112 protein-coding genes, 3 tRNA genes and 2 pseudogenes (1 of these 117 running past the window's edge) are annotated in these 112412 nt (G+C 62.6%); 68 read left to right on the top strand and 49 right to left on the bottom strand.

The window, feature by feature from the left end:
• Positions 1-1101, bottom strand: the 5' portion of a protein-coding gene (gene coxB / locus KY084_RS09320; RefSeq protein ID WP_219238250.1) for a cytochrome c oxidase subunit II. It extends 36 nt beyond the left edge of the window; 1101 of the gene's 1137 nt are visible here — the first part of the coding sequence; the start codon lies at positions 1099-1101; its stop codon lies beyond the left edge, outside the window.
• A 191-nt stretch (positions 1102-1292) separates the two neighbouring features.
• Here coxB and pyrE point away from each other — a divergent pair, with 191 nt between their 5' ends.
• The 9 genes from pyrE to KY084_RS09275 all read left to right on the top strand — a co-directional run bounded on the left by pyrE (position 1293) and on the right by KY084_RS09275 (position 9898).
• Complete coding sequence (pyrE, locus tag KY084_RS09315; protein WP_219238249.1) at positions 1293-1877, top strand: orotate phosphoribosyltransferase; 585 nt, start codon at positions 1293-1295, stop codon at positions 1875-1877.
• Positions 1874-2602, top strand: coding sequence for a pyridoxine 5'-phosphate synthase (locus KY084_RS09310; RefSeq protein ID WP_219238181.1), 729 nt, complete (start codon positions 1874-1876; stop codon positions 2600-2602). Before pyrE ends, KY084_RS09310 begins: the two co-directional genes overlap by 4 nt.
• On the top strand, positions 2599-3012 hold the full coding sequence (acpS, locus tag KY084_RS09305) for a holo-ACP synthase (protein ID WP_219238180.1): 414 nt from the start codon (positions 2599-2601) through the stop codon (positions 3010-3012). Before KY084_RS09310 ends, acpS begins: the two co-directional genes overlap by 4 nt.
• 4 nt (positions 3013-3016) lie before the next feature.
• Entirely contained in the window at positions 3017-3910 is an 894-nt protein-coding gene (gene lepB / locus KY084_RS09300) for a signal peptidase I (RefSeq protein ID WP_219238179.1), read from the top strand.
• Positions 3911-3912: 2 nt separating this feature from the next.
• Positions 3913-5010 (top strand): AI-2E family transporter, encoded by a 1098-nt coding sequence (locus KY084_RS09295; RefSeq protein ID WP_219238178.1) that lies wholly within the window; start codon positions 3913-3915, stop codon positions 5008-5010.
• Between the two features lie 16 nt (positions 5011-5026).
• Entirely contained in the window at positions 5027-7099 is a 2073-nt protein-coding gene (locus KY084_RS09290) for a TonB-dependent receptor (protein ID WP_219238177.1), read from the top strand.
• 136 nt (positions 7100-7235) lie between these two features.
• Positions 7236-8177: a hypothetical protein gene (locus tag KY084_RS09285; RefSeq protein WP_219238176.1), complete on the top strand. Its 942-nt coding sequence runs from the start codon at positions 7236-7238 to the stop codon at positions 8175-8177.
• On the top strand, positions 8174-8698 hold the full coding sequence (locus KY084_RS09280) for a DUF2141 domain-containing protein (protein WP_219238175.1): 525 nt from the start codon (positions 8174-8176) through the stop codon (positions 8696-8698). Before KY084_RS09285 ends, KY084_RS09280 begins: the two co-directional genes overlap by 4 nt.
• A gap of 15 nt (positions 8699-8713) precedes the next feature.
• Positions 8714-9898 (top strand): glycosyltransferase, encoded by a 1185-nt coding sequence (locus tag KY084_RS09275; protein ID WP_219238174.1) that lies wholly within the window; start codon positions 8714-8716, stop codon positions 9896-9898.
• Between the two features lie 27 nt (positions 9899-9925).
• On the opposite strand, the gene pepN is transcribed toward KY084_RS09275, so the two are convergent.
• Positions 9926-12514 carry an aminopeptidase N gene (gene pepN, locus KY084_RS09270; RefSeq protein ID WP_219238173.1) on the bottom strand — a complete coding sequence of 863 codons (2589 nt, stop codon included), beginning with the start codon at positions 12512-12514 and terminating at the stop codon, positions 9926-9928.
• Positions 12515-12634: 120 nt separating this feature from the next.
• Here pepN and KY084_RS09265 point away from each other — a divergent pair, with 120 nt between their 5' ends.
• Together KY084_RS09265 and KY084_RS09260 are read left to right on the top strand one after the other, a co-directional pair.
• Positions 12635-14311 (top strand): M28 family metallopeptidase, encoded by a 1677-nt coding sequence (locus KY084_RS09265; protein ID WP_219238172.1) that lies wholly within the window; start codon positions 12635-12637, stop codon positions 14309-14311.
• Between the two features lie 6 nt (positions 14312-14317).
• A complete protein-coding gene (locus KY084_RS09260) occupies positions 14318-15154 on the top strand; it encodes a Rossmann-fold NAD(P)-binding domain-containing protein (protein WP_219238171.1) in 837 nt (278 codons plus the stop codon).
• Here the strand turns inward: KY084_RS09260 and KY084_RS09255 are convergent.
• From KY084_RS09255 to KY084_RS09240, 4 genes are all read right to left on the bottom strand, one after another.
• Positions 15064-16008: a DMT family transporter gene (locus KY084_RS09255; protein ID WP_219238170.1), complete on the bottom strand. Its 945-nt coding sequence runs from the start codon at positions 16006-16008 to the stop codon at positions 15064-15066. The genes KY084_RS09260 and KY084_RS09255 overlap by 91 nt on opposite strands.
• Positions 16005-17006, bottom strand: coding sequence for a threonine aldolase family protein (locus tag KY084_RS09250; protein WP_219238169.1), 1002 nt, complete (start codon positions 17004-17006; stop codon positions 16005-16007). The genes KY084_RS09255 and KY084_RS09250 overlap by 4 nt, the downstream gene beginning before the upstream one ends.
• A 55-nt stretch (positions 17007-17061) precedes the next feature.
• Positions 17062-19134, bottom strand: a complete 2073-nt coding sequence (locus tag KY084_RS09245; protein ID WP_219238168.1) for a transglycosylase domain-containing protein — start codon at positions 19132-19134, stop codon at positions 17062-17064.
• An 88-nt stretch (positions 19135-19222) separates the two neighbouring features.
• On the bottom strand, positions 19223-19789 hold the full coding sequence (locus tag KY084_RS09240) for an HNH endonuclease (RefSeq protein ID WP_219238167.1): 567 nt from the start codon (positions 19787-19789) through the stop codon (positions 19223-19225).
• Positions 19790-19862: 73 nt separating this feature from the next.
• Between KY084_RS09240 and gluQRS the strand changes: the two genes are divergently transcribed.
• From gluQRS to egtD, 5 genes are all read left to right on the top strand, one after another.
• Positions 19863-20762: a tRNA glutamyl-Q(34) synthetase GluQRS gene (gene gluQRS / locus KY084_RS09235; RefSeq protein ID WP_219238166.1), complete on the top strand. Its 900-nt coding sequence runs from the start codon at positions 19863-19865 to the stop codon at positions 20760-20762.
• Positions 20763-20773: 11 nt separating this feature from the next.
• Positions 20774-21001 carry a twin transmembrane helix small protein gene (locus KY084_RS09230; protein ID WP_219238165.1) on the top strand — a complete coding sequence of 76 codons (228 nt, stop codon included), beginning with the start codon at positions 20774-20776 and terminating at the stop codon, positions 20999-21001.
• A gap of 4 nt (positions 21002-21005) precedes the next feature.
• Positions 21006-21575, top strand: a complete 570-nt coding sequence (locus KY084_RS09225; RefSeq protein WP_219238164.1) for a cob(I)yrinic acid a,c-diamide adenosyltransferase — start codon at positions 21006-21008, stop codon at positions 21573-21575.
• 74 nt (positions 21576-21649) lie between these two features.
• Complete coding sequence (gene egtB / locus KY084_RS09220) at positions 21650-22909, top strand: ergothioneine biosynthesis protein EgtB (protein ID WP_219238163.1); 1260 nt, start codon at positions 21650-21652, stop codon at positions 22907-22909.
• A 7-nt stretch (positions 22910-22916) separates the two neighbouring features.
• On the top strand, positions 22917-23894 hold the full coding sequence (gene egtD / locus KY084_RS09215) for an L-histidine N(alpha)-methyltransferase (RefSeq protein WP_219238162.1): 978 nt from the start codon (positions 22917-22919) through the stop codon (positions 23892-23894).
• On the opposite strand, the gene KY084_RS09210 is transcribed toward egtD, so the two are convergent.
• Complete coding sequence (locus KY084_RS09210) at positions 23891-24373, bottom strand: DUF1176 domain-containing protein (protein WP_219238161.1); 483 nt, start codon at positions 24371-24373, stop codon at positions 23891-23893. The two genes, egtD and KY084_RS09210, sit on opposite strands and share 4 nt — an antisense overlap.
• 47 nt (positions 24374-24420) lie before the next feature.
• Here KY084_RS09210 and KY084_RS09205 point away from each other — a divergent pair, with 47 nt between their 5' ends.
• Entirely contained in the window at positions 24421-25290 is an 870-nt protein-coding gene (locus tag KY084_RS09205; RefSeq protein WP_219238160.1) for a 3-hydroxybutyryl-CoA dehydrogenase, read from the top strand.
• 20 nt (positions 25291-25310) lie between these two features.
• Positions 25311-25916 (top strand): exopolysaccharide biosynthesis protein, encoded by a 606-nt coding sequence (locus KY084_RS09200; protein ID WP_219238159.1) that lies wholly within the window; start codon positions 25311-25313, stop codon positions 25914-25916.
• A 9-nt stretch (positions 25917-25925) separates the two neighbouring features.
• Here the strand turns inward: KY084_RS09200 and KY084_RS09195 are convergent, their stop codons facing one another.
• Positions 25926-27194, bottom strand: a complete 1269-nt coding sequence (locus KY084_RS09195; protein WP_219238158.1) for a NupC/NupG family nucleoside CNT transporter — start codon at positions 27192-27194, stop codon at positions 25926-25928.
• 197 nt (positions 27195-27391) lie between these two features.
• Positions 27392-28204, bottom strand: coding sequence for a hypothetical protein (locus KY084_RS09190; RefSeq protein WP_219238157.1), 813 nt, complete (start codon positions 28202-28204; stop codon positions 27392-27394).
• Between the two features lie 195 nt (positions 28205-28399).
• Between KY084_RS09190 and KY084_RS09185 the strand changes: the two genes are divergently transcribed.
• The 7 genes from KY084_RS09185 (at position 28400) to KY084_RS09155 (ending at position 33230) form a co-directional block, all read left to right on the top strand.
• On the top strand, positions 28400-29092 hold the full coding sequence (locus KY084_RS09185; protein WP_219238156.1) for a queuosine precursor transporter: 693 nt from the start codon (positions 28400-28402) through the stop codon (positions 29090-29092).
• Between the two features lie 90 nt (positions 29093-29182).
• The gene (locus KY084_RS09180; protein WP_246587019.1) at positions 29183-29950 is read left to right on the top strand and encodes an EAL domain-containing protein; all 768 of its coding nucleotides are present in this window, start codon (positions 29183-29185) and stop codon (positions 29948-29950) included.
• 73 nt (positions 29951-30023) lie between these two features.
• Positions 30024-30926, top strand: coding sequence for an acetylglutamate kinase (gene argB / locus KY084_RS09175; protein ID WP_219238247.1), 903 nt, complete (start codon positions 30024-30026; stop codon positions 30924-30926).
• Between the two features lie 145 nt (positions 30927-31071).
• Positions 31072-31416: a YggT family protein gene (locus KY084_RS09170; protein WP_219238246.1), complete on the top strand. Its 345-nt coding sequence runs from the start codon at positions 31072-31074 to the stop codon at positions 31414-31416.
• Positions 31417-31423: 7 nt separating this feature from the next.
• Complete coding sequence (locus KY084_RS09165) at positions 31424-31732, top strand: DUF167 domain-containing protein (protein WP_343227988.1); 309 nt, start codon at positions 31424-31426, stop codon at positions 31730-31732.
• Entirely contained in the window at positions 31729-32604 is an 876-nt protein-coding gene (gene folD, locus KY084_RS09160) for a bifunctional methylenetetrahydrofolate dehydrogenase/methenyltetrahydrofolate cyclohydrolase FolD (RefSeq protein WP_219238155.1), read from the top strand. The genes KY084_RS09165 and folD overlap by 4 nt, the downstream gene beginning before the upstream one ends.
• Positions 32604-33230 (top strand): MarC family protein, encoded by a 627-nt coding sequence (locus tag KY084_RS09155; RefSeq protein ID WP_219238154.1) that lies wholly within the window; start codon positions 32604-32606, stop codon positions 33228-33230. Before folD ends, KY084_RS09155 begins: the two co-directional genes overlap by 1 nt.
• 6 nt (positions 33231-33236) lie before the next feature.
• Here the strand turns inward: KY084_RS09155 and KY084_RS09150 are convergent, their stop codons facing one another.
• Entirely contained in the window at positions 33237-35027 is a 1791-nt protein-coding gene (locus KY084_RS09150; protein ID WP_246587017.1) for an AcrB/AcrD/AcrF family protein, read from the bottom strand.
• Between the two features lie 223 nt (positions 35028-35250).
• Between KY084_RS09150 and KY084_RS09145 the strand changes: the two genes are divergently transcribed.
• Together KY084_RS09145 and KY084_RS09140 are read left to right on the top strand one after the other, a co-directional pair.
• Positions 35251-35679, top strand: coding sequence for a GtrA family protein (locus KY084_RS09145; RefSeq protein WP_343227987.1), 429 nt, complete (start codon positions 35251-35253; stop codon positions 35677-35679).
• Positions 35679-36407 carry a class I SAM-dependent methyltransferase gene (locus KY084_RS09140; protein ID WP_219238153.1) on the top strand — a complete coding sequence of 243 codons (729 nt, stop codon included), beginning with the start codon at positions 35679-35681 and terminating at the stop codon, positions 36405-36407. Before KY084_RS09145 ends, KY084_RS09140 begins: the two co-directional genes overlap by 1 nt.
• Positions 36408-36413: 6 nt before the next feature.
• On the opposite strand, the gene KY084_RS09135 is transcribed toward KY084_RS09140, so the two are convergent.
• The 4 genes from KY084_RS09135 to KY084_RS09120 all read right to left on the bottom strand — a co-directional run bounded on the left by KY084_RS09135 (position 36414) and on the right by KY084_RS09120 (position 40429).
• Positions 36414-37451, bottom strand: a complete 1038-nt coding sequence (locus tag KY084_RS09135; RefSeq protein WP_219238152.1) for a glycosyltransferase family 2 protein — start codon at positions 37449-37451, stop codon at positions 36414-36416.
• 72 nt (positions 37452-37523) lie between these two features.
• Positions 37524-37922 (bottom strand): acyl-CoA thioesterase, encoded by a 399-nt coding sequence (locus KY084_RS09130; protein ID WP_219238151.1) that lies wholly within the window; start codon positions 37920-37922, stop codon positions 37524-37526.
• Positions 37923-37989: 67 nt separating this feature from the next.
• Positions 37990-40080, bottom strand: a complete 2091-nt coding sequence (locus KY084_RS09125) for a RelA/SpoT family protein (protein WP_219238150.1) — start codon at positions 40078-40080, stop codon at positions 37990-37992.
• 49 nt (positions 40081-40129) lie between these two features.
• A complete protein-coding gene (locus tag KY084_RS09120; protein WP_219238149.1) occupies positions 40130-40429 on the bottom strand; it encodes a CC_3452 family protein in 300 nt (99 codons plus the stop codon).
• 140 nt (positions 40430-40569) lie between these two features.
• Between KY084_RS09120 and KY084_RS09115 the strand changes: the two genes are divergently transcribed.
• On the top strand, positions 40570-41061 hold the full coding sequence (locus tag KY084_RS09115) for a winged helix-turn-helix transcriptional regulator (RefSeq protein ID WP_219238148.1): 492 nt from the start codon (positions 40570-40572) through the stop codon (positions 41059-41061).
• Between the two features lie 101 nt (positions 41062-41162).
• On the opposite strand, the gene KY084_RS09110 is transcribed toward KY084_RS09115, so the two are convergent.
• From KY084_RS09110 to KY084_RS09100, 3 genes are all read right to left on the bottom strand, one after another.
• On the bottom strand, positions 41163-41678 hold the full coding sequence (locus KY084_RS09110; protein ID WP_219238147.1) for a YciE/YciF ferroxidase family protein: 516 nt from the start codon (positions 41676-41678) through the stop codon (positions 41163-41165).
• 316 nt (positions 41679-41994) lie between these two features.
• Positions 41995-42282, bottom strand: coding sequence for a DUF2061 domain-containing protein (locus tag KY084_RS09105; protein WP_219238146.1), 288 nt, complete (start codon positions 42280-42282; stop codon positions 41995-41997).
• Between the two features lie 9 nt (positions 42283-42291).
• Positions 42292-43503: an LL-diaminopimelate aminotransferase gene (locus KY084_RS09100; RefSeq protein WP_219238145.1), complete on the bottom strand. Its 1212-nt coding sequence runs from the start codon at positions 43501-43503 to the stop codon at positions 42292-42294.
• A gap of 96 nt (positions 43504-43599) precedes the next feature.
• Between KY084_RS09100 and KY084_RS09095 the strand changes: the two genes are divergently transcribed.
• From KY084_RS09095 to clpS, 3 genes are all read left to right on the top strand, one after another.
• Positions 43600-45330, top strand: coding sequence for a PHA/PHB synthase family protein (locus KY084_RS09095; protein ID WP_219238242.1), 1731 nt, complete (start codon positions 43600-43602; stop codon positions 45328-45330).
• Positions 45331-45529: 199 nt separating this feature from the next.
• Entirely contained in the window at positions 45530-46360 is an 831-nt protein-coding gene (locus tag KY084_RS09090) for a phasin family protein (protein ID WP_246587015.1), read from the top strand.
• A gap of 187 nt (positions 46361-46547) precedes the next feature.
• Positions 46548-46874, top strand: coding sequence for an ATP-dependent Clp protease adapter ClpS (clpS, locus tag KY084_RS09085; protein WP_246587023.1), 327 nt, complete (start codon positions 46548-46550; stop codon positions 46872-46874).
• A 95-nt stretch (positions 46875-46969) separates the two neighbouring features.
• Here clpS and KY084_RS09080 read toward each other — a convergent pair whose 3' ends face one another.
• Positions 46970-47704: a Crp/Fnr family transcriptional regulator gene (locus KY084_RS09080; protein ID WP_219238240.1), complete on the bottom strand. Its 735-nt coding sequence runs from the start codon at positions 47702-47704 to the stop codon at positions 46970-46972.
• A gap of 135 nt (positions 47705-47839) precedes the next feature.
• Between KY084_RS09080 and murA the strand changes: the two genes are divergently transcribed.
• Positions 47840-49123, top strand: a complete 1284-nt coding sequence (gene murA / locus KY084_RS09075; protein WP_219238143.1) for a UDP-N-acetylglucosamine 1-carboxyvinyltransferase — start codon at positions 47840-47842, stop codon at positions 49121-49123.
• Between the two features lie 39 nt (positions 49124-49162).
• On the opposite strand, the gene KY084_RS09070 is transcribed toward murA, so the two are convergent.
• From KY084_RS09070 to KY084_RS09055, 4 genes are all read right to left on the bottom strand, one after another.
• Positions 49163-50422, bottom strand: coding sequence for an adenosylmethionine--8-amino-7-oxononanoate transaminase (locus KY084_RS09070; RefSeq protein ID WP_219238142.1), 1260 nt, complete (start codon positions 50420-50422; stop codon positions 49163-49165).
• Positions 50419-51033 carry a dethiobiotin synthase gene (gene bioD, locus KY084_RS09065; protein ID WP_219238141.1) on the bottom strand — a complete coding sequence of 205 codons (615 nt, stop codon included), beginning with the start codon at positions 51031-51033 and terminating at the stop codon, positions 50419-50421. The genes KY084_RS09070 and bioD overlap by 4 nt, the downstream gene beginning before the upstream one ends.
• Entirely contained in the window at positions 51030-52154 is a 1125-nt protein-coding gene (locus KY084_RS09060; protein WP_219238140.1) for an 8-amino-7-oxononanoate synthase, read from the bottom strand. Before KY084_RS09060 ends, bioD begins: the two co-directional genes overlap by 4 nt.
• Before the next feature lie 73 nt (positions 52155-52227).
• Positions 52228-52302 (bottom strand) — tRNA-Thr (locus tag KY084_RS09055).
• 91 nt (positions 52303-52393) lie between these two features.
• Here KY084_RS09055 and KY084_RS09050 point away from each other — a divergent pair.
• Entirely contained in the window at positions 52394-52540 is a 147-nt protein-coding gene (locus KY084_RS09050) for a hypothetical protein (protein WP_219238139.1), read from the top strand.
• A gap of 37 nt (positions 52541-52577) precedes the next feature.
• On the opposite strand, the gene KY084_RS09045 is transcribed toward KY084_RS09050, so the two are convergent.
• Positions 52578-54383: an aminopeptidase P family protein gene (locus KY084_RS09045; RefSeq protein WP_219238138.1), complete on the bottom strand. Its 1806-nt coding sequence runs from the start codon at positions 54381-54383 to the stop codon at positions 52578-52580.
• Positions 54384-54639: 256 nt separating this feature from the next.
• On the opposite strand from KY084_RS09045, the gene KY084_RS09040 reads away from it, so the two are divergent.
• On the top strand, positions 54640-56706 hold the full coding sequence (locus KY084_RS09040; protein ID WP_219238137.1) for a S9 family peptidase: 2067 nt from the start codon (positions 54640-54642) through the stop codon (positions 56704-56706).
• 73 nt (positions 56707-56779) lie between these two features.
• Here the strand turns inward: KY084_RS09040 and KY084_RS09035 are convergent, their stop codons facing one another.
• Positions 56780-58366 carry a L,D-transpeptidase family protein gene (locus KY084_RS09035; protein ID WP_219238136.1) on the bottom strand — a complete coding sequence of 529 codons (1587 nt, stop codon included), beginning with the start codon at positions 58364-58366 and terminating at the stop codon, positions 56780-56782.
• Positions 58367-58454: 88 nt separating this feature from the next.
• Between KY084_RS09035 and KY084_RS09030 the strand changes: the two genes are divergently transcribed.
• A complete protein-coding gene (locus KY084_RS09030) occupies positions 58455-58649 on the top strand; it encodes a hypothetical protein (protein WP_219238135.1) in 195 nt (64 codons plus the stop codon).
• An 8-nt stretch (positions 58650-58657) separates the two neighbouring features.
• On the opposite strand, the gene KY084_RS09025 is transcribed toward KY084_RS09030, so the two are convergent.
• Positions 58658-58734 (bottom strand) — tRNA-Pro (locus KY084_RS09025).
• Positions 58735-58891: 157 nt separating this feature from the next.
• Here KY084_RS09025 and yajC point away from each other — a divergent pair.
• The 5 genes from yajC to KY084_RS09000 are packed head-to-tail and all read left to right on the top strand — an operon-like array spanning position 58892 to position 63352.
• Positions 58892-59230, top strand: coding sequence for a preprotein translocase subunit YajC (yajC, locus tag KY084_RS09020; RefSeq protein ID WP_219238134.1), 339 nt, complete (start codon positions 58892-58894; stop codon positions 59228-59230).
• Entirely contained in the window at positions 59230-60822 is a 1593-nt protein-coding gene (gene secD / locus KY084_RS09015) for a protein translocase subunit SecD (protein WP_219238133.1), read from the top strand. The genes yajC and secD overlap by 1 nt, the downstream gene beginning before the upstream one ends.
• A 13-nt stretch (positions 60823-60835) precedes the next feature.
• Complete coding sequence (gene secF, locus KY084_RS09010) at positions 60836-61798, top strand: protein translocase subunit SecF (RefSeq protein ID WP_219238132.1); 963 nt, start codon at positions 60836-60838, stop codon at positions 61796-61798.
• A complete protein-coding gene (locus tag KY084_RS09005) occupies positions 61798-62172 on the top strand; it encodes an Mth938-like domain-containing protein (RefSeq protein WP_219238131.1) in 375 nt (124 codons plus the stop codon). The genes secF and KY084_RS09005 overlap by 1 nt, the downstream gene beginning before the upstream one ends.
• Before the next feature lie 52 nt (positions 62173-62224).
• Positions 62225-63352, top strand: coding sequence for an NAD-dependent epimerase/dehydratase family protein (locus KY084_RS09000; RefSeq protein ID WP_219238130.1), 1128 nt, complete (start codon positions 62225-62227; stop codon positions 63350-63352).
• 16 nt (positions 63353-63368) lie between these two features.
• Here the strand turns inward: KY084_RS09000 and KY084_RS08995 are convergent, their stop codons facing one another.
• From KY084_RS08995 to KY084_RS08985, 3 genes are all read right to left on the bottom strand, one after another.
• Positions 63369-64535, bottom strand: coding sequence for a glycosyltransferase (locus KY084_RS08995; protein ID WP_219238129.1), 1167 nt, complete (start codon positions 64533-64535; stop codon positions 63369-63371).
• 66 nt (positions 64536-64601) lie between these two features.
• On the bottom strand, positions 64602-65030 hold the full coding sequence (locus KY084_RS08990; RefSeq protein WP_219238128.1) for an OsmC family protein: 429 nt from the start codon (positions 65028-65030) through the stop codon (positions 64602-64604).
• Positions 65031-65040: 10 nt separating this feature from the next.
• Positions 65041-65481 (bottom strand): glycine zipper 2TM domain-containing protein, encoded by a 441-nt coding sequence (locus tag KY084_RS08985; RefSeq protein ID WP_425516728.1) that lies wholly within the window; start codon positions 65479-65481, stop codon positions 65041-65043.
• A 250-nt stretch (positions 65482-65731) separates the two neighbouring features.
• Between KY084_RS08985 and KY084_RS08980 the strand changes: the two genes are divergently transcribed.
• On the top strand, positions 65732-66169 hold the full coding sequence (locus KY084_RS08980) for a cupin domain-containing protein (RefSeq protein ID WP_219238127.1): 438 nt from the start codon (positions 65732-65734) through the stop codon (positions 66167-66169).
• Positions 66170-66172: 3 nt separating this feature from the next.
• Here KY084_RS08980 and thpR read toward each other — a convergent pair whose 3' ends face one another.
• Complete coding sequence (gene thpR, locus KY084_RS08975) at positions 66173-66718, bottom strand: RNA 2',3'-cyclic phosphodiesterase (RefSeq protein ID WP_219238126.1); 546 nt, start codon at positions 66716-66718, stop codon at positions 66173-66175.
• A gap of 120 nt (positions 66719-66838) precedes the next feature.
• On the opposite strand from thpR, the gene KY084_RS08970 reads away from it, so the two are divergent.
• From KY084_RS08970 to KY084_RS08960, 3 genes are all read left to right on the top strand, one after another.
• A complete protein-coding gene (locus tag KY084_RS08970) occupies positions 66839-67591 on the top strand; it encodes a Bax inhibitor-1/YccA family protein (protein ID WP_219238125.1) in 753 nt (250 codons plus the stop codon).
• 133 nt (positions 67592-67724) lie between these two features.
• Positions 67725-68024, top strand: a complete 300-nt coding sequence (locus tag KY084_RS08965; protein ID WP_219238124.1) for a hypothetical protein — start codon at positions 67725-67727, stop codon at positions 68022-68024.
• A gap of 29 nt (positions 68025-68053) precedes the next feature.
• On the top strand, positions 68054-69043 hold the full coding sequence (locus KY084_RS08960; RefSeq protein WP_219238123.1) for a cation diffusion facilitator family transporter: 990 nt from the start codon (positions 68054-68056) through the stop codon (positions 69041-69043).
• Positions 69044-69321: 278 nt separating this feature from the next.
• Here the strand turns inward: KY084_RS08960 and KY084_RS08955 are convergent, their stop codons facing one another.
• Positions 69322-70257 carry a LysR family transcriptional regulator gene (locus KY084_RS08955; RefSeq protein ID WP_246587013.1) on the bottom strand — a complete coding sequence of 312 codons (936 nt, stop codon included), beginning with the start codon at positions 70255-70257 and terminating at the stop codon, positions 69322-69324.
• Between the two features lie 96 nt (positions 70258-70353).
• On the opposite strand from KY084_RS08955, the gene KY084_RS08950 reads away from it, so the two are divergent.
• A complete protein-coding gene (locus tag KY084_RS08950) occupies positions 70354-71376 on the top strand; it encodes a zinc-binding alcohol dehydrogenase family protein (protein ID WP_219238122.1) in 1023 nt (340 codons plus the stop codon).
• Between the two features lie 45 nt (positions 71377-71421).
• Positions 71422-71721: a putative quinol monooxygenase gene (locus KY084_RS08945; protein ID WP_219238121.1), complete on the top strand. Its 300-nt coding sequence runs from the start codon at positions 71422-71424 to the stop codon at positions 71719-71721.
• Between the two features lie 53 nt (positions 71722-71774).
• Here the strand turns inward: KY084_RS08945 and KY084_RS08940 are convergent.
• The 4 genes and pseudogenes from KY084_RS08940 to KY084_RS08925 form a co-directional block, all read right to left on the bottom strand.
• Positions 71775-72020, bottom strand: a pseudogene (locus tag KY084_RS08940) (helix-turn-helix domain-containing protein); the annotation flags it as partial.
• A gap of 49 nt (positions 72021-72069) precedes the next feature.
• Entirely contained in the window at positions 72070-72714 is a 645-nt protein-coding gene (locus tag KY084_RS08935) for a DUF4893 domain-containing protein (protein ID WP_219238119.1), read from the bottom strand.
• A 76-nt stretch (positions 72715-72790) separates the two neighbouring features.
• The gene (locus tag KY084_RS08930) at positions 72791-73576 is read right to left on the bottom strand and encodes a 3-hydroxybutyrate dehydrogenase (RefSeq protein ID WP_219238118.1); all 786 of its coding nucleotides are present in this window, start codon (positions 73574-73576) and stop codon (positions 72791-72793) included.
• 7 nt (positions 73577-73583) lie between these two features.
• On the bottom strand, positions 73584-74747 hold the full coding sequence (locus KY084_RS08925) for a patatin-like phospholipase family protein (RefSeq protein ID WP_219238117.1): 1164 nt from the start codon (positions 74745-74747) through the stop codon (positions 73584-73586).
• Positions 74748-74871: 124 nt separating this feature from the next.
• Here KY084_RS08925 and ypfJ point away from each other — a divergent pair, with 124 nt between their 5' ends.
• The 5 genes from ypfJ (at position 74872) to KY084_RS08900 (ending at position 78155) form a co-directional block, all read left to right on the top strand.
• On the top strand, positions 74872-75753 hold the full coding sequence (ypfJ, locus tag KY084_RS08920; RefSeq protein WP_219238116.1) for a KPN_02809 family neutral zinc metallopeptidase: 882 nt from the start codon (positions 74872-74874) through the stop codon (positions 75751-75753).
• Between the two features lies 1 nt (position 75754).
• Positions 75755-76222 (top strand): YaiI/YqxD family protein, encoded by a 468-nt coding sequence (locus tag KY084_RS08915; RefSeq protein ID WP_219238115.1) that lies wholly within the window; start codon positions 75755-75757, stop codon positions 76220-76222.
• A 9-nt stretch (positions 76223-76231) separates the two neighbouring features.
• The gene (locus tag KY084_RS08910; protein WP_219238114.1) at positions 76232-76411 is read left to right on the top strand and encodes a hypothetical protein; all 180 of its coding nucleotides are present in this window, start codon (positions 76232-76234) and stop codon (positions 76409-76411) included.
• Between the two features lie 159 nt (positions 76412-76570).
• A tRNA-Ala gene (locus tag KY084_RS08905) sits at positions 76571-76646 on the top strand.
• Positions 76647-77279: 633 nt separating this feature from the next.
• Positions 77280-78155, top strand: a complete 876-nt coding sequence (locus tag KY084_RS08900) for a hypothetical protein (protein ID WP_219238113.1) — start codon at positions 77280-77282, stop codon at positions 78153-78155.
• A 464-nt stretch (positions 78156-78619) separates the two neighbouring features.
• Here KY084_RS08900 and KY084_RS16780 read toward each other — a convergent pair whose 3' ends face one another.
• The gene (locus tag KY084_RS16780) at positions 78620-78889 is read right to left on the bottom strand and encodes an MAE_28990/MAE_18760 family HEPN-like nuclease (RefSeq protein WP_219238112.1); all 270 of its coding nucleotides are present in this window, start codon (positions 78887-78889) and stop codon (positions 78620-78622) included.
• A gap of 204 nt (positions 78890-79093) precedes the next feature.
• Here KY084_RS16780 and KY084_RS08890 point away from each other — a divergent pair, with 204 nt between their 5' ends.
• On the top strand, positions 79094-79990 hold the full coding sequence (locus tag KY084_RS08890) for a LysR family transcriptional regulator (RefSeq protein ID WP_219238111.1): 897 nt from the start codon (positions 79094-79096) through the stop codon (positions 79988-79990).
• A gap of 204 nt (positions 79991-80194) precedes the next feature.
• Here KY084_RS08890 and KY084_RS08885 read toward each other — a convergent pair whose 3' ends face one another.
• Positions 80195-80827: a tyrosine-type recombinase/integrase gene (locus KY084_RS08885; protein WP_219238110.1), complete on the bottom strand. Its 633-nt coding sequence runs from the start codon at positions 80825-80827 to the stop codon at positions 80195-80197.
• A 115-nt stretch (positions 80828-80942) separates the two neighbouring features.
• Between KY084_RS08885 and KY084_RS08880 the strand changes: the two genes are divergently transcribed.
• Both KY084_RS08880 and KY084_RS08875 read left to right on the top strand, forming a co-directional pair.
• On the top strand, positions 80943-81233 hold the full coding sequence (locus KY084_RS08880; protein ID WP_219238109.1) for a type II toxin-antitoxin system RelE/ParE family toxin: 291 nt from the start codon (positions 80943-80945) through the stop codon (positions 81231-81233).
• The gene (locus KY084_RS08875) at positions 81223-81525 is read left to right on the top strand and encodes a HigA family addiction module antitoxin (RefSeq protein ID WP_219238108.1); all 303 of its coding nucleotides are present in this window, start codon (positions 81223-81225) and stop codon (positions 81523-81525) included. The genes KY084_RS08880 and KY084_RS08875 overlap by 11 nt, the downstream gene beginning before the upstream one ends.
• Before the next feature lie 324 nt (positions 81526-81849).
• Here KY084_RS08875 and KY084_RS08870 read toward each other — a convergent pair whose 3' ends face one another.
• Positions 81850-83010 (bottom strand): M23 family metallopeptidase, encoded by a 1161-nt coding sequence (locus tag KY084_RS08870; protein ID WP_219238107.1) that lies wholly within the window; start codon positions 83008-83010, stop codon positions 81850-81852.
• 71 nt (positions 83011-83081) lie between these two features.
• Here KY084_RS08870 and KY084_RS16775 point away from each other — a divergent pair.
• Positions 83082-83202 (top strand): annotated as a pseudogene (locus KY084_RS16775) (IS3 family transposase); the annotation flags it as partial.
• A gap of 174 nt (positions 83203-83376) precedes the next feature.
• On the opposite strand, the gene KY084_RS08865 reads toward KY084_RS16775, so the two are convergent.
• Both KY084_RS08865 and KY084_RS08860 read right to left on the bottom strand, forming a co-directional pair.
• Positions 83377-83841 carry a YybH family protein gene (locus KY084_RS08865; protein WP_219238106.1) on the bottom strand — a complete coding sequence of 155 codons (465 nt, stop codon included), beginning with the start codon at positions 83839-83841 and terminating at the stop codon, positions 83377-83379.
• 57 nt (positions 83842-83898) lie between these two features.
• Entirely contained in the window at positions 83899-84804 is a 906-nt protein-coding gene (locus KY084_RS08860) for a DMT family transporter (RefSeq protein ID WP_219238105.1), read from the bottom strand.
• A 59-nt stretch (positions 84805-84863) separates the two neighbouring features.
• Between KY084_RS08860 and proS the strand changes: the two genes are divergently transcribed.
• On the top strand, positions 84864-86396 hold the full coding sequence (gene proS / locus KY084_RS08855; protein WP_219238104.1) for a proline--tRNA ligase: 1533 nt from the start codon (positions 84864-84866) through the stop codon (positions 86394-86396).
• Between the two features lie 67 nt (positions 86397-86463).
• On the opposite strand, the gene KY084_RS08850 is transcribed toward proS, so the two are convergent.
• The 5 genes from KY084_RS08850 to lgt all read right to left on the bottom strand — a co-directional run bounded on the left by KY084_RS08850 (position 86464) and on the right by lgt (position 91174).
• On the bottom strand, positions 86464-87774 hold the full coding sequence (locus KY084_RS08850) for a cystathionine gamma-synthase family protein (protein WP_219238103.1): 1311 nt from the start codon (positions 87772-87774) through the stop codon (positions 86464-86466).
• A gap of 106 nt (positions 87775-87880) precedes the next feature.
• Positions 87881-88606: a peptidoglycan editing factor PgeF gene (gene pgeF / locus KY084_RS08845; protein ID WP_219238237.1), complete on the bottom strand. Its 726-nt coding sequence runs from the start codon at positions 88604-88606 to the stop codon at positions 87881-87883.
• Positions 88607-88641: 35 nt separating this feature from the next.
• Positions 88642-89148: a GNAT family N-acetyltransferase gene (locus tag KY084_RS08840; RefSeq protein ID WP_219238102.1), complete on the bottom strand. Its 507-nt coding sequence runs from the start codon at positions 89146-89148 to the stop codon at positions 88642-88644.
• Positions 89148-90206, bottom strand: a complete 1059-nt coding sequence (locus tag KY084_RS08835) for a class I SAM-dependent methyltransferase (RefSeq protein ID WP_219238101.1) — start codon at positions 90204-90206, stop codon at positions 89148-89150. Before KY084_RS08835 ends, KY084_RS08840 begins: the two co-directional genes overlap by 1 nt.
• Positions 90207-90280: 74 nt before the next feature.
• Positions 90281-91174, bottom strand: coding sequence for a prolipoprotein diacylglyceryl transferase (lgt, locus tag KY084_RS08830; RefSeq protein WP_425516727.1), 894 nt, complete (start codon positions 91172-91174; stop codon positions 90281-90283).
• A gap of 151 nt (positions 91175-91325) precedes the next feature.
• Here lgt and KY084_RS08825 point away from each other — a divergent pair, with 151 nt between their 5' ends.
• From KY084_RS08825 to KY084_RS08810, 4 genes are all read left to right on the top strand, one after another.
• A complete protein-coding gene (locus KY084_RS08825) occupies positions 91326-93581 on the top strand; it encodes a xanthine dehydrogenase family protein molybdopterin-binding subunit (protein WP_219238099.1) in 2256 nt (751 codons plus the stop codon).
• Positions 93578-94582 carry a ferrochelatase gene (gene hemH, locus KY084_RS08820; RefSeq protein ID WP_219238098.1) on the top strand — a complete coding sequence of 335 codons (1005 nt, stop codon included), beginning with the start codon at positions 93578-93580 and terminating at the stop codon, positions 94580-94582. The genes KY084_RS08825 and hemH overlap by 4 nt, the downstream gene beginning before the upstream one ends.
• A gap of 38 nt (positions 94583-94620) precedes the next feature.
• On the top strand, positions 94621-95343 hold the full coding sequence (gene phbB, locus KY084_RS08815) for an acetoacetyl-CoA reductase (protein WP_219238097.1): 723 nt from the start codon (positions 94621-94623) through the stop codon (positions 95341-95343).
• Positions 95344-95553: 210 nt separating this feature from the next.
• Complete coding sequence (locus tag KY084_RS08810) at positions 95554-96534, top strand: esterase-like activity of phytase family protein (protein ID WP_219238096.1); 981 nt, start codon at positions 95554-95556, stop codon at positions 96532-96534.
• Positions 96535-96558: 24 nt separating this feature from the next.
• Here the strand turns inward: KY084_RS08810 and rpmB are convergent, their stop codons facing one another.
• Positions 96559-96858, bottom strand: coding sequence for a 50S ribosomal protein L28 (rpmB, locus tag KY084_RS08805; RefSeq protein ID WP_219238095.1), 300 nt, complete (start codon positions 96856-96858; stop codon positions 96559-96561).
• Between the two features lie 181 nt (positions 96859-97039).
• Here rpmB and KY084_RS08800 point away from each other — a divergent pair, with 181 nt between their 5' ends.
• Positions 97040-97294 carry a hypothetical protein gene (locus KY084_RS08800; RefSeq protein WP_246587012.1) on the top strand — a complete coding sequence of 85 codons (255 nt, stop codon included), beginning with the start codon at positions 97040-97042 and terminating at the stop codon, positions 97292-97294.
• A gap of 48 nt (positions 97295-97342) precedes the next feature.
• Entirely contained in the window at positions 97343-97792 is a 450-nt protein-coding gene (locus KY084_RS08795; RefSeq protein ID WP_246587011.1) for a nucleoside deaminase, read from the top strand.
• Between the two features lie 41 nt (positions 97793-97833).
• Here the strand turns inward: KY084_RS08795 and KY084_RS08790 are convergent, their stop codons facing one another.
• Positions 97834-98520, bottom strand: a complete 687-nt coding sequence (locus KY084_RS08790; RefSeq protein WP_219238094.1) for a YiaD family glycine zipper/OmpA-like lipoprotein — start codon at positions 98518-98520, stop codon at positions 97834-97836.
• Positions 98521-98684: 164 nt separating this feature from the next.
• Between KY084_RS08790 and KY084_RS08785 the strand changes: the two genes are divergently transcribed.
• Positions 98685-99995 carry a hemolysin family protein gene (locus KY084_RS08785; protein ID WP_219238093.1) on the top strand — a complete coding sequence of 437 codons (1311 nt, stop codon included), beginning with the start codon at positions 98685-98687 and terminating at the stop codon, positions 99993-99995.
• 12 nt (positions 99996-100007) lie between these two features.
• Here KY084_RS08785 and KY084_RS08780 read toward each other — a convergent pair whose 3' ends face one another.
• From KY084_RS08780 to purD, 3 genes are all read right to left on the bottom strand, one after another.
• Positions 100008-100442, bottom strand: coding sequence for a GNAT family acetyltransferase (locus KY084_RS08780; RefSeq protein WP_219238092.1), 435 nt, complete (start codon positions 100440-100442; stop codon positions 100008-100010).
• Positions 100443-100448: 6 nt separating this feature from the next.
• The gene (locus tag KY084_RS08775) at positions 100449-101063 is read right to left on the bottom strand and encodes a helix-hairpin-helix domain-containing protein (RefSeq protein ID WP_246587010.1); all 615 of its coding nucleotides are present in this window, start codon (positions 101061-101063) and stop codon (positions 100449-100451) included.
• 231 nt (positions 101064-101294) lie between these two features.
• The gene (gene purD, locus KY084_RS08770) at positions 101295-102560 is read right to left on the bottom strand and encodes a phosphoribosylamine--glycine ligase (RefSeq protein ID WP_219238091.1); all 1266 of its coding nucleotides are present in this window, start codon (positions 102558-102560) and stop codon (positions 101295-101297) included.
• Here purD and xseA point away from each other — a divergent pair.
• The 5 genes from xseA (at position 102559) to KY084_RS08745 (ending at position 112211) form a co-directional block, all read left to right on the top strand.
• The gene (gene xseA, locus KY084_RS08765; protein WP_219238090.1) at positions 102559-103938 is read left to right on the top strand and encodes an exodeoxyribonuclease VII large subunit; all 1380 of its coding nucleotides are present in this window, start codon (positions 102559-102561) and stop codon (positions 103936-103938) included. The two genes, purD and xseA, sit on opposite strands and share 2 nt — an antisense overlap.
• 21 nt (positions 103939-103959) lie before the next feature.
• A complete protein-coding gene (locus KY084_RS08760; protein ID WP_219238089.1) occupies positions 103960-104160 on the top strand; it encodes a DUF2093 domain-containing protein in 201 nt (66 codons plus the stop codon).
• Positions 104157-105104 (top strand): M23 family metallopeptidase, encoded by a 948-nt coding sequence (locus tag KY084_RS08755; protein ID WP_219238088.1) that lies wholly within the window; start codon positions 104157-104159, stop codon positions 105102-105104. The genes KY084_RS08760 and KY084_RS08755 overlap by 4 nt, the downstream gene beginning before the upstream one ends.
• A 280-nt stretch (positions 105105-105384) precedes the next feature.
• Positions 105385-108600, top strand: a complete 3216-nt coding sequence (locus tag KY084_RS08750) for a TonB-dependent receptor domain-containing protein (RefSeq protein WP_219238087.1) — start codon at positions 105385-105387, stop codon at positions 108598-108600.
• A 485-nt stretch (positions 108601-109085) separates the two neighbouring features.
• Complete coding sequence (locus KY084_RS08745) at positions 109086-112211, top strand: TonB-dependent receptor plug domain-containing protein (RefSeq protein WP_219238086.1); 3126 nt, start codon at positions 109086-109088, stop codon at positions 112209-112211.
• The last annotated feature ends 201 nt before the right edge of the window (positions 112212-112412 follow it).

Genomic DNA, 112412 nt, shown 5'->3' with positions numbered 1-112412 from the left:
GTTGGCCGAGGCATCGATGACATTTACATCCGGTGTGACGATGCCCGATTCCCCCGCCGGGGTGGCGGTATCGTCAATCGTGTCGGCGCCGGGCTGCGCCGGGGTCGCGGTCGACGGCGCATTTTCGTCCGATGGCATCGTGCCGCCCTTGGCGCGCACCCATTGGGCGAATTCAGCCTCCGGCACGGCTTCGACCACGATCGGCATGAAGGCGTGACGCGCGCCGCACAGTTCGGAACATTGCCCGAAATACAGGCCCGGCTTGTTGATAGTGAACGTCTTTTCGTTCAGCCGGCCGGGAATGGCGTCCAACTTTATCCAGAAAGCGGGCATCGCCCAGCTGTGGATCACATCGGTCGCGGTGGTGATCAACCGAATCGGACGGCCAACCGGCAGGACGACGCGATTGTCGACCGCCAGCAGGCGCGGTCCGTCGCCATCGGTGCGCGCACGCTGCCCGGCGGCGACCTGATCCTTTTCCTTCAGCATGTTGGACGTGAACTGGATATCGCCATTGTCGGGATATTCGTAGCTCCAATACCATTGGCTGCCGATCGCCTTCAGCGTGACCGCATTGTCGGGCGCGGGCTTGTACTGGTGCGCGAGCAGGCGGATCGAGGGCACCGCGATGAACACCAGGATCAGGACGGGCACCACCGTCCACACGACCTCGATAAAGGTGTTGTGCGACGTTCGCGACGGTTCCGGATTGGCCGACCGGCGAAAGCGTACCACCACGATCAGCAGCAGGATCAGCACGAACACCGAAATCGCGGTGATGATCGGCATCAGGATATGGTTATGAAAATTATGCGCTTCGATGCCGGTATCGGTAACCTGTTCCTGAAGCCCGAAAACGCCGTCCGTTGGATGGCCGATGCCCGCGCTTGCCGTTATTTTCTGGCTGCCGTCGGGGTTGAGCGTGGGATCGGGCAGCGCGGCGGCCGCGGTTACCGTATCGTTGCCCGCCTGCGCCTGCATCTGCGCATTGGCGGTGCCACCCTGTGGCTGCGGGGCTTCCTGCGCATGGACGGTGCCCCCGACACCTGCCAGCGCAAGTCCCGCGGCAAACACTATCGTCTTTAGCCCGGTAATTCGCATCGTCATCCTACATCCCGTTGCTGGCACGCCATGCTTTATACATTTGACGTCAGGACGAGACACGCCCCTCAACCTGCCTATACGACGCAGGGCCACCTCTCTCAAGTTCTCCGGACTATTTTTACCCCCGTTGCGGCAGTGCCGCGCGCCGCCTAAGGGATCGCACAGCTAATTGCGAGGATGAGTACATGATGACCGACGAGCAGATTCTGGCGGAATTCCGAAGCGCCGATGCGCTGCTTGAAGGGCATTTCATCCTTTCTTCCGGTCTTCGCAGTTCGCGTTACTTGCAATGCGCACGCGTTCTCATGAATCCGGCGCGCGCGATGCGACTCGCCGACGAATTGGTGGCGCGGATTCCGGCAGAGCTTAAAGCGCGGATCAGCGCCGTCGTGTCGCCCGCCATGGGCGGCGTGATCGCCGGGCAGGAAGTGGCGCGCGCGCTGAATGTCGATGCGATGTTCGTCGAACGCCCCACCGGCACGTTCGAACTTCGCCGCGGCTTCCGCCTCGAACCCGGGCAGGAGGTGCTGATGATGGAGGATGTGGTCACCACCGGACTGTCCTCGCGCGAAGCGATCGCCGCGATCGAGGCGGCGGGCGGCACGGTGATCGCCGCGGCTTCGCTTGTCGACCGGTCGGGCGGCGCTGCGCAATTCGCCATGCCGTTCTTCCCGCTCATCCGGCTGGACGTGCCGAGTTATCAGCCCGACGCGCTGCCGCCCGAACTCGCGGCGATACCGGCGGTCAAACCGGGCAGCAGGGCAGCGATATGAGCGCGAAACTGCGTCTCGGCGTCAATATCGATCATGTCGCGACCGTGCGCAACGCGCGCGGATCGGGCTATCCCGATCCGGTGCGCGCTGCGCTGCTGGCGGCGGAAGCGGGCGCGGACGGGATCACCGCCCATCTGCGCGAGGATCGTCGCCACATCACCGATGCCGATATCGCGCGACTGTCGAACGAACTCACCATTCCGCTCAATCTGGAAATGGCGGCGACGGAAGAAATGCTCGCCATCGCGCTTCGGCACGGCCCGCACGCGGCGTGCATCGTGCCCGAAAAGCGCGAGGAACTGACGACCGAAGGCGGGCTGGACGCGGCGGGGCAGTATGACCGGCTCGCCCCGCTATGCGACGCGCTGCGCGAGGCGGGTATCCGGGTCAGCCTTTTCATCGAACCCGATGCGGCGCAGATCGACGCGGCGGTACGGCTGGGCGCGCCGGTCGTCGAACTGCACACCGGGCGGTATGCCGAACTGGCGGGGGCGGACCAGTCGGCGGAACTGAAACGCCTGTCGGACGCCGCCGCGCTCGCCGCGAAAAACGCGATCGAAGTGCATGCGGGTCATGGCCTGACCTTTGACAATGTCGTGCCGATCGCCGCCATCCCGCAGGTGCGCGAACTGAATATCGGCCATTTCCTTATCGGTCAGGCGATCTTCGATGGTCTTTCCCCCGTGGTGAAGCACATGCGCGCGCTGATGGAGGAGGCGCGATGATCATCGGTCTCGGTTCGGATCTGTGCAACATCGACCGCATCCAGAATTCGCTCGACCGGTTCGGGGAGCGGTTCATGAACCGCGCCTTCACCGAAACCGAGCGGGCAAAGGCGGCGAAGCGGCCGCATACAGTCGCGGGAACGCTCGCCAAGCGGTTCGCGGCCAAGGAAGCTTTCTCGAAAGCGGTGGGAACGGGCTTTCGCCGCGGCGTGTTCATGCGCGACATCGGTGTGGTAAACGCACCGTCCGGCGCGCCGACACTGGCGCTGGAGGGCGGCGCGAAGGCCGCGCTCGATGCGCTTGTCCCAGTCGGGCACAAGGCACGGATACATTTGACGCTGACCGACGATCACCCCTGGGCGCAGGCGTTCGTGATTATCGAGGCATTGCGGGACGAAGAAGCTGTCTGAAGAAATGCGCGACGACGAAGCGGTACTGAACAGGCGCGACAATGCGGCCGATGCGAGGATCGGCACGATAAAGACCTCTGCGCACCCGCAAAAGCCCGGCGCCGACTGGTGGGCGGAAGCCAAGGGGGTCTTCTGGCTGATTCTGGCAGTGCTCGGCTTTCATAGTCTGGTCGCCAAACCCTTTTACATTCCGTCCGAATCGATGCTGCCCACGCTGGAAGTCGGCGACCGGCTGGTGGTGACCAAATATCCTTATGGCTTCAGCTGGGTGACGCCGACCTTTCACGTCCTGCCGTTCCTGCACGGACGATTGTTCGGCAGCATGCCGAAGCGCGGCGATGTCGTGATCGCCGTTCCGCCGGGCACGCATACCGATTATATCAAACGGGTGATCGGACTGCCGGGGGACCGTATTTCGCTTTCGGGCGGTGCGGTGTACCTTAACGGGCAAAAGCTCGAACGGCGGCGAATGCCCGACCGGATGGTGCCGATCGACGGCAATACGCGTTGTGACCCGCGGGAATATCCGGGACGCCGCGTGCGTGGCAGGGACGGGGCGATGTATTGCAGGCTGACCATCTATCGGGAAACGCTGCCGGGCGGGCGATCATATGATACGGTCGATCTGGGACCGTCGATCGGCGACGATTATTCCGAAATCACCGTGCCGCCGGGCCATGTCTTCCTGATGGGCGACAATCGCGACAACAGCGCCGACAGCCGCTTTTCGCGCGCCCAGAACGGCCTTGGCGGACCGGTGCCATGGGAAAATATCGGCGGCCGGGCGGAATTCATCACCTTTTCGCTGGACGGCAACGCCACATGGAACCCGCTTACCTGGCCCGACGCCTTCCGCCCCGGTCGGGCGGGAATGTCGCTCCATCCTGAAGGCAACTGAACATGAGCGACAAACAACCGTTGGTGACCAACGAACCCGGCCCCAACGACATGCACGACCCGTTGACGCGCGCCGAATTGCGCAAGGCGGTCGTATGGTTTTCGGTCGCGCTGGGGATCGGTCTCGTCGTCCTGCTGATCCAGCCGCTGCTGATCATTTTCGGCGCGCTGGTCTTTGCCGCGATGCTCGACGGCGGGGTGCGGCTGCTGGGCAAGGTGCTGCCGATTCCGCGCGGGCTTCGGCTGCTGATCGTCGTCCTGCTCGCCACCGCCTTCGTGCTTGGCACCTTTTATCTTGCCGGAGTGCAGATCGCGGCACAGGCGAACCAGCTTCGCGACACGTTGGACACACAGGCCCATCGCATCATCGGCTGGCTGGAAAGCATGGACGTCCTGCCCGGCAGGCAGGATATTGCGGGCCTTGCCCGTCAGGCGATGGGATCGATCGGCCGCGTGACGAGTGCGGTGGGCACCGCGGTTGGTGCAATGACGACGATGTTCATGATCCTGGTGATCGGCCTTTTCGTCGCGATGGAGCCGCGCATCTATGATCGCGGCCTGCAATGGCTGGTGCCGATGACCAAGCGGCGCGATTTTGCGGTTACGGTCAAACGGATGGCGCAGACGATGCGCCGCCTGCTTGCCGGTCGCCTGCTCGGCATGGCGTTCGAAGGCGTTCTGACCTGGATATTCCTTGCCATTGCCGGGGTGCCGATGGCGCTGTTGCTGGGCATCATCACCGGGCTGCTCGCCTTCATTCCCAATATCGGCGCATTCATATCGGGCCTGTTGATGGTTTCGGTCGGGTTCAGCGCAGGCGTCGATACCGGGCTTTGGGCGATTGCCATCTATATCGGGGTGCAGACGTTCGACGGCTATGTCGTCATCCCGATGGTGGCGCGGCGCACGGTCGATCTGCCCCCCGCGCTTACCTTGTCGGCGCAGATCCTCACCAGCACGCTGTTCGGCATATTGGGGCTGGCGCTGGCCGATCCGATGGTGGCGATGATAAAGGTCATGCTCGAACGCGAATCCGAACTTGCCGATCGCGGCGGCGCGCGTGCCGAAGCCGATCCGGGCATGCCGCCAGCGGCGACGTGAAAACACAGGAAATCCGATGACATTGCGGCTCTTGCTGCTCGCCACGCTGCCCATATACTTCTGGTCGGGCGCGGCGTGGGCGCAGGCAATTCCCGGCGCGGAAATCGTGGTCGAGGGCGAAGGCCTGCCCCCGCCACCGGGCGATGCGGCATATTCGACGCTGACGATCGACCATGACCGGCTGGGCACATTGCCCAGCGGGCGATTGGAGGAAGCGTTCGCCGACGTCGCCGGATTGGAAAGCTATCGCCGGTCCGATTCGCAATCGGCGCATCCCACCAGCCAGGGCGTAACGCTTCGCGGACTGGGCGGAAACGCGTCCAGCCGGGTGCTGCTACTGCTCGACGGGGTGCCGCAAAGCGATCCGTTCGGCGGCTGGGTCGCGTTCCCCGCCTATCTCCCCGACACGCTCGCCCGGCTGCGCGTGACGCGTGGCGGCGGAAGCGGCTTGCAAGGGCCGGGCGCGCTTGCCGGTACGATAGAGATGACCAGCGCGGGGCCGGATCTGCTGCCCGCGCTGACGGCGCGCGCCGATTATGGCAGCCGCGATTCGCTCGACACGGCGCTGTACGGCGCAAGCGAGGCAGGCAACGGCTTTGTCGCCTATGGCGCAAGCTATCGTCGTGGTGACGGGTTCATTCCCGTCGCGCCGGAGGATCGCGGCGCCGCCGACATTCCCGCTTATTATGAACAGGGTAATGCTTCGCTTCGCGCAGGGATCGATGTCGACGACGCCACGCAGCTTCAGGCATCGGTGCGCGGTTTCGTCGATCGTCGCGGGGGCGGCACCGCCTATACCGGCATTCGCAGCGAAGGTGCCGATGCCAGCATCCGTGCGGTGGGAAGCGGCGACTGGCAGTGGCAGGCGCTCGCCTATCTTCAGACGCGCAACCTCGCCAGCGGCTTCGCCAGCGTCAGCGATGACAGGAGCAGCGCTTCACCCGCGCTCGACCAGTATCAGGTGCCCTCGACCGGGATCGGCGGCCGCGTGGAGATCGCGCCACCGCTGGGCGGCGGCTGGAACCTTCGCATCGGTGGCGATGTGCGCAATGTCACCGGCCGCACCGAAGAGCGCTATATCTTTTCGGGTACGACGCCCACCCGTCGCCGTCGGGCGGGCGGGACCAGCCGGACGCTGGGCGGTTTCGCCGATCTGGGCTATCAGGCGGGGCCACTCACGCTGGATGCGGGCGGGCGGATAGATTTCTGGCGGATCGGCACCGGCACCCTGTTCGAACAGGCATTCAGCGGCGGCGCGCCGATTACCGACGCACGCTATGCGCCGCGCCATGGCAGCGAGGTGACGGGGCGGCTGGGTGCTGCCTATCGCGTCGCGCCGCTGATGACGGTGCGCGCCGCCGCCTATCGCGGCTGGCGTTTGCCCACATTGAACGAGCTGTACCGGCCGTATCGCGTGGGATCGGACGCGACCGCGGCCAACGCGCTGCTCGACCCTGAGCATCTGAGCGGGGCGGAGATCGGTGTCGATGTCGCCGCGGGACCCTTTGCAAGGCTGAGCGCGACGGTTTTTCACAACCGGCTGTCGGATGCGATCGCCAATGTGACTCTGGGGCAGGGGGCGGGAACGTTTCCCGGCGTCGGCTATGTCAGTGCGGGCGGTGCGTATCGTCAGCGGCGAAATCTCGACGCCGTAACGACGACCGGGGCCGAGGTGGCGCTTCACCTCAATCTGGGCGAATGGCGTCTGGATGCAGGCTATGCCTATACCGATCCGCGCGTCGATGCGACGGGCGAGGCGGCGCCGCTCGACGGGCTTCGTCCCGCGCAAACCGCGAGGCATCATGCCAATGCGACGATAGGATGGGGCGCTGCGGACGGGCTGAACGCATCCGCCACGCTGCGCTATACCGGTGCGCAGTTCGAGGATGATCTGAACAGCACGCGGCTCGACCCTGCCGTTACGCTTTCAGGCGCGGTGCAGTTTCCCGTCTCGAACGTGGTGGCGGTTCGTTTGCGCGGGGAGAACATCACCGACACCCGCGTCGAAGCGGGGATTGACGGCGACGGGATTACCGAATTGGCGACACCGCGGACACTCTGGGCGGGGATCAGCGTCACGCTCGGCTGATCCCGACCGGCTTCGATATTTCCTTCGCCCGCACGTCCGGCTTGTCACAATCCTGTCCGTATTGTGCTCTAACGAGGCGTTCTCGACAGCCTTTCGCCGATAAAGCCGCGCAACCGACCTTAAGGCCATATATCGCGTGACCTTTCCCACTTCCCGCCGCCCGATCGACGAAGGGGCATCGAAACTGGCAAGCGACATCGCAGGGCTTGAGCCCGCGCGCCGCCTGCGCAATCGCTGGCCGCGATGGTTGGGCATGGCGCTCAGCATCCTGATGGTCGCGAGGCTTGCCTATGAACTGCTCAACGAAGGGCTGGCAGACCTGTCGCGCACGGTTCCGGCCAATCCGCTATTCTATGTGGCCTTTGCCGTCACTTATATGGCGCTGCCCGTCTTCGACTATCTGATCTATCGCAAGCTTTGGGGAATACCGTTTGTCGCTGGCTTGGGCGCGGTAAGCCGAAAGCGGATCGCGAACGATGTGGTGATCGGCTATTCGGGCGATGCCTATTTCTACGCATGGGCGCGCCAGCGAATGAAGATGGTGGTCGCCCCATTCGGCGCGATCAAGGACGTGACGATCCTGTCGGGCATCGCAGGCAACGCGACCGCGCTCGTCATGGCGGCGATCGCGCTGCCGCTGTCGAGCGACTGGCTGACCCATTCGCAGTTCAACAAATTTGCCGGTTCGGCGCTGATCCTGCTGGTCGTATCGCTGCCGTTCCTAGTGTTTTCGCGGCGCGTATTTTCGCTACCGTCCCGGCGCCTGTGGTGGATTTTCGCGATGCATTGCGCGCGCATCATCATCGGCGCGGTGGCGCTTGGCGTCGCCTGGCATTTCGCGCTGCCGATGATCGCGGTGGGATGGTGGTTGTTCCTGTCCGCCGCGCGGCTGCTGGTGTCGCGATTGCCGCTGGTACCCAACAAGGACCTGCTGTTCGCCAATCTGGCCATCATGTTGATCGGCGAGGGCAAGGCGCTGTCCGACATGATCGCGTTCAGCGCAGCGTTATATCTGTTGCTGCATATCGCGCTCACCATCGCCTTTGCTGGTCACAGGATCGTGGAGAAGGAGGCATGATCGTATCGAAAATCCTTGCCGCGCCGGCGGCCACGATTGCGGTCGCGGCTGCGGCGCCCGCCGCCGCGCAGACCATCGGCGGGGACCACCATGCATGCGACAATTCGCAAGGGCCGGCGATCCGCGCCAATATCACCGGGCTGAAGGATCGCACCGGACGGTTGAAGCTGGAACTTTATCCCGCGACCGAAGAGGATTTCCTTCGCGACGATCATGATCTTCGGCGCGAGGGAAAAGTGTTTCGCCGCGTATGGGCCTCCATGCCCGACAGCGGACCGGTGGCGATGTGCATCAAGGTGCCTGCGCCCGGAACCTATGCGCTGCTTTTCACCCATGACCGCGATCACCGCAACAAGTTCAACTTCTGGAAAGACGGTGCGGGTTTTCCGGGCAATGCCAAACTTGGCCGGTCAAAGCCGGAATTGAAACAGGCTCTGGTGAAGGTGGGCAGCGGCGTCACGGTCGTGAATATCCGCGTCCAGTATCTGCGCGGGCTTGGCGGTTTCGCTCCGATCGACTGACGGCAGGAACGACATATGCGCATCGTCGACGTCAACGAATTCTATTCGCCCACCGGCGGCGGCGTTCGCACCTATCTCGAACGCAAGATGACCATCCTGGCCGAGATGGGGCACGAACTGATCGTCATCGCGCCGGGCCGGGCCGATGGCGTCGAAGAAAGGATTGGCGGCGGCAGGATCATCTGGGTCAAATCGCCGCCGCTGGTCTTTGACGGCAATTACCGGCTCTTCTTTCATGAAGCGCCGATTCATGCGCTGCTCGACGACCTCGATCCCGATATCGTCGAAACCAGTTCGCCCTGGCGGCCGGGATGGATTGTCGGCAACTGGAAGGGGCGCGCGCCGAAAGTCTTTTTCGCGCACAACGACAATGTCGCGGCTTATCCGATGCGCTGGTTCGAACGCTTTGCCGCACCGTGCGACGTCGATGCAGCCTTTTCCTGGTACACGCGCTATATGGCGCGCTTTCTGGAAAAGTTCGATGCGTTCGTCACCAACGGCCCGGCACTGGCGAAGCGGCATTCGGCACGGGGACTCACCGTCCATGCCGCCGTTCCACTGGGGATCGAGCGCGGTTTTTTCTCCCCCGATTTGCGCGACGAGGGATTGCGCCGTTCGCTGCTTGCGCAGCTCGACCTGCCCGAACACGGGCAATTGCTGCTTGGTCTGGGCCGTCACCATCCCGAAAAGCGCTGGCCCATGGTCATCGATGCCGTCGAAACCGCCGGGCAGGACCTGCCCGTGGGGATGATCATGATCGGACAGGGGATGCACAGCGGCAGGCTGGAAAACCGGATCGCCGGCAGCCCGCATATCAAAATGTTCCGACCGGTCTATGACCGGCCAAGGCTGGCGCGGATCATGGCGAGTTGCGATGCGCTGATCCACGGTTCCGACACCGAACCGTTCGGACTGGTCGGGCTGGAGGCGATCGCTTCGGGCCTGCCGCTGATCGCGCCGGACGAAGGCGGATTGTTCGAACTCGCCGATCCGCTGCATGCCGAAACCTACCGCGCGCGCGACGTATATTCAGCGGCGAATGCGATCAGGCGGCTGTTCGCGCGCGAACCGGCAATCCTGCGCGCCGCTGCTCGCCATGCGGCAAGCCGGGTGCGCAGCGATCGCGACCATGTCGCCGACCTGCTCGCCTGTTACACCGCGCTGATCGGCGGCGAACCGGGCCTGTTCCGCGCCGCCTGACGCGCACCGCGTCCTGACCCAAGCGTTTTAATCAAGGCTTTTCGATGCCTGTTCGAACATATCCTTCGACAGGCCCGGCGTTGCCACGATCCGTTCCAGCTCGGCACGCATCAGCGCGGCGCGATCCTTGTCGAACCGGCGCCAGCGGCCAAGCGGCGGGAGCAGCTTCGCGGCGGTTTGCGGGTTCAGCTTGTCGAGCGCGATCAACTGGTCGGCGACGAAGCGATAGCCGCGACCCGCCGCGTCGTGGAACGCGCGCTGGTTCATCGCGAATGCGCCGATCAGCGAGCGGGCGCGGTTGGGGTTCGCGAGCGTGAAATCCTTGTGCCGCGAAAGTTCTTCCACGGCCTGCGCGGTATCGTCGCGCGACGACAGCGCCTGAGTGGCGAACCATTTGTCGAGCACCAGTGCATTGTCACTGTAGCGGTTGTAAAAAATATCGAGCGCGGCGACCCGCTTGTCCGACGTGCCGCTCGCCAGCGTGGCCAGCGCGCCCTGACGGTCGGTCATATTGTCCGCCTGCTCGAACTGGACGAAGGCGAGGCTCGCCGCATCGGGCGCGCCGGATGCGTTGATATAGCCCAGTGCGACATTCTTCAGCCGCCGGGCGCCCTTCGCCGCCGGTGAATATTCGAACCGATTGGCGAGCGCCGCTTCATATGCTTCGCGCCATTCGCCTTCCAGTTCACGGCCCAGATCGCGGCGAAGCGCTTCGCGCGCGCGAAAGATCGCATCGGGATCGACCACCGCCATCTGATCGCCGATAAAACTGTCGGACGGCAGCAGAACCGCTTCGGCGATGAATGCGCTGTCGAGGTCGCCGTCGAGCAGTGTCTGGCGTACCGCGTCGATGACCGGCGCATGGTCGCCGCGCCCGCGCTGCACGCTGCTCACCAGCGTGTCGAGCATCAACTGCTGCATCGCTTCGTACCGGGCGAAGGGATCGTCGTCATGGCCCGACAGAAACCCCAGATCGGCGGCGCTGCGATCGGTTTCGACCACAACGGGCGCCGAAAAGCCGCGATTGATCGATAATATCGGCCGCTCGCCGACGCTTTCGAACGCGATTTCGCTTTCGGGTTCGGACAGGAGCACGAGTTGTTCGGGCGCAACTTCCCTGCCGCTGTCGGCACCGAACAGTTTCACTGTCAACGGGACCACCATAGGTTCCTTCACCGGTTGTCCCGGCGTCGGCGCCATCGTCTGACGAAGGGTCAGCATCGCGCGTCCGCTGCCGGCCTCATGCACCAGGCGCGCGGTCACGCGCGGGGTTCCGGCCTGACTGTACCAGCGGCGGAAACGGGTCAGGTCCACCTCGCCCGCTTCTTCCATACAGGACACAAAATCCTCGCATGTCGCGGCGGTGCCGTCGAACCGGTCGAAATACAGATCGGTCGCGCGGCGGAATTTTTCCGCGCCCAATATCGTCGCCATCATGCCGATCAGCTCGGCGCCCTTGTTATAGATGGTGGCGGTGTAGAAATTCGAAATCTCGATATAGCTGTCGGGGCGCACCGGATGGGCGAGCGGCCCCGCATCTTCGGGGAATTGCGCGGCGCGCAGCGTGCGGACATCTTCGATCCGCTTGACCGCCGCCGATCCCTGATCGGCCGAGAATTTCTGGTCGCGATAGACGGTGAAGCCTTCCTTCAGCGACAATTGGAACCAGTCGCGGCAGGTGATTCGGTTGCCCGACCAGTTGTGGAAATATTCATGCGCTACGACTGCCGCGATCGCGTCATAATCATGATCGGTCGCCGTATCGGGATCGGCAAGGATGTAGCGGCTGTTGAAAATATTCAGCCCCTTGTTTTCCATCGCACCGAAATTGAAATCGTCGACCGCGACGATGTTGAACACGTCGAGATCATATTCGCGGCCATAAACGCGTTCGTCCCACGCCATGGCGGTTTTGAGCGCATGGAGCGCGTGGTCGGTCTTCGCCAGATCCCTTTCGCGTACCCAGATCGCGACCTCCACGTCGCGGCCCGACCGGGTGGTGAAGGTGTCGCGATTGGCGGCAAGATCGCCGGCGATCAGCGCGAAAAGGTAACACGGCTTGGGGAAGGGATCGTGCCATTCGGCCCAGTGGCGGCCATCGTCCAGATCGCCCGAAGCCACGGGATCGCCATTGGCGAGCAGCACCGGATAGCGCGCCTTTTCCGCCGTAAGCTTCACCTGATAGCGGGTGAGAACATCGGGTCTGTCGGGAAAGAAGGTGATCCGCCGAAACCCTTCCGCCTCGCACTGGGTGCACAAATTGCCGCCCGACGCGTACAGGCCCATAAGCTGGGTGTTGCGTTCGGGCGCGATCTCCACTTCGGTTTCGACTTCGTGTGCATCGCCCGAAAGCGCGATTTCCAGAGTCGCGCCATCCATCCGCCAGTCGGCATCGACGCCGTCGACGCGCACCGCCAGCGGCGCGAGGCCATCGCCGTCGAGCCGCAGCGGCGCATCATGCGCGCCGTTGCGCGCGACGTTCAGTCGGGCGCGAACCCGGGTGCGGCGCGGATCGAGATCGAAATCGAGCGCGATTTCGGGCACCAGCCAGGCCGGGGCGGTGTAATCGGCACGGCGGGTGACGACGGGCTGGCTTGTATTTTGGACGTCGAGCATGGCAACACTCTATAAACAAAGGCGCAAACGCGCCCAACATAGTAAGAAATCAGGTACATTCACCCCGAACGGACGGCTTGGCTAGCCGTGCTTGGCTTGCGCTACAACAAAAGGATGAAGATGCTTCGTTTGCTCGTACCCTTACCGTTGCTCTTCGCGGGTGCCGCGCTCTCCGCGCAGACGGTCGATTCCCCCGGCGCCGCATCTGCGCAGGCGCTATCCGAAATCCGGGCGCGCAACGCGATCGTCAACGAACCGCTTCCGCCCGATCAGGCGGCGATGAAAGCGCATGTGATGTTCCTTGCCTCCGACGCGATGCGCGGGCGAGAGGCGGGGAGCGCCGAATATGACATCGCCGCGCAATATGTCGCCGCGCAATTCTATGCCGCAGGGCTGAAACCCGCGGGCGATGACGGCAGCTATCTCCAGCACGTACCCCTGATCGGCTACAAGCCGAAGGGTGAGGGGGCGTTTTCGCTTGAGATGGACGGTGCGACTATCCCGCTGACCTATGGCGCGGACTATCTGCCTTCGGGCAATGCCGCGAAGGATGTGACGCAAGCGAGCGGCAGGCTCGTCTTTGTCGGTCAGGGCATCGTCGCGCCGCAATATCGCCAGGACGATTATGCCGGGGTCGATGTCCGGGGAAAAATCGTCGCCCTTGTTCGCGGCGCGCCCGACCGGTTCGATGGCGAGGAACGCGCCCATTACGGCAGCACCGCGACCAAGCTGATCGAGGCGGCGAAGCATGGCGCGGTCGGCGCGGTGATGCTGATGGCGCCGGGCAGTTCGCTTGAACGCATGAAAGAGTATGTGTCGCACGAATCGGTCACCTGGGCCGATGCAGATGGGAACGGCCATGTCGCCGCGCCGCAAACGCCGATGCTGGGGACGATCGGCGGCAATGCCGCGACCCGGCTGATGCTCGCTGGCAAGGTCGATCCCCAGGCAATGCACGATTCGATTGCGAAGGGCACGTTCCGGGCGATCGCGTTTCCCGCCACGTTGAACGCGCGGGTCGAAACCGAAAGGCGGCGAATCGAAAGCGCCAATGTATCGGGTCTGATCGAGGGCGGCGATCCGAAGCTGAAGGACCAGATCGTTGTCCTGTCCGCGCATCTTGACCATGTCGGCGTGGGCAAGGCCGATGCTGCGGGCGACACCATCTATAACGGCGCGATGGACAATGCGGTCGGCGTCGCTTCGCTGATCGAGGAGGCGAAACGTTTCCGCTCGGCGGGCAAAGCGCCGCGCCGGTCTATCCTGTTCCTTGCCGTGACGGCGGAGGAGAAAGGGCTCGTCGGGTCGGACTATTTCGCGCACCATCCCACGGTGCCGAAGCAAAATCTGGTCGCCGACGTCAATCTCGACATGCCGATCATCACCTTTCCGTTCGAGGATGTGATCGCATTCGGCGCGGCGCGGTCCTCGCTGGGGCCGATCGTGAAGCAGGCGGCGGCCGATGCCGGCGTTTCCTTCTCCCCCGACCCGATGCCCGAAATGGGGCTGTTCGTACGGTCGGACCATTATCGATTCGTGCAGCAGGGAATACCGTCGGTATTTCTATGGCCGGGCGAAAAAGGGCCGGGCAAGGCGGCGACGGAGGAATTCTTCGCCAACCATTATCACAAGCCATCGGACCAGATCGACAGGAACGGGGTCGACTGGAAACAGGGTGTTCGCTTCGTCGACGTGAACTATCAGATCGCGCGCGAGATCGCCGATGCCGACCAGCGTCCGGCATGGAACAAGGGCGATTTTTTCGGCACGCTGTATAATGGCTATGGCGCGCGGTAGGCGGAGATGCGGCTGCTGATCTTCGGGCTGGGCTACAGCGCGCGCTTCGTCGCCGAACATGCGCGTGCGGACGGCGCTGCGGTAGCAGGAACCACGCGCGACGGACGCGACGGCACGCTTCGCTTCGACGATCACCGCGCATTGGAGCACGAAATTGCGGGCGCGACGCATATCCTGTCCAGCGTGCCGCCCGCCGACGGTGTCGATCCGGTGCTGAACGCCTATGGCGAATGGATCGACCATAGCCGGGCATGGCTCGGCTATCTGTCTTCGACCGGCGTCTATGGCGATGCGGGCGGGGCATGGGTCGATGAAAGCGCACCCACCGGCGGCGGGCGAAGGGTGGCGCGCGCCGAGGCAGATGCCGCGTGGCTGGCGCGCGGTGCGCGGGTTTTCCGCCTGCCGGGCATTTACGGCCCCGGCCGTTCGCCGCTCGACCGGGTGGTTTCGGGGCGCGCGCACCGCGTCGATTCGCCGGGGCAGGTGTTCAGCCGTATTCATGTCGCCGATATCGCCGCCGGCGTGCGCGCAGGGTTCGATGCGCCCGCCGGTGCCTATAACCTGTCCGACGACGAGCCAGCGCCGCAAAACGCAGTGATGGAATATGCCGCGCAGCTACTGGGCATCGATCCGCCGCGGTTCGTCAGTCTGGACGACTTGTCGCCGATGGCGCGCGGTTTCTATGCCGAGAACCGGCGCGTGGCGAATGGCAAGGCAAAGCGGGTGCTTGGCTGGCGTCCCGCCTATCCGACCTACCGCCTTGGCCTGCGCGCCCTTAACGCGACGACCAGCCCGGTTACCGCCAGCACGCCGCCGGACAAGGCGAAGGCCGACCAGCGATAGCCTTCGAACACGGTCGAAAAACCCATCGCGATGATCGGCACCAGCACGCTGGAATAGGCCGCCTTTGCCGGGCCGATCACGCGGATGACGTTGAAATAGAGTGTGAAGTTCAATGCGCTGGCGAACAGGCCCAGATAGACGACGCCCGCCCAATAACCCGGCGCGGCGGAGCCGATCGGCGGCCCCAGCGTCGTCCATGCGATCGCGCCGTTCATGCCCGCCCCCATCAGCATCGCGACCGCCAGCATCGGCACCATCGGATAGCGGCGCGAAAGCTCAGTCGCCTGCATCACATTTGCGACCGATGCCGCGAGCATCCCGCCGACCGCGATGGTGATGCCCAGCCAGATCTGGTCTATCGATCCGTCGGCGGCGCGCGCTTCCTGCACGAACAACAGGCCGACCCCGGCCACCGCAAGCGCCGAACCGGCGAGCAACTGTCCGCCCATGCGCTGGCCCAGGAAAATCCGTGCGAGGATGGCGTTGGGTACCAGCAGCAGCGCGATCACCGCGGCGACCAGCCCGGACGTGATATATTGTTCGGCGCGGTAGACGAAATTGAAGTTGAGGCAGAACTGGCTCAGTCCCAGCGCGGCGGCGAATGCGATGCCGCGGGGATCGGCGGGAAACCGCTCACGCCGCCACAGCGCCAGGCCGAGCATTGCGAAGCCGGCGACCAGAAAGCGATAGGTGACCGACCAGCTTGGCGGCACCACGGCGATCTGCCCGCGAATGACGATCCAGGTCGATCCCCAGATCAGTGTGACGATGGCAAAGGGGACAAGGACGGCGAGCCGGGTCGCATTCGGCTTGTCACCGCGTTCGGCCGGTGTGCCGGTTGCGTCCGCCGTCACAAGGCCCGGATCGCTTCGGCGAGCGGCCGGATCGTCTCGGCCGCCTGATCCCACGAAATCACCAGCCGGATTTCGCCGGGCGCCCAGTCGTAGAAATCGAAGCCCAGCCCGCGCAGTTTCGCGGCCTCCTCGGCGCTCGCCTTCAGAAAAACCTCGTTCGCCTCGACCGGGTAGACCAGCCGGTCGCCCGCCGCCCGCGCCAGCAGCGCCGCACCTTCGTTCGCGGCACGCGCATTGCGCAGCCACACATCGCCATCGAGCATCGCGAGCAGTTGCGCGGCGAGATACCTGCCCTTGGAAAAGAGAAGCCCGGCGCGCTTGCGGCGATACAGCGTGGCATCGGCCAGTTCGGGCCGGAAGAAGATCAGCGCTTCGGCATTCATCCCGCCATTCTTGACGAAACCAAAGCTGAGCGCATCGACGCCCGCGCGCCAGGTGAGGTCGGCGGGCGAGCAGTTCAGATGCACCAGCGCGTTGGCGAATCGCGCCCCGTCCATGTGAAAGCCTAGGCCGCGCTCCTTCGCCAAGGCGCCGATCGCGGCGACTTCGACCGGGGCATAGGCAAGCCCGTATTCGGTGGCATTGGTTATCGAGATCGCGTGTGGCTGCACCTGATGCACATCGTCGCGGATGCCATCGATCCGCGCGGCGATGGTCTGCGGCGTGAGCTTCGCGCCCTCACCATCAGCGAGCAGCAGCTTTGCGCCATGGGTATAGAATTCGGGCGCGCCCGCTTCATCCTGCTGGATATGCGCTTCGTGGTGGCAGACCACCGCGCCGTGCGGCTGGGTCAGCGCGGCGAGCGCAAGGCAGTTTGCGGCGGTGCCGGTGGGAACCCACAGCGCGCGGACATCGGTTTCGAACAGGTCGGAAAAGCGCGCGTCGAGCGACCGGCTGAGCGCATCCCCGTCATAGGCGGTGTCGAGCGTATTCGCGGCGGTCAGCGCGGCGATCACTTCGGGGCAGACGGCGGCGGCGTTGTCTGAGAAAAAGCGCATGCCCAGCGCCTTGGGATCGCGCCTCGCGCTAGTCAACCGGACAATGACGCGGCGATCACTGATCTTCGTCGCGCGCGGGCGGCGGCGCGGCGGTATCGGGCGCGCGCGGCGGCGCGGGGTTTCGGTCCTGCCCCCGGCCGATACGGACCCCGCCATCGGGATCGATCTGAAGTTGAAGCCCGATGCCGCCGATCTGGCCGTCGATCTGCACCGGCATGTCGGGCAGGGTCATATTGTCGACCGGCGGCAGGTCGTCGGCGGGCTCGGGCGCGGATTGCGGCTTCGGCGCGAGATCGACGTCCAGCGCATGCGTCATCACATCGCGCCATATCCGTGCGGGCAGGCCGCCGCCCGCCAGCCCCGGATTGGGCGAATTGTCGTCATTGCCCAGCCACACCCCGGTCACCAGCCCCCCGGCATAGCCGATGAACCAGCCGTCGCGATTGTCCTGCGTCGTGCCGGTCTTTCCATAAGCGGGGATCGACAGCGCGGCATGGCGGCTGGTGCCGTGATCGACCGACGCCGCCATCAGCGTGCGAAGGCCCTGAAGCTCACGCCGTCCGAATGGGCGCTGCTGTGGGTTGAGCCGGTCGAGCCAGGACGTGCCGCTGTCCGGATCAGGCGCCAGTCCGCGCGGTTCGACCGGCATTTCGCCGGCCGCGACCGCGGCGAAGGCCGAGGTGAGTTCAAGCAGCGAAACCGACGAGGTGCCCAGCGCGATCGACGCTTCGTCCGGAATGTCGCCGGTCAGGCCAAGATCGCGCGCCGCGCGGATCACCTTGCGCGGGCCGACCTCGTTCGTCAGCCGCGCCGCCGCCACATTGCTCGACCGGGCAAAGGCTTCGGTCAGCGTGATCGGTCCCTTATATTCGCCATCGGCATTTTCAGGCGACCATTTGCCGATCGTCACCGGTTCGTCGAGCACCGTCGAATCGGGCGACATGCCCGAACGCAGCGCGGCGAGATAGACGAACAGCTTGAACGTGGAACCCGGCTGACGCCGTGCCTGCACCGCGCGATTGAACGGGCTTTTGGCATAGTTGCGCCCGCCCACCATCGCGACCACCCGTCCGTCGGGCCGCATCACCACAACCGCGACCTGCGCCTTGTTCAGCCCCGCCCGGCGCACCGCCGCTTCGGCCGCCTTTTGCACCGGCATCTCCAGCGTGGTGCGCACGGTGCGGTCGCCGCCGTCGGTTTCGGCGCGGTCGCGCGCCTGCGGCAATATCCAGTCGGCGAAATAGGTGCCGCTGGGAAGCTGCCGCGTCTTGCGCACCTTCAACTTTGCCGGGCGCACCGCATCCGCTTGCGCGCTGGTCAGATAGCCTGCCTCTTGCATCGCATGGACGACCACCGCCTGGCGCGCGCGCGCACCTTTCAGGTTGTTGGTCGGGTCGAGCGCCGAGGGCGCCTTTACCAGCCCGGCGATCATCGCCGCCTGCGCGGTGGTGAGGTCGGCCGGATCGCGGCTGAAATAATGCTGCGCGGCGGCGGTCAGGCCATAGACATTATCGCCGAAATAGACGTTGGAAAGATAGCGGGAGAGTATCTCGTCCTTGCTCAGCCACGCTTCCAGCCAGAAGCTGATCAGCACCTCGCGCACCTTGCGACCCAGCGTTCGATCGGCGTCGAGAAATGCGTTCTTGGCAAGCTGTTGCGTGATCGTGCTGCCGCCCTGGGTCGATCCGTCGGTAAAGCTGTTATGGATCGCCGCGCGTAAAATGCCGCGCGGATCAATGCCCCAATGGCTGTAAAAGCGCCGATCCTCGATGGCGAGAAATGCCCCGGTCACCTTTTCCGGAAGCTTCGCCGCATCAACCGGTTTGCCGATAATCGCGCCACGCTCGGCGATCGGCGTGCCGTCGGCGGCAAGCAGCGTGATAGAGGGCGGGGCAAGCGGTTCGAGCGACTTCGACAATGGCGCGGTAAAGGCGAGCCAGCCGATGGCGATGACGATCAGAACGATGCAAAGCGCAACCCCACGCCACAGCCAGCGCCACCAGCGGAAACCGCGACGCGGTGGTTCGCCTTCATAATAGCCGTCGTCATCGGGCGGGGGCATGCCGCCGATGAGGTCAAGCGGATCGTCCGTATCGCGGTCGTCCGTGTCCGGGGGGTCGTAACGCATCACTGGCGCGAATAGCCTCTTCGCGCTGTATTATAGATGTACGACAGTCGCGGCAAGCCGGAAGAACCGGACATTTTGCGACCGGACGCTATGCTTCCAGTTCGATGTCCCAATACAGCCAGTCGCGCCAGGTTTCGTGGAGATAATGGGGCGGGAAGGAGCGGCCATGTTCCTGAAGCTGCCAGCTCGTCGGCCGGATCGGCGCGATTTTAAGCGGCATGCCCGCCTGTTTGGGGGTGCGGCCGCCTTTTTTCAGATTGCAGGGCGCGCAGGCGGTGGCGACATTTTCCCAGGCGGTGCGGCCGCCCTGGGCGCGCGGCACGACATGATCGAAGGTCAGGTCGCGCTGCGATCCGCAATATTGGCAAGCGAATTTGTCGCGGAGGAAGAGGTTGAAGCGGGTGAAGGCGGGAAAGGCGGAGGGTCTGACATATTGTTTGAGCGCGATGACCGAAGGGAGTTTCAGCCTCGCGCTGGGACTTCGGACCTCTCGTTCATAATAGGAAACGATGTTTACCCGTTCGAGAAAGACCGCCTTTATCGCCGTCTGCCACGGCCACACGCTCAACGGATAATAGCTGAGCGGGGTATAGTCCGCGTTCAGCACCAGCGTCGGGCAACCGTCCGGATGCCGGATCAGATCGGGATGATACATTTGGCCTCCCTGCCGCCATTTACCCTGATGCGCCTTTCGCGAACCATGGTTACGCGGGTATGACAGCACCGACATGACTCATGGTCAAGCCTTGAACCCACACGTGGCTGTCGTCACTCGTTTCGCGCCCAGCCCGACCGGTCGACTGCATGCCGGACATGGCGCATCGGCAATCGCCGCGCACGACTTTGCGCGATCGCGCGGCGGGCGTTTCGTGCTGCGGATCGAGGATATCGACGGGACGCGCAGCCGGCGCGAGCATGTCGATGCGATCCTTGCCGATCTTCGCTGGCTGGGGCTGACATGGGACGGGCCGGTATTGTTCCAGTCACAGCATCTTGCCGCCTATGACGCAGCGCTCGACACGCTTCGCGACAAGCGATTGCTCTATCCGTGCTTTTGCACGCGCAAGGAAATCGCGCGCGAGGTGGCGGAAAGTATGGCGGCGCCGCACCATGGCCCGGACGGGCCGGTCTATCCAGGCACCTGCCGTTCGCTCACGCCGGAAGCGCGCGCGGCGGGCATCGCTACGCGGCCGCATTGCTGGCGGCTCGACATGGCGAAGGCGTCGGTGCTTGCCGGGCCGCTGGAATGGACCGACCACGGACAGGGGGTGCGCGCCGATCCACAGGCGCATGGCGATGTCGTGCTCGCGCGCAAGGATGCGCCGGCAAGCTATCATCTGGCGGTGACGATCGATGATGCGGCTCAGGGGGTGAGCGACATCATTCGCGGCAAGGACCTGTATCCCGCCACCCACGTTCACCGCCTGCTCCAGGCGCTGCTGGGATTGCCGGTGCCGCGCTATCACCATCACGCGCTCGTCACCGATGCGCGGGGAGAACGGCTTGCCAAGCGCAACGGCGCGCCCAGCCTGGAATCGCTTCGCCTGGCCGGGACGGACGGGGCGGCGGTTGCCGCCGAATTGCGCGCCGGCCGGGTGCCGCTTGGCATTGCGGACACAACACCGTAAGACTGTATTCCATGCAGTTGTTTCTCATCCTGTGCCTGATCGCCGCGATGATAGCGACGGTGGTGGCGCTGATCCGCGGCATCGTGACCTTTTTGCGCACAAGCGAGGAGGAGCTTCACGGCGACGGGCCAAGCGCTTCCAGCCTGAAATCGAACAAGATGATGCAGGCGCGCATCCTGTTTCAGGCGGTCGCGGTGCTGATCGTCGTCCTGCTGCTCGTCACGCTGGGCGGAAGCTGATCGCATGGTCCGGCTGAACCGGATCTACACCCGCACCGGCGATGACGGCACGACCGGTCTCGCCGATGGATCGCGAATCTCGAAATCCGATATCCGCATGGAGGCGGTCGGCGCGGTCGATGAAGCGAATTGCTCGATCGGCAGCGCGCTCGTGGTGCTGAAAGACGCGATGCTCACCGATGCGTTGCGCGCGATCCAGAATGATTTGTTCGATCTTGGCGCCGATCTGGCGACACCAGGCAGTGACTTTGCACCGGATGAAATGACATTGCGCATTGTCCAGTCGCAAATCGACCGGCTGGAGGCGCAGATCGATGCGATCAACGCCGAAATCGAACCGCTGAAAAGCTTCATCCTGCCCGGCGGGACCCCGGCGGCGGCGGCGCTTCATGTGGCGCGCGCCGCGGCGCGACGGGCCGAACGGGTGGCGGTGGGCGCGACGCGAGAAACGCCGCTCAACCCCTTGGCCTTGATCTATATTAACCGGCTTTCGGATTATCTTTTCGTTGCGGCGCGATATGTGAACAAACGGGCCGGTGGCGACGTTCTTTGGATACCCGGAGGGTCGCGATGAGCGTGTCCCTACGCTGCTCAATCAGAACACCCGACCGTTAGCGGCACCGGCCGCGCGGAGGGAGAGGACAGGAAATGCAAGCAACGCCCGTCACGCGTGGACGCACTGAACCGCTGGACCGGCGCTATCGCGAAGTCCGCGATCTGACCCGCGCGCTTGCCGCCCCGCTTTCCGATGCCGACGCCACCGTGCAGTCGATGCCCGATGCCTCGCCCGCGAAATGGCATCTGGCGCATGTCACCTGGTTTTTCGAAACCTTCGTCCTGCGCGATCATGTGAACGGGTATTCGCGTTATGACGAACGCTTTCCCTTCCTGTTCAACAGCTATTACGAAGCCGAGGGCGAACGCCATTCGCGCCAGCGTCGGGGAATGATAACCCGTCCCGCTCTCGACGAAGTGCTTGCCTATCGCGACCATGTCGATGCTGCGATCGTCGACGCCATTCCCGATCTGCCTGAAGCGGCTCGATCGCTTATCGAACTCGGCTGCCATCATGAGCAGCAGCATCAGGAATTGTTCCTGACCGATATCCTGCACCTGTTCGCGCAAAATCCCATCGAGCCGGCAATCTGGCCTGCGGAGCGCAAGGTGCCGGTCGACATGCCCGGCCCGATCCGCTGGGCCGAACATCCCGGCGGCATGGTCGAAACCGGCCATGACGGTCGCGGCTTCGCTTTCGATTGCGAAACCCCGCGTCATGCCGAACTGCTTCACCCGCACGCAATTGCCGATCGCACCATCACGAACCGCGAATGGGCGCAATTCATCGCCGATGGCGGTTATCGCGATGCGCGCCACTGGCTGTCTGACGGGTGGGCATGGGTGAACGAGAATGCGATCGCAGCCCCGCTTTACTGGGAGCAGCGCGATGGCGTGTGGACGCGTTTCGGACTGGACGGGCGGCGGCCGATCGATCCGGCCGCGCCGGTGACGCATGTGAGCTTTTATGAAGCCGATGCCTATGCCAGCTGGGCGGGTGCGCGCCTTCCCACCGAAGCGGAATGGGAGGCGTTTGCCGGGGATCGCGATCCGCGCGGCGGCAATTTCCTCGACGCCGCCGGGCCGGTCGAACCACGTCCCGCGCGCGAGGGCGGCGGCCTGTTCGGCGATGTGTGGGAATGGACGGGCAGCGCCTATCGTCCCTATCCCGGCTTTCGCGCGGCTGAAGGCGCGGTCGGCGAATATAACGGCAAGTTCATGAGCGGTCAGTTTGTCCTGAAGGGTGGATCGTGCGCAACGCCGCGCGGCCACGCCCGGGCAAGCTATCGCAACTTCTTCTACCCCCATCAGCGCTGGCAGTTTACCGGCGTTCGGCTGGCCAAGGATATTTGACCTAGCAATGCTGACACAGGAAAAGGATGCCGGCCAGATCGGCCGGGTCGACCCCATGTTTCGTTCCGATGTGCTGAACGGGCTTGCCGCCCGGCCGCGGGCGATACAGGCGCGCTGGTTCTACGATCATCGCGGGTCGCAACTGTTCGAACAGATCACCGATCTTCCCGAATATTACCCCACGCGTGTCGAGGCCGCGCTGCTCGACACTGCAGGTCCGCAGGTGCGGGAAATCGTAGGATCGGGCCGGGCGGTTGTCGAATTCGGGTCGGGGTCGTCGGCAAAGACCCCCCGAATTCTTCGTGCGATCGAACCCTCGGCTTATGTCCCCATCGACATTTCGGGCGATTTCCTGCGCGAAGCGGCGGATGACCTTGCGGAACAGTTTCCCGGCCTTGCCGTCCATCCGGTGGAGGCAAATTTCCTCCACCCGGTTCCGCTTCCCGATAAGGTTGCGGCGCTGCCGAAGCTTGGCTTTTTTCCCGGATCGACCATCGGCAACATGACCGCGCTCGCCGCGGTAGACCTGTTGCGGGCGATGCGGCATTCGCTGGGCGAGGGGGCATATCTGCTGATCGGGATCGACCGGGTGAAGGACCCGGAAATCCTGGTTCCCGCCTATGACGATGCGCAAGGCGTAACGGCGGCATTCAACCTGAACCTGCTCGACCGGATCAATCGGGAGCTGGACGCGGATATTCCGGTCGATGCGTTTCGACACAAATCGGTATGGAACGCCGATATCGAACGGATCGAAATGCATTTGGAGGCGCAACGCGACATTGCGTTTACCGTCAACGGCCGTCCTTTCGACCTGGCGAAGGGCGAAACCATCCATACCGAGAACAGCCACAAATACACGCCGTCGGGCGCACGGTTGCTGCTGCGTTCGGGTGGATGGACGCCGGTCGCCGAATGGACCGACGACGACGATAGTTTCGCGCTGATCCTGGCCGAAGCTCGGTCGGTGCGCGCGGCGCCCTAACCGATGGCGGAACGGCCCTGGACCTGATCCATATAGCGCATTGCCTCTTCCAGACCACTAAGCGCGACCTTGCCGACATATCCGCCGTCATGTGTGCGGATCACGAACGACCGATCAGGTCCGCTAGTCGCCGCGTGCGCGGCGCGCTCGGCATCTTCGCCGATCAGGCGAACCACGTCGCCGCGCACCCGCCCGCGATAGACCACGGCGCGCCCCATGCTGATCGTTACCGGCTTCGCCACGGGATGATCGGGCCATATCTCGACAGTGGTCCTGCCACCGGCGCCATCGCGTGTGATCCGCATCGATGCGCGGGTCAGGCTTCCCTTCCCGGCGGGCACCGCGGTTTCCATCGCGACGCAGCGCATCCGGTCGTTGCAGCTTACCGTCCACGACCCGAAAGAACGCACCTCGGCAGGCTGCGAAAAGGACATCAGGGCAAGAGCGGCCAACGCGATCATGACACGAATGTAGCGCATAACTGCTTTGCGCGGTAGAGGCGCTGAAAAAGACAGGAGATTATTGCATGAAAACCATCGGGGTTATCGGTGCCGGCCAAATGGGCGCCGGGATCGCGCAAGTCGCGGCCGCGTCGGGCTATACGGTTCTGCTTTCGGACATCTCGCGTGAAGCTGCCGAAGCTGGCAAGGCAAAGATCGGCAAGGGGCTGGACCGTCTTGTCGCCAAGGAAAAGATCGATGGCGATACGCGCGACCAGACGCTCGCCAATATCGATTGCGTCGCCGATGTTTCGGCGATGGGACCGTGCGACCTGGTGATCGAAGCGGCAACCGAACGCGAAGAGATCAAGCGCAAGATATTCGGCGATGTGGCAAAAGTGCTGTCGGACGATGCGATCCTGGCATCGAACACCTCCTCGATTCCGATCACGCGACTGGCGCAGGCAAGCCATGATCCGGCGCGGTTCGTGGGCGTGCATTTCTTCAACCCCGTGCCGGTGATGGGGCTGATCGAACTGATCCGCGGTCTCGCCACGTCGGATGCCACGGTCGCGGCGGTCGAAGCATTCGGCAAGTCGCTGGGCAAGGAAATCGTTCACGCCAACGACGCGCCGGGCTTCATCGTCAATCGCGTGCTGATGCCGATGCTCAACGAAGCGTGCTTTGCGCTGGGGGAAGGGGTTGCGACGATCCCCGATATCGATACCGCGTGCAGGCTGGGGCTGAACCACCCGATGGGGCCGCTGACGCTGGCGGATTTCATAGGACTGGATACCTGCCTTGAAATTACCAGGGTGCTGTTCGAAGGCACGGGCGATCCCAAATTCCGGCCTGCGCCGTTGTTGGTGAAATATGTCGAGGCGGGCTGGTACGGGCGAAAGAGCGGCCGTGGCTTTTACGACTATTCGGGCGACGAACCCGTGCCCACGCGTTGAAACACAGCGGGCGGCGCTCCATGGCCGGGGACGAGATCGAAAAACATCCGCTGGAAGCGATGGCTGATGACGCGGTCGATGCCGGGCATGACGGCAAGGTCACGATCGGCGATCTTGTGACAAGTTTCGGCGATCGCGGCTTCGGCCCGATGCTTGCGCTGGTCGGCCTGATCGCGGCCACGCCGCCGATCGGCGCAATTCCCGGCGTGCCGACCAGCATGGGATTGCTGACGCTGCTGATGGCGGGTCAGATGCTTGCCGGGCGGAGCCAACCGTGGATGCCGAAATTCGTGGCTTGCCGCGGGGTCAGCGCGGACAAGGTGAAAAAGGCGCGCGACAAGGGAAGCAAGGTCTTCGCGAAGGTCGATGCGCTGATCGGCCAGCGGCTGGAATGGGCTGCCGGAAGGGCGGCGAGCTTCATCGTCGCGCTGTGCTGCCTGTTCCTTGGGCTGATGATGCCGCCGCTCGAACTGCTGCCCTTTGCCGCGATGGCGCCCGCAGCGGCGATCGTCATGTTCGGACTGGCGCTGACCGCGCGCGACGGCGTGCTGATGATCCTGGGCTTCGCCGCGACGGCGGCGAGCGCGACGCTGATCATCATCAATTTCGAATCTCTGTTTTCCTGAAATCCCCCCTCAATAGGGCAATAGCAGACCGGCAAGCGCCGCCGACATCAGGTTGGCGAGGCTGCCGGCGAGCAGCGCTCGGATGCCGAGTTTCGCAATCATCGGGCGCTGATTGGGGGCAAGCCCGCCGGTCACCGCCATCTGGATCGCGATCGAGGAGAAATTGGCGAAGCCGCACAGCGCAAAGGTGATGATCGCGCGGGTGCGTTCGCTGATCCCCGCGATCTGCCCCAGATCGATGAACGCAACGAATTCGTTGAGCACCAGCTTGGTGCCGAACAGCCCGCCCGCGATGCGCGCTTCGTTCCAGGGAATGTTGAGCAGATACATGACCGGCGCGAACACCCAGCCGACAATCCCTTGGAAACTGAGGTCGGGATAGCCGAACCAGCTTCCCACCTCGCCCAAAAGGCCGTTGGCGAGCGCGACCAGCGCGACGAAGGCGAGCACCATCGCGCCCACCGCGACGGCCAGCCGCACGCCGGTTTGCGCGCCGTTCGACGCGGCCATGATGAGGTTCGCCGCCTTATCTTCTTCCAGGCTCTGCTCGGCCGCGCGGATGACTTCTTCTTCACGATCGTCGCCGAGCGGAAGTTCACCATCGGCGCTCGCAATGTCGTCGGGCATGATGATCTTTGCCATCAACAGCCCGCCGGGCGCCGCCATGAACGAGGCAGCGAGAAGGAAGGGGAGATAATCGTCGCCGAGCAGCGAGGCATAGGCGGCAAGGATCGTGCCCGCCACGCCCGCCATGCCGACCGACATCACCGCGAAAAGCTGCGACGGGGTGAGGGTGGAAAGATAGGGTTTGATGACGAGCGGCGATTCGCTTTGCCCGACAAAGATGTTCGCCGCCGAACACAGCGATTCGACCTTGGTGACGCCGGTCACCTTCTCGATCGCGCCGCCGACCCAGCGGATCACGAACTGCATGATTTTCAGGTGATACAGGACAGCGACAAGCGAGGCGAAGAAGATGATGACGGGCAGCGCGGAGATCGCGAAGCTCTTGCCGCCAAGGTCCGCCGATGCCAGCGGGCCGAAGATGAAATCGGTTCCCGCCTGGGCATAGCCGAGCAGCGCGGCGACCGCGCGCGACATGCCCGCAATCGCGCTTTTTCCCGCGGGAACGTACAGGACCAGCACCGCGATGCCCGCCTGAAGCGCGAAGGCGGCACCGACGACGCGCAGGCGAATCGCCCGGCGATTGGTCGAAAGCAGCACCGCGATCCCCAGGATCACCGCGATTCCGGCAAGCCCGATCAAGATTCGTGTCATGAAGTTCGATTAGTCCCCAACCCGCAGATTCGCTTAGCTTCGCACTTTTCACGCCGATCGCGCAAGAAAGTTACGCGCATCCACGCGTCCGCCTCTCAGCCATCGCTATGGCGTATCGCGAGCATGTAGGACAGGGGCGGCGGCGGTTGTTGGCGGGACTTTGCGGCGACGGCGCTGTCGCCGTTGATGCGCCAACGTTACGTCCGACGGAATCGAGCGCGAAGCTGGCCTAGATTCGACCGCAGTCGGAGGCTGTTCTTTTCCAGCGCGCGCAAAAGGCTCGCCGCTTCTTCCTGCTGCGTGACGAACAGATCGCGCGTTTCCCGGCCTGCGCGCAGCGAAAGAAGGTGGCTTACCAGATGCCAGCTACATCGATGATCAAGTGTGACGGTGAAGACCCCGTGTGTGAGATGAGACCGAAGCGAATCGTGCTCTTTGAACTGCAAAACCGCATTGGCGACAACTTTTCCTTCTTCGGCGAAATTTCCCTCAGGGCCGGTTGCGGCAGCCAGCGAATCGTAACGCTGTCCAACCAGATGCGGGAGTTTGATTGCCTTTCCGCGCCCATCGACAGCGGCAAGGACAAGCAGCGTTTCACTGACGGCAAGTTCGGTTCGCGCAAAGACATCGAGACATCGCCCCCGCCACGTCGCAACGGCATCGCGCGCGATTTCGAATGGAGCGCGCGGCAAAGCCGTGTCGATTGAAACAATTGCGTTCACGGCGGCGCTTATGATGCCGTCCGCGTTTAGAAGAAGTAAGCGAAAGCGAAAATCCGGGCTGCTATGCGAAGGGGCCGTGAGCGCGAGCCACTTGGCCAAGTTCTCATCGCGAGAAGCGCAGCGACGCGGCGAGCGTGCTGCCAATGAAACGCCGCGCCGGGAATGAATGCGATTGCCGACAGGAGGGCGATGAGATTCAACATCCGATGCCGCCACCCCCATGGCCTGATCCGGCTTGCGAGGAAACCTTACCTTGTCATGCCCGTGATGTAGCCTCGGCGCGGTCATAGCTCCACCTTGGCGTTGCGACGGGCGCCCGTCTGCGGCGTCATGTCATCGTGCTGGATTTTCGACTGTTTTGCTGCTTTGAGAGGGCTATGGGTCCGAATTGGTCCGCTTCCGCCCCAATGGCACGGGAGTTTTGCCGTCATCTGACACATTCGATGCTTGCCGGGATGGGCGCAACCCCGCTAGCAGACGGCGATGGACGCTAAACCGGTTTCGATCCCGCGCTCGCTGTTTTTCCTGTCGATCTTTTACGGCGGCATGGTGTGTATCGCCGGGGTGTTGGGCAACAAGCAGGTGTGGCTGGGGCCGATTTCGGCGATCGGGCCGTGGTTCGGCATCGGGCCGCTTGCCGTGGAAGCGGGCATCTTCGCCTTTCTGCTGCTGGTGGTGGTGTCGAGCGCGATCGCCGAACTGCACGGCGGCAGGGTCGCCAATCAGCTGGTGCGCGTCGGCTTCGTGCCGCTGATCGTATCGATCCTGCTGTCGATCATCGTCCATGCGGTGCCCGCATCGCCCGATATGCAGCCCGAATATCGCGACGCGATCCAGACGGTACTGGGCGGCACCTGGCGAATCTGGCTGGGCGGAATCGTCGCCTATGGCGTGTCGCAGACGCTGAACGTCACAATCTTTGCACGGCTGAAGGGCGCGGAAGGGGCGAAACTGCTATGGTTCCGCGCAGGCCTTGCCAGTGTGCTGAGCCAGATCGTCGATACGCTGTTGTTCGTCACCATCGCCTTTTACGGCACCTTTCCGATCGGCGAACTGCTGTTGGGGCAGATGCTGGCAAAGGTGGTGCTGTCCGCGTTGCTGGTGCCCCCGCTGATCTATGTCCTGGTGGCGCTGGGCCGATGGCTGGACGGCATCGGACCGGTGCGCGCGCAGTAATCGACGCACGCGGGCATTTTCCCCGGCTTTACCTGCTGTTATCCTTCCGCCGCCTATAAAAGGCGGGGTAGGCGAGGGACGGGAAAGCGAATGGCGACGCGATGCGAAGGGTGCCGGGCGGAACAGCTCGATTTCGAACTGGCGATGGCGTTCCAGCCGATCGTCGATGTCGAAACAAAGCGGGTGTTCGCGTTCGAGGCGCTGGCGCGCGGCAGCAATGGCGAAAGCGCGGGCACCGTCCTGTCGCGCGTGACGCCGGACAATCGCTATGCCTTTGACCAGCAATGCCGGGTGGCGGCGATTCGCGACGCGGTAGCGGCCGGTATCATCGACACCGGCGCGCGGCTTTCGATCAATTTCCTGCCCAATGCGGTCTATTCGCCGATGGCATGCATCCAGTTGACGCTGAAAACCGCGCGCGAAACGAACTTTCCCACCGACCGGCTGATCTTCGAATTCACCGAAAACGAGCATATGGCCGATACCGACCATGTGAAGACGATCATCGCGGCGTATCAGCAAATGGGATTCGCCACCGCGATCGACGATTTCGGGGCGGGACATGCCGGGCTTGGCCTGCTGGCGCGGTTGCAGACCGACCTGATCAAGCTGGACATGGAGTTGATCCGCGGGATCGACGCCAGCTTGCCGCGCCGGCTGATCGTCGAAGGCGTGATCCGCATGATGAGCGCGATGGGCATCACCGTCATCGCGGAGGGGATCGAGACGGTGGCCGAATATCGGGCGCTGCGCGCCGCCGGGGTGCGCTATATGCAGGGTTATCTGCTCGCCCGGCCGGGGTTTCGCTGCCTGCCCGACTTCACCCTGCCCGAACTGCCGGAAGCGGCGGTGGCGTGAATCGTCGCGGGGCAGGGCGGAGGTAAAGCGGTTCTTGCTTGGGCCTGAGGCCGCGCGGCGTTAAAGCGGCGCGATCATGACCGACCATACCCCCCATCCGGCGATGCTCGCCAAGGCGGAAACGCTTACCGAAGCGCTTCCCTATCTTCAGCGCTATGCCGGCCAGACCTTCGTGGTAAAATATGGCGGCCACGCAATGGGCGATCCCGAATTGCAGCGCGATTTCGCTGAGGATGTCGTGCTGTTGAAGGCGGTGGGCATCAATCCGGTGGTGGTGCATGGCGGTGGGCCGCAGATCGGCCGGATGCTGAAGCAATTGGGCGTCGAGAGCGAGTTTATCGACGGGCTTCGCGTTACCGACCTGGAAACCGCGAAGGTCGCCGAAATGGTGCTGTCCGGCGCGATCAACAAGGAAATCGTCGCCTGGATCGGTCAGGCGGGCGGGCGCGCGGTCGGCCTGTCGGGCAAGGATGGCGGTTTCGTGCGCGCATCCAAGGTGGAGCGCACGACACGCGACCCCGAAAGCAATATCGAACGCGCGATCGACCTGGGCTTTGTCGGCGAACCCGAAGCGATCGACCGGTCGGTGATCGACACGGTGTCGGCGGCGGGGATGATCCCCGTGGTGGCCCCGATCGGCATCGGCGCGGACGGCGCGACGTACAATATCAACGCCGACACCATGGCGGGCGCGATCGCGGGCGCGCTGAACGCCGCGCGTCTGTTCCTGCTGACCGACGTTGCGGGCGTGCTGGACAAGGGCGGCAATCTGCTGACCGATCTCGATCCGGCGGCGATCGCCCGGCTGCGCGCCGACGGCACGATTTCGGGCGGCATGATCCCGAAGCTGGATACGTGCGTTTCCGCGGTTCAGGCGGGCGTCGACGCCGCCGTCATCCTGGACGGGCGAATCCCGCACGCGATGCTGCTTGAAATCTTCACCACACGCGGCGCGGGCACGCTGGTCCATAAATAGGGTTCGATCGGATGCGCCGGTTCCGGATCGCTCTCGCGCACCCTATATTTTCCAGACCCGATACGGCACGGCGCGCGGAATCGACTAGCCGGGCATGGCGATTATGTGCGAGGCACGCGTCGCGCCCTTGTCGCTTCCACTCGCCATGCTGTATCATTCCAGCGATACACTGATCCCGCGGAGAAGTTTTTTGAACGTCCTGCTCGATATCATCCAGGTGCTGCTGACGCTGCTTTGGTGGATCATCGTCATTCAGGCTATCCTGTCCTGGCTGATCGCCTTCAACGTCATCAACACCTATAATGATTTCGTCCGTTCGGTCTGGCACGCGCTGGGCGTGATTACCGAACCGATCTATCGCCCGGTTCGCCGGGTGCTGCCCGATTTCGGCGCGCTGGACCTGTCGCCCCTGGTCGTGCTGATCGTGATCTTTATCCTTCAGAATATCGTCATACCGGCGCTCTACGTTCGCGACGCCTATCCGATGTGATCGGGGGGTGAACGACGCGCAGGCCTGGCAGGTGCGCGAAGGCGGGATCAGCCTGTCGGTGCGGGCGAACCCAAAGGCGTCGAAAGAGGCGATCCTGCCGGGGGAAGGGTATCTTGCCGTCCGGCTGACCGCGCCGCCGGTCGATGGCGCGGCCAACAAGGCTCTGGTGAAACTGATCGCCAAGGCGTTCAGCGTGGCGAAGCGCGACGTGACCATCGAAAGCGGCGAGGCTGCGCGGATGAAACGGATTTTCGTCGCCGGCGACCCGCAGGCACTGGCAGCGAGGGCCGTCAGTCTTTATGAGCCGCAGGCATGACGGCTGACATCATCGACGGAAAGGCATTCGCGAAGCAGCTTCGCGAACGTGTGGGAGCAATGAGCGCGGAGTTCGCGAAGGCGGCAGGGCGCAAGCCCGGCCTTGCGGTGGTGCTGGTGGGCGAGGACCCTGCCTCCAGCGTCTATGTCCGCAACAAGGGCAAGGCGACGATCGGCGCCAATATGGAAAGTTTCGAACATCGCCTGCCCGCCGACACCAGCCAGGCGCAGCTTCTGGCGCTGGTCGATACGCTGAACGCCGACGATGCGGTGGACGGGATTCTGGTCCAGCTTCCGCTGCCTGCGCATATCCACGAACAGACGGTCATCACGCGGATCAGCCCCGACAAGGATGTCGATGGTTTCCACCCGGTGAATGCCGGTCGGCTCGCCACCGGGCTGGACGGGTTCGTGCCGTGTACGCCGCTGGGCTGCGTCATGCTGCTGAAGGACCGGATCGGCCATCTGGCAGGCGAGGAGGCGGTCGTGGTCGGCCGGTCGAACATCGTTGGAAAGCCGATGGCGCAGTTGCTGCTTCGCGAAAGCTGCACCGTCACCGTGACGCATTCGCGCACCCGCGACCTGTTCGAACATCTGCGCACTGCCGATATCGTCGTCGCCGCCGTCGGCATTCCGCGAATGATCGAGGGGCGCTGGCTGAAACCCGGCGCGACGGTGATCGATGTGGGCATCAACCGCACCGAAAACGGGCTGGTCGGCGATGTCGATTTCGATAGCGCGAAAGAGGTGGCCGGGGCGATTACCCCGGTTCCCGGCGGGGTGGGACCGATGACGATCGCGTGCCTGATCCGCAACACGCTGGTCGCGGCGCACCGCAATTCGGGAGTGTCACTCGACAGGGACGCGATCTGATGGGCCTCACCGAACTGTTCCTGTCCACGCTGATCACCTTTTTCGTGGTGATCGACCCGATCGGCTGCGCGCCGATCTATGCCGGGCTGACCGCAGGCGCATCGGGCGCGATGCGCCGTTCGATGGCGATCCGCGCGGTGGTGGTGTCGGCGATCATCATTTTCGCCTTCGCCTTTTTCGGTCGGCAATTGCTGGGTGGGCTGGGGATCAGTCTGGACGCGTTCCGCATTGCGGGGGGCATCATGCTGTTCGTGATCGCGCTGGAAATGGTGTTCGAAAAACGCACCCAGCGGCGCGAGGACAGGGCGCAGAAGATCATCGACACGCCCGAGGTGGAGGATGTGTCGATCTTTCCCATGGCGATGCCGATGATCGCCGGGCCGGGGTCGATCGCCAGCGTCATGCTGTTGATGGCGCAGCATCGCGGGCCGGAAGCGGCGTTCGCGATCCTGGGCGGCGTGTCGCTGATCCTGGCGCTGACGCTGGCGGCGCTGCTGGCGGCGGGGCCGCTGATGCGGCTGCTGGGCGCGAAGATCGAGGCGGTGATCACCCGCCTGCTCGGCGTACTTCTGTCCGCCTTTGCCACGCAGTTCGTGATCGACGGGATACGCGGCAGCCTGACCTGATCGGCCTTATTCGATCTTCCAAACCCGGAACGGTGATCCTTCGGGCATCTTCACGGGTGTAAGGAAGGCGAAATGCTTGCCATGGGCGAGCTGGTCGTAAAAACCGCCGGGCGAACGCGCACGATAGACGGTGGTTTCCGACATGTTGGGGCAGGTGACGAGCAATGTAGCGTGATGCCGCTTCGCGATGCTGAGAAACTGCTGCGGCGTACCCATGAAGGCGTGATGCACGTCGAGAATCGCATCGCCGTTACGGTGATAAGGCCCGGCGATCGCGTCATGATGGGTGGTGGTGATAAGTCGCGGCCCAAGGTCGACATGGGTAAACACGATCTGTGCCGGGATGCGGTTGAGCTGGGCGAGGCGCGGCAGGCTGGCGCATCTCGAATTGGCGCGGTTGATGATCTGCGTGCGCTTCGACGGCGGGTCGATCGGGAACCAGCGCAGCAGGGCGCCGGTGAACAGCCCCGATATCGCAAGAAACGCGGCAGCCGTGCCGAGCACGCGCACCAGCATGGAATTGCGCTGCAACAGCCAAGGCAGGATTATCCAGGCAAGCGCCGTCGCACCGGGAATGGCGAGCAGTTGCGCCGCCGGCCCCGCCCGCACCTGCCACAGCAGCAGGGCGCAGGCGAACGCGGTGAACAGCGCGACCGGAATCCATTTGACCGACCGGTTGCGCCGCCAGTCGGCGATGCTGGCGATTATCGCGCCGATCAGGCCGATCAGCGGCATGACCGCGATCGGCACGGCGGTGCGCAGTGGGTGGGCGTAGATCGGTTTCGCTTCGCGCACATTGTCGAGCCACAGTCGTGCGAGTTCGGGCGACACGCCTTCGGGACGGCCAAGGCATTGCGGAAAGGCGAGCACGAACCCGATACCGATCGCCGCACCCGCGACCAGCGCGGCGGCAAGGCGGGTGCCACGGCGTTCCGGATTCCACAGCGCCAGCAGGAAGAGCAGCGCGCCCGACACCACCATGACGATCAGATAGACCGGCGTCAGCGCATCGCAGCGCATCGCCATATTGGCGTAGGAGGCGAAACCCGCAAAGCCGAGCGCGGTGCCGCCAGCGAGCGTCAGCGCATAGACCTTTAGCTGGATGACCTGATCGCGATCCCATATCCAGCGCAGCGCGACGATCGCGCCTGCCATCGCACAATAAGGCAGCATTTCAAGCCCGATGGTGAGCGATGCGGCGCTCGACAGGCCGATGATCGCGCCTGCGCGCAACCGGCGGTCGTCGGCCAGTCCCGCCACTGTCAGGCACAGAAATGCAAGCTGCCAGCCATGATGGTCGATCCGTTCGGGCAGGAACATCAATATCGCCACGGTGCAGCCAAAGGCGATGAGTAGGATAGCCAGCGGATAGGCGAGCGGCGCGACGAGCCGCCGAACCGTGAAGGAAATGCTTGCCATCACCACCGAAAGCGGCAGCAGCGGCGCAATCCCCACCGCCAGTTTCTGCGCCCAGGCATCGCTGGTGAACATGCGGAAGAACAGGATCAGCCCCGCGATCGGCAGATCCACGAGCCGAGACCAGTGGATGTTGAACCCCTGGGGCGGGTTGAGCCGATATTGGGTGAGGTCGTACCAGCCCTGTCCGTGGAGCAGCGCGCGCACCTGCATCAGGCGCATATTGTCGTCGGTATCGCGAAGCGCCAGCCAGTAGATGTAGGGCCAGCGCTGCCAGATGAACCACGCTGCGATCAGCAGCCATGCGATCAGTGACCATTGCAGCCAGCTTTCGTCGAGATCGCGGCGCACGACCTGCGCCCGGTTACGCCACTTGCTCAAAAAACGCTCCCTTGCCGGTACGATCGCGGGCTTTAGGCCCTGCGCGGTTGTGGGGGAAGAGGCAAGACGAGGACGGCCCTTCGACTGCCTGCTTATGTCGAACGGGCGTATGGGACACGGGGATGTTCAAGCGCGCACGCCCATGGTTTGCGGCCTAACACGAACATTGCCGTTTCGCGCGATCCGCCCTAGGGCGAGCCACCGGGTTATGGGCAGGGCAGATGTGACCGCGATCTTGCGACAATTCACCGCGATGCGCGAAACGGGCGTGCTGGGGCAGCTTGTCCGCTTCGGCATCGTCGGCGGCATTTCGACGCTGGTCTATGCGGCGGTGTACCTGCCGCTGGTCGCATGGGTCATGCCCGAAGGCTGGGCGGTGGGGGCGGTTCCCTTTGCCTTTGCCGTCGCGGTCGCGGTCGGCTTTCCGCTGCACAGCCTGTGGAGCTTCAAAGGGCACGGCACGCGCACGCCGGGCGGCGGGCAGCAGATGAAGTTCGTGGTGGTTCAGGGGGCGGGCCTTGTCATGAACATGGCCTTCACCTGGGTGCTGGTCGATCTTGGCGGGCTTGCCGACTGGGCGCCGCTGGTTCCCGCGGTTACGGTGATCCCGCTCGTGACCTTTCTGATCAATCGACACTGGGTATTCGGCTGATGGAACGCATCGTCTACGACCGCATGGCGGCGCATGATTCGACGCATTGGTGGTATCGCGCGCGGCGCGAAATCCTGAGTGCGTATCTGAAGCGCAATGCGAAGCTTCCGAGCGATGCGCGCATATTGGAGATCGGGTGCGGCACCGGGCACAACCTGCCGATGCTTGCGCGGTTCGGCGATGTCGACGCGATTGAGATCGATCCCGCCGCGCGCGCGATTGCTGGCGAACGGCTGGGCAAGGCGATCGGCCATGCACCGCTTCCCGCGCTGGAAGGGGTGGAGCGCGGCGCATACGACCTGATCGCGGTGCTCGACGTGGTCGAGCATATCGAGGACGATGTCGCGGCATTGAAGGCGATGGCGCAATGCCTGAAACCCGGCGGAGCGATCCTTATCACCGTGCCTGCGCACCAGTGGATGTGGAGCGCGCACGACGTGGTGAACCATCATCACCGCCGCTATTCGAAGGCGGCGCTTGGTCGCGCGATTGCCGATGCGGGGCTTCGCCACAACGGGCTTCGCTGGTTCAATTCGCTGCTGTTCCCGGCGGCAGTGGCGGCGCGCATGGCGGGTAAAATCCGTGGCAAGGACGATAGCGACGATTCGCCGCCGGTAAAGCCGCTGAACGCCGTGTTTCAGAGTGTGTTCGCGATGGAACGCCACCTTCTGGGCCGATTGCCGATGACGCCCGGCCTGTCGATCATCACGCTGGCGCGCGCTGCCTGACCGGCGTCACGCCGGATTTTCGCCGTCGCCGTTATCCGTCTGCGCCACCGTACCGGGGGCGAAGCCGTGGCTTTGCCCCGCATGATAGCCCAGCGTCGAGCGGCCCTGAACCGGCCCGGCGACATCGGCGACCAGATAGAGCGGGCGGCGTTTCGATTCGACGTACAGGCGGCCGAGATATTCGCCGATCATCCCCAGCACGAACATCTGCACCGCGCCAAGCACGACAACGACCAGCATCGTCGATGTCCAGCCAGCGACCGCCGACCCGGTGAACCAGCCGAAGACGATATAGAGGATCAGCAGCAGCGACAGGCCGGTCAGCCACAGGCCGACATGGCTGGCGAAGCGAAGCGGCGCAGTGGAAAATCCGGTCACCGCGTCGAGCGCGAATCGAATCATCTTCGACAGCGGATATTTGGTCTCGCCCGCATGGCGTTCCGCACGGTCATAGGTGAAGGGCACCTGACGAAAGCCGATCCATGCGACCATGCCGCGAATGAAGCGCGCCTGTTCGGGAAGCGAGAGCAGCGCGTCGAGCGCGCGGCGCGTCATCAGCCGGAAATCGCCGGTATCAAGCGGGATCGGCGTATCGGTCACGCGGTCGAGCACGCGGTAAAAGGCAGCGGCGGTGAGTTTTTTGAAAAAGGTTTCGCCCTGCCGTTTGCGGCGCACGGCATAGACGACGTCGGCATCCTGTTCGCGCATCGTCGCTCGCATATCGGCGAGCAGTTCGGGCGGGTCCTGAAGATCGGCGTCGAGGATCAGGATTTCTTCGCCCGCGCACAGATCGAGCCCTGCGGTCAGCGCGAGCTGGTGCCCGTGATTTCGCGACAGGTTGATCGCGACGAGATGCGGATCGGCGGCCGCCAGTCGCTGCATTGCGGGCCAGCTCGCGTCTTTCGACCCGTCATTGACCAGTATGATTTCATAATCGTCACCCACTGCCCCGCGTGCCGCGCCAGTGATTCGCGCATGCAGTGCGTCGAGGCACGCCGCCTCGTTATAACAGGGGACGACGATCGATAGGCGTGGCCGGTTCATGGCGCGCTTCCTTAGCGCCGCGCGAGGCCGCCGTCATCGCTTTGTTGCGCACCGGGAGGAAGCGCGGCGATCCTATTCGGGAATAAAGCGGCGTGACACGTGGCGCGCGATTCGCATCGGGCGCATGGTCGATGCATCGAGCGAGCACCAGGTGCTCTTGACCTCGGCAACCACTTCCTCGCCCCGCTTGATCGCGGTTTTGAACAGCGCGCGGGCACCCTCCACCCGTTCGGCGGCGACGGTGGCGACGATGTCGTCATCCAGAAAGGCCGGGCGGCGATAGGTGATTTCATGCTTCAGCGCGACCCAAAGGTGGCGCGCCACCTCCTCAGCCGGAGCCACTTTCTGCCAATAGGCGACGACCGCTTCCTGAACCCAGTTGAGATATACCGCATTGTTGACATGACCCATAAAGTCGATGTCGTCGGGTTCGATCGCGATTTCGTGGCGGTGGGGGTGCATGAGGGGCATTGTACAGCTTGCTGACACCAGTGTCGATAAACGATCGGGGTCATCGCGATATTAAGCAACGGCGCGGTCAGAGCCGTTCGGCCGAACTCACCGCTTCGGCCGCGCGTAACGCGGCGAGCAGCTTCATCAGATGCGCCGCGTCGCGCACCTGAACATCCAGCGTATTGGTGTGGAACGTCGTGTCGCGCGTGTCGAAGCGAAGCTCCATGATATTGGCTCGGTGCGCGCCTATGATCGTCGCCACGACGCCCAGCGCGCCCGGTTCGTTCTTCAATGTGACCGCGACGCGCGCGATTCCTCCTTCGGCATCCTCGCCCCAGGCGAGGTCGACCCATACCGCGTCCTGCGCCGCGTCGAGGCATTCGCAGGTGATCGAATGCACCTCTATCGCGCTGTCGGGGCGGCGTACGCCGACGATCCGATCGCCCGGCACGGGGCGGCAGCATTCGGCGAGCGTATAGGCGATTCCGGGGGTAAGGCCGGTGATCGAGATCGCGCGCTGTTGCGGCGGTAGCGCCTCTATCTCCGCCTGGTCGGCGGACCCCGGCATCAACGCTTCCATCACCTGCGCATCGGTGACCTTCTGCGTCGCGATCGCGTCCATCAGCGTCGCTTCGTCGGGCAGCTTCAGCCGTTTCAACGCATCGGCAAGCGCGTCTTCGCCCACCGGTACGGGAAGGCGGGCGACGATTTCGTCATACAGCTTGTGCCCCAGCGCGACGGTTTCGGAGCGTTCCTTCTGCCGCAAATGGCGGCGGATCGCGGCGCGCGCCTTTCCGGTGATCGCGAAGTTCAGCCAGTTGGGCTGCGGCTGCTGCGCCTTTGATCGCAGGATGCGGACCTGATCGCCATTGTCGATCGCGGTGCGCAACGGCACGACACGGCCGTTGATCTTCGCGCCAACCGCCTGATCGCCAAGATCGGTATGCACGGCATAGGCGAAATCGATCGGCGTTGCGCCCTTGGGAAGCTGGATCAGTTCGCCCGCCGGGGTGAAGGCGAAGATGCGATCCTGATACATCGCCATGCGGGTATGTTCGAGCAGCTCTTCAGGGCTGGCCGCATTATCCAGGATTTCGACCAGATCCTGAATCCATCGGATTTGCGTATCGGGGCGAACGCCGTCCTGTTTGTACGCCCAGTGCGCGGCAAGTCCGTATTCGGCCTGATGATGCATTTCGATCGTGCGAATCTGAATTTCGATGCGCTGCTGTTGCCCGTGCATGACGGTGGTGTGCAGCGAGCGATAGCCATTGCGCTTCGGGGTGGAGATATAATCCTTGAACCGCCCCGGCACCATCGGCCAGCGACGATGGATAAGGCCGAGCGCGCGATAGCATTCCTCCTCCGACGCGACGATCACGCGAAACGCGGTGACGTCGGAAAGCTGTTCCATGCTGACATGGCGTTCCGACATTTTGCGCCAGATCGAATAGGGATGTTTTTCGCGCCCCGAAATCTCGCAGTCGATGCCGCCGCGCGACAGGCTCTGGCGAAGTCCGGCGGCGATTTTTTCGACCCGGTCCTCGCCATCCTCCTTCAGCGCATCCAGTCGGCGGGTGATCGATTCGAACGCTTCGGGTTCGATCTGGCGAAATGCCAGGCTCTGCATTTCGCGCATGAATTCGTACATGCCGATCCGCTCGGCGAGCGGGGCATAGATATCCATGGTCTCACGTGCGATGCGCTTTCGCTTGTCAGGATTCTTGATGTGGTGAAGCGTGCGCATATTGTGCAGCCGGTCAGCCAGCTTGACCAGCAGCACGCGAATGTCGTCCGACATTGCGAGCAGGAATTTGCGCAGGTTTTCGGCCGCGCGCTCATTTTCCGACTGCGCCTCGATCTTTGACAGCTTCGTGACGCCGTCGACCATGCGCGCGACCGAGGGGCCGAACTTGGCGAGGATTTCCTCCGGCGTCGCCACCGTGTCCTCGATCGTGTCGTGAAGGATCGCGGTCGCGATCGTTTCCCCGTCGAGGTGCAGGTCGGTCAATATCCCCGCCACCTCGATCGGATGGCTGAAATACGGATCACCCGACGCGCGCTTCTGCGATCCATGCGCCTGCATCGAAAACACATAGGCGCGGTTGAGCAACGCCTCATCGGCGCCCGGATCGTAGTCAAGAACCCGATCGACCAGTTCATATTGTCGCAGCACGCGGTCTAGATGGCGTTGTCAGCCGCTATTTTGCAACGATTTAATGCGCTCAGCGCGCATGTCCGTTGCATTTGGTAAGCGCGTCGGCATCCATCGCCGCGCCGTCGACCGCAAAGCTTTCCAGCCGTCCGACCTTGCGCGCGAGAAGCTGACACATCACCAAGTCGCGCTGGCCGTCATGCGCGGCGGTGCAGGCACCATCGTCGCAATGCCACATGGTCGACCGAGTGACGAAATTCGCATTGGACGGAGCGGTGGCGGGGATGCCGCGATACATGCCGTCGGCTGCCAGCGCAGGTGTAGCGCCGAGCGCGTACGCGACAAGCGAGAGCGAAACGAACATACGCATTCGAGGAACTCCTTACCAGTTTCCGACTGCGACAAGGGGCTAGCTTTCAGTTATGTAAGTTGCAACTAGCAACTGGTGCTGCATTGCAATGGAATGTTTCCTTTTTGGACATAAGCGGCTTTGCGGGTAGGTTGCCCGCCATGGGCGAACAGCTTCGAGAACCCCTGCGTCAGATCGCAAGCCGATGCAGCCTTCCCGCCGCGCTGGAGGCGATGGGCGAACGCTGGTCTTTTCTGATCCTGCGCGCCGCGTTCAACGGACTGCATCATTTCGAGGAGTTCCAGTCCGAGCTGGGCATCGCCCGCAATATCCTTGCCAACCGGCTGTCGCGGCTGGTCGATCACGGCATTCTGGAACGCCGGTCACTGCCGCAGGACCGGCGCAAGATCGAATATCGCCTGACCGACAAGGGCTATGCACTGCTGCCGACGATGGTGGCGCTGCGCCAATGGGGCGAACGTTGGGAAACCGGGACGCCAGCCACCCCCGTGCTGGTCGATGCGCGCGACCGCAAGCCCGTGGCCCCCGTCACCGTGCAGTCGCATGACGGCCGCCGGCTCGAACGCGACGACCTGTTATGGGCGCTGCCCGGGAACGTCTCCGGCACTGAAGCGGAAATGGCGGCGGAATAGGGGGGCGGTTTTCGAAAAGAGCGGCAGAGGTATCGGCCTGGCTCTGTCGCTTTCACCGCGGCAAGGCCCGGCCGGATGTCCCGGCCGGGCCGCCGAATTTGCTACGCAGGTTGGGCTTGATCGGCCCTGGCATTGTCCCGGACCGCCATCGCGGTCAGCTTGTCATCGGTTGCATATTCCTCATCGAGCGTTTCTTTGAGGATATCTGCCACCCCGGCCCGCCCAAGCTGGTTGGCCCAGGCGATCAGCGTTCCATAGCGCGTGATTTCGTAATGTTCGACAGCCTGTGCCGCTGCGATCAACGCGGCGTCGAGAACGCGCTTGTCGGCGATTTCCCCGGCGAGTTCATTCGCTTCCTTGATAATGCCGTCGATCGCCGGGCAGGTAACTGCCTTCGCCTTTTCGCCAAGCAGATCGAAGATGCGGTTGAGCCGCTCGATCTGTCCTTTCGTTTCTTCCAGATGCGTCTTGAACCCGTCGCGCAGCGCAGGGTCCGTGGCCTTGTCGATCATCTTGGGCAGCGCTTTCGTAATCTGGTTCTCGGCATAATAGATGTCCTGCAACTGGTGCAGGAAGAGAGCGTCGAAGCTTTCGATATCCTTGCTGAACAGACCCATGATTGCCTCCGATAGGCTGAATGAATGATGGAAACAGGCAGTGCGCGTGGTTCGCGTCCGGCCGTGACTCAAACGAGCCGGCGGGCGCCAAGTTGCTCGGTTCGCGTAAAATTTCCTCTGCCATCGCCAGTGCGGTACATGCGCGGGGCGTACCGAATAAGCGGTGCGCCGCGCAGGGCAGCCATCCAGATTTACCGCCGTGTTTGTAGGATTGCCATGCCGCCGCACTCCTTGCGATGGCTAGGGTCACGGATATTGCGTCTGGAATTTCGAGAACAGCCGCCCCGCCCGCAATCTCAGTGGCCCTAGACGCTCGCTAGTTTTCGCGCTGTGCGGATGAGGTGCCTGCGCTTTCGCGCGCCGTCACTTCCTGCGCGCCGGGCAACGGTTTGAGGCCCCAGCGGACCATCGCCCAGCCGCGTTCGTGCAGATAGAACAGGAATATCTTGGTAAACACCTCGGTCCCCGCGATCGATACCGCGATCGCGGGATTGCCGCTGAACAGCCAACTGAGCACGAACGTGTCCAGACTGCCCAGCGCGCGCCAGGATATCGCCTTGACGATAGAGCGCGGATGGCTTTCCGCGCCGCTGAACAACAGCATCGCGACCCCCTATCGGTTGCCGCTTGCGCGCGCCTGATTGACGCCCATGCTTTGCAGATAGCGTTTCACGTTGCGCGCCGCCTGACGCAGCCTTTGTTCATTCTCGACCATTGCGATCCGTACATAGCCTTCACCATTTTCCCCATAGCCGACCCCCGGCGCGACCGCGACCTTGGCATGAGTCAGCAATTGTTTGGAGAATTCAAGGCTGCCTAAATGCGCAAGCGCGGGCGGCACGGGCGCCCAGGCGAACATCGAGGCGGCGGGCGAGGGGATGTCCCATCCAGCGCGGGCGAAACTTTCGACCATCACGTCGCGGCGCTTGTGATACAGTTCGCGGTTGCGATCGACGATATCCTGCGGCCCGTTGAGCGCGGCGCAGGCGGCTGCCTGAACCGGGGTGAACGCGCCATAGTCGAGATAGGATTTGACCCGCGTCATCGCCGCGATCAGTTCGCGGTTGCCCACGGCAAAGCCGATCCGCCACCCGGCCATCGAATAGGTTTTGGAAAGCGAGGTGAATTCGACCGCGACATCCTTCGCCCCCTTTACCTGAAGGATCGAGGGCGTCGGCTTTCCGTCATAATATAGTTCGGAATAGGCGAGGTCGGAAATGATCCAGACCTTGTTCGCCTTCGCCCAGCCGACCAGCCGTTCGTAAAAGGCCAGGTCGACCGTTTCCGCCGTCGGGTTCGACGGGTAATTCACTACCAGCACGCTTGGCCGCGGGACGGTGTAATACATCGCCTTGTCGAGGCTTTCGAAATACGCTTCGTCCGGGGTGGTCGGCACGCTGCGGATCGTGGCGCCTGCAATGATGAAGCCGAAGGTGTGAATGGGATAGGACGGGTTGGGCGCGAGCACGACGTCGCCCGGCGCAGTGATCGCGGTGGCGAGGCTGGCCAGCCCCTCCTTCGACCCCATGGTTACAACGACTTCGCTTTCCGGGTCGAGATCGACGCCGAAGCGGCGACCGTAATAGCCCGCCTGCGCGCGGCGAAGCCCCGGAATCCCCTTCGATTGCGAATATCCGTGCGCGTCCGGTTTTTTCGCCACCTCGCACAGTTTTTCCACGACATGGTCGGGCGGGGGCAGGTCGGGATTGCCCATGCCGAGGTCGATAATGTCCTCCCCGCCCGCGCGCGCCGCCGCCCGCATCGCGTTGACTTCGGCGATGACATAGGGGGGAAGGCGACGGATACGGTAAAATTCTTCGGACATTGACGAACCTCCTGGCGCGCATGAATCGCACAGAGCGCGCCGCTAGGCTATAGCAACCTTACAAGCGAGAGGCGATTGGACGAAATTATGAACGATATGCAGGGCGAGGCGACCGGCGGTACGCAGACGCTGGCCGATTTGCAGCACTGGACCTGGGTGCTTGGACGCGCGCAGCAGATGCTGCTGGAAAACGGCATCCACACCATGGAGGCAGCGCCGCTTTCGGGATGGAGCGATCCCAGTGCCTTTGCCCGCGCAAGCGCCGATTTCTGGACCGACACGATGAAGCTGTGGCAGCGCTTCCTCGACCCCGATAGCGAAGGCGGGGCGGGTGAGGGCGAACCTGCCGAACATGCGCGCGACAAACGCTTCCGCGCGCCGCAATGGCGCCAGGAGCCGCTGTTCGATTTCATCCGGCAAAGCTATTTCCTGATCGCCGACCATATCCTGAAGGGCGTCGACGCGCTGCCGGGAATCGATCCCCGGCAGAAGGAGCAGATTCGTTTCGCCACCAAAAGCTTCGTCGATGCGATGAGCCCGTCCAACTTCGCCGCGACGAACCCGCTGGTGATCGAACGGATCATGGAAACGCGCGGCGAGAACCTGCTCAAAGGGCTGCAGAACATGCTGTCCGACATGAGCAAGGGGCAACTGACTCAGACCGACGCCAACGCCTTTACGCTGGGCGAGAATATCGCCGCAACGCCGGGCAAGGTCGTGCACCGCACTCCGCTGTACGAACTGATCCACTATGCGCCGACCACCCCGACGGTGGCGAAGACGCCGCTGATCATCTTTCCGCCCTGGATCAACCGCTATTACATCCTCGACCTGTCGCCCGAAAAAAGCTTCGTCAAATGGGCGGTCGATCAGGGACTGAGCGTATTCGTGGTGTCGTGGAAATCGGCCGACGCGACGATGGGCGGCATCGGCTGGGACGATTATGTCGAAAAGGGGCAGATCGACGCGATCGACACGGTGCGCAACCTGCTGAAGGTCGATAGCGTCAGCGTCATCGGCTATTGCGTGGCGGGAACCGCGCTGGCCGCGACGCTGGCGGTGCTCGCCGCGCGAGGGGAGGCGGCGAAGGTGGCGAGCGCGACCTTCTTCACCGCGCAGGTCGATTTCGCGCATTCGGGCGACCTGTCGCTATTCGTCGATGACGAGCAACTGGCGATGATCGAATCGCTCAATACCGACGGCTATCTTGATGGTCGGTTCATGGCGGCGACGTTCAACCTGCTTCGCGGGCGGGACCTGATCTGGAGCTATGTCACCAACAATTATCTGCTGGGGGAGGAATACGCGCCATTCGACCTGCTCCACTGGAATGCCGATGTGACGAACCTGCCGGGCCAGTGGCATGTTGATTATCTGCGCGACCTGTATCGCGACAATCTGCTGGTGCGGCCCGGCGCGATGCGGATCGCAGGCGTGCCGATCGACCTGTCGAGCGTGAAGACGCCCGCCTATGTTCAGGCGGGGCGCGAAGACCATATCGCGCCGCCCGAAAGCGTGTGGAAAATGACCCACCATCTGTCCGGGCCGCTGCGCTTCGTACTGGCGGGATCGGGACATATCGCCGGCGTGGTGAACCCGCCGGATGCACAGAAATATCAGTTCTGGACCAATCCGGGCGAGACGGGGAGCCTGGAAGCGTTCAAGGTGGGGGCGAAAGAAACCAAGGGAAGCTGGTGGCCCGACTGGCGCGCATGGATCGCGGCTTATTCGGGCGAGGATGTGAAAGCCAATGGCGCGCGGGTTCCCGGGCGCGGCAATCGCAAGACCTATGGGGACGCGCCGGGAAGCTATGTCCGCCAGCGCTAGCATTCCGTAACGTCGACCGAAATGCGGCGGGTTTTGTTGCACTGCACAATACGCTTGCAATTATTGCATCATGAGCGTATGTTGCAGCGCAACAAGCAACAGGAGGATTCGCATGGCCCGCCAAGGTTCCAAAACCGGCGCCAAATCCGCGCCCGCCAAAACTTCCGCCGCCCGCAAGCCGGCGGCCAAAAAGGCGCCTATGCGCGATTCGGCGAAGGCTGCCGCGAAGCCCGACGCCAGTGTTGCGAAGAAGCCGGAGGCGAAGGTGGCTGCGAAACCGACCCCTGCCGCACCCAAACCAACTCCCGCGCCCAAGCCCGCTTCGGTGACCAAAAGCGCACCGGCGCCTTCACCGACGCCCGCCCCTGAACCGGTTGCCGCCAAGGTGGCGCAGGCCGCTAGCGCTGCCCCGGTCGAAGCGACGAAGCAGAGCGCTGCGGCAACGAAGCAGGTTGCGGATAGCGCGTGTAAGGCTGCCGAAGTCGCGCGGGACGAGGCACCGGAGATTGCGGACGCCGCCAAGGCGACGACCGCCAAGGCCAGCCAGGTCGCCACCAAGACCCTGGCAACTGCAAGCGAGGAAGTGGAAACCATGCAAAACAGTGTCGAGGAAGCGGTGAACAAGTCGCAGACCATGTTCACGGATATGAGCGAACGCGCCAAGGGCGTGATGGAGAAGAATATGAAGATGGCGGAAGAAATGAACGATTTTGCCAAGGGCAATGTCGAAGCGATGGTCGAAAGCGGCAAGATCGCTGCCAAGGGCCTCGAATCGATTGGCCAGGACGCCGCCGAATATGGCCGCAAGTCGTTCGAAAGCGCGAGCGCCACGATGAAGAGCATGGCTCAGATCAAATCGCCGACCGAATGGTTCAAGCTGCAGAGCGACTTCCTGCGCGGTGCGTTCGATTCCTATGTCGCCGAAGCGTCGAAGCAGACCGAAGCGATGCTGAAGCTGGCCGGTGACGCAGCGCAGCCATTGTCGAACCGCATGGCGGTCGCCGCTGACAAGGCGAAGGTCGTCGCCTGAACCGACGGGGCGTCATGCGCCTGTAAAAAAAGGGGCGGTTGCCATGCGCGGCCGCCCCTTTTGCATGAGTGTGCCGCGGCGCGATCCGGGCCGGACGCAAGAAGCTGATCATGCCCCCTTGTCCTTCCCCGCCCGATTGCCATATTTTGCCGACGTGATGAGTTCTTTACGCGAATTCGTGATCCGCATGAGCGATGATGATGCCGATGAGGGAGATGATGCCTCGGTCGGTATAGCCACGCGCACGCGCACCCAGACCAAAAAACCGACGCCTTATCGCGTATTGTTGTTGAACGACGATTACACGCCGATGGAATTCGTCGTGCTGGTGCTGCGACGGTTTTTCCGCATGAGTATCGAGGACGCGACCCGGGTCATGCTGCAGGTGCATCAAAAAGGTGTCGGGGTTTGCGGCGTCTTCACCTATGAAGTGGCGGAGACCAAGGTGAGTCAGGTTATCGATTTCGCGCGGCAGAATCAGCACCCGCTGCAATGCACGCTGGAAAAGGCCTGAAGCAGGATCCGGTTCGCCGCGGCAGCGCCGCGCTGTAGTTCATCGAAAAATCGCAAGGTTGCGATTGGGCGAGAGTAACCGCGCCGCCACGCAGATCATTTTCGCGGCGGCAGCCAGGACAGGTCCAGATTTTCATATCGGTTGACGTAGTTGGCGGTCCGCGCAAGCGTTATCTCGTCGGTCAGCGTCAGCTTCCCCGAATCGCGCCTGATCAGCCCTTCCTCTTCCAGCTGGCGAAGCATCCGGTTGACATGGACCGAGGTAAGCCCGGTCGCGTCGCCGATCTCCTCCTGCGTCAGGCCCAGTGAAAAGGTTGCCGCGATCGACTTGTCCGTCGCGCGCAGCCGGTCGCGCATTTCAAGCAGCAGCGCGCCCACACGCGCCTTTGCCGAGGTGCGACCGAGCATCGCCAGCCGGTCGGTAAGCGCGACACGTTCGATCTGGCTGACGATCAGGATCATCGATCCCAGTCGTGGCTGCGCCGTCATCAGGTCGCTCAGCGCCGAACGGTCGAACGGGCACACTACGCAATCGGACAGGGCGCACAGCGTTTCGGGCGCTTCGCGATAGATGATGCCGGGCATGCCCAGCATGTCGCCGGGAAACAGGAAGCGCAGGATTTGCCGGCTGCCGTCGTCGAGCAGCACATAGCTCATCATCAGCCCCTTGTTGAGGATGAACAGTTCGTTCGCCGGTTCGTTTTCCCGCTGGAGTATCGCGCCGCGGCGAACGTGCCGGGTGCGCTCCTCCAGTCTGGCCAGCGCGGCGCATTCATCGTCGCTGAGCGGCGCCAGCTCCCCCAATATTTCCGCGAAACAACTGGCCGACACGCTTGAACATTCCCCCTTGGCTGCTTCGGCGAAAGAGCAGCCGCGCGCGAAACGCGCATTAAAGTCGATCAAGCTGCGCGTTTTAACGCTGCCGCCGCTATTGCCTCGCCACGCACAGGCGATAGAAGCCCGGCCATGGATCGTATTCTCATCCGCGGTGGAAACCGCCTTTCGGGCCGTATCGCGATTTCGGGCGCGAAGAACGCGGCGCTGACGCTGATGCCCTGCGCGCTGCTGACCGACGAACCGCTGACGCTGCGCAACCTGCCGCGGCTTGCCGATGTCGACAGTTTCGGACATCTGCTCAACCAGCTTGGCGCGTCGACCCAGATCGAAGGCGCGCGGCCGGAGGATTTCGGCCGGGTGATGACGATCCGTGCCGGTCGGCTGACCAGCACCGAAGCGCCGTATGACATTGTGCGCAAGATGCGCGCGTCGATCCTGGTGCTCGGCCCGCTGCTGGGCCGTGCTGGCGAAGCGACGGTGTCGCTTCCCGGTGGATGCGCGATCGGCAACCGCCCGATCGACCTTCATCTGAAAGCGCTTGAAGCGATGGGCGCGGAGATTGAAGTCACCGCTGGCTATGTGAAGGCAAGCGCGCCGGGCGGGCGGCTGGCCGGCGGCCGGGTGGTGTTTCCCGTGGTGTCGGTGGGCGCGACCGAAAACGCGCTGATGGCGGCGGCGACCGCGAAGGGCACGACGGTGATCGAGAATGCGGCGCGCGAGCCGGAGATTGTCGACCTGTGCAACCTGCTGGTCGCGATGGGCGCGTCTATTTCGGGGATCGGCACCGAAACGCTGGAAATCGAAGGGCGCGACCGGCTGCACGGCGCGACCTATCGCGTGATGCCCGACCGGATCGAGGCAGGCAGCTATGCCTGCGCCGCGGCGATCACAGGCGGCGCGCTGGAGCTGGTGGGCGCGGCGCCGGGCGATATGCGCGCGACCATCGCCGCACTGGTAGAAGCGGGTATCACCGTCGAGGAGCGCAAGGATTCGCTATTCGTGGAAGCGTCGAACGGGATGGGGCCGCTTACCCTGTCGACCGCGCCGTTTCCCGGCTTCGCCACCGATATGCAGGCGCAGTTCATGGCGATGCTGTGCAAGGCCGATGGCGCAAGCGTGCTGACCGAAACGATTTTCGAAAACCGCTATATGCACGTTCCCGAACTGGCGCGCATGGGCGCCGATATTCAGGTGCGCGGGCGCGCGGCCGTGGTGCGCGGCCCGGCGACGCTGGTCGGCGCACCGGTGATGGCGACCGACCTGCGCGCGTCGATGAGTCTGGTGCTGGCGGGGCTCGCCGCCGAGGGCGAGACGCAGGTGAGCCGCGTCTATCACCTCGATCGCGGCTATGAGCGGCTGGAGGAAAAGCTGCAGGCGGTCGGTGCCGATATCGAGCGCACCAGCGACGGGTAGGCGTTGCTTCGCTTCGTTTGAAACGAACCGTTTTCCAGTTCAGCCCAGCAGGTCGAGACCCGCTTCGATCGCTGCGTAGATTTCGTCGAGCTGTGCTTCGGTCGTGCAATAGGGCGGCATGACATAGACGGTGTTGCCGAGCGGGCGGAGCAGGACGCCGCGCGAGCGGAACAGCGCGCTGAGCTGGGGGCCGAGGTCCGAAAGATACGCCCCCGCCGCATTGCCGATTTCCAGCGCGGTGATCGTTCCCGCCTGACGCGCGCCATGCACGCCGGGCAGCGCCGCGAGCCGGGCGAGCCGCTCGCCCTGACGCGTGCAGAGATCGGCGATCCGCTCACGCACCGGCTCGTCGCGCCAGATGGCGAGGTTCGCGGCGGCGGCGGCGCAGGCGATGGGATTGGCGGTATAGCTCGACGAATGAAAGAACATCTTCGCCTTGTCGCTCGACCAGTGCGCGTCGAACAGGGCGGGCGTCGCCAGCGTCACGGCAAGCGGCACCGCGCCGCCGGTGATTCCTTTCGACAGGCACATGATGTCGGGCACGACATCCGCCTGTTCGCACGCCGACAGCGTGCCGGTGCGGCCCCATCCGGTCATCACTTCATCGGCGATGAACAATACATCGTGGCGCGCGCATATCGCCCGCATCGCGGCAAGGGTGGCGGCATCGTACATCAACATTCCGCCCGCGCCGAGCACCAGCGGTTCGACGATCAGCGCGGCGAGCGGATCGGGGCCGCTGCATTGGGCCTCCAGCGCATCGAGCGTTTCCTGCTGCGCGCCCGCTGCGGGGAAGGGCAGGGTGGCGACGTCGAACAATAGCGGCTGATAGGCGCGGTTGAACACGCCGCGCGCGCCCACCGACATGCCGCCCACCGTGTCGCCGTGATAGCTGTGTTCCATCACCGCGATGCGGCTGCGCGCTTCGCCCCGGTTCGCCCAGAAGCCGAGCGCCATTTTCAACCCCACCTCGACCGCAGTCGACCCGCTGTCGGAAAAAAAGGCATGGGCGAGCGGTGCGGGGAACAGGTCGAGCAACCCCGCGGCGACTTCCTCCGCCGGGTCGTGGGTGAAGCCTGCGAAGATCACCTGATCGAGTTTTCCCGCCTGTTCGGCGATCGCGGCGGTGATGCGCGGATGGCAATGGCCGTGCGTCGTCACCCACCAGGACGAGATCGCGTCGAGATAGCGTTTGCCGTCGCCGTCCCACAACTCGGCCCCAGATGCGCTCACGATTCGCGGGATGGGTTCCTCCAGCCCATGCTGGGTGAAGGGGTGCCAGACGGGGGAAGGGGTCATCGAAAGTCCGCTTTATCGAAATGATCGGTGAAAGCGCGCGCCAGCGCGTCGAGGGTGAGCGGATCGAGCATCGGCAGGCGGCCGAGCCGCTTTACCCGACCGATTTCGGCGATCGTCGTTTCGCTGTCGGGCTCGCTGTCGCCGACGAACGCGATGCCGAGGATTGGCACGCCGCGCGTGCGCAGCGCCTCTATGCTGAGCAGGCTATGGTTGATCGTGCCGAGGCCGGTGCGCGCGACCAGCACGACCGGCGCGTTCCAGCGCGCGAACAGATCGGCGAACAGCAGATTGCGGCGCACCGGGACCAGTACGCCGCCCGCACCCTCGACCACCAGCGCGCCGTCCATTTGTGGAAGCGCAAGCGCGGCGTCATCGATCACCACCCCGTCAATCTCCGCCGCGCGGTGCGGTGAGCAGGGGGTGATCAGGCGATAGGCGCTTGGCAGCGGCGTAATGCCGGTGAGCCGCTCGACCGTGTCGGCATCCTCGCCATCGGCGAGGCCGGACTGAACCGGCTTCCAATAGGCGGCACGAAGCGCGCCGGTCAGCGCGGCGGCAAAGACGGTCTTGCCGATATCGGTGTCGGTGCCGGTTACGATGATCGGGTTCATGCCAGTGCCTTTTCGATCGTGTCGGCGAGCGCATCGATATCGCTCTCGCCGATATTGCAGGTGATCGAGATGCGCAGCCGCGCGGTGCCAGGCGGAACGGTGGGCGGGCGGATGCCGCGAACGTCGAAACCCGCGGCCTGCACGCGCTCCGCCACCGCCATCGTTCGCGCATCTTCGCCGATGACGAGCGGCAGGATCTGCGAACCGGAGATTGCCACCCCCAGCGGTGCGAGCGAAGCGCCGGCGTGCCGGGCAAGCGCGAACAACCGGGCGCGTCGCTCCGCATCGGCGGCGACGGTCGCGATCGCGCCGCGCGCCACCGCCGCCATCAACGGCGAAGGGGCGGTGGTGAAGATCACGCCGCGCGCGCGGTTGATCAGCATATCCTTCAGCACGGCGGGAAGCAGCAGCAGCGCCCCTTCGCAGCCATAGGCCTTGCCCAGCGTCACCAGCCGGACAAGGTTCGGGGAAGGGGCGAAGGCGGCGGCAAGGCCCCGCCCGGCATCGCCGAACACCCCGGCGGCATGTGCTTCGTCTACCAGCAGCATTGCATCATGGCGTGCCGCTATTTCCGCCAGATCGGCCAGCGGCGCGCGGTCGCCATCCATCGAATACAGGCTCTCGACCGCGATCCACGGCGTCCCGATGCCGCCGCCCGCGCGCCAGGCAGCGATGGCGTCGGCAACCGCATCCGCATCGTTGTGGGGCAACAGGCTATACCCGCATCGCGCGAGGCGAAGCCCTTCATGCATGCTGGCATGGATCAGTTCGTCGGCAAAAACATGGTCGCCCGTTTGGGGCAGCGTGGAAAGCGCGGCGGCATTGGCGGCGAACCCGCTGGAAACGAACAGCGCCGCTTCGGCAGCGAAGAACGCGGCGGCCTCCCTCTCCAGCGCTTCATGTTCTGGGTCGTTGCCTCGCAACAGCCGCGATCCGCCCGATCCGGTCGCTACCCTCCGGTCAAGCGCGGCGCGCGCCGCATCGGCAAGGCGCGGGTCGCCCGCCAGCCCGAGATAATCGTTCGAAGCGAAATCAATTCCCGCGCGTGGCGCGAGCGCGCGGCGCCGCGCCTGCGCTTCAAGCGCGGCAAGATGGTCGTGATAGCGGGAAAGCAAGGCCATGCGCCCCGGCGGTTAGGCGCTTCGCGGCGGTCGGGCAATGCCCGAGGGGTAATTCCGGACCGGGATGAGGAAATGGTGCTGCTGGCGAGGATTGAACTCGCGGCCTCTCCCTTACCAAGGGAGTGCTCTACCACTGAGCTACAGCAGCGTTCGCGGAAACCGGGTTTCCGGCGGAGGCGGCCTATGTGCAGGTGCGCACCCGATTGTCAAGCCGGGGCTGTCCGGTTTATCCCAAAGTGATGGCAGACAAGGACGAAAAGCAGGCGCGGCTCAGCGAAGCGTTGCGTGCGAACCTGCGCCGGCGAAAGGCGCAGGCCCGCGAACTGAAAAGCGATCAGGGGGCGAAGACGCCGCCCAGCGACAAAAGCCAGTCGCCGGACGAATAGGCGACGAACAGCGCCGCCCCGAAACACCCCGTCGCCATTATGAAGCCGAACGCGCGATCGGCGCGCATTTTTGTTTCAGCCATGCCAGGTCCTCTCCTGCAAGGAGCGGGCCGATGATTTCCAGTACCCGCGCATGATAGCTATTTAGCCAATCCAGCTCGTCTTCGGTCAAAAGTGCGGGATCAATCAGGTCGCGCTCGATCGGCGCCCAGGTAAGCGTGTCGAAACCGAGCACTTTGGTGCCGTCGTCCAGCGTGCGTTCGACGATCAGCAACAGGTTCTCGATCCGGATGCCGTATTCGCCCGCCTTGTAATAACCCGGTTCGTTAGAACAGATCATGCCCGCGCGAAGCGGTTCGGACTGGCCGGACCCGGCATAGTTGGGCGAAGCGATCCGCTGCGGCCCTTCATGCACGGCCAGGAACGCGCCGACGCCGTGGCCAGTGCCGTGCGCGTAATCAAGGCCCACTTCCCATAGCGGGCGGCGCGCGAACGAATCGAGCTGGCCGCCGGTAACGCCTTCGGGCCATTGGGCGACGTCGATCGCGATATGCCCTTTTAGCACGCGGGTGAAGCGGTCGCGCATTTCGGCGGTGGGTTCGCCGATCGGCAGGACGCGGGTGATGTCGGTGGTGCCGTCTTCATATTGCCCGCCCGAGTCGACCAGATACAGTTCGCCGCGCTTCAGTTCGGCGTTCGATTTTTCATCAACCCGGTAATGCGGGCTTGCGCCGTGCGCGCCCGCGCCGGAAATGGTATCGAACGAACTATCCTTCAAAAGGCCGGTTTCCTCGCGAAACGCCTTCAGCTTTTCGACACAGTCGAGTTCGGTCACCCCGCCGCCGGGCGCGGTTTCGCTGACCCAGCGCAGGAACCGGACGATCGCGGCGCCGTCGCGTGTCTGCGCGGCGCGGTGTCCGGCGACCTCCGCCGGGTTTTTCAGCGCCTTGGCGAGCACGACCGGATCGCGCACCGAAAGGATTTTCGCGCCGCCCGCATCAAGCCCGTCGAAAATTGCGGCGACCGCGCGTTCGGGATCGGCCGCGACGCGCTTGCCCGAAAAGCCTTTCAGCGCCTCACCGAAATCGGCGCGGTTGTGCACGCGCACGGCGTTGCCGAGATGCTGGGCGACCGCATCGGTCATCTTTTCGGCCGCGACATAGAAATCGGCGGTGCCGTCGGCATGGACGAGCGCATAGCTGAGCGCGACCGGCGTGTGATCGACGTCTGCGCCGCGAATGTTGAAAGCCCAGGCGATCGAATCGAGCGCGGAGAGCACCACCGCATCCGCCTTTCGCGTCGCCAGCCAGTCGGCGATCTCCTGCCGCTTGTCGGCGCTCGACCGCCCGGCGGCGTCGTCCGAATGGACGGTCAGTTTCGCCAGCGAAGGGGTGGGGTGATCGGCCCAGATCGCGTCGATCGGATTGGCGGTCACCGCGACCAGTTCGGCGCCGCGTTCGGCCAGCGCTTTCGTCGCCTCCTTCACCCAGTCGCGGGTGTGGAGCCAGGGGTCATAGCCGATCCGGCCGCCTTCGGGCGCATGTTCGGACAGCCAGCCCGCGATGCTTTCCTGCGGCACCGGCACATATTGCCAGTCGTCGGCCGAAACCTGTTCGCGTACCTGCAGCGTATAGCGGCCGTCGGTGAAGATCGCCGCCGCTTCGGGAAGGACGACGGCGTTGCCCGCCGAACCCTGAAACCCGGTCAGCCAGGCCAGCCGCTGCGCATATTCGCCGACATATTCGCTCATATGTTCATCGGTCAGCGGAACGACGAATCCGTCGAGCCGGTCGTTTTTAAGCTGGTCGCGCAGGGCTTTCAGGCGGTCGGAATAGGTGGACATCGGCTCCCTCTTTGAAAAAACGAAACAGGCTGCGCCGCAATCGCCGCTCGCACCGTGCCGGGCGGAAAAGCAGCGGTTTCGGCAGTATCGGCCCATATCTGTGACACAGACGCTGCGTGACTTACAGATGGGAAGAAACCGCGCGATTTCCAGCACGCATCCGAAGGCTGGCGGGGCCGAGCGGAAGGTGGGATGCGGCGCACGCGATCATGCGCGGGCTTTTCGTTCGTCGCGCGGCGCTCTACATCGCGCCACCATGAACGATATCCCCACTCCGCCCGCCGCCGCGCAGCGCCCACACAGCTATACCCGCCACGGCGCGACGATCGACGATCCCTGGGCCTGGCTTCGCGCGCCGGGCTATCCCGCGCCGGTCGAGGATGCCGATGTGCTCGGCTATCTGAAGGCGGAGAACGATTATTATGAAACGGTGATGGAACCTCGCCAGCCGCTCGCCGAAACGCTGTTCAAAGAAATGCGCGGGCGGATCAAGGAAGACGACGCCACCGTCCCGCAAAAGGACGGCGACTGGCTTTACTGGACCGATTTCGAAGAGGGCGGCGAATATCGCCGCTGGTGGCGCAAGCCGGTTTCGGGCGGCGCGGACCAGTTGTTGCTCGACGAACCCAAACTGGCGGAGGGCAAGGAATATTTCGTACTCGGCGCCTTTTCGGTCAGCCCCGACGGGCGGCTGCTCGCCTATGCCGTTGATGATAGCGGGGCGGAGCGGTTCGAAATCCGGGTAAAGGACCTGGCGAGTGGCGACCTGCTTCCCGATACGATCCCCGGCGTGCTGTCGGACGTGATCTGGACCGCGGATTCGAAGGGATTTCTCTACGGCCTCGCCAACGAACACTGGCGCACCGACAATGCCCGCTGGCATCGGCTGGGCGACGATCCCGCCGACGACATCGAACTGTATCACGAAGATGACGATGGCTGGCGCGTGTCGGTGGGCGAGACGCAGTCGCGCAACTGGCTGGTGATCGCCGCCGGGGACCATGTCACCAGCGAAGTCTATCTGCTGCCTGCCGATAATCCGGGCGCGAAGCCGCTGCTGGTCGCGCCGCGCAAGCCGGGACGCGAATATGATGTCGAGGAACATGACGGCACCTTGTTCATCCACACAAATGATGTGCACACCAACTGGCGGCTGGTGACGGTAAGCATCGATGCGCCCGGTCAATGGGAAGAGCGCATCGCCGCGAGCGACGATTTCTACATGACCGGGGTGACCTGCTTCGCCGATTTCTTTGTGGTCGAAGGGCGTGATCGCGGCCTCGATCAGGTCGAGATTCACCGGTATGATCGGGCGATCGCTCCGCATCGCATCGTCTTTCCCGAAGACAGCTATGTCGCGGGCGCGGGCGACAATCCCGAATATGCCATCGACACGCTTCGGCTCGGCTATCAGTCGATGGTCACGCCGGGCACCGTATATGACTATACAATTGCGACCGGCGAGCTGGAGACGCTGAAAGTCCAGGAGATTCCCAGCGGGTATGACGCGTCGAAATATGCGACCGAGCGACTGGAGGTCGAAGCACGCGACGGGACGATGGTGCCGGTATCGATCGTGTACCCGGCCGATTTCCCGCGCGATGGATCGGGCAAGCTCTATCTGTACGGCTATGGTGCCTATGGCCATGCGGTCGCGCCGGGCTTTTCGACCGGGCGGATGTCGTTCCTCGATCGCGGTGTCGCCTTCGCCATCGCCCATATTCGCGGCGGCGACGATCTGGGCCAGCAATGGTATCACGACGGCAAGCTGGAAAAGCGCGCGAACAGCTTTAACGATTTCGTCGATATCGCAAAGGGACTGATCGAACGCGGTTTCACCGCGCCGGGGAAAATCGCGATTTGCGGGCGGTCGGCGGGCGGCGAGCTGATGGGTGCCGTCGCCAACTCAAATCCCGAACTATGGGGCGTGGTCGTCGCCGACGTGCCGTTCGTCGATGTGCTCAACACCATGCTTGACGCCACGCTGCCGCTGACGCCGGGCGAATGGCCCGAATGGGGCAATCCGATCGAGGACAAGGCCGCGTTCGACCTGATTCGCGGGTACAGCCCTTATGACAATGTCGAGGCGAAGAACTATCCGCCGATGTTCATTTCGGGCGGCCTGAACGATCCGCGCGTGACCTATTGGGAACCGGCGAAATGGGCGGCAAAGCTGCGCGCGACGAAGACCGACGACAATGTGCTGGTGCTCAAGACCAATATGGGTGCGGGCCATGGCGGCAAGTCGGGACGGTGGGAATCGTTGCGCGAAATGGCGGAGGAAAACGCCTTCGTGCTCTGGCAGCTTGGCGTGGCCGAGTAGGACATATTCCGCCCGCCAATGCATGGCGGGCGGAAGAAGGCCGGCGCTTCGGCTGGTTGCCCGCGGCCTGCGATCAGCTCTTTTTGATCGCAGCGATCAGGCCGGAGTCGCGCTCGTAAACGTCCTTCTGAAACGCGACATTGCCCTTGTCATCGGGCCAGGCTGTGAAATAGCCGAGATAGACGGGCACCGCGCCGTTCAGGCCGACATTCTGATGCTTTCCGGTAGCGATCAGCTTTTGGAATTTGGTCTTGTCGATGCCCTGACCGTCAAACAGCCATGCGGCGAAATCGAGCGGACGGCCGAGCCGCACACAGCCATGGCTGTCGTCGCGCGCGCTTCGTGAAAACAACGAATCGGCTGGCGTATCGTGCAGATAGATCGCATTCGGATTTGGGAACATGAACTTGATCTGCCCCAGCGCATTTTGCTTGCCCGGACGCTGACGCACCAGGAATTTGGGTGTGAGCGCCGCCGCTTTGGTCCAGGACACGCTGCCGGGGGAAATCGGTTTGGTGTCCGGGTTGAAGTCGCGAACGACCTCCATGTCCTTGCTTCGCAGATAGCCGACGCCGTGCGACTGTACCTCCGGCACGATCTCCTTCGCGGTGATGTCGGGCGGTAGGTTCCAATAGGGGTTCACCTCCGCATATTCGATCCGGTCGACCATCAGCGGGGTTTGCTTGCCCGCTTCGCCGACAACGGCCTTGATCAACTGCGGCTCCTTGCCGCGCTGATACATATGCACCTCATATTGCGGGATATTGACCAGCACGAACTTCGCGCCCAGCGCGCCGTGCGGAAGCCAGCGGGCACGCTCCATATTCGCACGGACCAGATCGATCTGCGCATCGCGCGACTGGTTGAGCATCGCCAGCGTACCCGGCCCGAGGACCCCATCGGCTGACAGGCCATGCGCGCGCTGAAAATTCTTCAGCGCCTGCACCGTTTGCGGATCAAGCGTGTTGCCTGGCCCGCTATTGTTCGCCTGCGCCTGTTGCGGGTCCGGCGTGTTCGCGCCCGAATTGTCGGCGACGGTCACGCCCAGCCGTTTGCGCAGCACCGGGATGCGCGAATCGCTTTCACCCGGATGGACGAGGTCGCCCGACGGGATGGTCGTATAGGCATCGTCGGGCGCCGCGCGTATCTGTGCCAGTGCAAGGCGCAACCGCCGATATAGCGGGTTCACGCCGCGTATCTGATGCATCCATTCGACGAAATCGGGCGCGGCCGCGGCCGAGGCGAGGATCGTCGCCGGGGAAGGGACGTGCCAGTCGATATTGTCGTCGGTATAGTCCATCCGGTTTTTGACGACGCCCCAGCGCACGTCGCGAACATAATCGATCAGCGCGCGGGAGAGGTCGGTCTCCAGCTTTCGCTCCCAGTCAAGGTCGCTGACATGATCGATGCGGTGCGCAAGGTCGGCGGCATTGTACCATTGGGGGTCAAGGCCGTCCTGATCGGCGTGCTGAAGCAGTTGGACCAGCCGACGGGCGTTCTTACCGGGCGCGCCGTCGACGATCCAGAACGGTTTGTCTCCGCGCGTCTGAATAAACCGGGCAACCGCCTGATCCACCGCGCTGTCGCTATAGCTGCTGCGGGTCGCGGGGGGTGTGTCATCGGCCGCGGCGGCCTGAACCGGCGGCAGCGCGGCAAGCACGGTGGCGAAAAGGGCGAGGCGGGGGGCAACGCGGAAAATGACGCACTCCGTTGATGGCTGGAGGGAAGGGCCGAAAAACACATCGTGAATGGCGGAGGATGCCGCCGCCCAAGCTAGAATAGAAGCGGTGGCGTTCCTCCACCAGACCATATTGCTATGGTCCTGCAACAATAACGGCGGGCGGTTCGGCCGGTTCCTCCGGCGCCATGCCGGGCGCTTCGAAAGCCGCGACGGCGCTCGGCAGACGGCATTCGTGCCAGACCGGAGCGGTATCGAATTTTAGTGGAAAATTGGTCGGGACGACTGGATTCGAACCAGCGACCCCCACACCCCCAGTGTGATGCGCTACCAGGCTGCGCTACGTCCCGACCGTGGACGGGGCATCTATGCCGGTTGGTTTCAGGATGCAAGGCTTGCGCGCGCATCCGGCGGCGATAGTTGCACCGGCCAGCGCGTCGTGATAGCGCGCGCCGCTTGAAAGCGGGCGTATCGACGTCCGTACGCAACCGAAAAATTCAGGACACTATGTTCGCAACCCCAGCCTATGCCTCGACCGCCGGTGCCGCAGGTGGCGGTGCCGCCGGCGCCTTCATATCCTTCGCGCCGCTGATCCTGATCTTCATCGCCTTCTGGTTCCTGATGATCCGGCCCCAGCAAAAGCGGATGAAGGAGCATCAGAACGCGATCGCGGCCGTTAAAAGGGGCGATCAGGTCGTCACCGGCGGCGGACTGGTCGGCAAGGTGACGAAGGTCGACGACAAGTTCGTCGAGGTCGAACTGGCGCAGGGCATGAAGGTCCGCGCAGTGAAATCCACGCTGACCGAGGTGATGGCCCCGGGCGGCGCCAAGCCCGCGAACGACTGATGCTCGATTTCCCCCGGTGGAAGGTCTGGGCGACGATCCTGACCATCGTGATCGTGTCGCTGCTGGCGATACCGAGTCTGGTGCCCAAGGATGCGCGCCAAAGCTGGCCTGCATGGGTGCCGTCGCCTTCGATCAACCTGGGCCTCGACCTGGCGGGGGGCAGCTACATCCTGCTCGAAGGCGATGTCGACCAGTTGAAGGCCGACAAGGTTGAGGGGATGCGCGACACGGTCGCCAACGAAATGCGCCGCGATTCCAGAATCGGTATTTCGGACATTTCGACGCGTGGCGGCCGGGTGAGCTTCATGGTCCGCGACGTGTCCAAGGTGGACGAAGCGCGCGAACGGCTGCTGGGCGCCACGGGAAGCGGCGCCGGCCTGACCGGCAAGCGCGAATGGGATGTCGAGGTTGTCGATTCGACCCGCTTCGTCATCACGCCCACCGATGCCGGGGTGAACCAGTGGGTCGATCAGGCGATGAACGACGCGCGCGAGGTGGTCGACAAACGAATCAACGCGCTCGGCACGCTGGAACCGACCATCGTTCGTCAGGGCGATACGCGCATCGTCGTGCAGGTTCCGGGGCTTCAGGATCCCAAGGCGCTGAAGGCGCTGCTGGGCAAGACCGCGAAGCTCGAATTCAAGATGGTGGACGAAACCGCCGATCCGGCGGAGGTGGCCAAGGGCCATGCCCCGATCGGCGATGTCGTGCTGCCCTATCCGACCGGGGGCGGCCCGATCGCGCTGAAGCGTTCGACGCTGATTTCGGGCGACATGCTGACCGATGCGCGGCAGGAATTCAGCCAGCAGGGCGGCCAGCCGATCGTGACGATGAAGTTCGACACGACCGGCGGCAAGCGCTTCGCCCGCGCAACGCAGGAAAATGTGGGCAAGCGGTTCGCGATCATCGTCGACGACGTAGTGATCTCCGCCCCCGTCATCCGCTCGCAGATCCTTGGCGGCAGCGCCATGATCGAGGGCGGGTTCAGCATCGATTCGGCGAACGAACTCGCCATCGCGTTGCGTTCGGGCAAGCTGCCCATCGCGCTGAAGCCGATCGATGAATCGACGATCAGCCCCGAACTGGGCGCCGATTCGATTTCGAAGGGGGCGCTGGCCGCCACCATCGCGACGCTGCTCGTCATCGCGTTCATGCTGGTGACCTATTTCCGCTTCGGCATCTATGCGACGATCGCGCTGGTTGCGAACATCCTGATGATCATCGGTATCATGGGGCTGTTCAACGCGACGCTCACCCTGCCGGGCATTGCCGGGTTCGTTTTGACGATCGGCGCGGCGGTGGACGCCAATGTGCTGATCAACGAACGCATCCGCGAAGAACAGCGGCGCGGGCGAACGATCATCCAGTCGGTGCAGGTCGGATATAAAGAGGCCACCCGCGCCATTTTCGACGCCAACATCACCAATGTGATCGCGGCGATCATCATGTTCATCTTCGGGTCGGGGCCGATCCGCGGCTTCGCGGTGGTGTTGACCATCGGTATCGTCACCAGCGTGTTCACCGCCGTGACCTTCACCCGGCTGATGGTTGCGCAATGGCTGAAAAAGCGCCCCCGCGAACTCGTGATTTGAGGGACTGAAACCCATGCGTCCGCTGAAACTCGTTCCCGAAAACACGAATGTCGATTTCCTCGCATGGCGGCATATCGCCGCCGGGATATCGGCCATCCTCATCATCGCGTCGATCGTGCTGGTCGGCGTACGCGGCCTGAACTTCGGCATCGATTTTGCCGGGGGGCAGATGGTCCGCGTGACCTTTGCCCAGACGGTCCCGATCAACAAGCTGCGCGAACAGGTCGATGGACTTGGCTATGGCGAGGCGACGATTCAGGAATTCGCCGGCACCAACCAGGTATCGATCCGCCAGCCGGTGCCCAAGGGCGGCGACGCCGCGGCCAGCAAGGCGGCGGCAAGGCTGCGCAGTCTGATCGAAACCAACTATCCCGGTGCGACCGTCGGATCGGTCGAGGCGGTTTCGGGCAAGGTGTCGAACGAACTGTTCCAGAAAGGGGCGCTGGCGCTGGGTCTCGCGATGCTCGCCATCTCGATCTATATCTGGGTGCGCTTCGAATGGCAGTTCGGTATCGGCGCGTTGGTCAGCCTGGCGCACGACGTCATCATCACGCTCGGCTTTTTCGCGCTCACCCAGCTTGAGTTCAACCTGAACATCATCGCTGCGATCCTGACGATCATCGGTTATTCGCTGAACGATACGATCGTCGTATATGACCGCGTGCGTGAAAACCTGCGCAAATATCGCAAGATGGATATCGTGCCGCTGCTCAACCTGTCGGCGAACGAGACGCTGTCGCGCACCATCGTCACCTCGCTTACGCTGGTGATCGCGCTGACGACGCTGGTTGTGCTTGGGCCGGAAGTCATTTTCGGCTTTTCCGCGGCCATGCTGCTCGGCATTGTGATCGGCACTTATTCCTCGATCTATATCGCCAACCCGATCCTGATATGGGCAAAGGTCGGCACGCACAGCTTCGTGCCGCGCGATGCCGCGCCCACCGGCGCCGAGCGGGTGGGCCGGGAGCGCCCGTGATGCGGATGGACCGCGACAAGCGGTCCGAGGGGCCACTCATCACCGGCATCGTCGGGCGCGGATTTCGCGTCGATGAAGGCGTGTATGAAGGGCTGATCATCACCCCCGACCGCGCTGATGGCTGGTCGCCGCCGCCACTCGCCGATCTTGGCGAAGCCGACCTTGCGCCGATCCTGTCGCTCGACCCGGCACCCGAATTTCTGCTGCTGGGGACGGGCGATATGCTGCAACGCCCGTCGCCCGCGCTGATCGCCGCGCTGGACGAACGCGGCATCGGCATCGAACCGATGGACAGCCGCGCGGCGGCACGCGCATGGGGCGTGCTTCGCGCCGAACTGCGATGGATTGCGGGCGCTCTCTATCCGCTTGGGTAAAGCGCTCGGGATCGATCCGGAACTCTGTCGCGCGCGTGACGATTGGGTCTGAATGGACCAGGCTAATGAAAACCATCCGATTGTTTTGATCACCGGGGCGGCGGGCAATATCGGTCGATCGGTCGCCGCGGCGCTGGCGGATCGCTATCGCATCGTCGGACTGGATGTGGAGGCGGCGGACGCCGACTATCCGATCCTTGAAATGGACATAACCGACGATCGCTCGGTCGCCGCGACCCTGGCGTCTTTCCGGGAACGCTATGGCGACAAAATCGCCGCCGTGCTTCACCTCGCGGCGTTTTTCGATTTCACAGGCGAAGAAAAACCGGCCTATCAGGCGGTCAATGTCGATGGCAGCCGCCGACTGGTCGCGGCGCTGCGCGACTTCGATGTCGGCGCGTTCGTCTATTCGGGCACGATGCTGGTCCACAAGGCGGGCGAAGCCGGTCAAACGATCGATGAGGACCGCGAAATTGCTCCGGGCTGGGCCTATCCGCGGTCAAAGGCGCGCGCCGAAGCCGCCATCGGGGAGGTGCGCGGCGATATGCCGGTGATCTTCCTGCATCTTGCCGGCTTGTATGACGAGAGGAGCAGCGTTCCCACCTTCGCGCATCAGATGGCGCGCATCTATGAACGCGATCTGCAAAGCCATTTCTATTCGGGCGACCTGTGCGCCGGTCAGGCTATGATCCACCGCGACGACATGGTCGATGCCATGGTGCGCGCGGTCGATCGGCGAAACCGCTTTTCGGCCGAAACCACGATCCTGATCGGCGAGCCCGAAACGCTGGGCTATGGTGAGGTGCAGGACCGGCTCGGCCGGTTGATCCATGGCGAGGCGGCATGGGCGACGCTTCGCATCCCCGCACCGTTAGCAGCCGCCGGAGCCTGGGCGCAGAACAGGGCCGAACCCGTGGTTCCCGAGCCGATCGACCGCGGCGAACCGTTCATCAAACCGTTCATGACCCGTCTGGCGAGCGATCATTATCAGCTCGATATTTCGCGCGCACACACACTGCTGAAGTGGGAGCCGCAACACCGGCTTGCCGACGTGCTTCCGGCGATGGTCGCGGCAATGAAGGATGATCCGGCGGCATGGTATGCGGCAAATGGCATTACGCCGCCCGCTTCCCTAGCGCATTCGAATCGGGTGGAGGCGGATGCCGGGCCTGGGCGCTGACGGGTCGAAAACCGCTCTAGCGAACCAGCCGGGCAAGATGGTCGTATAGTGCAGCGGTGTTGACTTCCCAGCTGAAGCGCCGCGCGGTCGCCTTCACCGTTTCGGCGGGCGGTGGATGAGCAAGCAGATCGGCGATTTCCTCGGCAAAGGCCTCCGGCGTCGGCTCGGCAATCCGTCCGGCAGCCGGAGCGGTCACCATTTCGCGCGCGCCGCCCGCGTCCGTGATGACGATGGGGGTGCCGCTCGCCAGCGCTTCCACCCATGCATTGGCCAGCCCTTCCGAGGCGGAGGCAAGTGCCATGACATTTGCGGCGGCGAGGTGGCGCGGAAGATGCGCATGGGCGATCGCACCGAGCAGCGTCACCCGATCGCCGATTCCCAGCCGGTCGATCTGCGCCTGAAGCCGTGCGCGTTCCGGTCCTTCGCCGATAATGTGCAGGCGAACGCCGGGCAGCGCCGCAATCGCTCCAATGACGATGTCGTGGCGTTTGCGTGCAATCAGCGCACCGAGCGACACGATCAGCGGGGAGTCGTCGATGTCGAGTGCTGCGCGTGCCTCCTTGCGACTTTCGACGCCGAAAGCGGAGCGGTCGATACCGGTATGGTGAACCGCAACTGGCATGTGCGGCGTGGCCAGGGCGGCGATATCCCCGGCCATCGCTTGCGACACCGCGAGCAGGCCATCGGCGTCGCGTACCGCCTGTGCGACCTGTCCGGCGGTGCGCCGCGCATGGCCCCAGTAATGGATGTCGGCACCGCGCGCCTTGATCGATACCGGCACGCCGTAACGGCGCCCTAATGCGAGTGCCGCGGGGCCGTCTGGAAAGAAAAATTCAGTATCGATGATGTCGAAGCGAAAGTCGCGCCGCAGCTGGTCCAGCAGCGGCACCAGCGCGCGGGTCAGCATTGCCGCGTGCCAACGTCCACCCGTTCCCGGAATATTGATGAACCGGGGGCGATACACGTCCAGCCCGTTCCAGCATTCGCGACGCGGCTGCGCGGTCAGTGCACGATACCGGCGAGTCATCGAAAGCGGAAAGGGCGGCAGACCGATCGGCGCAACCACTTTCAGCGCCACATCGGGGTGGGCTGCCAGCCCGCCGGTCTGGCGTTCAACGAAAATCCCGAAATTGGGCCGCGACGCATCGGGGAAAAGCGTCGACAGCGTCAGTACGCGCAGCATGGCCGATATGTTACATGGCGATGCGTTAATGCGATACTGACGCTGTCGGATCTGGAGAGCCGGGTATCAGCCCTTCAAATCATGGTTGAGCGTGATTTCGGCGTCGAGCAGCTTCGAAACCGGGCAATTCGCCTTCGCGCCATTGGCGATTTCAGCGAATTTGTCGGCCGCGATGTCATCAACCTGCGCAGTGAGCGTCAGGTCGGAGCGAGTGATCTTGAACCCGTCGCCATCCTTTTCGAGGCTGACCTTCGCGCTGGTTTCCAGCGTACCAGCCTCATAGCCTTCCTTGGCGAGCGCGAAGCTCAACGCCATGGTAAAACAGCTCGCATGAGCGGCCGCAATCAGCTCTTCGGGGTTGGTGCCCGGTTCGTCGCCGAACCGGGTGCCGAACCCATAAGGCTGATCCTTGAACGCGCCCGATTCGAGCGAGATATGGCCCCGCCCTTCCTTGCCGAGGCCTTCATAGCGTGCGGATGCGGATTTTACGGTCATTATACCTCGCTCACTTGCACTGTACGTCGCCCTTGTCGATCTGCTGCCCGGCAATTGCGCCACCGGCAGCGCCGATGATCGTGCCGAGCGTCTTCGATCCGCCCGGGGCGATGATGTTGCCGAGAACGCCGCCGGCCAGACCACCGACAACCGCACCGGTCGTGCCGTCATCGCGCTTGCAGTAATAGCGTCCGTCCGAACCGCGATAAACGGTGTCGTTCCGGTTCATGGTCCGGGCCTGATAATTGCCCTGCGTGTAGTTGCGCGAGGCATCATAATAGCCGCCATTATTGGCATAGGTGCCGGAATTTCCTCCGAACATTCCGCCAAGGCCGCCCTGGCCGCAAGCGCCCAGCGGCAGCATCGCGGCGGTGCCCAATACCATCATCATCTTGCGCATCTTCTTCTCCCTTAAACTGCGGACGGACGCGACATGAAGGGTTCGCGTCATCGTTAACGTCCCTGATCGGCAGCGCGGTCCGCCGCCGGCGAGCAAAATCTTCATGCGGTCAGCGCTCGCCCCGATCGGCCGAAATGGTCGATCGCTGTCCTACCGCCCTGTCAAACGTGTCGCGTGCGCCGAGGTTTCATGAACGAAATGAAATGGGTGGCGCGATGCGGTGGACCGGGGGGATTCGCGCGACGAGCGCCCAAGGGGTAGGAGCAGCGTCGACGAAAATGAAAAAAGGAATGTCCCCGCCATGTCCGATATCGGTGCCGAACAGCTTATCGCGACGCTTGACCTCTCCCCGCATCCGGAGGGTGGCTGGTTCCGCGAAACATGGCGCGCCGAAGCGAAATCGGGCGATCGTGCGGGCGGCACGGCAATCCTGTTTCTGCTTGATGCCGATCAGGCTTCGCACTGGCACCGCGTCGATGCGGATGAAATCTGGCTGTGGCATTCGGGCGCGCCGCTAAGCCTCGACATGGCGCGCGATGATGCCGGGCCGGTGGAAACGCTGTCGCTCGGCATCGATATCGCGAACGGGCAATCGCCCCAGCAGCGCGTGCCCGCCGGCTGGTGGCAGGCGGCGCACCCGAATGGCGGCTGGACGCTGGTAAGCTGCATCGTCGTGCCGGGATTCGAATTTTCCGGGTTTGAACTGGCGGCACCCGGCTGGGCGCCGGGGCTGGCCTAACCGTCAGTAATCGGGCGCGGAAAGCCGGTAGCGGGCGATTGCTTCGTACCGCGCCCCCTCCTGCCCCAGCGTGCTTTCGAACAGCAGGAAATTGTCGAATCGAACCGGCGGCGTGGTCAGCGCGGCTTGATGATCAAGAAACCGCTCGGTCGACCCGGACCGCGCGTTGAGCCGCGCAAGCGTGATATGCGGGAAATAGGCGCGGCGTTCGGGGGCAAGACCCAGCCCGACCAGCGCCTGATCGATCTTGCGGTGAAGCCGTGACACAGCATCGCGCGGCGTGACCCGCGCCCACACCGCATGCGCACGACCGCGGCTTTGGAATTCGCCGACGCCCGCCAGCGCGAGATCGAAGGCGGGGAAGGCAATGTTGCCCAATGCGATGGCGATGTCTTCGGCCAGCGGGCGTTCGACCTGCCCAATGAAGCGAAGGGTGACGTGAAGCTGTTCGGCCGATTGCCAGCGGGCATGGTCGATCCCGCCCATCGCGGCCAGAATCGCATCGCGCATTGCGGGGGGCGGACGAAGTGCGACGAACAGGCGGTGCATGGCGCCTCCTTTCAGCAACATTTTGTAACACCCGGCGGCCGCCCGGTTTTGCTTGAAATACCGCGCCTGACGACCGATATTCCCATTAACCGGCAATAATACCGGGTAAAGGAGTTAAAGATGGCAAACTGGTCTGATCCCCGGACGACCGCCGCGCGTTATGCGACGGGCGCACATGCGCGCTCCGACGCGTATGATGCGGGGCTGCGGTCCTACATGCTTTCTGTCTACAATTATATGGCGTCGGGCGTTCTGCTTACCGGCATCGTCGCGATGCTGTTCGCGCTGTCGGGCGCGGTTGCTTCGCTTGTCGACATGCAGACGGGCCGGATGACCGCGCTCGGCTGGATCGTGTCGCTCGCGCCGCTCGGCATCGTATTCGCGATGAGCTTTGGTCAGGCAAAGATGAAGACGTCGACGCTTCAGGCGCTGTTCTGGGGCTTTGCGCTTCTGATGGGCATGTCGCTGTCGACCATTTTCCTTGTCTATACCGGCACGGTGATCGCGCAGGCTTTCTTCGCGACAGCCGCCGGTTTCGCTGGTCTCAGCCTGTACGGCTATACTACGAAGAAGGATCTGTCTGGGCTCGGAACGTTCCTGATCATGGGCGTGGTCGGCCTGTTCGTCGCCATGCTGCTCAACGCCTTCATCTTCCAGTCGGGCACGATGGACCTGATCGTATCGATCCTGGGCGTGCTGATCTTCGCGGGGCTTACCGCCTATGACACGCAGAAGATCAAGAGCATGTACGATTATGTCGCGGGCACGGACATGATGGGCAAAGTCGTGATCATGGGGGCGCTGAACCTCTATCTCGACTTCATCAACATGTTCCTGTTCCTGCTGCGCATCATGGGCAATCAGCGCGGCTGATCCGCGCGGGCCGCAATATTGAACGGCAAAAGCCCGGCGGGGAGACTCGCCGGGCTTTTTGTTTGCGCTTCGAACGGGGAACGTCCGGCCGTTCCGGCTCGTTGATCGATGCAACTCATTCGGGAGACAGACAATGGCCGACAAGACCGGAACCGGAGTGGACGAACGCGCGATGAAGGGAATGTCCGTCGCGCCGCCCGACCCCGACAGCGATGCGGAAACGGCGAAGCGACACAAGGAAAGTACCATCGAAGAGCGGTTGGCGCGCAATCCCGAAAGCAAGCAGGCGCGGCTGGACGAAGGTGTCGCGGAATCAATGGACGCCTCCGATCCGCCAGCGACGACCCAGCCGGTGCATGCGAGCGATCCGGCCCCGTCGTCCGGCTATGACGAGGCGGAAGAGCGCAAACGGCGCGAGGAAAAAGGCAAGTGAAGAAAGCCGGACCTATCGCGGCCTGATCCGTGAGCAAACAGGCAGCGGCCGCACCGCAGGGTTGGCGCGAGCATATCGTTCTATATGCCGCGCTTGCCGCCAATATCGGAATCGCCGTCGCGAAATTCATCGCGGCGGCGCTTTCTGGTTCGTCCTCGATGCTGACCGAAGGATTTCATTCGGTCGTCGACAGCGGCAATCAGATTCTGCTCCTCTATGGCGAGCATCGCGCGAAAAAGCCGCCCGACGATGCCCATCCATTCGGCTATGGCCGCGAACTGTATTTCTGGAGCTTCGTGGTCGCCATCCTGATTTTCGCGATTGGGGCGGGCCTGTCGGTCTATGAAGGCTATCTGCATATCCAGGACCCGGCTGAGATCGAGGATGCGACGCTAAGCTATATCGTGCTTGCCATGGCCTTCGTGTTGGAGGGCACGTCCTGGGTCATCGCGGTGCGTGAATTTGCGAGCGCGAAGGGCGATACCGGCTGGTGGCAGGCGGTTCGCCAGTCAAAAGACCCCAGCGGTTTCGTCGTCCTGTTCGAAGACAGTGCGGCATGTGCCGGCCTTGTAGTTGCGGGCATCGGCGTGTGGGCTAGCGGGCATTTCAACGACCCGCGCATCGATGGTGCCGCGTCGATCGTCATCGGCCTGATACTTGGTGCGGTGGCGTTGCTGCTCGCGCGTGAAGCCAAGGGACTGCTTATCGGGGAGGGTGCGGACAAGAGCGTTGTAGAAACCATCGAAACCGTGGTCGGCGCGCATAGCGCGATCGTCGGCGTCAATCATGTACGCACGATCCACACCTCGCCCGAAGGTATATTCGTCGCGGTCAGCGCGGATTTCGACGATCTGGTTCAGATGGGTGATGCCGAAACGATCATCGAGGAGATTGAGGATTCGTTGCGCGAGGCGGTGCCGCAACTGACATCGATCTATATCCGCCCCGAAAAGCGTGAAAATGCCGCCACGAAGCCGGGACAGTCGTCGATCCGGTCGCCGCGAAAGACCCTTGGCTGACGCGCGTCATACCGAGGCGCAGTGAGTCTGATTCGCTTGGCTATGTCCTCATCGCGAGGAGTGTAGCTATGCGGCGATCGAGCAACCATGGGGTATGCCGCATGGATATCGATTGCCGCGCCCCTTCGGAGCTCGCCATGACGATATTGCTGCGGGTGCAGGGCAATGCAACGTGGTGTTAGATCCCGACCGAAAATCAGGTTGAGCGATTTCAGCAGCTTGTGATTCACCGAGCGTTGCGAAGACCGGCAAGCTCCGATGCCGAATGCCGCCTGCTTTCATTGTGGCCGGTTTTGCATTGCTGGGCGGCCATTTTGAGAAGGCTGTTCAGCCAGGAAATCGATCAACGCGCGGAGCGCCGGGGGCGTCCGACGTCGACTGGGGTGGTAGAGGAAGAAGCCGGCATAGCGCTTGCTCCAAGGCTCCAGAACCCGCACAAGATCGCCGCGTGCAAGCTCATGCTCGACCAGCGTTTCGCTGACACAGGCGAGACCGACACCCGACAATGCGGCACCCTTCAAAAGTCCGGTGTCATTGACTGAAAATGGCCCCTCGACATTGATTTCCAGCGGGCCGTCTTCGCTTTCGAAGGGCCAGCGCCAAGATTGGCAATTTGATCCCCAGCGATAGTTGATGCAGCGGTGATGCTTCAGGTCCTGTGGCGAATGCGGTGTCCCATGCGCCGCCAGATAGCCGGGCGTCGCGACAATGGCATTGCGAAACGGCGGGCTGAGCCGGATCGCAATCATGTCCTTTTCGAGCAGCTCGCCCATCCGGATGCCGGCATCAAAGCCCTTGCCAACCACATCGCTCAGCGCATCGTCGATCACCATGTCGAGATGGATACCGGGGTAGAGCGCGATGAATTGCGCGAGCCGTGGCATCAAAAGCACCTCGGCCGTCAGACGCGGCAGGTTGAGCCGCACCGTCCCCACGGCATCGCCCCGTTGGGCGAGCGTGTCGTGCACTGCCTCTTCCAGGCCCGCGACCGCGGGCACAAGCCGGGTATAGAGCGACTGCCCGGCCTCGCTGGGCGACACGGCGCGCGTCGTACGGTTGAGCAGGCGTTGCCCCAGCCGTTCTTCCAGGCGCTTGATCGTCCGGCTCAACGCCGAGGGCGTGATCCCCAGCCGCCCGGCCGCTTCGCGGAAGCTGCGAGTGTCGACGACCATCATGAAGGCCCGCAGCTCCGCGTAATCCCCGCCGCCAATCATTCATTCCCTCGAGTCACTGATACAGTGATTTTTATGCCTATTAAAGTTTACAATGAACAGAGCCATCTTGCGACCATAATATCGAGGAAGCATCCGATGACCGCCCAATCCACGCAAATCGCCGCCTGGCAGTACGAGAACGCGCCGGCACTCATCCTCGGCTCCGCGCCGATCCCCAAGCCCCAAGGCAACGAGATCCTGATCGAGAACGCTGCGATCGCGATCAACCCGTTGGACTGGCTGTTGCAGAACGGCGCCATTCTTCCGTGGCTGACCTTCCCCTTGATCACCGGCAGCGATGTCGCTGGCACTGTTGCCGCCATCGGTCCTGAGGTCAGGCGCTTTGCCGTCGGCGATCGCGTGCTGGGCCAGGCGGTGAGCACCACCGTCAACAAATCCGCTGAAGGCGCATTCCAGCAATATACCATTGTGTCGGACCACATGGCTGCGCCTATTCCCGCGACGCTGTCCTTCGCGGATGCCTCCGTGTTGCCCCTGGGTCTGGGTACGGCCGCCAGCGGCCTTTATGGCGAAACGCAGCTTGCCCTGCCAGGGCCGTCGCTGGCTGCGACGGCGAAAGACGCGGTTGTGCTGGTCTGGGGCGGCTCCTCCAGCGTGGGGTGTAACGCCATCCAGCTGGCGGTCGCTTCAGGTTACACCGTGTTCGCCACCGCCTCGGCCCGCAATGCTGGAATGCTGAAGGACCTGGGGGCGGATCAGATATTCGATCATGCTGCCGATACGCTGATCGAGGATTTGCTGGCCGCGCTGCGAGGCCACAGCCTTGCCGGGACACTGCATGCGACCGGCAGTCTCGACGACTGCGCTGAGATCGTGGCCCGCGCCGAGGGCAGCAAAATGATTGCCGCGACACTGCCCGCCCCCGAGGGCTTCCGCGACGACGTCAAGGTCGGGCATATCTTCGGCACCTCGCTCAAGGACGATGCTGTCGGGCCAATGATCTACAAGGATTTCCTGCCCGCCGCGCTGGCGCAGAGCCGCTATCAGGCGGCACCTAAATCCCGGGTCGCAGGTCATGGTCTGGAGGCGCTTCAGGGCGCGCTGAACGCGCAGAAGGCCGGTGTCTCGGGAACCAAGATCGTTGTCACGCTCGGCTGAGCCGCCGCGAGCCAGAAACGCCGGAACAGCAGAAAAGGACGCACCATGTTAATCATCGCAGGACATGTATTCGTGGCCCCGGACGAAGTTGACGAGTTTCTCGCCGATGCTCGCGCCACGCTGCCATTGGGCCGCGCGGCCGACGGCAACCTCTTCTTCTCCTTCACCCTCGACACCCCGGAAGAGGGCAGCGTCGTGGTGCTCGAACGCTGGCGCGACCGAGAATCGCTCGATGCCTATCTGGCGCGCTCCGAGGTGATCGCGATCTTTGAAAAGTGGCACGATCGGATGCGCAACGAGGTCATGATGTATGATGTCCGCAACGAGCGCTCGCCTCGAGACTGATCGCGAATTAGTTTCAGGGAATGACAGATGTCGGCTGATGCTGCCTTTGTCGTTCAAGCCAGTGCTTTATCTTGTTCGATGTTCTGTCGCGGAGGTGCGCCAAACAACCGTCGATACTGCCGTGTAAACTGCGAAACGCTCTGATAACCGACTGTGTGCGCTGCGTGCGAAATCGTCGAGCCGTCCACCACCATCATCCTCCGCGCCTCAATAAGGCGCAGTTGCTTTTGGAATTGCAAGGGCGACAAGGGCGTCATCTCACGAAAGTGCAGATGAAAGGCCGGCTCGCTCATGCCGGCAACTGCTGCGAGCTGCTGAAACCGCTCAACCTGATTTTCGGTCGTGCTCTTAGCCGACGGGAGTTATTTCCACTATGTCGAGTTTCGATTCGAACGCAGGACTGGGCAGCACCAGCCGCCAGCGCGCGTCATCGATCCGTTCGACCAGCCCGGCCATGTCGCGATAGCGATCACGGCCGTAATCGAGCGGACTGCGTTCATTGCCGAGCACCAACGTTCCCAGAAAAACGCCGCGCGTTGCGGTATCGCTGAAGATCAGGCCAACGGGGCGCTGCGATCCGCCATAGCGCGTGAGGCTGAGCACGTTGTCCTCCCGCGCGACCGTGCAGGGATAAGCGGGGTAAGCCAGAAAGTCGCGAAGCCCGCTGCGCGCCGCGCCCAACTTATATGTACGGCAGGAATAATCGCCGGGCGGCGGCAGGGGAGTGGCCAGTGCGCGGTCGGGATCGAACAGCGCGGGGTGCGCTGCGATCGCTTCAGGCGCGGCCGCGCGCGCGGCGGGTAATGCCGCCATCCATGCATCGCGCCACCCGCGCAGTCGTTCGCGATCGCGATCGGTTGCTACCTTGCGCCAATCGAGCGGCGCGGTCTGCGCGGTGTCGACATTGCCGCCATCGCGGGCGGCGGTACGATGCGCGCAGCCGCCCAGCGATACTATAGCGACCAGAACAGTTGCCGACTTCGGCAAGGCCATGTGCTTCCCCAGAACAGAAGCGCCAAGCCTAGCCGAAGCTGCGGGCCTGTCCAGATCAGCGTTTGCGCGCCTGCGATTATTCCGCGGTCCAGCCGCCGTCGATCGAATAATTCGCGCCGGTGATCGCCTTCGCCTCGTCCCGGCACAGGAATACCGCAAGCGCCGCCACTTCCTCGGGCATCACGAATTCCTTGGTGGGCTGCGCCGACAAAAGAACGTCATTCATCACCTGTTCGCGGGTAAGGCCGCGCGATTCCATTGTATCGGGAATCTGCTTTTCGACCAGTGGCGTCCAGACATAGCCGGGCGAAATGCAGTTGACGGTGATCCCGTCGGTCGCGGTTTCCAGCGCCAGAGTCTTGGTGAGTCCGGCGATGCCGTGCTTGGCCATGATATAGGCTGTCTTGTTCGGGCTGGCGACCAGGCTGTGCGCCGATGCGGTCGACAGGATGCGGCCCCATCCCTTCTGCTTCATATGCGGCACGGCGGCGCGGAACAGATACCAAGCCGATTTAAGGTTGATGTCTAGGATCGCCTCGAACTTTTCGGGCGGGAAATCCTCGATCTTCGCGACATGCTGGATACCGGCATTGGCGATGACGATGTCAGGCCCGCCCAGTTCCTTGCTGCACCGTTCGACCATGGCGGCGATCTGATCGGGCTTGGTCATATCGGCGGCATCGTAGAGCGCCTTTGCGCCGCTGGTTTCGGCTATCGCGGCGCGTTCCTTTTCGATCGCGTCGGCATCGCCGAAACCGTTGATCATCACGGCCGCGCCTTCGGCGGCAAACGCCTTGGCATAGGCAAGGCCGATGCCGGAGGTGGACCCGGTTACGATGACGCTCTTGCCCTTCAGGAACATGATTACGCTACTCCTTGCTGTGCGGATTATGATGGGTCAGGTCGAAGGCCGCGGTCCTGCCGTCGAGAATATTCTGCGCGACGAGGCGCGATTTCGCCATGGTCTCGCCGACCGCCTGACGCCCCGATTGCCAATGTTCGCGCATCGTGCGCTGCGAAAATTCGAAATCGCGGCTGCCCCCCTCCCAGGCATTGGCGCGATAGATGAGCTGAACCAGATTGACCGGCATCTCCGCCGCCATGTCGCGAAGCGCATGAACGTCCGGATCGTCGGTGAATTCCTTCGGCAGCTTGTCAAGCACCTTGCGGATCGCCGCGCGGACCGTACGATCGCGCATATGCGCGGCGGATACCTGACGCGTGCGGCTGGAAAAGCGAATTTCCTTTTCACGCGCCATCACGTCTAGAATCGTGTGCGGAAGCCCCGCATTGGATGCGAACAGGTCGACCTGAAACACCAGCATCGGGCATTCCTGATGGTCGAGAACATGCGTAAGCGGCGTATTCGAAACGAGGCCGCCATCCCAATATAGCCGCCCGTCAATCTCTACCGGCGGCAAGCCGGGCGGGAGTGCGCCCGATGCCATGATGTGACGCGCGTCGATCCGCATCTCGTGCGTGTCGAAATAGCGGAAATTGCCGTTTTCGACGTCAACCGCCCCCACCGACAGCCGGACCGGGCCGTCATTGAGCAAATCCCAGTCGATCAGCCGGTCGAGCGTTTCGACAAGCGGGGCGGTGTCGTAGAAGCTGAGCGCTTCGGGCGTGCCGGGCGAAGCGAACATCGGCGGGATCGTGCGCGGGCGGAAAAAGCCGGGAACGCCGGTGGCGGCGACGCTGCCCGCCGACCATTCGTGAACGAATTCGCGCGCCGCGTCCCAGTTGGGCAGGGGAAAACTTGGCAGCGCGCTCGTCACCTCGCTCCAGAAATCGTTCAGCCGCTCGACCCGCCGTTCGGGCGGGTTGCCCGCGAAAATGGCGGCGTTGACCGCGCCGATCGAAATCCCGGCTACCCAGTCGATATCGATCGCCGATTCGGCAAGCGCCTCGATCACGCCCGCCTGATAGCTGCCCAGCGCGCCACCGCCCTGCAACACCAGCGCGACACAGCCCGGAAGCGGCAGCGCGCCGCCGTGTTTCAGGCGGGTTTGGGAGGGGTCGGCATCGGCCATCGCCGGCTAAATGGCGGTTGCGCTGCACCGCATCAAGAGTTGGGCCGCGATAAATAGCCGTGCAACCTGCCGGCCGCTGAGGCATTGTCGCACACGCGGCGACAATGACGAAAGGCGTTTTTTCATGCGGCTCGACGATCTCGACCCGACCAGCAATGCGCGCGACCTTGGCCGCGGCGGGGGCGGCAATGGCGGCGGGTTCGGCCTGCTGGGTCTGCTGCCGCTGCTGTTGGGGCGCAAACTTGGATGCGGGACGATCGCCATTATCGGTATCGTGGCGCTCGCCTATATGTATCTTGGCGGGGGCGGGGTTCAGACGGGCACGCAAACGCCGTCCTCGCAACAGGCGCAGACCGGCCGGGCGGTGCCGTGCGATACGCCCGACGAGCTGTTCGCGTGCCGGGTAATGACACTCGCCGACACCACCTGGCAGCAGATATTCGCCGAGTCGGGGAAACGCTACACCCCCGCGACGATCGATTTCTACGACGAAAATGCGCAGTCCGGATGCGGTGCGGCGCAGTCCGCAATGGGGCCGTTCTACTGTCCGAGCGACGATGGCGTGTATATCGACACCAGCTTTTTCGACGAACTAAAGAACCGCTATGGCGCGGATGGGGACTTTGCCCGGGCCTATGTGATCGCCCACGAAATGGGGCACCATGTTCAGGACCTGCTCGGCACGTCGGGCGATGTCGCGCAGAAGCAGGCGCAACTTGGCCGCACGCAGGGCAATGCGCTGTCGGTGCGGCTGGAACTGCAGGCGGATTGCTATGCCGGCGTTTTCGCTGCGCGCAATCGCGACCGGCTCGACCCCGGCGATATTGAGGAGGGGATGCGCGCTGCCAACGCCATCGGCGACGATACGCTGCAGCGGCAGGCGCAGGGGCGGGTCGTTCCCGACAGCTTCACGCACGGCACGTCCGAACAGCGGATGAAATGGCTTCGCACCGGCCTGCAAAGCGGCGATCCGGCGGCGTGCGATACGTTCAGCGGCGCGATCTGACATGGCGCAGGACGAAGCGGCGGTCATTCTGGTCGATGCCGACGCCTGCCCGGTAAAAGACGAAATCTACCGCGTCGCCAACCGTTATCGCGTGCCGGTGAAGGTGGTCAGCAACAGCAGGCTTCGCGTGCCGCCGGTCGATCGGGTAGAACGGATCGTCGTCGATGACGGCTTCGACGCGGCGGACGACTGGATCGCCGCGCGGGCGGCGCCGAACGCCATCGTCGTGACCGCCGACATCCTGCTCGCCGACCGGTGCCTGAAAGCCGGAGCAAGCGTCGTCGCACCCAATGGAAAGCCGTTCACCAGCGCGTCGATCGGCACGGCCGTGGCCACCCGTGCGATCATGGCCGATCTGCGCGCTGGCGGCGATACGATCGGCGGGCCGCCGCCCTTCACCAAGGCGGACCGATCGCGATTTTTGCAGACGCTAGACGAAACGATAGTGCGGCTGCGCCGGATGGGATAGGAGGCGGCCATGGCAGAGAAATTCGAACGGCATCGCCAGCCCTGGCGGCAGGACGAGGTGCAGAAGCTTCACACCCTCGCGCAAAAGGGAATGGGGTTGAAGGCGATCGCCAAGGCGCTGACCCGCAGCGAGGAATCGGTGAAGGACCGCGCCAAGGCTGACAAGCTGAAAATCGCCAAGCTGCGCTGAGGCGTTTGAATGTCTGCAACGCTGCGCCGATCGCTGTGACGATGCGGCAGTGAATTTAGTGGATTTCGGCGTGATGCACGAATTTCGCAACGATCCCGGTTGCACGGTGCATCAACTGCGGCTAAGGGGGCGGCCCCGGCACGATGCCGGGCTGGTGGCGGGGCCGTAGCTCAGATGGGAGAGCGCTGCAATCGCACTGCAGAGGTCAGGGGTTCGATTCCCCTCGGCTCCACCAATCAACTGAAAAATGCGTTGAATGACGACCCCTTAGGGGGCGCCCTGGAATCCGACCCTCATTTAGTACCCCATTCGCGCGGGCTATGGTGAACGATTTTGAGATGCCTAGTCGTCCGAATCCTCGCCAGAACGCGCGAGAATCAAGGTCGTCAATCAACTCATGGGCTGGTAGGTGAGTGTCTGGTTCGCAGCCGGCTTGCGAGTATAGCTGACGCTTATACGAACTCGGCTTCCGCCAACAAAGGCGACTTCATGGCGCCCCGCTGTGCCGCTGAAACCAGTCGTTCATTCACACGGCGAATTATGGCGTCGGCTGGGCCGGCCTCCGACTGTCCGGTGATAGGTGTCAGAATGAGCGAAGCTGCCGTTCGATCGACCCAATGCTTCGGTCAGCAGTCGAGAATAACACGGTCGTTCGCCCGGCCAGAACTGATCGTTCATAGTGGCCGTAGGTTCATCAGCCGCCGCGCGACGCAAACGACTGCTACAAGGGAGCGGATCCGGTCCCGCTGCCGTCCGCGGCTGGGTGGTTAGGCGACGGTCATCTTTGGTGATCGGCGATGAGCCAGCCGTTGCATATCCGTCTGGCACCTAGTTTAATACGGTGGTGCGCTTCCAGTGGAGAACAGTCATGCGTGTGTTCGCCTTCCTCCTGCCCGCGCTGCTGCTCGGCGCGGCGCCGTCAGAACCGGCGAAGGTGCCACTGGGCGCATTCCAAACTTGGGGAATACATCCCAACGAGTCTCTTGCCTTTGTCGCGGGCGGCCTCACGGTCAAGGTTGCGGCCTCTCCCTGCCAGTTACCGGCACAGAACGAGGGATGCACATTCGATGGCGTGAGCAACCAAGCGGTCGTCACCGTGAGTCAGCCGGGCGTCCCATCATTTCAAATGACAAGTGACCGCCAAGCCTCGTTCGTGCGTGTCGCCATAATCCGCCTCGCGCCTGGCAGGGGACGGACGGGAGTGGTGGTCGACAATCAGTGGGGCGGGTCGGGCGGATTCACCGCCGTGACGGTGATCGAACCAGCCGATGGTGGCTTTCACGCTGTTCCGCTCACGCACAACGGCAGCAGCGAGTTGTTCGGCGAGGTGTCGATCCTCCCTCGCCATCTGCTGAGGAACGACCAAACCGGCTTTGTCCTTGAGGCGCGAGGTTTCAACTACTCGAACGAGTGCAGCGCCTGCGCGCCCCGACCCCCGCTTGTGCTGACGATCCGCAACGGACGGAGCGTCGATATCTCGGCCGATCCAGCGGTGCGTCCGCTTTTCGCGCACGACCTGCCCGCTCATCGCGACGTCTGCATATCAAAAACCAGGGAACGCAATGGCAGCTGTGCTGCATTCGTCGCCGACGCTGCCCGACTGGGAAAGGCTGCGGCCGCTTGGCGGGTGATGCTCTCCCACTATCGTCCCGAACCAGCAGGTTACCCAGCCGCGCTGCGCTCATACCTGGTGAATGAAGGCTATCTGACACCATCCGCCGCCCGCGCTCTGCCGCTGCCCTAGCTGCAGCGCCCCACCAGTTTCATACCTATTGCCCGCACGGTAGGTAAAAGGCGCTTGCCTTCACATACTTTCAGTCGCCTAGGTGTCTGCCGCCCCGAACGTCCGGTATGCGGCAACGTTCATGCGACCGCCGATGACCGAGGTTTTGGCGTCTCATGTCTGTGCGATGGCCGCACGACTTGGGAAAGCTGAAGTCCACACGAACCAGAGAAACGGTCAGCAGCCGCCAACGGAGCAGCCATTCACAGGCATAGCTCGGCTCTTCGAAAGCGGTCGTAGATTAAGGCAGGCACCGAAGGCAGAAATTAGGCCGGTAGCGCAATGTCGGGTTACCGCCAGGCAGAGACGGATAGCAACCCGAAGCAGATGAACGACCGGGGCGAGGCGAGCGCACGGGTCCAGCTCGAAGCAGTCTTTCAGCCCCGGTGCAGCTGGCGTCGAGGCGGGCGTTCTTCAGCAGCCTGTTAGGCGGTCTTCTTGTATGCCTCTGTCGCCGCCGCATTGAGCAGATCGTTCTTAAATAGACGCATGAGGTCCAAGACTTCCTCGACCAGTGGGCCAAAGACTACGAAGCAAGTCGTGAGATTTTTGTACTTGAGGCCCCGATTCGAAATGTACTCCACGTAGAGCTCTGCGGATCGTTTTACGAAACCTTCCCAGTGGGCGTAAAGCAGGCCAACGCCTGCGCGCGTGAATGCCTTGCTCTTTTGCCCCCCCCTTTGCCGATTCAACACGGAACGTTCCAACCTCCTTGATGCGCCAAGCCAACTCTTGGTCCATGGCGTCTTGCAACTGAATCAACGTTCGAACAGCAGCCATATCAACCTCAGGGCTTGATCAGTTCTCCTGTGATGCGTTTCGAGTGAACGCATATGGCGGTGACGTGCCTCATCGATTAGAGGCTGTAATTCGCAAGAGCTTTTGAGCTGTATTCAGTAATGGCCCGCCGCAACATCAATGACCTGCTCGCTTTTCGCGCTGTCGCACAAGAGCGCAGCTTCACCCGCGCCGCCGCGCACATGGGCCTGTCACCCTCGGCGCTCAGCCATGCCGTGCGCGGGCTGGAAGAGCGTATTGGCGTGCGCCTGCTCACCCGCACGACCCGAAGCGTGTCGCCAACCCAAGCCGGCGAACGGCTGCTCGCCACGATCGCGCCGCGCTTCGACGAAATCGAGGCGGAACTCGGCGCCATCGCCGAGATGCGCGATCGGCCGGCTGGCACGATCCGCATCACCACGGGCATCCATGCCGCAGAAACGATCCTGTGGCCCGCGCTGGCGACCTTCCTGTCCGACTATCCGGATGTGACGATCGAGGTGAACGTCGATGCCGGACTGGTCGACATTGCGGCGCAGCAGTTCGACGCGGGCATCCGAATGGGAGAGACGCTGGAGCAGGACATGGTCGCCGTACCGATCGGGCCGAACCTGCGCATGGCAGCGGTCGGTTCGCCTGGCTACTTTATCAATCGCAAGGAGCCGCGCACGCCCCATGACTTGGCGGAGCACAGTTGCATCAACCTGCGCTTTCCGACGCTGGGTGCGCTTTATGCCTGGGAATTCGAAAAGGGCGGACGGGCGCTAAACGTCCATGTCGAAGGACAACTCATCGTCAACGAGATCGCGATGGCACGGCAGGCTGCGATCGACGGGGCCGGAATCGCCTATCTGCCGCGCGACTATGTCGAGGGGGAGGTCGAAGATGGGCGGCTTTGCAACGTGCTCGAAGATTGGTGTCCGCCATTCCCAGGTTATCATCTCTACTATCCCAGCAGGCGGCAGCAATCGCAGGCATTTGCCCTGCTGGTCGAGGCGCTTCGATTTCGGACGGGTTGAGCGGGCGCGAGCGTTCCGATCCGTATGGCTTCCGGGCACAGAGCTTATGACCGCTGTTAACGCGCGTAGCCGCCGATAAATCTAGAGCGGCTCGGATCGCTGACATAGCGGTCTTTCATTGGATCAGAACAGCGCGCCGATACCTGCCGGTCGTTCATCAGGCCAAACCGGCTTGCCGGCGACCTCGGGAAGCCGGAACCAGTGTCAAATTTCCGTCCGTTCGGACAGTGTCAGGGCATCATCCACGTCGACGCCTAGGTAACGGACCGTGTTCTCAATGTTTGTGTGGCCGAGCAGGATCTGGACAGCTCGCAGATTGCCGGTAGCCTTGTAGATCAGCGAAGCCTTGGTCCTGCGCATCGAGTGCGTGCCGTATTCCCGCTTGTCCAGACCGATAGTCGAAACCCATTCGTCGACAAGGCGCGCATATTGTCGTGTGCTCAAATGACCGAGGTAGTCGATCCTGCTTGGGAATACGAAGTCGCGAATCGTGCCGCCGCGCCGATCAAGCCAGGCTTTCAGGCTCTTGCGTGCCTCGGACATGATCTCGAACTGCACGGGGCGATCGGTCTTTTGCTGGATGACGGTCGCGCGATCCCGAAATGACCCCGCGCTCATCAGATCGCCGATCCTGATTTTGACCAGATCGCAGCCTCGCAATTTGCTGTCGATGGCGAGATCGAACAGGGCCCGGTCGCGCAGACGTTTGTGCTCGTCGAGATAAAAGCGAATCGCCCAGATATCGCGAGGTTTCAGCGGGCGCTTCGGCCCAACTATTTTCCCTGCGTTCCAAGGGCTCCGATCATGAATGGCGGGGTCGAGGTCTGAATGTCCCATGATAATTCTCCGATGACCGGGATGGCCAGCGTGAGTATAGGCTCCATACTCCGCGCCTTTCGACATGTGTCACGCGACACTTGACGATCTCGGAGTGCTGCGGTACATCCGAAGGATGGAAGTAGAGAGCATCAGGCACAAAGGCCTTCGCCGCTTCTTTGAGACGGGCAACGCCAAAGGCCTGGTTGGAGATGCGGGGCGATTGCGCAAGATGCTCGTTTTCATCGACGCTGCGGAAAGCTTCGAGGAGCTGTCAGTGCCTCCGAACTTCGGATTGCATGAGCTGACTGGCGATCGGAAGGGGAGCTGGTCGATGACGGTTACGAGAAACTGGCGGATGACCTTCGGTTTGAATGATCAAGGCGCGCTAATCGATATGGATCTGGAGGATTATCATGGCGCTTAAGATGCACCCTTCGCTCGCTGTCCACGTGGGGGACTGGTTGAAAACAGAAATCGTGGAGCCTGCAGAGGTCAGCGTGACGGCTTTGGCCGGGCATTTTGGCGTATCGAGGCAGGCGTTGAGCACCTTGCTGAACGGCAATGCGAACCTGTCTGCTGATATGGCTATTCGGTTTGAGAAGGCTTTCGGCATCAAGGCCGACACTCTGTTGCGGATGCAGACAACCTATGAGCTGGCCCAGGCCCGCGAGCACGAGCAGGACATAAAGGTCGAGAAGCTCAAAAAAGCTGCCTGACATTGCCAACATAGCCCTTCACGTCTCCAGTTGGATTTGCCGGACTTGTCGTTCATTCACTAGGGGACTGATGTGAACGCGTCCCCGAAGCTGGGTCGCTATCGATCCAGCTTTACCAGCGCGTCGGCACGTGCACTTCTTGTCAGTGCGCCCGCGGAGCGGTGGGCCGGCACTGGTGCGGTGATACCTGCCAGGGTGGTTCGGACAATCCAGAGCAGCTTGCAATAGTGGTATTACCCCCTCGCATTTGAGTGCATGTCACCGGCGTGTCACCACGGCGCCAGATGGTACCGAGGGGCGTCGGGGACACGGCGCTGGTTCCGCTCATCTCGTGCTCGTGGCGGGGCCGAAGTCGATTATCATTCCGTCGAGCGGAGTCTCGTTGCGACGCACGCCACCCTTGTGGCCATCGTCCGGGAGAACGCGATATCGATCTATGACGTACGGAACGCCCTCGCCGGTGAGCAGCGATGGCGTGGTCGAGACTTCAAAATGAAGGTGCGGCTCACGGGCGTCGCCCGAGGCACCGATGCGCGCGATCACCTGACCGCGTTGGACGTGATCGCCCACCTTTACACGAAGGCTGCCCGGGTGAAGATGATAATAATGCGCATATTGTCCGTCCCCCAGATCGAGCGTGATCGTGTTGCCCCCCAATTTGTCGAAGGTCAGCGCGGCGGCGGGATGGAAGTCGACGCCGTGGCCCGGCGGGTTGTCGGGCAGACCGTCGCGCGCCTCGATCACGACCGCATCGGCAACCGCGAGCACCGGCTGGCGATAGGCGTAATAGGATGAATCGCGCGTTTTGTCGCCGCTGAACGATGCGCCGTTACGAACTTGTTTCCAGTCGATCGCGAAGCGACGCGAGTCGGCAAGATGACCGTCTATCACGAAGATGCCGCGCCGATGATGATTGTAGCGGCCATTGCCGGGGCCGTCGGCGGCGTCCCAGTCGCTACCCCTAACCGGCGGACCTAGCACCTTCAGCAACGGGTGACGCGCCTCCACCGTCCCCCCGGTGACAACCGTGCCGTCGCTATAGGTCAGGCGCTCGGCAAGATGCTCGGGCAGCGGTTCGCCTTGCGGTACGCTGATCGCCAGGAACAGCGCCACCGTCCGACCCGGCGCAACCGAGATCGGCTTGGCGGATTCGTCCATCGACATTCCCTCGCCGAGAGGCTGGGCAATCGCGGTCAATTGCTTGCCGGTGAAGCGCCGCAGGGGTTCCCTATCGGCATTATCGGGGTCGATGATGTCGAGGCTCTTCACCCTCACCTCGGCTGAGGATAGATTGGTGAGATAGAGCTCGTAGATAAAATGATGGCCGCCATCAGCGGGAAACGCGATTGGCGCATAGGGCGTGCGCATCCAGATTTGAGGCGGCAGCACCAGCGACTGCAGGGCGGCGACAGGCGTCGTTGACGCGATCAGGCTCGCAGCCACGCCCACACTGCCGATAACCCACCGCCCAAATCCCTTACCCATCGTCGCGAAGCTCCCAATATTGGTGTGTTATGTTATTATCACACCTGGCTTGGCATACCAAATTGCGGGCTAGACAGCATGTCGCCACGCTCATGAAGCGGACGCGGATCGAGGCGCTGCCGACGACCGAACACGTCGAAGCCGGCACCGGGGCACAAGGTTTTACTCCTATTTGCTGCCAAACTGGCGATCGGCGGGCAGACCCCGGACGAGGCCTATGGACGGAACGGCCCATCAGATGATGGGAATGCGCCCCATCATCTGACGTCAAGAATGGCGGTATGAACAACACCCGAGATTAGCTTAACTTCGCCGCCAACCTGTCCAAAGAACCGAGACCACCTCACCCCCCCGTGCACAGGTCTCCTAATCGGGCAGCGCGTTCATCATGTCGCTGGCGAAATACCATATGCCGTCATCGCCCAGGTGCCATACGGCTTGATATTTCTCCGTAACGACATCGGCGGTGCCGTTTTCGCCCGCCTGCTCGTAAGACAGGACGCCGACTTCCAGCGCGTAATCGTCGCCGAGCGGGCGCACGACGGCGGGGCGCAGCGACAGGTTTTTCGCTTGTTTCGCCAGACCGGCAAGCACGTTTGCAATCGCCTTTTCCCCCTGCATCGGCGGTTCGCCCGGCACCATCAGCAACGCATCATCTTCATAAAAGGCGACGGCATCGGCAATGCGCCCGGCGTTGAAGGCTTGGGTGAAATCGGAATCGCGCGTGGCGATCGTGCGGGCGAGCGGCGCGATGTCGTCGCTTTCCTGCGCGCTAAGCGGCGATGCCGCGATCAGGGCGAAACCGGCGGACAGGATGGTCACCAACTTCATGCGCGGTCCTTTATTTGATCGGGTTGCGCAAATCCTGCTCGCGAAGGCGCGTGCCCGTCAAGCCGATCGAGTCAAGTGACGCCGTTTGAGCCGCTGTTCGCGCCACACGATATACAACCCGCTGCCGATGATAACCGGTGCGCCGATCCAGGTTGCGTCGTTCGGCCACATGCCAAACAGCAGATAGCCATAGATCGTCGCCCAGATCAGGCCCGAATAATCCATCGGCACCACCACAGATACCGGTGCCATGCGCAGCGCGGCGGTCAGCGCCAATTGGCCGGCCCCGCCGATCAGCCCGATTCCCACCAGCATCGCCCAGGTCACTGGATCATGCGACTGAATATGCCAGAAATATGCGATGCCCAGCGGCGGCACCGAAAGCGCGGAAAACCAGAATACGGTCGTGTACGCACCTTCGGTACGTCCGATCTGACGCAGCAGGATGGAGATCATCGCGACCAGAAACGCCGCCGCCAGCCCGACAAGCGCCCCGGCCAGCGGAATGTCCCCGCTTCCCGGCCGGGCAACCACGATGACACCGGCGAAACCGATCAGCACCGCCCCCCAGCGATGCCAGCCGGTGGGTTCGCGCAAGATGAGCGCGCCGAGGATCGTCGCGAAAATCGGGGCGGTGAAGGCAAGTGTCTGCGCTTCGGCCAGTGGGAGCAGCGTGATCGCGCCGAAATTGGCGAACATGCCCGTCAGTCCCACCACAGTGCGCGTGACATGCGACCAGGGACGCAGCGTGCGAACCGCGCCGAGCCCCGGCCCCGCCGCCATGAAAACGAGCACCAACGGAACCGCGCAGGTCTGACGAAAGAAAATCGTCTCGATAAGGTTCGCCCCGCGGGCTTCGACAAGCTTGATAAGTGCCGCCATGGATGCGAGGCAGAGAATCGCGAAAAGGCGAAGCCCTATTCCACTTAAAACCCGTTCCGGATTGTCCGCTTCGCTTGCCATTTGACCAGCAATAGGGTGAGGCTTGGCGGGCGACAAACCCTTAAGTCACGAAAGACCCCATGCCCAAGCACGCGCTTTCCGTTACCCGCGAAGACGATTTCGCCCAATGGTATCAGCAGGTAATCACCGAAGCCGATCTCGCCGAAGAATCGGGCGTGCGCGGCTGCATGGTCATCCGCCCCTGGGGCTATGGCATCTGGGAGCGTATCCAGCGGCTGCTCGACGACCGGATCAAGGCGACGGGCCACGACAATTGTTATTTCCCGCTCTTCATCCCGCTTTCCTATTTCGAAAAGGAAGCCGAGCATGTCGACGGTTTCGCCAAGGAAATGGCGGTCGTCACGCATCACCGGCTGATTATGCAGGACGGCAGGATGGTGCCCGATCCCGACGCGAAGCTGGAAGAACCGCTGGTCGTTCGTCCGACATCCGAAACGGTGATCGGCGCCGCCTTTTCGCGCTGGATCAAATCGTGGCGCGAACTGCCCGTCATGATTAACCAGTGGGCCAATGTCGTACGCTGGGAGATGCGCACCCGCATGTTTTTGCGCACGTCCGAATTTCTCTGGCAGGAAGGGCATACCGCGCACGCCAGTGCCGACGATGCGCGTGAACATGCGCTCAGCAGCCTCGAAATCTATCGCAGCTTTGCCGAAGATTGCGTCGCGATGCCGGTGGTTGCAGGGGAAAAGCCGGAAAACGAACGCTTTCCCGGCGCGGACGCGACCTGGTCGATCGAGGCGATGATGCAGGACGGCAAGGCGCTTCAGGCAGGTACTTCGCACTTTCTGGGCACCACCTTTGCCGAGGCGCAGAATATCAGGTTCCAGAACAGCGAAGGTAATTTCGAACATGCCTGGACCACCAGTTTCGGCATGTCGACGCGGATGGTCGGCGGACTGATCATGATCCATGGCGACGATGACGGGCTTCGCGTGCCGCCGCGGGTCGCGCCATGGCAGATCGTCATCGTGCCCATGTTGCGCGACCAGCATGAGGATGAACGTGTACTATCCTATTGCCACGAACTGCGCGCGCAGCTGGCGCAGCTCACCGCGATAAACGAACCGGTGCGCGTACTGCTCGATACCAAGCCGGTAAAGGCGGCGGCCAAGCGCTGGGGCTGGGTGAAGAAAGGCGCGCCGATCATTGTCGAGGTCGGCGCGCGCGATGTCGCCGGCGGCAATGTTTCGGTGCTGCGCCGTGATCGCCTGTACAATGAGGACGGCAAGCTTGCGAGCGAGATCATGGAACGGCACGATTTTGTCGATCGCGCATCCGACATGCTGGAAAATATCCAGCAATCGCTTTACGAACAGGCGCGCTCGCGCCTCGACGGCAATATCGAACGCGGCATCACCGATTTTGCCGGACTGGAAGCGTTTTTCAACGAAGGCGGCAAATATCCCGGCTGGGTGGAAGTGCAATGGTGCCGTCCCACCGGTGATGTGCTTGCCGGGGTGGTCGAGCGGCTGAAGGCGCTGAAGCTGACCATTCGCAACGTGCCGATGGATGCGCCGCCCGCCGATGGTGACTGCATCTTTACGGGCAGAAAGGCGGCCGAGCGGATTTTGGTGGCGCGCGCATATTAGCGCGCACTACCCGAAGGGCAGCAACGCGGGGGGCGCGGTCGATGATCGTCCGCGCCCCCGCTTTCCTTCAGACCGCGTCGAGTGCGGCGTCGAAATCGGCGATCAGGTCGTCGGCATCCTCCACCCCGATCGAAATGCGCACCAGATTGTCGGTGATGCGAAGTGCCTTTTTGCGCTCGTCGGGCACCGAGATATGCGTCATCGCGGCAGGGGCGGAGGCGAGCGTTTCGGTCCCGCCCAGACTGACCGCCAGTTTCGCGATCTTCAGCGCATCGAGGAACGCGAACGCTTCGCGCTCCCCGCCCTTCAGGTATAGCGAGAAGGTCGATCCCGCGCCCGAACAATGCCGCCTGTAGATGTCATATTGCGCATCGTCCTTCAGGAAGCCGAGATAGCCGACCTTCTCCACCTTGGGGTGGTCCTTCAGGAATTCGCACACCTTCGCGGCGTTTTCGCCCGCGCGGCTCATGCGCAGTTCAAGTGTCTCCAGGCTGCGGCACAGCATCCAGGCGGTGTTGGGATCGCAGATCGTGCCGATGGTGTTCCGCATGGCGCGCACGATATCCATATGCTTGCGCGTGCCGAGCACGCCGCCCGCGACAAGGTCCGAATGCCCACCGGCATATTTGGTCAGGCTGTAGACCACCATGTCCGCGCCATGCTGCAACGGTTTTTGCCACAGCGGGCCGAGAAAGGTGTTGTCGATCGCAATCGGCGGCTTGTCATCACCCGTGCCGAACACGGTATCGCGCAGCCGCGCCACCGCCTCGACATCGACCAGCGCGTTGGTGGGGTTCGCCGGACTTTCGAGATAGATCATCGCGACGCGGCTGTTCCCGGCCTTGCGCATCACCGCCTCGATCTCGTCGGGGCTGGCATCGGCGGGGAAGTCGAGGAATTTCACCCCGAATTTGCCGAGGATACGAGCGATGAGCGTTTCGGTCGCTGCATAGAGCGGCCCGGAATGAATGATCGTGTCGCCCGGATTGCAAAAGGCGAGGAACAGCGTCGCGATCGCCGACATGCCCGAGGAGAAGGCCAGCGCTTCTTCCGCGTCTTCCCACACGCCCAGCCGATCCTCCAGAATTTCCTGATTCGGGCCGTTGAAGCGCGAATAGACCAGACCTTCGGCCCCGCCTTCACGCTTGCCGGTAATGCCCTCGAAATGGCGCTTGCCCGCCGCCGCATTGGGAAACACGAAGGTGGAGGTCGCGAAGATCGGCTGTTTCAGCGACCCTTCGGACAAGGCGGGGTCGAAGCCGTGCCCCATCATCAGCGTGGACGGCTTCAGCTTGCGGCCGCCGATTTCCTCGATATCGGGCTTGGGCCGGCGGCGCGGCGTGATGCCCGTCATGTCGGCTTCGGTTTCGTTCGTCATAGGCTAAGGCTCTCCTTGCGTTGCGGATGGCGCCCATCGTTATGCGGGCCAGTGCGGAGAGGTAGTAACGATTGTAACCGGTTGCCGCCAGCGCAGCGATGCCGCGCTATCGGCCGATTATCGCGATCTGCCGCCCGTAATCCGGCTCGCGCGCATGGGTGGCGCGCCTGTAGGAGAAGAAACGGTCCGCATCGGCATAGGTATCCAGCCCCAATGCCTCCACCCGGCCCACGCCCGATGCGGCCAGCCGCGCGGCGACATAACCTTCCAGGTCGAATTGCGCATGATCCGGCCGCCCGGCGGTGAAGAAGCGTTCGTTTGCGGCGTCATCGCGTACGAAGCGATCGACGAAGCGCTGATCCACCTCGTAGCTGGCGCGCGCGATGCACGGGCCGATCGCGGCACAGATCCGCTTTCGCTGCGCGCCCAGCGCTTCCATCGCGAATAGGGTCGAATCGGTGACCCCCCCAAGCGCACCCTTCCACCCGGCATGTGCGGCGGCGACGACCCCGGCTTCGCGGTCGGCGAGCAGGACCGGCGCGCAGTCGGCGGTCAGGATGCCCAGCGCCAGCCCCGGACGGTCGGTGACCAGCGCATCGGCTTCGGGACGAAAGGCGGGATCGGCATCGGTGCGCAGGGTTACCGCATCAGCCGAATGAATCTGATAGAGCGTCATCAGCTTCGCGCCGGGCAATACCGCTTCGGTCGCGATCCGACGATTTTCAGCCACCGCCGCTTCATTGTCGCGCGATCCCCTGCCGACGTTCAGCCCGGCATGGATGCCGGTGGAAACGCCGCCGCGCCGGCCCAGAAAGCCGTGCGCGACGCCCATCAGCGCACCGGCGCGGATCACTTCGACATCATTGTTCACAGCGCGCGGCTCCAGATGCGGTCGTCATCGATCGTTTCGCCCACGCGGAATTCGTACGCGCCGACCTCCTCGAACCCGTAGCGGGTGTAAAAGCGTTGCGCGCGGATATTGTCGACATAGACGCTGAGCACCATGCGGTTCTTTCCCGCTTCACGCGCGCACTCGATCGCCCAGTCCATCAATTCGCCGCCGACGCCGCTGCCCTGCCAGCCGCCCAGTACGTAAAGCTGGTGCAGTTCGATCGTATCTTCGCCCCAGTCGCCGGGAAACAGTACCGGGCCGATTTTGGCGAAACCGACAATTTTGCCGTCCTCGACCGCAAGGCGGACGCGATAAGCGGGATCGCGCAAGTGTGAGGGCAATCCGCGTCCAAAGGTCTCGTTCAGAAAGGCGTGGAGATCGGATGCAGGGTACAGCGTGCCAAACGCTTCGGTGAAGCTGCGCGCGGCAAGCTGCGAAAGCTCGGCACCGTCGTCGAGCACCGCGTCGCGATAATCGATCATCAAAAACCCGCCGGTACGGGCCAGCCGGGCGCGGTGACGCAGATCGCCTTGAACAAATGCCCCATCGCCTGCGGCCCGACCAGCCGGTCGCGGTCGGCGCGTATCATCTCCGCCCGGTCGGGCGCTGCCGCGGCCAGCGCCTCGGCACGCGGTTCGATGCCGAGCGCAAGCAGCAGGTCGGCCTGGGTCACGGGGCCGTGAACGACAGCGTCCTCTGCGCGCGCGGCCTCTGCCAGTGTCGCGAAATCGACATGCGCGGTCAGGTCCTGATCGCCCGGCGCATCGAATGGGTTGGCATAGCCATGCCCCTTCACCGCCTGAAGCGTGTCGCCGATCGCGGGGCCTTCATAGCCGTAATCGATGATGATCGCGGCGCCGCCCTGCTGCACCAGCCGCTTTGCGAGCGCGCGCATCACGGCGACGCAGGCGGGCGAGGTTTCGAGGATCGATCCGCTTTCGGCTTCGCGCAGGTGCTGCGGGATGATCTGGTCGAAATTGCTGCCGCCAGCGATCGGCAGGAACAAGGTGTCCTGACACGCGACCAGCCGTTCGCGCCAGCCTTTATCGGTCCGGATCAACTGGCGAACGGGCAGCGCGTCGAAAAATTCGTTCGCGACGACCAGCAGCGCACCGTCATCGGGTACGCCGACCAGGTCGACATTCCATTCGGCGTCGGGGACCGCCTTTGCCTGCGCTTCGCGCAACACGGGGCTGGTTTCGATGAAATGGACCGGCGGGGCGAGGCTCACTGTCTTCATCGCGCGGAGCGCGTCGGCCGCGAGCGTGCCGCGTCCCGGACCATATTCCAGATAGCGGGCATCGGGCTGACCGGCGCGATGCCATAGATCGGTCAGCGCAAGCCCGATCAGTTCGCCGAACATCTGGCTGATTTCGGGGGCGGTGGTGAAGTCGCCCTCGCTGCCCAGCGGATCGCGCGTGGCGTAATAATGGCTGTTCGCCGCCCCCATGAACTGCGCCACCGGGATCGGCCCGGCAAGCGTGATCGCGCGGGCCAGCCGTTCGGCGAGCATCGGTTCGTCGGCGCTGGATTCGGTCATGATCAGTGCCCTTAGCGACTTTCACACGGCCTTGCGACCTGCGTCGCGTCTCTCCTGTTCCCGACGCCCGGCCCTCAGGTGGCGGGCTGATCCACGAACGGTTCGCGGTGTCCTTCACGCTTTTTCGCCGTCGCGATCAGGTAGAGCCCCCCAAGGATCATCGGGAAGGTCAGCAACTGCCCCATATGCAGCCCCGGCGTGCCCAGAATGGGGTTATGGAGATACTGGATATCCGCCTCGCGAAAGAATTCGACGAAATAGCGGCACAGGCCGTAGCCCAGCAGGAAGATGCCGACCAGCTTGCCCGGCTGATAGCGCGCGCGCGTTCGCCAGAAGAAGAACCAAAGGACGAGGCCGAGCACGATGCCCTCCAGCCCCGCCTCGTACAACTGGCTGGGATGGCGTGGCGGATCGAACCCGCCCGCGACGGTGTGCGGAAACACGATCGCCCAAGGAACGTCGGTGGGACGTCCCCACAACTCGCCGTTCACGAAATTGGCCAGTCGTCCGAAGAACAGGCCGAAGGGCGCGCAGCAGGCGACGTAATCGTGAATTCTCAGCCAGTCGAGCCCGTTGCGCCGGGCGAGGTAGAAGATGGCGAGGCTGACGCCCAGCGCGCCGCCATGGAACGACATGCCGCCGTCCCAAAGCGCAAGCACCTTCAACGGATCGCCCAGCATTTCGGGCGCATAGAACAGAATATAGCCGATTCGACCGCCCAGGATGATGCCGATCGTGGCATAGAAAACCATGTCGTCGGCATGGCGTCGCGCCATCGGCGCGGCCGGCTGGGCCAGCAGCTTCAGCAGATACCACCAGCCGATCAGGATGCCCGCGATATAGGCGAGCGAATACCATTTCAGCCCGAATTGATGGCCGAACAGCGTCACGTCGAACACATTCCGGTCGAGGTGCAGCGAGGTGAAATGAAGATACTGGCCGCTCGCGGCGACTTCCGAAAGGATCACGGCGTTCCAAAGCTCCGCAAGGCAGGGTCGCCCGGTCAATAGAGCGATCGCCGCCGGAACCCAAGCCGTTTCCCGCATCGCGCGTCGATAGATCGGCGCAGGCGACGATGCGATCTAGTCTTGCGCCGTCGGGGGCGATAGAGCGGGTGGCATGGCGGACGGGGAAAAGCGACAGGGCGGAATCGACCGGCGAACGCTGCTGATCGGCGGCGGCGCGGGGATCGGTCTCGTCGTCGCCTATGCCGTATGGCCGCGCCAATATTCGTCCAACCTGACCGCCGCGAAGGGCGAAACCGTTTTCGGCGCGTGGATAAAGATCGCCGATAATGGCGAGGTGACCATCGCGGTGCCGCAGGCCGAACTGGGGCAGGGCGTCTATACCGCGCTGCCGCAGATCGCGGCGGACGAAATGGGCGCCGACTGGCGCACCGTGGCGGTGCAACCCGCTCCACTCAACGCCCTGTACGCGAACGCCATGGCGGCGGGGATATTGTTTCGCGATGCGTTGGGCGACCTGCCGCAGGGGCTGCAGCAATCGCATGCCGAACGCACCGCGCTTATGCTGACCGCCGGATCGACATCGGTGCGTGCGTTTGAGGGCGAACTGCGCCGTGCCGGGGCGGGGGTTCGCGCGCTGTTGTGCAAGGCGGCGGCGCGGCGTTGGGGCGTCGACTGGCGCTCATGCGGAACCGCCGACGGGTTCGTCGTGCATGGCGAGGATCGCCTGCGCTTCGCCGAACTGGCGGAAGCCGCGGCTAACGAAGACTTGCCGAGCGACGTCGCGCTGCGCCAGGCGGGAAGCGAGCGGCTTTCGGGGACCAGCGTGCCGCGCCTCGACACGCCCGCAAAAGTCGACGGGTCGGCCAATTTCGCAGGGGATATCCGCCTTCCCGGCATGATGTTCGCCGCGATCCGCCAGGGACCGGTCGGCGACACCCGGCTGATCGCGGCAAATCGCGAAGCGGCCGATGCCATCGCTGGTGTTCGCCACGTCGTGACCAACCCGCGCTGGGTCGCGGCGGTCGCGAACAACTGGTGGGCGGCCAATCGCGCACTCGATGCGATCGCGCCGCGATTCGAAACGCGCGGCGCGATTGTCGACAGCGATTCGATCGACGCCGCGCTGGGCACCGCGCTCGACGGGGAAGGGCAGCGGATCGCGAAAGCGGGCGATCTGGCGCAGATATTTTCCGGCGCGGACATCGTCGCCGCGCAATATGAGGTGGGGCTGGCGCTCCACGCCGCGATCGAGCCGATGACCGCGACCGCGCATCTGGAGGGCGGACGGCTGAGCCTGTGGCTGCCCACCCAGGCGCCGGGGCTGGCGCGAGCGGCGGCGGCCGAGGTGGCGGGACTGGCGGAGGACAGCGTCACCGTTCACACCATGCTGGCGGGCGGATCGTTCGGCGCGAAGCTGGAAACGCTTGCCGCGCAGCAGGCGGCATTGCTCGCGAAAGAGGTCGGCAAGCCGATCCAGCTTACCTGGTCGCGTTCGGAGGATTGCCTTCACGATCGCTATCGCCCGGCGGCGCGCGCGCGATTGAGTGCAAGGCTGGCGAAAAACGGAGAGATCGCGGGATGGCTAACCAAGATCGCGGCACCATCGGTCGGGCACGAACTGACCCGCCGATTGCTTGGCGGCGATCCCGCCGCTTCGCTGTCGCTCTCGCTGCCCGGCAAGGGGGTGGGCGATCCACAGGCGGTGCAAGGCGCGCAGCCTATCTATGCCATTCCCAATTATGCGGTCGATCACCACCCGGCGGAAATCGGCGTGCCGGTGGGCGAATGGCGATCGGGCGCACACAGCTATAGCTGTTTCTTCACTGAATCGTTCATCGACGAACTTGCCCATGTGGCGGGGATTGAAGCGCACAGCTTTCGCATATCGATGCTGGGCGGACAGCCACGGCTCGCGCGGTGCCTTTCCACTGTCGCATCGCTGGGCGGCTGGCAGGGCGGCGTGCCGGGAAGCGGGCAGGGGATCGCCTGCCACGCCTTTCGCGATTCCTACATCGCCGTACTGGCGGAGGCCGGGCTTTCGGCGGGCAAGGTGAAGGTCGCGCGGCTGGTCGCCGCAGTGGATTGCGGGCGGCAGATCAATCCCGATCTGGTGCGTCAACAGGTCGAGGGCGGGCTTGTCTTCGGCATGGCCGCGGCGATCGGGTGCAGCACCGGCTTCACCGAGAATCTGGCCGATGCGCGGGGATTTCGCGATCTTGATCTGCCGCGCCTTGCCGATATGCCGGAAATCACCATCGAACTGATCGCCAGCGACGCCGATCCCGGCGGGGTCGGCGAAATCGCGGTGCCGCCGGTCGCTCCGGCTATCGCCAATGCGTTGCAGGCGGCGACGGGCGTGCGCTATCGCCGCCTGCCGCTGCTCAGCCGGATGCAGGACAGCGAATGAAACCCGACAACCATCCCGCCATCCCGTCGCCCCGGATCGGCGTTCTGCTGATCAATTTGGGAACGCCCGACGCGCCGGAGGCCGGTGCGGTGCGGCGCTATCTCGCCGAATTCCTGTCCGACCGGCGTGTGGTCGAAATTCCTCCAATAGCATGGCAGCCGATCCTTCGCGGCATCATCCTTCGTACCCGCCCCGCCAAGTCGGCCGAAGCCTATCGTCAGGTCTGGGGCGATGACGGATCGCCACTTGCCGCGATTACAAAGCGTCAGGCCGAAGGACTGCGGGATGCGTTCGGCAAGGGCGTGCTGGTCGATTGGGCGATGCGCTATGGCAATCCGGGGATTGCCGACCGCCTGAACGCGATGAAGGCGGCCGGGTGCGAGCGTATTTTGATCGCGCCGCTTTACCCGCAATATTGCGCTGCGACGACGGCGACCGCCAATGACGCCGCCTTTGCGGCGCTGGAGGGGATGCGCTGGCAGCCCGCCATGCGCACACTGCCGCCTTATTATGACGATCCGGCTTACATCGGCGCGCTGAAAACGTCGGTGGAGGAAGGAATCGCGGCGCTCAATTTCGAACCCGACACGATTCTCGCCAGTTTTCACGGCATGCCTGAGCGCACGCTGGAACTGGGCGATCCCTATCATTGCCATTGCCGCAAGACCGCTCGCCTGCTGGCCGATGCGCTGGGCCGCGATGTCATGGTCGCGTTCCAGTCGCGATTTGGTCGCGCCAAATGGCTGGAACCGGCAACCGACACAGTGCTCGCGGAACTGCCCGGAAAGGGGATCGGCAAGGTCGCGGTGGTGACGCCGGGCTTTTCCGCCGACTGTGTCGAAACGCTTGAGGAAATCGCGATTCGCGGGCGCGAAACCTTTTTGGAAAGCGGCGGAACCGATTTCGCCGCGCTGCCTTGTCTCAATGCAAGTGCGGTGGGGCTGGCAATGCTTCGCACGATTTTGCATCGCGAACTTGCAGGCTGGGTCGACGCTGCCTAGCCTTGGTAGAAACTCGGTAAACTGTGGAGAGATACTGAATGGCACGCGTAGCGATCGTAACCGGCGGAACGCGCGGGATCGGTGAGGCCATCAGCCTCGCCCTGGACAAGATGGGATACAAGGTTGCGGCGAATTATGCTGGCAATGACGAGGCGGCCCGGCTTTTCCATGAACGCACCCATATCAGCACCTTCAAATGGGATGTCGGTGATTATGACGCCTGTATTGAAGGGGTGAAGCAGGTCGAGCAGGACCTTGGCCCTGTCGACATCGTGGTCAACAATGCCGGGATCACGCGCGACGGCACGATCATGAAGCTGACCGCCGAAATGTGGAATGAGGTGATCCGCATCAATCTGGGCGGTTGTTTCAATATGTCCAAGGCGGTTTTCGCGGGGATGCGCGAACGCAAATGGGGCCGGATCGTCAATATCGGCTCGATCAACGGTCAGGCGGGGCAATATGGCCAGGTGAACTATGCCGCCGCGAAATCGGGCATTCACGGCTTTACCAAGGCGCTGGCGCAGGAAGGCGCGCGCTATGGCATCACCGTTAACGCGATCGCGCCGGGCTATATCGACACCGACATGGTTGCCGCGGTGCCCGCCGACGTGCTTGAAAAAATCGTGGCGCGTGTACCCGTTGGCCGACTGGGCCAGGCGGAAGAAATCGCGCGTGGCGTATCGTTTCTGTGTTCGGAGGATGCCGGCTTCGTCACCGGATCGACTCTGTCGATCAACGGCGGCCAGCATATGTACTGATCGAAATATGGGGACCGGCTCCCGCGAAGGGAAGGCCGGTCCCCGCCCTCGATACGCTACCCGAGGGAATGTCCGATGCGGCTCGGCCTGCCGGCATCGGACCTGTTATCTGACACGCGTTGGTTGAGCGGCGACTGAACGATGAAGTAATCGGCGGTTCAGCCATCTTCCCCCTTCCGGTCAGCGTCGCGACTGCCTAGAGCCGCTGCGATGCGCATTTTTTTCGCGGTCCTGCTGCTCCTTCTGTTGCTTCCCGGCTATTCGGGGATGCCGGGTCCATCCCGATACGAACCCGATATGCGCGTATCGGCCCGCCCGGTCGCGCTGTTCCCCGGTTCGCCCGAGCGCCGCACGATCGGTGCGCTGCGCTATCTGGGCGGGGTGGTGCTGGAAAGTCCGGACCCGGCATTTGGCGGCTATTCGTCGATGCGCCTGCGCGACGGGCGCTTCACGATGCTCAGCGATACCGGCAACTGGATAGCCTTTCGCCTTTCCGGTGCGCGTGTCAGCGACCTGACCAGCGGCAGTTTGCCCGGCGGGCCGGGGACCGGCTGGCAAAAGCGCGATCGCGATTCCGAATCGCTTGCCGCAGGTCCCGGTGCCGGACCGTTATGGGTGGGCTTTGAAAATTCGAATGCGATCTGGCGCTATAATTCGCTTGGCGGCAAGGCGACCGGGCATGTCCGGCCCGATGCGATGAAGCACTGGCCAATGGGTGGTGGGCCTGAATCGCTGGTCCGCCTTTCCGACGGCAGGTTCATCACCATTTCGGAAACCGGGCATTGGCCGAAGGCAAAGGGACGCGCTGCGATCTGCTTCAGCGGCGATCCGGTTGAATCGCCTGGTCGCGGCTTTCGCTTCGCCTATCGTCCGCCAGCGGGCTATGATCCCAGTGACATGGCGCAGCTTCCCGATGGGCGGTTGCTGGTGCTCAACCGGCGGTTATCGCTGCACGGCGGCTTCAGCGCGAAGTTAACGCTGATTGACCTTGATCGCGTGCAACCGGGAAGGATGGTTTCGGGCAGCGTGATCGCCACGCTGGCCAAGCCCGCCTTGCACGACAATTTCGAAGCGCTTGCCGTGACGCACGAAAAGGGACGGATCGTCGTCTGGATCGCGTCCGACGACAACCAGTCCCTTTTCGAAAAGACCTATTTGCTGAAATTCGCGCTTCAAATGCCGCCCCGCTGACAGGCGCGGCGAAGCGCGACGATTTCAGGCCGCCGCCTGCTTGCCCGCCAGCGCCTTGCGCACGTCGCGCTTCAGGCGGCGCGCACGCAGCGACAGCGAATCATCGCTGGTCTTCATCAGCCAGTTGTCCAGCCCGCCGACATGCTCGACCGAGCGAAGACCATGCGTCGACACGCGCAGCTTTACGCTCTTTTCAAGCACTTCCGACATCAGCGTGACATTCTGCAGATTCGGCAGAAAGACCCGCTTGGTCTTGTTGTTGGCGTGGGAAACATTGTGACCCACCTGACGGCCCTTGCCGGTCAGTTCGCAAATGCGCGACATCGCTTTTAATCCTGAATTTCGGCCATGATCGGGACTAAGCCCGGAAAGTTGGGGCGGATAACCGTAATGCGCCGCTTCGTCAACCGCCACGAAGATCGGGAGGCGCAACGATTGGCCCGCATTCCGCGTTATTACGATACCGATTTGATCGTGGTGCGACAAGTTTCAGGGAGATTGCGATATGATTCGCGCGATACTGGTTATTCTCGGCCTTGCCGTTCTGGTGCTTGTCGCCATGATGGCGTTCGGCATGATTTCGCTTCAGCAGACTGAAGGCGGTTCGCTGCCACGGGTGAATGTCGAAGGCGGCAAGGCACCGGAGTTCAAGGCCGATGTCGGCAATGTCCGGCTGGGAACGAAGGAAAAGACTGTCGAAGTACCGACGCTTCAGGTTCAGAAAGCCGAAGGCAGCAACCAGCAGGCCAATCAGCAGTAAGATGTCGGGGCTGGCGCGACGATCATGATCGCGTCATAGCCCCTTTATATGTTTCCCTTGCCGTTCCCGATGCGTGCCGCGCTCGATGCCGCGCGGCAGGCCGCAAAGCGGGGAGAGGTGCCGGTCGGGGCAGTGATCGTGCGCGACGGCGCGATCATCGCCACCGGGGGGAACCGCTCGCGTGCGGATGCCGATCCGACCGCGCATGCCGAAATCGTGGCGATTCGGCAGGCAGCGGCGTTCATCGGCTGCGACCGGCTGATCGATTGCGATTTATGGGTAACGCTCGAACCGTGCGCCATGTGCGCGGGGGCGATTGCGCACGCCCGGCTTCGCAGGCTTTATTACGGGGCGGCCGATCCGAAGGGCGGTGCAGTGGAGCACGGGCCACGTTTCTTCGAACAGCCCACCTGCCACCACCGGCCGGAAATTTTTCCGGCAATCGGCGAGGGCGAAGCCGCCGCGCTGCTGCGCGAATTTTTCGCCCGTCGCCGGTAAGCGGGCGCGCAAGGACATAACCTCCCGCGCCCGCCATGCGGTCAATATCCCTGTTGCACATCCTGTTGGGTGACCGGGACCAGCTTGATTTCCACCCGGCGGTTCGCGGCGCGGCCTTCCTCGGTATCGTTCGACGCGATCGGTTGGGTCTCGCCATAGCCGCGGGTGCCGATGCGCGCCGCCTGCACGCCATGGCTGCTCAGATAGTCGGCGACCGATTGCGCGCGGCGTTCGGAAAGCGCCTGATTATAGGAATCGCTGCCGGTCGAATCGGTGTGGCCGTACACGTCCACATATGTCTGGTCATATTGGGAAAGCGTGCTCGCAACCTGGTCCAGCGTAGAACGGAACTGCGGCTGAACATTCGCGCTGTCGGTGGCGAAGGTGATGCCCGAGGGCATACGCAACAGCAGGTCGTCGCCTTCGCGAACCACTTGCACATCGGTTCCGGCGGTGCGCTGACGCAGTTCCTTTTCCTGCTTGTCCATATACGCGCCGATGGCGGTGCCCGCGATGCCGCCGATGCCGGCGCCGACGATCTTTTCGGTACGGTCGTTATGGCCGCCGACCAGATCGCCGAGCAGATACCCGCCCAGCGCGCCGCCGACGCCGCCGATCGCCGCCTTGGAAATATGCTGCTGACCCGTAACGGGGTCGGTGACGCATGCGCTGGTGGCAGCCAACGAAGCGATCGCGCCGGTAAGGAGCAATTTGGAAACAATGCGCATGAAACAGGCCTCCCTTTTTCAAAAACCGTGACAGCAAAAACGCCGCCCTTGCGGGGCTTGTTCCGCATGCGACCTGAACCTTGGCTGTCGCAATGCGGGGCTGGGCGAGCGTAGCTGTTGTGTCGCGTGCCAAGTTGGCGCTATGGTCTGATGACGACACGCCAATGGACGCGCCTTCTCCCTTCCCCTGGATCGACGTGGTGATCATCCTCGCGCTGATCGCGCTCAACGGCATTTTCGCGATGTCGGAGCTTGCGATCGTCTCGGCGCGCCGCGCTCGGCTCGATGCGATGGCGCGCGCGGGAAAGCGCGGCGCCGACACCGCGCGACAACTGGCCGAATCGCCGGGGAAATTCCTTTCCACGGTCCAGATCGGTATTACGCTTATCGGCATTCTTGCTGGTGCCTATTCGGGGGCCAGCCTGGGTACGCCGACCGCCGAACGGCTCCAAGCGCTGGGCGTGGCGGCGGATACCGCACAAACACTGGGCTTCGCGCTTGTCATCGGGCTGACCACCTATGTCTCGCTCATCATCGGCGAACTGGTGCCGAAGCAATTCGCGCTGCGCTCACCCGAACCGATCGCGATCCTTGTCGCGGTGCCGATGCTGTGGCTCGCGCGGATCGGCGCGCCGATCGTATGGGTGCTCGATTCGACCAGCGCGCTGCTCTTCCGCCTGATGGGCATGCGCCGCGAATCGGACAATCAGGTGACGGCCGAGGAGCTTCAGCTCATCGTCAGCGAAGCGACCAAATCGGGCGTGATCGAAGAGCATGAACGATCGATCATATCGGGCGTCGTGCGCCTTGCCGATCGTCCGGTGCGCGAGGTTATGACCCCGCGCACCGATGTCGACTGGATCGATGTCGATCTTGATGCATCCGAGATTCGCGCCGCGCTGCTCGCCACGCCGCATACCCGCCTGCCGGTGGCGGAAGGATCGGTCGATGCGGTGATCGGCGTGGTGCAGGCACGCGATATCGTTTCGGCGCTGTTCCGGGGCGAAGCGCTCGACCTGCGCGCGATCATGCGGCAGGCGCCGGTGCTGCCCGATCAGGTCGATGCGATGGATGCGCTCAACGCGCTGCGCGCCGCCGAAGTGCCGATGGGCTTTGTGCACGACGAATATGGCCATTTCGAAGGGATCGTGACGCCAGCAGACCTGCTGGCCGCGATCGCGGGCGAATTTGCGAGCGATGTCGATATCGGCGAAGCGCCCAACGTGATCGAGCGCGAGGACGGATCGCTGCTGGTGTCGGGGCAGATGCCGGTCGATTCGCTTGCGGACCGGATCGGGATCGATCTGGATGAGGATCGCGATTATGCCACCGTCGCGGGACTGGCGCTCGCGGTGCTGAAACATCTTCCCGATGAAGGAGAAGCGTTCAATGAACAGGGCTGGCGCTTCGAGATCGTCGATCTGGACGGGCGCAAGATCGACAAGCTGTTGGTGAGCGCGGTCGAATCGGAATGATCGCCGCGCCGCTCAGTTCGACTTGAGCATCTTACCCATCAATATGCGCGGCATGTCCTCATAGCCGAGCATTGCATAGAAATCGGTGACGCCGCGATTTGCGGGCCGGACCATCAACTGGACCTTCGCAACGCCATGTTCGCGCAGCCAGTCCTCGCCAGCCGCTACCAGCGTGCGTCCCAATCCCTGCGACCGGTACATCGGCGCTACGGCAACGTAATATAGCCAGCCGCGATGCCCGTCATGTCCGGCCATGATGCTGCCGACAATCCCGCCCTCGCACGTTTCCGCCACCAGCACGGTCGAGGAGGGGCCGTTCAGCGCAAAGGCGAAATCGGCCTGCGGGTCGTTATAATCGGTGGTGAGCGCACAGGCGCGCCATAGCGCCGCAACCGCCCCGACGTCGCTTTCCTGAGCGGGACGGACTGCCGGTTGCGGCGTCGTCAAACTCGTTCACCCCAGCTTGCCGAACTTCGCTTCATAGCCGGCACGGTCGCCTGCGGCGAGCAATGCTGCCTGTTCCTGCCAGCGGTCGCGGGCCATCCGGCCCTTGAAATTGCCCATTTCCGCATCAATGGCGGCCGCCTGTTCGGGCGAAAGCGCCGCCAGTTCGGCGAAACTGGTGATGCCCAGCTCGTTCAGTTTCGCGGCGACCTTTGGTCCCACCCCTTTGAGCGTGGTCAGCGTATCGCCTGCCGGGGCAGGGGCCAGGGGCGCGACCGGCGGTGCGGGAGGGGCGGGTGCTGCTGCAACCGGCTCGACCGCCGGTTCGGCGGGGACGGGCGGCACCGCGGATGGCACGGGTTGCGGTGTCGCAATCGTTTCGCCCCCTGCGACGGGCGGGGGGGCGGGCGCAGTCGGCGGCATATCCGGTTGCGTAGCAGACGGTTTTCCCGGCGCAGGCACAGCTTTATCCGAATCGACGCGTTGCAGCCGATCGTCCTGTTCCAGCGCATCGACGCCGTCTTTCCGTTCGCGTTTCAGCCGAGCACCCCACCACAAAGCGAGAATCGCCAGGATTGCAAAGATCACAATCAGGATCAGGTGCATGACGGTGAAGTCGGTCATCGGGGCATTTCCTCACGCGGTGGCATGCTGTGCAATTCGTCGTCGATCATCGTGCCCCCGCAACTGGATTTCAGTCCATGCATAACGCGATGATCCGTAGCGTCCACCCGTTGAATGGATCGGCCGTCGGGCGTGCTTCGTCCGCCCGCATTATTGAATGATTTCGTTTCGCCTTTTTGTCGGGCACCCGGCACAGCACGATAGGTCGGACCTTTAACGACCGGGCTCCGGTCACACGGTTTCGCGCTCAACCTCTCGCCAGCCGATATCGGTGCGGTAAAAGCCGGTGGGGAAATCGATGCTTTCGATCGCGCGATAGGTTCCGGCCTTCGCCTCGGCGACCGTAGCGCCAAGCGCGGTGACGTTCAGCACGCGCCCGCCGCTGGCAACCAGGTCGCTTCCTTCCTGTGTCGTGCCCGCCTGGAACACGCGCGCGCCGCTGGCCTCCGCCTCGGCAATGCCGCCGATCGCGCCGCCGGTTTCAGGGGTGGCTGGATAGCCCTTTGCCGCCATCACCACCGTCAGCGCGGTGTCGGATGAGAAAGCGGGAACGTCGCGGTCAGCCAGTTCACCCTTCGCCGTCGCCAGCATCAGGTCGAGCAGATCGTCCTCCAGCCGCATCATCAGCGTCTGGCATTCGGGATCGCCGAACCGGACATTATATTCGATCAGCTTTGGCCCCGTCGCGGTAAGCATCAGTCCGGCATACAGCACGCCGGAATAGGGTGAGCCGACCCGTGCCAGTGCGTCGATGGTGGGGCGAATAATCTCTTCGATCGCCTGCTTTTCCAGCGCGGCGCTCAGCACCGGCGCGGGGCTGTAGGCACCCATTCCGCCGGTATTGGGGCCGGTATCGCCATCGCCGACCCGCTTGTGATCCTGCGCCGATCCGAACGGCAGGATCGTCGTGCCATCGGTGAGGACGAACAGGCTCGCTTCCTCGCCGGTAAGGAATTCCTCGATCACTGCCTGCCCGCGCTTGCGGTCGAACAGGGCGGCGACGGCCTCTTCCCCCTCTTCGGGCGAATAGGCGATCGTAACGCCCTTGCCCGCGGCAAGGCCGTCCGCCTTTATCACCACGGGCAGCCCGAAATCGGCCAGCGCGGCGCGCGCACCGTCGATCGATTCGACCCGAACATAGCCGGCGGTGGGAATTTTTTCGCGACGGCACAGGTCCTTGGTAAAGCCCTTCGATCCTTCAAGCTGCGCGGCATCGCGCCCGGGCCCGAATACCGGGATGCCCATGGTGCGCAGATTGTCGGCAAGCCCGCCGACCAGCGGCGCTTCCGGACCCACCACGACGAACTCGATCGAATTGCGCAGGCAGAAATCGATCAGTCCGCGATGGTCGTTCGCCTGGATATCGACGCATTCGGCATGATGTGCGATGCCGGGATTGCCCGGCGCGGCATAAAGCTTCGTCAGTGCAGGCGATTGCGCCAGTTTCCACGCGAGCGCATGTTCGCGCCCACCCGATCCGATCAGCAGGACGTTCATGCCCGATTTTCCATTCGATTCACCATCGTCACGACTGGTAGCCGAGGACATGCCCGGCGACAATGCAATGGCGGTCACGGTCAGCGAATTATCCGGACGCCTCAAACGCATGGTGGAGGGCGAGTTCGGCAATGTGCGCCTGCGCGGTGAAATATCGGGGTTCAAGCGCGCGGCGTCGGGTCATTGCTATCTTGCGCTGAAAGACGACAAGGCGGTGATCGACGGCGTGATGTGGCGCGGCACGGCGGCACGCGTCGCCTTTGCCGCGCAGGATGGGCTGGAGGTCGTGGCGACGGGCAAGCTGACCACCTATCCGGGCCGATCTAAATATCAGATCGTGATCGAATCGCTCGAACTGGCGGGCGAGGGCGCGTTGATGGCGCTGTTTGAAAAGCTGAAGGCGCAACTCGGCGCGGAAGGGCTGTTCGACAGCGAGCGCAAGAAGCGGCTGCCCTTCCTGCCGCGCACCATCGGCGTCGTGACTTCCCCCACCGGCGCTGTGATTCGGGACATTCTTCACCGGCTGGAGGATCGCTGCCCCAGCCATGTCGTTGTCTGGCCGGTCAAGGTGCAGGGGGAGGGCGCCGCGCAGGACGTGGCGCGGGCGGTGCGCGGTTTTTCCGCGTTGGACCCCAACGGGCCGGTGCCGCGCCCCGACCTGCTGATCGTCGCGCGCGGCGGCGGATCGATCGAGGATCTTTGGGCCTTTAACGAAGAGGCGGTGGTGCGCGCGATCGCCGCCTGTTCGATTCCCGTAATCTGTGCCGTGGGGCACGAAACCGATACCAGCCTGGCCGATCATGCCGCCGATCTTCGCGCGCCTACCCCGACGGCGGCGGCCGAACTGGCGGTGCCGGTGGTCGCGGATCTGCGCCACACCATCGCGACGATGGCAATGCGCGCCGAACGCTGCGCCCGCCGCTATCAGGAGCGCGGGCGCGAGCGGCTCGATTCGCTGGTCCGCGTGCTGCCGAAGCGCGATGCGCTGCTCGCGCCGCAGCGCCAGCGCACCGACGAGCTTGCCCAGCGGCTGGGATTGGGGCTCGAACGCCGCCTGACCGTCGCGCGCCGCCGGCTGGATCAGGCGGGCGGTGCGCTTCGTCCGGCGATGTTGGTGCAGCGGCACGCAACGGCCAGTGAGCGGCTGAACGCGGCCAGCCGGATGCTCGATACGGTAAACCCCGACAATCTGCTCAAACGCGGCTATGTCCGCATCGCATCGCGCATCACCGGGGAGGTAGTGACCAGCGCGGTGGAGGCGCGCGCGGCGGGCGCGCTGACTCTGAAATTCGCCGATGGCGATGTCGAGGCCAAGGTTGAGCGTGCGGGCGCGAAGCCCTACAACGCCCCCAAAACAGATCAGCCCAAGCTGCTGTAAATTACGTATGTGTGAGAAACGATGTTGATGTCCCATCTGCCGCGCGCGGCGAAACTTCATTACATGGCCAACAGCTTCCGGGTGCTTTCGCCTGGCGACCACGTTATTTGCGCGAAAAGCGGCGCGGCGATCCCGCTCGACGAACTGCGCTATTGGAGCGTGGCCGCGCAGGAGCCCTATGCCAGCGCGGAACTGTCCACCGAGGCGCATCTCGCGCAATGACGGTGAAGGGGGCAGGGCGTCTGGCGGCGGGCGCGGTGACGGTGGTGATGCTTGCCGGTTGTGCGGCGGTCCCGCCCCCGGTGAATCGCGCCGGGGAAGCGCCGGCGACACCGCAGGCCGCCGCCACGCCGGTCCCGCCGCCACCGCCCGTGGCGATCCGCGCGCCGATCGTCCCGGCAGACCGCGAATTTCACTATGACGGAAAGTTCATTCAGGGCGGCATGGTGCGCGGCAAGATTCCGTCGGGAACCCGTTCGCTGACCTTTGACGGCAAGACCATTCCGGTGGCCGATGACGGCAGGTTCCTTATCGCCTTTGACCGCGATCATGGCGAACAGGCGCTTCTTGTCGCCACGCTTTCCGATGGAAGCAAGGTCAGCAAGACGCTACCGGTCGCCAAACGCGCCTGGCGCATCCAGCGACTGAATCATTTGCCCAAGGTGTCCCAGCCGAGCGCCGAATTCCAGCGCCGCCGACCGAAGGAACTGGACCAGATTCATGCCGCACGCGCGATCGACACCGGATCGCAGGGCTGGCGGCAGGATTTCATGTGGCCAGCCACCGGCCGCATCTCCGGCGTGTTCGGATCGCAGCGTTTTTATCAGGGCGAACCCGGCGCCTATCATTCTGGCGTCGATATCGCGGTGCCGACCGGCACGCCGGTGCTCGCCCCCGCCGACGGCGTGGTTACGCTGGCGCAAAGCGATCCGTTCACGCTGGAAGGCAAGCTGGTGTTTCTCGACCATGGCATGGGGCTGAACAGCGTCTTCATCCATTTGTCGAAAATCGACGTTCACGAAGGCGACCATGTAAAGCGCGGGCAGAAGATCGCCGAAAGCGGTTCGACAGGCCGCGCCACCGGCCCGCACTTGCACTGGGGCCTGAAATGGCGAGACGCGCGCATCGACCCGATGCTGATCGCAGGCCCGATGCCGAAAAGGTAGCAGCCTGTGCGGGGCTATGTTTCCCGCAGATTTCCGTCATTTTTCTTTGGAAGCTGCTGCGTTCCAAGTGTGATATTTTTGTGACAGATTGTCTAAAAGATAAGTGTTTGGGTTAACATATCTTTTTGACACGAATGTTCCCTACTACCCTCTTGGTTTGCCGATAGGTTCTTTATTTGATGCCGTGTGGAAGCGGTCCAAAATACGGAACAATGTCGGAGTGCAGGCTTCACCGCGCATCGCACGGGGCGCGAGCGGTGAAGGCAACAGGGAGTTTATAATGACGTACAGCACCAACATTATGCGCAAGCGGTTGCGCGGTGGCTCTGCGCTGCATGCACTAGCGCTGTTCGGAGCCGGATTCAGCGCTATTGCAGGCTTTGCAAGCCCTGCTGCTGCTCAGAATGCCGTTGATTCCACGGCTCAAGATGGCCAGTCGGATGATAATTCCCAAGAGCAGCTGCCGGAACTTGATGAAGATAGTTTCATCGTTGTTACTGGCACACGTATCTCAAATCCCAACGTTGTATCACAAGTTCCGATAACGTCGGTGGATGTTCAGGCTCTGCAGGGAAACGACGTTACGCTGGGAGACACTCTGAACCAGCTGCCTTCGCTTCGCTCAACGTATAGCCAATCCAATTCAACTCAGTTTATCGGTACTTCCGGTCTTAATTTATTGGATCTTCGTGGCATCGGAACGACTAGAACGCTGACACTGGTAAACGGCCGCCGCGTGGTTACTTCAGTACCCGGTGAAGAAAGTGTGGATACGAACACGATACCCCCCGAATTGGTGGAACGTGTGGACATCATTACGGGCGGAAGTTCGGCGGTTTATGGTTCGGATGCCGTTGCAGGCGTTGTCAATTTTATTTTGAAAGACGACTATGAGGGCGTTTCTGCAAATGCGCAGGGTGGCGTATCCTCGCGAGGAGACCGTGGGACCTATTCGATCAATGTCTTAACAGGAACCAATCTTCTCGATGATCGCCTGAACATTACTGTCGGTGCTGGCTATGCCAAAGCTGAAGCTTTGTATTTTACCGATCGTGATTCCCAATATGGTGGATACTCTGGACGCAATCAGTTCAATAGCACCCAGAGTACACTTGGAGAGTCGTCCGAGGGCGACGGTATCCCAGATCGGTCGTTTCTGACCGGCGTACGTAATAATAATATTTCCAATGGTGGATTGATAACATCCAGCTGCCCCGTCGCGGTGGATGCAACCGACCCCGATTATGATTTGATCCAGTCCGTTCGCGCGCAAAATTGCACAGGTCTGTTTTCTCAAACCGGCAATCCTGCCACTGGCGCGGGCGAATTGGGCCGAACGTACGTTTTTGATTCGACGGGCGCGTTAATCCCCAATCCAATAACCACTGATCTTCGACCGTATGGATCTTCGAACTCGATTGGCGGGCTTGGTTCGACGTTGAATGAGACCAGCCAGCTCGTGCCATCATATGAACGTGCTAACGCTAGTCTGAACTTAAATTATAAAGCTTCTGAAGCTGCCCATTTCTTTTTCCAAGGAACTTATGTCGACATAAAATCTGTTCAATCCGGACAGCCGACGTTTTTTTACAACACTTTCAATATTAACAATCCATTCCTTACTAGCGAAAACGAGGCGCTACTTCGCAGTATATATGGTGCCGGACCAGACGAGGATTTCAATTTCGGGGCTTTTCGTTTCAATACTGATTTCGGTGGCCGTGGAGAACGGCATGATAGAAAGACCTACAATCTCGTTGGTGGTATCGAAGGAAAGTTCAACGACGACTGGCAGTATTCAGTTGCAGTAAGTTATGGTCATACAAAAACGTATTACCAGACAGCCGGAAACGTCTACCTGGACAAATATTATAACTCGATAGATGCTGTCCGTAATGATGCTGGGCAAATAGTATGCGGAATAAATGCGGATAGCGATCCGTCAAATGACGACCCCGCTTGTGTGCCAATCAATCTGTTTGGTGAAGGCGTGGCGCGTACGCAGCAGGCTGCTCTGGATTATTTCACTGTAGACTCCGAGCGTAGGGAAAAAGCTACGCTATTTGATGTCACCGCATATGTTTCCGGCGATAGTTCGCAGATTTTTGAATTGCCGGGAGGACCTATATCGTTTTCTATTGGTGGGGAGTATAGACGTGAAACCGCCTTTTCGGCATATGATGATCTGACAAAAAGCGGCGTAACTTTCCTGAATGCATTCGACGATTTCGATCCACCATCGCTCGAGGTCAAAGAAGCTTTCGGAGAGCTTTCAGTACCATTGCTTGCTGACATTCCGTTCGTTCAAGAGCTTACATTGAACGCGGCGGGACGGGTGTCTGATTATAATGTTGGCAAAACCGGGACAGTTTTTGCGTGGAATCTTGGTGGCACATGGTCGCCTATACGCGATCTCAGATTCCGCATGGGATATGCAAAGTCTGTGCGAGCACCATCTCTGGCTGATCTTTATTCCGCCGCTGCTCAGGATTACGCGTTGATTACGGACCCGTGCGGTCAGGAAAACATTAATAACAACCCCAATCGAGTGGCAAACTGTGCAGCTGATGGCGTTCCGACCACAGTAGTTGACCCTGCTTCAGGCGATACTCTTCCTTTTACCAACGTGCCTGGATCCAGTATTGTAGGTATTTCAAGCGGAAACCCTAATCTTGAAGCTGAAACGGGATATAGCTTTACTATTGGTGGTGTGTATCAGCCTCATTTTATCCCTGGTTTAAGTATCAGCGTTGATTATTATAATATCCGCCTAGACAACGTTATTTACACACTTGATGCTCAAACCCTTATAGATCAGTGCTATGATTCTCCGTCTGGAATAAACAATCAATATTGTGCAGCAGTATTTAGAAATGCGGACGGCACTTTTGCAGGGCAGTCAGATAGAGTTATCAACGGAACGACATATGTGCTCAATCCGACTGGTAATTCTTTTCAAGAGGGCGGATTCAACTTTGCGCGCCAACAAACGACCGGAATTGATTTTGACGTTCTATATAATTATACTTTTGATACAGGCATAAAAATATCAGCTCATGGTATTTTAGGGTATGTAATCAAGAAAGATAATTACACGGATGTTGACGATCCTACCTATATAGATCGTCAACTCAGTGAGCTTGGAGATCCGGTATATTCCGCAACGTTTATCGGTAATGTCGACTTTGGACGCTTGGATATTAATTACACAATGCGGTACGTGGGTCGACAAACTGTGGGTGATTACGAAACTCAGCATTCGTGGCAAGGTCGTCCGGCTACCAATCCTGATGCATATCCCGTGGTTTATTACCCGGATGTGACCTATCACGATGTTCGCGTCGGATTTGATGTAATGGACGCGTTCCGCTTTTATGTCGGCGTAGACAATATTTTCGATAAGGACCCGCCATATGGGCTTTCGGGAACTAGCGACAGCGCGATCTATGACAATATAGGCCGGTCATTCTATGCTGGCGTTCGTTTAAAGCTGTAAACCACTGATTTGATCCGCGTTAAGCGCATTGGTCGCTTCAAAGCGGCCTGAAACTCCAATAAGGAGGGTGTCTTCGCTGGCATCCTCCTTTTTCATAAACAGGAAGCCAGGACGCAAGTAATCGGCAGGGTACCGCGACGATAAAGGTCAGGATGATCGTTGCGATGGCCTTCATAGGTCGAGAAGGTCAGGCTGCGCTGTAGAATTCAGAATAATTTTAACGTGCTGGATGTCGCTCCAATGTCTGGCGGGATCCCGTCGCGTAATTTCACGCAACCTGTCGCTGTGGCAAATTCGATACAGTCGGCGGCCAAAGAGCGAAATGTTACGCTTCCGTGTCCTTTACATGGGGGCCGCGTCCGTTCATCAAGCCGCAATGTCGACTTTCCGCGCGCAGCACTCGCGGGTTGCTCGGCCAGGGAAATATCCGTTGGGGAATCGCGAATGCGGACCCTGGCGGATCAAAGTGAGGGATCAATCCTGTGATGACCAATAACATTCTCAACCGCAAAAGGTTGCGCGGCGGCACGGCGCTTCAGGCGCTTGCGTTGCTCGGAGCCGGCGCAATCCTGACTGTGGCCAGCCCTGCCTTTGCGCAAACAACGCAGAGTTCACAGTCGGACGATGACGCCGCTACGGCGGGGCCGGCTGGCACGAACACCGGCCAGACGGCGCAGGACGCCTCCGCTGTTCCGCAGAGCGATGCTGGCGCCGCTCCGGAGAGCGAAGATCTGGTTGTCACCGGTACGCTGTTCCGCAATCCCAGCGCCGCTACGGCTTCTCCGGTCACTACGCTCACTGCGGAAGATCTCGACAATCGCGGTATCACCACGGTTGCCGATGCGGTCCAGACGCTTTCGGCGAACAATGCCGGTACGGCCCCGCCAAGCTGGTCGGCTTTCGGATTTGCGACGGGCGCGAGCGCGCCGTCGCTGCGCGGTCTGAACGACGCCTATACGCTTACCGTGTTCGATGGTCTTCGCAGCGCGCCTTATCCGCTCGCGGATGACGGTTCGCGTAACTTCGTAGACATCAACACAATTCCGGATTCGATTGTCGATCGCGTTCAGGTGCTGCAGGATGGCGCTTCGTCAACCTATGGCGCCGATGCCATCGCCGGCGTCATCAACGTCATCATCAAGAAGGAAATCGTCGGGCTCCACGCCAATGCTTCGGCAGGCATTTCGGAATCGGGCGATGCGGGTGAGCAGCGCCTCGACGCCACCTATGGCGTAGGCGATCTTGACAAGGATGGCTGGAACTTCTGGATCAACGGCGAATATCAGCACAATGACAAGGTGATGATGCGCGATCGGGGGTATCCGTACAATACCGCCGACCTCAGCAAGATCTGCGGTTCAAGCCTGGGTGGCAACGGCTATCAGCCCGGTCAGACGACCTGCATGTATAACGGCATCGCGAACGGTATTCAGGCCGATGGCAGCTATGGGGGTGTTGTCTCGACCGCGGTTCCTTTCGTGCAAGCATATGACCCCGAAACTGGCAAAGTAGTCGGCGCGGGCGCATATGAGATGCTCAATCCCGCAGCGGGTTGCGGTGCGCTCACCGCGATTAACCTGACCGCAGCGCAGCGTCAGAATGCAGATGGCAATACGGTCTATCCGGCCACTGTCTGCCAGCAGGATTTCCTGCATGACTATCAAACGTATAGCCCGGACATTCAACGTATCGGCGGCAATGCGCGTTTCACCGCCAATGTCGGTTCGCAGGCCCAAGCCTATGTGATGTTCAACTTCTATCAGGTGAAGACCGATCAGAGCAGCACGCCGCTGTCTTTTGAAGGGCAGACCGCCGCTGGTGGAACGCGTGCGGTGCTCAGCCCGCTGCTGCTCCCGGTATATGTCTGTTCATCGGGCGTCGATTGCGACACTGCAGCGGACCGGCAGCTGAACCCCAACAATCCCTATGCTGCAGACGGGAATGAAGCCCGCATCATCGCCCGCTTCCCGGAAAATCGCCGTACCGAAACGACCGCGAATACCTATCGCGTTTCGACCGGTATCGACGGCAGCTTCGGAGATACCTGGGGCTACTCGCTGGCTTATACGGCGTCGCGCGTTGAACTTGATGTCGATCAGTATGGCTTTATCAACGCCGGTAACCTGCTCGACGTGATCAATGACGGTTCGTTCAACTTCGTTGATCTGAGCGCAAATTCGCAGCAAATGCTCGATTACGTCGCGCCGCCGAGCCACAATAGTTCCTATTCGGTGCTGCAGGAAGTGCATGGCGTCCTGTCGAAAGAACTTTTCACGCTTCCCGGTGGTCCGCTTCAGATCGCGATCGGCGGTGCCTATCGTTATGAAGCGATCCATAATCCAAGCGCCAACCCCGCGAACGAAGAAGATCCGTATGATCGCTATTATTCGATCAATGCGGTTGGCGTGGAAGGCAGCCGCAACGTCAAATCGGCGTTTTTCGAAGTCAACGCGCCTGTACTGGACTCGCTCAATCTGAAGGCGTCCGGTCGCTATGACAAATATTCGTCTGGTCAAAGCAACTTCTCGCCGAAATTTGAAGCGCAGTTCCAGCCAATACCTGAAGTCAAGATTCGTGGTACCTATTCGCGTGGTTTCCGCGTGCCGAGCTTCAACGAAGCCTATGGCCTCCCGACCACCGGCTACATAAACACTGCTATTAATACCGATACCGATTATGGTAAGGCATTCGTTGCCGCACATGGCGGAAACTCCTACGCTACCGGAAGTTATTCCTACGGCTTGACCTCCACAGGCAATCCTGGGCTTGATCCTGAAAAGTCTCGCTCCTTCACTGCGGGCGTTGTGCTTACGCCGACGCCTCGGGTGACATTCACCGCTGATTATTGGAACATTAAAATCAAGAATCAGATCAGCGGTGCGAATTACACTGATGTTTTGGAACAATATTATTCGAACAACGGTGTTGTGAATATTCCGGGCATTACGGTGACGCAGGGTATTGCTGATCCGGAACATCCGGACGCTTTGCCGTTGATTGGTGAGATTCAGTACAGCTACCAGAACGCAGATTCTTCAAAGGCGTCTGGCATTGATTTCACCGGTACGACGCATTTTAATATCGGCAATGTTCGATGGACAAGTTCGGTTAACGCGTCTTATCTGATCCATCTCGGTAAAACCCTTGAAGGTACCGCCTATGAATACGCGGGAACGCTAAGCCCTTGTGATGTCACATCGTGCTCGGGTGCGCCGGAATGGCGCGGCAATTGGGTCAATACTTTTGCGTTTGATGGTGGAACATCGTTTACGATTACTGGCAATTACTCCGGTGGTTACGATCTCGCTTCGATCGATTACGGTGGCGTAAAGGGCGACTGCCTCGACAGCCTGACCGTTTCTGTCGTGACCTATGAAGATGGTGTGACACCGGTGAAGTGTCGAGTCGGGAGCTTCATCAGCATTGACCTGCACGTGAGCCAGGAAATCAACGACAGCTTCACGATCTATGCAGACATGAAGAATGCGTTGAATGCCGATGCGCCGTTTGACCCGAGTGCAGGTTACAGCCTGTATCAGTTCAATCCTGCATGGGCTTCTTCCGGCTTTATCGGTCGCTATTTCCGTGTGGGCGCCAAGGTCGACTTCTAAGACTGAGGTACCAAAAGACAGGGCGGCTCCTTTGGGAGCCGCCCTTTTTTTGTCCAACGAAGCTGCCGCTTCTTGTCTGAGCCCCTAGATTTCCTCCATTGATAGGTAGAGTCCGGCCCTCGAGAAGGAGTACGGACGAGATGAAGCGGAGCAGGTTCAGCGAGGAGCAGATCATTGCTGTTTTGAAGGAGCAGGAAGCTG

This window comes from Stakelama flava (assembly GCF_019351405.1).
Taxonomy (GTDB): Bacteria; Pseudomonadota; Alphaproteobacteria; order Sphingomonadales; family Sphingomonadaceae; genus Sphingomonas; species Sphingomonas flava_A.
Note: the sequence above shows the minus strand (reverse complement) of the source record. Positions and strands in the feature narration are given on the sequence as shown.

What these genes read in the sequence shown, in the direction of transcription:
- pyrE (WP_219238249.1), top strand. Translation starts at nt 1,293, where the DNA reads ATGACCGACGAGCAGATTCTGGCGGAATTCCGAAGCGCCGATGCGCTG.
- KY084_RS09310 (WP_219238181.1), top strand. Translation starts at nt 1,874, where the DNA reads ATGAGCGCGAAACTGCGTCTCGGCGTCAATATCGATCATGTCGCGACC.
- acpS (WP_219238180.1), top strand. Translation starts at nt 2,599, where the DNA reads ATGATCATCGGTCTCGGTTCGGATCTGTGCAACATCGACCGCATCCAG.
- lepB (WP_219238179.1), top strand. Translation starts at nt 3,017, where the DNA reads ATGCGCGACGACGAAGCGGTACTGAACAGGCGCGACAATGCGGCCGAT.
- KY084_RS09295 (WP_219238178.1), top strand. Translation starts at nt 3,913, where the DNA reads ATGAGCGACAAACAACCGTTGGTGACCAACGAACCCGGCCCCAACGAC.
- KY084_RS09290 (WP_219238177.1), top strand. Translation starts at nt 5,027, where the DNA reads ATGACATTGCGGCTCTTGCTGCTCGCCACGCTGCCCATATACTTCTGG.
- KY084_RS09280 (WP_219238175.1), top strand. Translation starts at nt 8,174, where the DNA reads ATGATCGTATCGAAAATCCTTGCCGCGCCGGCGGCCACGATTGCGGTC.
- KY084_RS09275 (WP_219238174.1), top strand. Translation starts at nt 8,714, where the DNA reads ATGCGCATCGTCGACGTCAACGAATTCTATTCGCCCACCGGCGGCGGC.
- pepN (WP_219238173.1), bottom strand. Translation starts at nt 12,514, where the DNA reads ATGCTCGACGTCCAAAATACAAGCCAGCCCGTCGTCACCCGCCGTGCC.
- KY084_RS09265 (WP_219238172.1), top strand. Translation starts at nt 12,635, where the DNA reads ATGCTTCGTTTGCTCGTACCCTTACCGTTGCTCTTCGCGGGTGCCGCG.
- KY084_RS09260 (WP_219238171.1), top strand. Translation starts at nt 14,318, where the DNA reads ATGCGGCTGCTGATCTTCGGGCTGGGCTACAGCGCGCGCTTCGTCGCC.
- KY084_RS09250 (WP_219238169.1), bottom strand. Translation starts at nt 17,006, where the DNA reads ATGCGCTTTTTCTCAGACAACGCCGCCGCCGTCTGCCCCGAAGTGATC.
- KY084_RS09245 (WP_219238168.1), bottom strand. Translation starts at nt 19,134, where the DNA reads ATGCGTTACGACCCCCCGGACACGGACGACCGCGATACGGACGATCCG.
- KY084_RS09240 (WP_219238167.1), bottom strand. Translation starts at nt 19,789, where the DNA reads ATGTATCATCCCGATCTGATCCGGCATCCGGACGGTTGCCCGACGCTG.
- gluQRS (WP_219238166.1), top strand. Translation starts at nt 19,863, where the DNA reads ATGACTCATGGTCAAGCCTTGAACCCACACGTGGCTGTCGTCACTCGT.
- KY084_RS09230 (WP_219238165.1), top strand. Translation starts at nt 20,774, where the DNA reads ATGCAGTTGTTTCTCATCCTGTGCCTGATCGCCGCGATGATAGCGACG.
- KY084_RS09225 (WP_219238164.1), top strand. Translation starts at nt 21,006, where the DNA reads ATGGTCCGGCTGAACCGGATCTACACCCGCACCGGCGATGACGGCACG.
- egtB (WP_219238163.1), top strand. Translation starts at nt 21,650, where the DNA reads ATGCAAGCAACGCCCGTCACGCGTGGACGCACTGAACCGCTGGACCGG.
- egtD (WP_219238162.1), top strand. Translation starts at nt 22,917, where the DNA reads ATGCTGACACAGGAAAAGGATGCCGGCCAGATCGGCCGGGTCGACCCC.
- KY084_RS09210 (WP_219238161.1), bottom strand. Translation starts at nt 24,373, where the DNA reads ATGCGCTACATTCGTGTCATGATCGCGTTGGCCGCTCTTGCCCTGATG.
- KY084_RS09205 (WP_219238160.1), top strand. Translation starts at nt 24,421, where the DNA reads ATGAAAACCATCGGGGTTATCGGTGCCGGCCAAATGGGCGCCGGGATC.
- KY084_RS09200 (WP_219238159.1), top strand. Translation starts at nt 25,311, where the DNA reads ATGGCCGGGGACGAGATCGAAAAACATCCGCTGGAAGCGATGGCTGAT.
- KY084_RS09195 (WP_219238158.1), bottom strand. Translation starts at nt 27,194, where the DNA reads ATGACACGAATCTTGATCGGGCTTGCCGGAATCGCGGTGATCCTGGGG.
- KY084_RS09190 (WP_219238157.1), bottom strand. Translation starts at nt 28,204, where the DNA reads ATGACCGCGCCGAGGCTACATCACGGGCATGACAAGGTAAGGTTTCCT.
- KY084_RS09185 (WP_219238156.1), top strand. Translation starts at nt 28,400, where the DNA reads ATGGACGCTAAACCGGTTTCGATCCCGCGCTCGCTGTTTTTCCTGTCG.
- KY084_RS09180 (WP_246587019.1), top strand. Translation starts at nt 29,183, where the DNA reads ATGGCGACGCGATGCGAAGGGTGCCGGGCGGAACAGCTCGATTTCGAA.
- KY084_RS09170 (WP_219238246.1), top strand. Translation starts at nt 31,072, where the DNA reads ATGCTGTATCATTCCAGCGATACACTGATCCCGCGGAGAAGTTTTTTG.
- folD (WP_219238155.1), top strand. Translation starts at nt 31,729, where the DNA reads ATGACGGCTGACATCATCGACGGAAAGGCATTCGCGAAGCAGCTTCGC.
- KY084_RS09155 (WP_219238154.1), top strand. Translation starts at nt 32,604, where the DNA reads ATGGGCCTCACCGAACTGTTCCTGTCCACGCTGATCACCTTTTTCGTG.
- KY084_RS09140 (WP_219238153.1), top strand. Translation starts at nt 35,679, where the DNA reads ATGGAACGCATCGTCTACGACCGCATGGCGGCGCATGATTCGACGCAT.
- KY084_RS09135 (WP_219238152.1), bottom strand. Translation starts at nt 37,451, where the DNA reads ATGAACCGGCCACGCCTATCGATCGTCGTCCCCTGTTATAACGAGGCG.
- KY084_RS09130 (WP_219238151.1), bottom strand. Translation starts at nt 37,922, where the DNA reads ATGCCCCTCATGCACCCCCACCGCCACGAAATCGCGATCGAACCCGAC.
- KY084_RS09120 (WP_219238149.1), bottom strand. Translation starts at nt 40,429, where the DNA reads ATGCGTATGTTCGTTTCGCTCTCGCTTGTCGCGTACGCGCTCGGCGCT.
- KY084_RS09115 (WP_219238148.1), top strand. Translation starts at nt 40,570, where the DNA reads ATGGGCGAACAGCTTCGAGAACCCCTGCGTCAGATCGCAAGCCGATGC.
- KY084_RS09110 (WP_219238147.1), bottom strand. Translation starts at nt 41,678, where the DNA reads ATGGGTCTGTTCAGCAAGGATATCGAAAGCTTCGACGCTCTCTTCCTG.
- KY084_RS09105 (WP_219238146.1), bottom strand. Translation starts at nt 42,282, where the DNA reads ATGCTGTTGTTCAGCGGCGCGGAAAGCCATCCGCGCTCTATCGTCAAG.
- KY084_RS09100 (WP_219238145.1), bottom strand. Translation starts at nt 43,503, where the DNA reads ATGTCCGAAGAATTTTACCGTATCCGTCGCCTTCCCCCCTATGTCATC.
- KY084_RS09095 (WP_219238242.1), top strand. Translation starts at nt 43,600, where the DNA reads ATGCAGGGCGAGGCGACCGGCGGTACGCAGACGCTGGCCGATTTGCAG.
- KY084_RS09090 (WP_246587015.1), top strand. Translation starts at nt 45,530, where the DNA reads ATGCGCGATTCGGCGAAGGCTGCCGCGAAGCCCGACGCCAGTGTTGCG.
- clpS (WP_246587023.1), top strand. Translation starts at nt 46,548, where the DNA reads ATGAGCGATGATGATGCCGATGAGGGAGATGATGCCTCGGTCGGTATA.
- murA (WP_219238143.1), top strand. Translation starts at nt 47,840, where the DNA reads ATGGATCGTATTCTCATCCGCGGTGGAAACCGCCTTTCGGGCCGTATC.
- KY084_RS09070 (WP_219238142.1), bottom strand. Translation starts at nt 50,422, where the DNA reads ATGACCCCTTCCCCCGTCTGGCACCCCTTCACCCAGCATGGGCTGGAG.
- bioD (WP_219238141.1), bottom strand. Translation starts at nt 51,033, where the DNA reads ATGAACCCGATCATCGTAACCGGCACCGACACCGATATCGGCAAGACC.
- KY084_RS09060 (WP_219238140.1), bottom strand. Translation starts at nt 52,154, where the DNA reads ATGGCCTTGCTTTCCCGCTATCACGACCATCTTGCCGCGCTTGAAGCG.
- KY084_RS09050 (WP_219238139.1), top strand. Translation starts at nt 52,394, where the DNA reads ATGGCAGACAAGGACGAAAAGCAGGCGCGGCTCAGCGAAGCGTTGCGT.
- KY084_RS09045 (WP_219238138.1), bottom strand. Translation starts at nt 54,383, where the DNA reads ATGTCCACCTATTCCGACCGCCTGAAAGCCCTGCGCGACCAGCTTAAA.
- KY084_RS09040 (WP_219238137.1), top strand. Translation starts at nt 54,640, where the DNA reads ATGAACGATATCCCCACTCCGCCCGCCGCCGCGCAGCGCCCACACAGC.
- KY084_RS09030 (WP_219238135.1), top strand. Translation starts at nt 58,455, where the DNA reads ATGGCGGAGGATGCCGCCGCCCAAGCTAGAATAGAAGCGGTGGCGTTC.
- yajC (WP_219238134.1), top strand. Translation starts at nt 58,892, where the DNA reads ATGTTCGCAACCCCAGCCTATGCCTCGACCGCCGGTGCCGCAGGTGGC.
- secD (WP_219238133.1), top strand. Translation starts at nt 59,230, where the DNA reads ATGCTCGATTTCCCCCGGTGGAAGGTCTGGGCGACGATCCTGACCATC.
- secF (WP_219238132.1), top strand. Translation starts at nt 60,836, where the DNA reads ATGCGTCCGCTGAAACTCGTTCCCGAAAACACGAATGTCGATTTCCTC.
- KY084_RS09005 (WP_219238131.1), top strand. Translation starts at nt 61,798, where the DNA reads ATGCGGATGGACCGCGACAAGCGGTCCGAGGGGCCACTCATCACCGGC.
- KY084_RS09000 (WP_219238130.1), top strand. Translation starts at nt 62,225, where the DNA reads ATGGACCAGGCTAATGAAAACCATCCGATTGTTTTGATCACCGGGGCG.
- KY084_RS08995 (WP_219238129.1), bottom strand. Translation starts at nt 64,535, where the DNA reads ATGCTGCGCGTACTGACGCTGTCGACGCTTTTCCCCGATGCGTCGCGG.
- KY084_RS08990 (WP_219238128.1), bottom strand. Translation starts at nt 65,030, where the DNA reads ATGACCGTAAAATCCGCATCCGCACGCTATGAAGGCCTCGGCAAGGAA.
- KY084_RS08985 (WP_425516728.1), bottom strand. Translation starts at nt 65,481, where the DNA reads ATGACGCGAACCCTTCATGTCGCGTCCGTCCGCAGTTTAAGGGAGAAG.
- KY084_RS08980 (WP_219238127.1), top strand. Translation starts at nt 65,732, where the DNA reads ATGTCCGATATCGGTGCCGAACAGCTTATCGCGACGCTTGACCTCTCC.
- thpR (WP_219238126.1), bottom strand. Translation starts at nt 66,718, where the DNA reads ATGCACCGCCTGTTCGTCGCACTTCGTCCGCCCCCCGCAATGCGCGAT.
- KY084_RS08970 (WP_219238125.1), top strand. Translation starts at nt 66,839, where the DNA reads ATGGCAAACTGGTCTGATCCCCGGACGACCGCCGCGCGTTATGCGACG.
- KY084_RS08965 (WP_219238124.1), top strand. Translation starts at nt 67,725, where the DNA reads ATGGCCGACAAGACCGGAACCGGAGTGGACGAACGCGCGATGAAGGGA.
- KY084_RS08955 (WP_246587013.1), bottom strand. Translation starts at nt 70,257, where the DNA reads ATGATTGGCGGCGGGGATTACGCGGAGCTGCGGGCCTTCATGATGGTC.
- KY084_RS08950 (WP_219238122.1), top strand. Translation starts at nt 70,354, where the DNA reads ATGACCGCCCAATCCACGCAAATCGCCGCCTGGCAGTACGAGAACGCG.
- KY084_RS08945 (WP_219238121.1), top strand. Translation starts at nt 71,422, where the DNA reads ATGTTAATCATCGCAGGACATGTATTCGTGGCCCCGGACGAAGTTGAC.
- KY084_RS08935 (WP_219238119.1), bottom strand. Translation starts at nt 72,714, where the DNA reads ATGGCCTTGCCGAAGTCGGCAACTGTTCTGGTCGCTATAGTATCGCTG.
- KY084_RS08930 (WP_219238118.1), bottom strand. Translation starts at nt 73,576, where the DNA reads ATGTTCCTGAAGGGCAAGAGCGTCATCGTAACCGGGTCCACCTCCGGC.
- KY084_RS08925 (WP_219238117.1), bottom strand. Translation starts at nt 74,747, where the DNA reads ATGGCCGATGCCGACCCCTCCCAAACCCGCCTGAAACACGGCGGCGCG.
- ypfJ (WP_219238116.1), top strand. Translation starts at nt 74,872, where the DNA reads ATGCGGCTCGACGATCTCGACCCGACCAGCAATGCGCGCGACCTTGGC.
- KY084_RS08915 (WP_219238115.1), top strand. Translation starts at nt 75,755, where the DNA reads ATGGCGCAGGACGAAGCGGCGGTCATTCTGGTCGATGCCGACGCCTGC.
- KY084_RS08910 (WP_219238114.1), top strand. Translation starts at nt 76,232, where the DNA reads ATGGCAGAGAAATTCGAACGGCATCGCCAGCCCTGGCGGCAGGACGAG.
- KY084_RS08900 (WP_219238113.1), top strand. Translation starts at nt 77,280, where the DNA reads ATGCGTGTGTTCGCCTTCCTCCTGCCCGCGCTGCTGCTCGGCGCGGCG.
- KY084_RS08890 (WP_219238111.1), top strand. Translation starts at nt 79,094, where the DNA reads ATGGCCCGCCGCAACATCAATGACCTGCTCGCTTTTCGCGCTGTCGCA.
- KY084_RS08885 (WP_219238110.1), bottom strand. Translation starts at nt 80,827, where the DNA reads ATGGGACATTCAGACCTCGACCCCGCCATTCATGATCGGAGCCCTTGG.
- KY084_RS08880 (WP_219238109.1), top strand. Translation starts at nt 80,943, where the DNA reads ATGGAAGTAGAGAGCATCAGGCACAAAGGCCTTCGCCGCTTCTTTGAG.
- KY084_RS08875 (WP_219238108.1), top strand. Translation starts at nt 81,223, where the DNA reads ATGGCGCTTAAGATGCACCCTTCGCTCGCTGTCCACGTGGGGGACTGG.
- KY084_RS08870 (WP_219238107.1), bottom strand. Translation starts at nt 83,010, where the DNA reads ATGGGTAAGGGATTTGGGCGGTGGGTTATCGGCAGTGTGGGCGTGGCT.
- KY084_RS08865 (WP_219238106.1), bottom strand. Translation starts at nt 83,841, where the DNA reads ATGAAGTTGGTGACCATCCTGTCCGCCGGTTTCGCCCTGATCGCGGCA.
- KY084_RS08860 (WP_219238105.1), bottom strand. Translation starts at nt 84,804, where the DNA reads ATGGCAAGCGAAGCGGACAATCCGGAACGGGTTTTAAGTGGAATAGGG.
- proS (WP_219238104.1), top strand. Translation starts at nt 84,864, where the DNA reads ATGCCCAAGCACGCGCTTTCCGTTACCCGCGAAGACGATTTCGCCCAA.
- KY084_RS08850 (WP_219238103.1), bottom strand. Translation starts at nt 87,774, where the DNA reads ATGACGAACGAAACCGAAGCCGACATGACGGGCATCACGCCGCGCCGC.
- pgeF (WP_219238237.1), bottom strand. Translation starts at nt 88,606, where the DNA reads ATGGGCGTCGCGCACGGCTTTCTGGGCCGGCGCGGCGGCGTTTCCACC.
- KY084_RS08840 (WP_219238102.1), bottom strand. Translation starts at nt 89,148, where the DNA reads ATGATCGATTATCGCGACGCGGTGCTCGACGACGGTGCCGAGCTTTCG.
- KY084_RS08835 (WP_219238101.1), bottom strand. Translation starts at nt 90,206, where the DNA reads ATGACCGAATCCAGCGCCGACGAACCGATGCTCGCCGAACGGCTGGCC.
- KY084_RS08825 (WP_219238099.1), top strand. Translation starts at nt 91,326, where the DNA reads ATGGCGGACGGGGAAAAGCGACAGGGCGGAATCGACCGGCGAACGCTG.
- hemH (WP_219238098.1), top strand. Translation starts at nt 93,578, where the DNA reads ATGAAACCCGACAACCATCCCGCCATCCCGTCGCCCCGGATCGGCGTT.
- phbB (WP_219238097.1), top strand. Translation starts at nt 94,621, where the DNA reads ATGGCACGCGTAGCGATCGTAACCGGCGGAACGCGCGGGATCGGTGAG.
- KY084_RS08810 (WP_219238096.1), top strand. Translation starts at nt 95,554, where the DNA reads ATGCGCATTTTTTTCGCGGTCCTGCTGCTCCTTCTGTTGCTTCCCGGC.
- rpmB (WP_219238095.1), bottom strand. Translation starts at nt 96,858, where the DNA reads ATGTCGCGCATTTGCGAACTGACCGGCAAGGGCCGTCAGGTGGGTCAC.
- KY084_RS08800 (WP_246587012.1), top strand. Translation starts at nt 97,040, where the DNA reads ATGATTCGCGCGATACTGGTTATTCTCGGCCTTGCCGTTCTGGTGCTT.
- KY084_RS08795 (WP_246587011.1), top strand. Translation starts at nt 97,343, where the DNA reads ATGTTTCCCTTGCCGTTCCCGATGCGTGCCGCGCTCGATGCCGCGCGG.
- KY084_RS08790 (WP_219238094.1), bottom strand. Translation starts at nt 98,520, where the DNA reads ATGCGCATTGTTTCCAAATTGCTCCTTACCGGCGCGATCGCTTCGTTG.
- KY084_RS08785 (WP_219238093.1), top strand. Translation starts at nt 98,685, where the DNA reads ATGGACGCGCCTTCTCCCTTCCCCTGGATCGACGTGGTGATCATCCTC.
- KY084_RS08775 (WP_246587010.1), bottom strand. Translation starts at nt 101,063, where the DNA reads ATGACCGACTTCACCGTCATGCACCTGATCCTGATTGTGATCTTTGCA.
- xseA (WP_219238090.1), top strand. Translation starts at nt 102,559, where the DNA reads ATGCCCGATTTTCCATTCGATTCACCATCGTCACGACTGGTAGCCGAG.
- purD (WP_219238091.1), bottom strand. Translation starts at nt 102,560, where the DNA reads ATGAACGTCCTGCTGATCGGATCGGGTGGGCGCGAACATGCGCTCGCG.
- KY084_RS08760 (WP_219238089.1), top strand. Translation starts at nt 103,960, where the DNA reads ATGTTGATGTCCCATCTGCCGCGCGCGGCGAAACTTCATTACATGGCC.
- KY084_RS08755 (WP_219238088.1), top strand. Translation starts at nt 104,157, where the DNA reads ATGACGGTGAAGGGGGCAGGGCGTCTGGCGGCGGGCGCGGTGACGGTG.
- KY084_RS08750 (WP_219238087.1), top strand. Translation starts at nt 105,385, where the DNA reads ATGACGTACAGCACCAACATTATGCGCAAGCGGTTGCGCGGTGGCTCT.
- KY084_RS08745 (WP_219238086.1), top strand. Translation starts at nt 109,086, where the DNA reads ATGACCAATAACATTCTCAACCGCAAAAGGTTGCGCGGCGGCACGGCG.